The organism is Buttiauxella noackiae (assembly GCF_000737905.1).
Taxonomy (GTDB): domain Bacteria; phylum Pseudomonadota; class Gammaproteobacteria; order Enterobacterales; family Enterobacteriaceae; genus Buttiauxella; species Buttiauxella noackiae.
Genome location: NZ_JPRU01000003.1, coordinates 114678 through 229479, shown reverse-complemented (window position 1 = coordinate 229479; position 114802 = coordinate 114678). Strand labels below are relative to the sequence as shown.

The window sequence follows — 114802 nt, the reverse complement described above, 5'->3', positions numbered from 1 at the left end:
GCCATCAAAGCGAAGAAACAAGATCCAAGCGGCGCATTCGTATGGACGACCTACGCAGCACTGCAATCTTTGGCGGCGGGTCTGAACCAGTCAGAAGATCCTGCTAAGATCGCGACTTACCTGAAAGGCGCAACAGTTGAAACCGTAATGGGGCCGCTGAGCTGGGATGAGAAAGGCGATCTGAAGGGCTTCGAGTTTGGCGTGTTTACCTGGCATGCTAATGGTACGGCGACCGACGCTAAGTAAAAATTGTCGGGTGGCGCTGGCGCTTACCCGACCTACTTTTGCTCACGTGATCGTAGGTCGGATAAGCGTTAGCGCCATCCGACGCTTAAATCCTACTTCTCCCAACCACCACTCTGTTCAACAAAGCCCAAAGCCCGCATAAACGCCGTCATAACTGCGCGGTCTTCCACGCCGACATCTGCCATCCACCAACCGGCAACGCCAGGATTATCACGAATCACTTCTTCGATCAGATATTGCCCAACCCCACGGCGACGGGTGATTTCACGTACCCGTAGCGAATCTAATGCACCTTCTGTTCCGGCAAGCGTGACGCGAACCGCGCCTAATAGTCTGTCATTAAATTTTGCAGCATAAATTCTGTGAGTATCAGTCAAAGCAAGCGAAGCGCTGGAGTATTCCGGCCAGATCTTAGCAAGATCGATCTCATCCTGAGCACTACACTCAAACAGACGAATGATGGTGAGTTTCATAAGCGAGCTAACCAAAAAGCGGGAAAACCCCGAGTGTAACCAATTTATTTGCGCCAGACGCTTTATCTTTTATCTGTCATATACCAGACGATTAATTTTTGCGTCAAACGTATGCCAGTTCGATAAGCGGCAGATTGAAATATGGTCAGTATAAAACCCTAAAACCTAGTGATTTATTCCGCTCTTTGTATCGCTATTTTATGCTGAAAAAGCTGCTTTTTTTTGTTTAACTATGAGCAAATACAGAATAATATCTTTGCTTAATAGCCTGAAAAATAGAGAGTTTAGCTTTAAAAATTGTAAATTTTAGCGCTAAGCCCTTAAAGGCACTCATAAAAATGGTTAAAGGCTACAAAACGCACAGTGCGTTTTTTGGTCACTATAAAACCACATAATCACGAACAGGAATTGGATCTATGAAAATGAACGCGAAGACATTACTCGCTGGGGTTATTGCGCTGGCGGTGTCTCACGCGGCAACCGCAGCAGACATCAAAGTTGCGGTTGTTGGTGCGATGTCTGGTCCGGTTGCGCAGTGGGGCGATATGGAGTTCAACGGCGCGCGCCAGGCAATTAAAGACATCAACGCTAAAGGCGGCATCAAAGGCGACAAACTTGTTGCGGTTGAATACGACGATGCTTGTGACCCGAAACAAGCGGTAGCGGTTGCCAACAAAATCGTTAACGACGGTGTGCGTTATGTCATCGGCCACCTTTGCTCTTCTTCTACTCAGCCAGCGTCTGATATCTACGAAGACGAAGGCATCCTGATGATCACCCCTGGCGCAACTAACCCAGAGCTAACTGCTCGTGGTTATAAAATGATTATGCGCACCGCTGGCCTGGACTCTTCCCAGGGTCCAACGGCATCTAAATACATTCTCGATACTGTGAAACCGAAGCGCATCGCAGTCATTCATGACAAACAGCAATATGGCGAAGGCCTGGCGCGTTCTGTGCAGGATGGCTTGAAAAAAGGCGGAGCTAACATCGTCTTCTTCGACGGTATCACTGCGGGCGATAAAGACTTCTCCACGCTGGTTGCGCGTCTGCAGAAAGAAAACATCGACTTCGTTTATTACGGCGGTTACTACCCAGAAATGGGTCAGATTCTGCGTCAGGCACGCGCTGTTGGCCTGAAAACTCAGTTTATGGGTCCAGAGGGTGTGGGTAACGCATCGCTGTCTAACATCGCAGGCAATGCAGGCGAAGGTATGTTAGTGACTATGCCAAAACGCTATGACCAGGACCCGGCGAACAAAGCTATTGTTGATGAGCTGAAAGCTGAGAAGAAAGATCCAAGTGGTCCTTACGTATGGATTACTTACGCAGCAGTGCAATCTCTGGCGACTGCACTTGAGCGTACCGGCAGTGCAGAGCCTGCTGATTTAATCAAAGATTTGAAAGCTAACGGTGCTAAAACCGTGATTGGGCCGCTGAACTGGGATGAGAAAGGCGATCTGAAGGGATTTGATTTTGGTGTATTCCAGTGGCATGCCGACGGTTCGTCATCTGTTGCGACGAAATAAGCAGATCGGTAATTCTGGGTCATCCCACCTCCCCGGCGGCTATGCGTTGGGGAGGAATAAATAAGGTTATTGTATGTCCGAGCAGTTCCTCTACTTCCTGCAACAGATGTTTAACGGCGTCACGCTGGGTAGTACTTACGCGCTGATTGCCATCGGTTACACCATGGTTTACGGCATTATCGGCATGATCAACTTCGCCCATGGCGAGGTATATATGATCGGCAGCTACGTCTCGTTTATGATCATCGCAGCGCTGATGATGATGGGCATTGATGTGGGCTGGATGCTGGTTGGTGCTGGTTTTATCGGTGCCATTGTTATTGCCAGTGCCTACGGCTGGAGCATCGAGCGCGTCGCGTACAAGCCGGTGCGTAACTCTAAGCGTCTGATTGCACTGATCTCTGCTATCGGGATGTCCATCTTCCTGCAAAACTACGTCAGCCTGACCGAAGGTTCACGTGATATTGCGCTGCCTAGCCTGTTTAACGGCCAGTGGGTCGTCGGTGCCAGCGACAATTTCACCGCAACCATTACCACAATGCAGTTGGTGATTTGGGTTGTAACGTTCATCGCAATGCTGGCTCTGACGCTGTTTATTCGCTACTCCCGCATGGGCCGTGCGTGCCGTGCGTGTGCAGAAGATTTGAAAATGGCGAGCCTGCTCGGAATTAACACTGACCGCGTTATCTCTCTGACCTTCGTCATTGGCGCAGCCATGGCTGCGGTTGCAGGTGTACTGCTCGGCCAGTTCTACGGCGTTATCAACCCATACATCGGCTTTATGGCCGGGATGAAAGCTTTCACCGCAGCAGTACTTGGCGGTATCGGTAGTATTCCTGGTGCGATGATTGGTGGCCTGATTTTAGGTGTTGCAGAGGCGCTGACTTCCGCGTATCTGAGCACTGAATATAAAGATGTTGTCTCCTTTGCGCTGCTCATCGTGGTACTGCTGGTTATGCCTACCGGTATCCTGGGTCGCCCGGAGGTAGAAAAAGTATGAAACCGATGCATGTTGTTTTGGCGCTGCTTTCGGCGGCCATATTTTTCGTGCTGGCGGGCGTCTTTATGGGCGTTCAGCTGAGCCTCGATGGCACTAAGCTTGTCGTCCATAGCGCAGAAACGGTGCGCTGGGAATGGGTGTTGATTGGTACAGCGATTGTCTTCGTCTTCCAGTTACTGCGCCCTGTATTCCAGAAAGGCATGAAAAAAGTCTCCGGGCCGAAGTTTGTCCTGCCTGCGTTAGACGGTTCTACGCCGAAACAAAAACTGTTCCTGTTGGCATTGTTGGTGCTCGCGGTTGCGTGGCCATTCGTGGTGTCACGCGGTACGGTGGATATCGCAACGCTGACGATGATTTATATCATTCTCGGCCTTGGCCTGAACGTGGTTGTCGGTTTGTCTGGCTTGTTGGTTCTGGGCTATGGCGGTTTTTATGCCATCGGTGCTTATACCTTTGCGCTGCTCAACCACTACTACGGTCTGGGATTCTGGACATGCTTGCCAATTGCGGGCCTGGTGTCTGCGGCAGCAGGTTTCCTCCTCGGCTTCCCAGTTTTGCGTTTACGCGGCGACTACCTCGCGATTGTGACGCTCGGCTTTGGTGAAATCGTCCGTATTTTGCTGCTCAATAACACCGAAATTACCGGTGGCCCGAACGGCATCAGCCAGATTCCAAAACCTACGCTGTTCGGTCTGGAATTCAGCCGCAGCGCGCGTGAAGGCGGATGGGATACGTTCAGCAACTTCTTTAACGTCGCATATAACCCAGGTGACAGGATTATCTTCCTGTACCTCGTTGCGCTGTTGCTGGTTGTGCTGTCGCTATTTGTCATTAACCGACTGCTGCGTATGCCTCTGGGCCGTGCATGGGAAGCATTGCGTGAAGATGAGATTGCTTGCCGTTCACTGGGTCTGAACCCTACTCGCATCAAACTGACTGCATTTACCATCAGCGCCGCGTTTGCCGGTTTTGCCGGAACGCTGTTTGCGGCGCGTCAGGGCTTTGTTAGCCCGGAATCCTTCACCTTTGCCGAATCTGCATTCGTACTGGCGATTGTCGTGCTGGGTGGTATGGGCTCGCAGTTTGCCGTTATCCTCGCCGCCGTGCTGCTGGTGGTGTCGCGCGAATTGATGCGTGATCTGAACGAATACAGCATGTTGGTGCTGGGTGGCTTGATGGTGCTGATGATGATTTGGCGTCCACAAGGCTTGCTGCCAATGTCACGCCCGCAATTAAAGCTTAAAAAAGAGCAAGTGGAACAAGTGAAAGGAGAGCAGGCATGAGTCAGCCATTGTTATCCGTAAACGGCTTGATGATGCGTTTCGGCGGCCTGCTCGCCGTAAACAATGTTTCACTGGAACTGCATCCACAAGAAATTGTTTCGTTAATCGGCCCGAACGGTGCCGGTAAAACCACGGTGTTTAACTGCCTGACCGGTTTCTACAAGCCTTCAGGCGGTACGATTCTGTTGCGTGATCAACACCTTGAAGGTCTGCCGGGCCAGCAAATTGCACGTATGGGCGTGGTGCGTACTTTCCAGCACGTGCGTCTGTTCCGTGAAATGACCGTGATTGAAAACTTGCTGGTTGCTCAGCATATGCAACTGAAAACCGGTGTGTTTTCAGGTTTGCTGAAAACACCCGCTTTTCGCCGCTCACAAAGCGAAGCGCTGGATCGTGCCGCAACATGGCTTGATCGTATTGGTCTGCTTGAGCAGGCTAACCGTCAGGCGAGCAACCTGGCGTATGGCGATCAGCGCCGCCTTGAGATTGCACGCTGCATGGTGACTCAGCCAGAAATTCTGATGCTTGATGAGCCAGCGGCAGGCCTTAACCCGAAAGAAACGCATGAGCTCGATGAGTTAATCATGGAGTTACGCAACCATCACAACACTACCGTGCTGTTAATCGAGCACGATATGAAACTGGTGATGGGCATTTCTGACAGGATTTACGTGGTAAACCAAGGGACGCCTCTTGCGAACGGCACGCCGGAGCAAATCCGTAATAACCCTGACGTAATCCGCGCCTATCTGGGCGAAGCATAAGAATGGGTGAGGCATAAGATGGAAAATATCATGTTGTCATTTGACCACGTAAGCGCCCACTACGGAAAAATCCAGGCGCTTCATGAGGTCAGTCTGCATATCAAACAGGGCGAAATCGTCACCCTGATTGGCGCAAACGGTGCCGGTAAAACGACGTTGTTGGGAACACTGTGCGGTGATCCGCGTGCTTCAAGCGGCAAGATTACCTTTGATGGTAAAGACATTACCGACTGGCATACCGCGCGCATCATGCGTGAAGCCGTTGCAATTGTGCCAGAAGGCCGCCGCGTGTTTTCCCGCATGACAGTAGAAGAAAACCTGGCGATGGGCGGCTTCTTCGCGGAACGCGACCAGTATCATGAACGCATCCAACGCGTTTACGAACTGTTCCCGCGCCTGCTGGAGCGTCGTATTCAGCGTGCGGGCACGATGTCTGGTGGTGAGCAGCAAATGCTGGCGATTGGCCGTGCATTGATGAGCCAGCCGCGTTTGTTGCTGTTAGATGAACCGTCGCTCGGTCTTGCACCAATCATCATCCAGCAGATTTTCGACACCATCGAAAAATTGCGCAGCGAAGGGATGACCATCTTCCTCGTTGAGCAGAACGCCAACCAGGCGCTGAAGCTTGCTGACCGTGGCTATGTGCTGGAAAACGGCCACGTGGTGCTGGAAGACACAGGCGATGCGCTGTTAGCTAATGAAGCGGTGCGTAGCGCCTACCTTGGCGGCTAATTTATACCCATCATACTTCAGGCTGTGGGATTAAAATGCCTTCATCGTTTTAGTCCTACAACTCGAATTATTTAGGGTATATGCCTTAATCAAAAAGGAGCTCACGAGCTCCTTTTTTTATCTCTGACTTCTAAATCGTACAATATACTTGTACAATTATTGTGTACTTTAAGGAGTCTGAAATGAACACCATGAATTATAGTGAGGCAAGGCAGAATCTTGCCGCAGCATTGGATTTAGCCGTTGATGGCCAGCCGGTAACCATTACCCGTCGCGGGCATAAATCGGCAGTAATTATTAGCAGTGAAGAGTTTGAACGTTATCAGGAGGCAAAAATGGATGCGGAATTTGCCGCCATCATGGATGTTCATGGTGATGCGATAAGGGCACTGGCAGATAAATGACAATCCAGTTTATCTCAGCGGAAGAGATAGTTCAGTTCCATGACAGAATTTTGAAAATGACGCCCGGTGTCCCAGGAATGCCCGATCGCGGCAGGGCTGAAGCGTTGTTGTACCGTGTGCTGAATAAGTATGTCTATGAAGGCATCAATGATCTTTATTTGCTGGCCGCGATGCATTTGCTGGCGATTTCTCGCGGCCATATTTTTAATGATGGCAATAAACGTACGGCGCTTTTTATTACCTTATTATTCCTGCGTCGTAATGGTATCGATCTTCCTGGTAGCCATCACTTTGTTCAGCTCACTGTTGATGCCGCTGCAGGGCAGCTATCTCTAGATGAAATAGCGGAACAACTCCGCCGGGCATAGTTCCGTCAACTTTCCTTCACCTCCTCGTCACGATCCTGTCACCTCTTGGTTATTTTTCTGTCATACGCGCATGTCATGTTTTGATGCGAACAAAAACGCGTATTTCCGCGCAACCTATAGACCCCTAAATAATTCTGGTTGCATCGCGGCGGCAACAGAGCAAGTCCCGATGAGCTTACTCAAGTAAGTGATTCGGGCGGTGAGTGAAGCCAACAAAGATGCGGCCTGAAGTATGAAGGGGATAACTAGAGAGATAAGACATGACTGCATCGTTACGACATACAGCACTTTGCTTAGCGCTAGGATGCGTATTTAGCAGCAGCGCCATCGCCGCCACCTCCATTCCATTCTGGCATTCAATGGAAGGCGAACTGGGCAAAGAGGTTGACTCACTGGCTCAACGCTTTAACCAGACGCATCCTGGCTACCAAATTGTTCCGGTTTATAAAGGCAACTACGAACAAAACCTGGCGGCAGGGATCGCGGCTTTCCGCTCGGGCAACGCACCGGCTATTTTGCAGGTTTATGAAGTAGGCACCGCGACCATGATGGCCTCGAAAGCGATCAAACCGGTGTATGAAGTGTTTAACGATGCGGGCATTAAGTTCGATGAATCTCAGTTTGTGCCGACGGTTTCCGGTTACTACACCGATGCGAAAACCGGGCATCTGCTTTCCCAGCCTTTCAACAGCTCAACGCCGGTTTTGTATTACAACAAAGATGCCTTCAAGAAAGCAGGCCTGAACCCGGACCAGCCGCCAAAAACCTGGCAGGATCTGGCGGAATACACCGCCAAACTTAAAGCTGCAGGCATGAAGTGCGGCTACGCCAGCGGCTGGCAGGGTTGGATTCAAATTGAAAACTTCAGCGCGTGGAACGGCTTGCCGGTTGCGACCAAAAACAATGGTTTTGACGGCACTGATGCAGTTCTGGAATTCAATAAACCAGAGCAGGTGAAACACATCGCTCTGCTGGAAGAGCTGAATAAGAAAGGTGATTTCAGCTACTTTGGCCGTAAAGATGAGTCCACCGAGAAGTTCTACAACGGTGACTGCGCGATCACCACCGCCTCTTCCGGTTCGCTTGCTGACATCCGCCATTATGCCAAATTCAACTATGGCGTGGGCATGATGCCTTACGATTCAACCATTCCGAATGCACCGCAAAACGCCATTATTGGTGGGGCAAGTCTGTGGGTTATGCAGGGTAAAGACGCCGCAACTTACAAAGGCGTTGCCGAGTTTATGCAGTTCCTTGCTCAGCCAGAAATTGCCGCTGAATGGCACCAGAAAACAGGTTATCTGCCGATTACCAAAGCCGCTTATGACCTGACGCGCGAACAAGGCTTCTACGAGAAAAATCCGGGTGCCGATATCGCTACGCGCCAGATGATGAATAAGCCGCCGTTGCCGTTCACCAAAGGGCTGCGTCTGGGCAACATGCCGCAGATTCGTACCATCGTAGATGAAGAACTGGAATCGGTATGGACTGGCAAGAAAACCCCTCAGCAGGCTTTAGATAGCGCGGTTGAGCGCGGAAATCAGCTGCTTCGCCGTTTCGAGCAGTCAACGAAGTCTTAAGTTTTGTTGGTGTCGGATGGCGCTTTGCTTATCCGACCTACGAACTGCTGTTTGTAGGTCGGGTAAGGCGAAGCCGTCACCCGACATTGTTCAGGAAAAGAATCGCTTATGTCATCATCTCGTCCGGTGTTCCGTTCCAGCTGGCTTCCGTATGCACTAGTTCTGCCGCAACTGATTATCACCATTATCTTTTTCATCTGGCCTGCGGGCGAAGCGCTGTGGTATTCACTCCAGAATGTCGATCCGTTTGGGCTTTCGAGTACGTTTGTCGGGCTGGACAACTTCAAACAGCTATTCCACGACAGTTACTATCTCGACTCTTTCTATACCACATTGATTTTCAGTGGCTTAGTTGCTGGCAGCGGCCTGCTGGTGTCACTCTTTTTCGCTGCGCTCACCGATTATGTCATTCGCGGCAGCCGAATCTACCAAACGCTAATGCTGCTGCCGTATGCGGTGGCACCAGCGATTGCCGCCGTGCTGTGGATATTCCTGTTTAACCCAGGACGTGGCCTGCTGACCCACGTGCTTGAGCAGTTTGGTTATCACTGGAACCACGCGCAAAACAGTGGTCAGGCGATGTTTCTCGTCGTGTTTGCCTCGGTGTGGAAGCAAATCAGCTACAACTTTTTGTTCTTTTTTGCGGCATTGCAATCTATTCCTCGCTCGCTAGTAGAGGCTGCATCGATTGATGGCGCAGGGCCAGTACGACGTTTCTTCAAGTTGTCGCTGCCGCTCATTGCTCCGGTAAGTTTCTTCCTGCTGGTGGTGAACCTGGTGTATGCCTTTTTTGATACCTTCCCGGTTATCGACGCCGCAACAGGCGGTGGCCCCGTGCAGGCGACCACCACGCTAATCTACAAAATTTATCGCGAAGGCTTTGCCGGGCTCGATCTTTCCGCATCGGCAGCACAATCGGTCGTGCTGATGTTCCTGGTGATCATTTTGACCGTCATTCAGTTCCGTTTTGTGGAACGTAAGGTGCGTTATCAATGATTGAAAATCGTCGTGGGCTGACCATTTTCAGCCATACCATGCTGATACTTGGCATCATCGTCATTCTATTTCCCATGTATGTCGCATTTGTCGCGGCGACACTGGATAACCAGGCCGTATTTCAGACGCCGATGACGCTAATTCCCGGCACGCATCTGCTGGAAAATATGTCTTACATCTGGACGCACGGCGTGGGGGCGAACAGCGCGCCGTTCGGCCTGATGCTGTTCAACAGTTTTGTGATGGCGCTGGTTATTACCATCGGCAAAATCACGGTGTCGATGCTCTCCGCATTCGCCATCGTCTGGTTCCGTTTTCCGCTGCGTAACCTGTTCTTCTGGATGATCTTTATCACCCTGATGCTGCCCGTTGAAGTGCGTATTTTTCCGACTGTTGAAGTCATCGCAAATCTTAAAATGCTCGATAGCTACACCGGTCTGACGCTGCCACTGATGGCTTCAGCGACCGCGACCTTCTTATTCCGCCAGTTCTTTATGACGCTGCCCGATGAGTTAATGGAAGCGGCACGCATCGATGGTGCAACACCGATGCGTTTCTTTCGCGACATCGTGTTACCGCTCTCAAAAACCAATCTGGCGGCGCTGTTCGTCATCACCTTTATCTACGGCTGGAACCAGTATCTGTGGCCGCTGCTGATCATTAGCGACGTAAACCTCGGCACGGCGGTGGCGGGTATCAAAGGGATGATGTCTTCCGGCGAAGGAAGCACTCAGTGGAACCAGGTGATGGCGGCCATGTTACTGACCCTGATTCCCCCGGTAATTATCGTTTTAGTAATGCAACGCGCGTTTGTGCGTGGCTTAGTGGATAGTGAGAAATAACCCATGGCAGGACTGAAATTACAGGCAGTATCCAAAAGCTGGGACAACAAAACTCAAGTGATTCAACCGCTGACGCTGGATGTGGCCGACGGTGAGTTTATCGTGATGGTGGGTCCGTCGGGCTGCGGCAAATCCACGCTGCTACGCATGGTTGCCGGACTCGAACGCGTCACCAGCGGCGACATCTGGATTGACCGGCAGCGCGTCACAGAGATGGAACCGAAAGAGCGTGGAATTGCGATGGTGTTCCAGAATTACGCACTTTATCCGCACATGAGCGTGGAAGAAAACATGGCCTGGGGCCTGAAAATCCGTGGCATGGGCAAAGGGCATATTCAGCAGAAAGTCGCGGAAGCGGCCCGTATTCTGGAACTTGATGGCTTGCTCAAACGCCGCCCACGTGAACTTTCCGGCGGGCAACGCCAGCGTGTAGCTATGGGGCGCGCCATCGTGCGCGATCCGGCGGTTTTCCTGTTCGATGAACCGCTCTCAAACCTTGATGCCAAACTGCGCGTGCAGATGCGCCTTGAATTACAACAGCTACACCGTCGCCTGAAAACCACAAGTTTGTACGTTACACACGATCAGGTGGAAGCAATGACGCTGGCGCAGCGCGTGATGGTGATGAACAAAGGTATCGCGGAGCAAATCGGTACGCCTGTCGAAGTCTACGAACGCCCGGCAAGCCGCTTTGTCGCGAGCTTTATTGGTTCACCTGCCATGAACCTGCTGGAAGGAAATATCAGCGACGACGGCACGCGTTTCGAACTGGCTGGTGGGATGGCTCTACCACTGGGCAATGCAGCTAATCTGCAACGAGGCCGGGCTGTTACCCTGGGTATCCGCCCGGAACATATTGCGCTAAGCTCACAAACCGCAGGCGGTGTGCCATTTGTGGTGGACACGCTGGAGATGCTCGGCGCGGATAATCTGGTGCATGGGCGCTGGGGTGAGCAAAAAATGGTGGTGCGCTTAGCGCATCAGGAACGACCGCAACCCGGAAGTACGCTGTGGCTATATCTGCCTGAAAATCATCTACATTTCTTTGATAAAGAAAACGGACAACGTTTATGAGTAACTGGCCTTATCCAAAAATCGCAGCCCATCGTGGTGGGGGAAAACTGGCGCCGGAAAATACGCTGGCGGCTATTGATGTCGGTGCGCGCTACGGTCACACCATGATTGAGTTTGACGCCAAGCTTTCACAAGACGGGCAAATCTTCTTGCTGCATGACGACACGCTTGAGCGCACCAGCAACGGCTGGGGAATTGCAGGCGATTTACCGTGGGATAAGCTGCTGAATGTTGATGCAGGAAGCTGGTTCAGCGGTGAGTTTAAAGGCGAGCCATTACCCCTTCTTTCGCAGGTGGCCGCGCGTTGTAAACAGCACGGCATGATGGCGAATATCGAAATTAAGCCGACCACCGGCACCGATAGAGAAACCGGGAAAGTTATCGCACTGGCGGCTCGTGAATTATGGCTGGGGCAAACAGCGCCACTGTTATCTTCGTTTTCTATCGAAGCGCTGGAGGCGGCGCACAATGCCGTGCCTGAGCTTCCACGTGGGTTGCTACTTGATGATTGGCGGGATGACTGGCGTGAACTGACGACGCGTCTTGGCTGCGTTTCAATCCACCTGAACCATAAACTGCTCGATGAAACTCGCGTGCAGCAATTGAAAGAGGCTGGATTACATATTCTGGTTTATACCGTGAATATTCCCCAGCGTGCAGCAACGCTGCTGCGCTGGGGAGTCGATACGATTTGCACCGATAGAATTGATGAGATTGGGCCGGATTTTACCGCGTGATTGCGTCGGGTGGCGCATTCGCTTACCCAACCTACGATTTGTAGGGGGATAAGCGCTAGCGCCATCCACCGGTACCTTTACGGCCCAATTGTTTTCAGCGGGATGTTCGGCTGTAGTGAAGTCGAGTTGCTGTTTTGATTGAGCATGCTGCCATTGGTTTTCGGTTGCAGCATATGATCCTGGCTGCTACCTCCGCTGCCACTTAGCATTCCGCCATTGGTATTTGGCAGTACCTGCTGCGTTCCTACTTCCATCTCATTCGGCAGCGTTTTTTTCACCTTAAAGACGCCCTGCTGCGAATTATTGTTTATCTGCCCTTCCAGATGCTGTTGTTGCATGCGTGTTTGCGTTTGTAACTGCTGATTCAACATCCCTTTTTGCTGTGTCTGTTGAGTTTGCATCTGCTGCTGCATCCGCTGCTGGCTTGGGATCTGGTAATCCGGTTGGTTTGGATTATTCAGGGTATTAATCGGCTGCGCCAAACAGGTCAATGGCAGCAGGGCCGCCAGTAATAATATTTTTTTCATCGTCATTTCCTCCATTGGGGGATCTATTAAGTTTAATCCTTTTCTATTCACATGAAGATTATTTAGGAATTGTGGACCAGGCTTATTGGGCGATTGACCTCATTGAAAAATGGAGAAAATAACGATGAAGCAGTGGAAAACAATACGTCTGGAAATTCTGCGCTGGATAGCCGTTCCTGCGTTAACGCTTGGACTGTGCCTCTCAGTTAGTGCCGCACTACCGCCCGTTGCGGCTCCGGCTCCCGTTTCTTACGGCGTGGAAGCGGATGTGTTTCATCCTGTACGTGCTGAAAACGGCATGGTGGCGTCCCAGGATTCTCTCGCCACGCAAGTGGGTGTCGATATTCTGAAACAAGGCGGAAATGCCGTTGATGCGGCGGTTGCTGTAGGCTTTGCACTGGCGGTAACCCATCCACAAGCGGGGAATATCGGTGGCGGTGGTTTCATGATGCTGCGCACCAAAGATGGCAAAACAACCGCGATAGATTTCCGTGAAATGGCGCCAGAAAAAGCCACGCGCGATATGTTCCTTGATGCGCAGGGCAATGCCGACAGTAAAAAATCCCTCACTTCTCATCTGGCATCAGGCACGCCTGGCACCGTTGCGGGCTTCGCCATGGCGCTGGAAAAATACGGCACGCTGCCGCTCAACAAAGTTATCCAACCGGCGATCAAACTGGCGCATGACGGATTTACCGTCAACGACGCGCTGGCTGAAGACCTGAAAGTCTACGGCGCGGAAGTCCTTCCGAATCACCCCAACAGCAAAGCTATTTTCTGGAAAGCAGACGGTAATCCGCTGCAAAAAGGCGACAAACTGGTGCAGACCAATCTCGCCAAAAGCCTGGAGATGATTGCTGAGATTGGCCCGGATGCTTTCTATAAAGGGACGATTGCTGACCAAATCGCCGAAGAGATGGCAAAAAACGGTGGGCTGATTAGCAAGGACGATCTGGCGAATTACAAAGCGGTTGAACGTGCGCCGATTAGCGGCGATTACCGTGGCTACCAGATTTTCTCCATGCCACCGCCGTCTTCTGGTGGTATCCATATCGTCGAAATCCTGAATATTCTGGAGAATTTCGATCTCGCTAAATACGGTTTTGGTAGCGCCGATGCGATGCAGCTAACCGCTGAAGCCGAAAAATACGCGTATGCAGATCGCTCGGAATATCTTGGCGATCCAGACTTCGTGAAAGTGCCGTGGCAGGCGCTGACCGACAAAGCGTACGCCAAATCGCTGGCTGATAAGATCGACATCAACAAAGCGCGTCCGTCGAGTGAAATCAAACCGGGGAACCTCGCGCCGTATGAAAGTAACCAGACCACCCATTTCTCGGTGGTGGATAAAGATGGCAACGCCGTGGCGGTGACTTACACGCTGAACACTGTGTTCGGAACAGGTATCGTGGCGGGCAATACCGGCATTATCATGAACAACCAAATGGATGATTTCTCTGCCAAACCAGGTGTGCCGAATGTATACGGGCTGGTGGGTGGCGATGCAAACGCCGTTGGGCCGCATAAACGCCCGCTGTCGTCGATGTCCCCAACTATCGTGGTGAAAGATGGCAAAACCTGGCTGGTGACCGGCAGCCCTGGCGGTAGCCGAATAATCACGACCGTGCTGCAAATGGTGATGAATACTATCGATTACGGCATGAACGTCGCCGAAGCGACCAACGCGCCGCGCTTCCATCATCAATGGCTGCCTGACGAGTTAAGGGTCGAAAAAGGCTTTAGCCCGGACACGCTTAAACTGCTGAAAGAAAAAGGGCAGAACGTGGTAGTGAAAGAGGCGATGGGTAGCACGCAAAGCATTATGATGGGGCCGGATGGCGCATTGTACGGTGCGTCTGACCCGCGCTCGGTGGATGATTTGACGGCGGGTTACTGAATAATTGGTGGATGGCGCTGCGTCTACCCACCCTACAAATCTGAGGCGTAGGGCGGATAAGCGCAAGTGCCATCCGCCTTGTTACACCGGCTTAAATCGCGCCATAAAATAGGCGTCTACATACTTGCCTTCACGCAGCGCGAAGTTCTTCCCAGTGCCTTCAATTTCAAAACCGAATTTGCGATAGGTTGCCAACGCCGCCTCGTTATCGGTGAAAACCGTCAGTTCAATACGCTCGATGCGCAGCCAGTTGTCGCACAGATTTACCATTTCCTGCATTAGCGCACTAGCGACTCCCTTGCCCTGATAGCGGCAGTCGACGCCCATCCCAAAAGTGGCTACATGGCTACGACGTGGGGACTGTTCCACCATCAGCATTAGCTGCCCGACAATCCTATTGTCGATGCATGCCACCAGGTTACGGCTGCCGGGTTTTAGATTGGTTACGCGTTCCGTCCAATGAAGTAGTGGTGGATGAGGAATCTGTAGCGTGTCACGAACCAATGCTGGCTGGGAGTAGATTTCATACAGCGCCTGAGCGTCGCTGATTTCAGCGTGACGTACTACGATTTCGTTCATCCTTTTATCCTCAATGAGTTACATAATCCCTTTAAACATCATTGACTTTCACTTTGCTGTCAACCGCATATTTTTTGAAATTTCGCTTTACAAGTGCGAATGATAATGATTATTATTGCCATGCGTTCAGGGGAGACCCCTACGGAGACAACCTGAAAGCACGACATTGCTCACATTGCTTCCAGTATTACTTAGCCAGCCTCGAGCTGGCTTTTTTTTGCCCGTCTTATTTGAAGCTGTAGCTGCGTTGGCTGCACTCCCTCACCCGAATCACTTACCTAAGTAAGCTCATCGGGATTCACTCCCTTGCCGCCTTGCTACAACTCAAAATAATTAGGGCAAACCAAGTGTCACTTTGCATTAGTAGGGCGGATAAACGAAGTGCCATCCGCCGGAGTTTGCAGTAGGGTAATTGCAATTCAAAGTCAAAAAGGACGAAGCAATGACCCTACACTGCGCTTTTATAGGTTTTGGCAAAAGCACCACGCGTTACCACCTTCCTTACGTTCTGGTTCGCAAAGATAAATTCCACGTTGCCCATATTTTCCGTCGCAATGAAAAGCCGGACATCGAACAGCAGCCGGAGTATAGCCACATTCATTTCACCAGCGATTTAGACGAAGTGCTGAATGATCCGCAGGTAAAGCTGGTGGTGGTTTGCACCCACGCTGACAGCCATTTTGATTACGCGAAACGCGCACTTGAAGCGGGTAAAAACGTACTGGTGGAAAAACCGTTTACCCCGACCCTTGCTGAAGCCAAAGAGTTGTTTGAACTGGCAAAAGCAAAAGGGCTGACCGTCACGCCTTACCAGAATCGCCGTTTTGACTCCTGCTTCCTGACGATGAAAAAAGCTATCGAAAGCGGCAAACTTGGCGACATCGTTGAAATAGAAAGCCACTTTGATATGTATCGCCCGGTTGCGGAAACTAAACCTGGGCTGCCGGCAGATGGCGCGTTCTATGGCCTCGGCGTGCATACCATGGACCAAATCATCTCGCTGTTTGGCCGCCCGGACCACGTCACCTACGATATTCGTAGCGTGCGCAATAAAGCTAACCCGGACGATACCTTTGAAGCCCAGCTTTTCTATGGCGATATGAAAGCTATCGTTAAAACCAGCCATCTGGTGAAAATCGATTACCCAAAATTCCTGGTTCACGGCACCAAAGGCTCATTCATTAAGTACGGCATTGACCAGCAAGAAACCAGCCTTAAAGCGTACATCATGCCGGGCGAACCGGGCTTTGCGGCAGACAGCAGCGTAGGCGTGCTTGAGTATGTAAACGATGCGGGTGAAAGCGTGCGCGAAGAGTTGAAGCCGGAAGCGGGTGACTACGGGCGCGTATACGACGCGCTGTACGAAACCATTGTTAATGGCAAGCCAAATTACGTCAGAGAAATTGAAGCACTGACCAACCTTGAGATCCTCGAGCGCGGTTTCGAGCAAGCCTCTCCCTCTACTGTGACCCTCGCTTAAACCGAAATACGACGCCTCTGACTCGTTCATTTTTTTTGAACAGAGGCGTCAATTTTCACCCTCTATGATCATTTCCGATTCGAGTCCACACTTAGTCCATCAAACGAATTGCGGAGAAATGAAAATGATCTACTTAAGAAAAGCTGAAGAACGTGGTCATGCGAATCATGGTTGGTTAGATAGCTGGCACACCTTCTCTTTCGCTAACTATTACGATGCCAATTTCATGGGTTTCTCGGCATTACGTGTGATTAACGAAGACGTAGTGGAAGCTGGTGAAGGGTTCGGTACCCACCCGCACAAAGATATGGAAATCCTGACTTATGTGCTGGAAGGTGCCGTAGCACACCGTGACAGCATGGGTAACGAAGAAAAGGTTCCAGCGGGTGAATTCCAGATTATGAGTGCCGGTACCGGGATTACTCACTCCGAGTACAACCCAAGTAAAACTGAGCGCCTGCGTCTGTACCAAATCTGGATCATCCCAGAAAAAACCGGCATCACGCCGCGTTACGACCAACGCCGTTTTGATGCGCCGCAGGGCCGCCAGCTGGTGCTTTCACCAGATGCGCGAGACGGTTCATTGAAAGTGAATCAGGATATGGAGCTTTCACGCTGGGCGCTGGCTAAAGATGAGCAATCTGTTTATCAGATCCCGGCAGATCGCCGTATATGGGTTCAGGTGGTGAAAGGTGATGTGTCGATTAATGGCACTCAGGCAAAAACCAGCGACGCGGTTGCGGTGTGGGATGAGCAAGCGATTTCGATTCATGCAAATGCTCAAAGTGAAGTGTTGCTGTTCGATTTACCACCAGTCTAATATTTTCCGATAGTTACCGGTCACAACCTTCTCCTGAAACAGGGGAAGGTTGTGCTTTGTCCGTGCTAAACTTTGTCGTCGATTGTTAACCCGCACAGCAGGACAATGAAAAAGAAAAGACCGGTATTACAGGACGTTGCAGACCGCGTTGGCATCACCAAAATGACGGTCAGTCGCTTTTTGCGAAACCCTGATCAGGTTTCCGCTGCGTTGCAGGTAAAAATTGCCGCGGCCCTTGATGAACTTGGCTATATTCCGAACCGCGCACCCGACATCCTTTCCAATTCTACCAGCCGTGCAATCGGTGTGTTGTTGCCTTCGCTTACCAACCAGGTTTTCGCTGAAGTGCTACGAGGTATTGAAAGCGTTGTCGATGCTTACGGCTACCAGACTATGCTTGCTCACTACGGTTATAAACCGGAGCTGGAAGAAGAGCGCCTGGAATCAATGCTTTCCTGGAATATCGACGGTCTTATCCTTACTGAACGTACCCACACTCCGCGCACCTTGAAAATGATTGAAGTGGCGGGTATTCCCGTTGTCGAATTGATGGACAGCGTTTCACCATGCCTGGATATTGCCGTAGGGTTTGATAACTTCGAAGCAGCACGCCAGATGACAGCCGCAATTATTGCGCGTGGCCACCGACATGTAGCGTATCTCGGCGCCCGTCTTGATGAACGTACTGTGATTAAGAAAAAAGGTTATGAGCAGGCGATGAACGATGCCGGGCTTGTGCCATATAGTGTAATGGTCGAAAACTCATCCTCATATTCCACCGGTATTGAATTGTTTCGTCAGGCCAGACGTGAATATCCGCAGCTTGACAGCATCTTCTGTACTAACGATGACTTAGCCATCGGTGCGGCATTTGAATGCCAGCGTCAGGGCTTGAGTATTCCAAAAGATATGGCGATTGCCGGTTTCCATGGCCACGATATCGGGCAGGTGATGGAGCCACGTCTTGCCAGCGTGTTGACACCGCGTGAACGTATGGGGCGTATTGGTGCGGAGCGTTTGCTGGCGCGGATACGTGGCGAAACGGTCACACCACAAATGCTGGATTTGGGCTTTACGCTCTCTTCAGGCGGCTCAATTTAATTCTCGCTTAATTCAGGTTGCAGTAGCGCTAACTGCAACTCGGATTATTTACAGTTTATTTTTTGATGTAGTTCACAGTTATACGCTTTGCAAGCTAATGGTTATTGCTTATTGCTCGATCAGCTCAGAGAATGTTACCGATAACAGTTACCCGTAACAGTTTCTAATATTCCCAAAATAATTCGCGTTGCATCGCGACGGCAAGAGAAGGAGTTCCGATGAGCTTAGTAAACTAAGTGATTCGGACGAGTGAACGCAGCCAACAAAGATGCAACTCGAAGTATGAAGGGTATAACAGTCGGAGCTACGCTATGAGCACTACCAACCATGACCACCACATCTACGTCCTGATGGGCGTCTCTGGCAGCGGTAAATCTGCTGTTGCAAGCGAAGTTGCACATCAACTCAAAGCCGCGTTCCTCGATGGCGACTTCCTTCACCCGCGCTGCAATATCATGAAAATGGCATCAGGCGAGCCGCTCAACGACGACGATCGTAAGCCGTGGCTGCAAGCGCTAAACGATGCGGCTTTCGCTATGCAGCGGACAAACAAAGTTTCCCTGATTGTTTGCTCTGCGCTGAAAAAGGTTTATCGCGACCAATTGCGCGACGGTAACCCAAATCTCTCTTTCATCTACATGAAAGGTGATTTTGAGGTAATCGAAAGCCGTCTGAAAGCACGTAAAGGTCACTTCTTCAAAACTCAGATGTTGGTCACTCAGTTTGAAACGCTGGAAGAACCAAAGTCTGATGAACCTGATGTTCTGGTCGTGGATATTGACCAAACGCTGGAAGGCGTGGTGGCCAGCACTATTGATGTGATTAATAAAGGCAGTGTGCAGTGAGTACATTAACACTTGTTTTAACAGCAGTAGGTTCGGTTTTACTGCTGCTGTTTTTAGTGATGAAGGCTCGCATGCATGCCTTCGTTGCTTTGATGGTGGTTTCAATTGGTGCAGGGATATTTTCCGGGATGCCGCTCGATAAAATCGCGGCAACCATGGAAAAAGGCATGGGCGGTACACTCGGCTTTCTGGCCATCGTCGTCGCGCTCGGTGCGATGTTTGGCAAGATTCTTCATGAAACGGGTGCCGTAGACCAGATAGCCGTCAAAATGCTCAAGGTTTTCGGCAAGAGTCGCGCACATTACGCGATTGGCCTGGCAGGTTTGATTTGCGCACTACCGCTGTTCTTCGAAGTTGCCATTGTTCTGCTGATTAGCGTGGCGTTTTCTATGGCCCGTCACACCGGAACAAACCTGGTAAAATTAGTTATTCCTCTGTTCGCAGGTGTTGCCGCTGCCGCAGCGTTTCTGTTGCCAGGGCCTGCACCCATGCTGCTGGCTTCCCAAATGCACGCCGACTTTGGCTGGATGATTCTGCTGGGCTTGTGCGCCGCCATTCCAGCTATGATTATCGCCGGGCCGCTGTTTGGTAACTTCATCAGTAAATACGTCGAACTGCATATTCCGGACGACATCACTGAACCGCATCTGGGCGAAGGCAAATTGCCATCGTTCAGCTTCAGCCTGTCGCTGATCCTACTGCCGCTGGTGTTGGTAGGGATGAAAACCATCGCTGCGCGTTTCGTTGAACAAGGTTCCACGCTGTACGAATGGCTTGAGTTTATTGGCCATCCGTTCACCGCGATTCTGGTGGCGTGTCTGGTTGCTATTTATGGCCTTGCATATCGTCAGGGAATGGCGAAAGAAAAGGTCATGGAAATCTGCGGCCATGCGCTGCAACCGGCTGGCATTATTTTGCTGGTTATCGGTGCAGGTGGGGTATTTAAACAGGTGCTAGTGGACTCGGGCGTAGGCCCTGCACTGGGTGAAGCATTGACCGGTTTAGGTTTACCCATTGCTTTAACCTGCTTCGTACTGGCTGCTGCGGTTCGTATTATTCAGGGTTCCGCAACCGTTGCTTGCCTGACCGCCGTCGGTCTTGTGATGCCGGTTATTGAACAACTGAACTATAACGGCGCGCAAATGGCTGCTTTGTCGATTTGTATCGCAGGTGGATCGATTGTTGTGAGCCACGTTAACGACGCTGGTTTCTGGTTATTTGGTAAGTTCACGGGCGCAACCGAAGGGCAAACCCTGAAGACCTGGACACTGATGGAAACCATTCTCGGCACCACAGGTGCGGTTGTTGGGATGATTGCGTTTACCTTGCTGTCTTAAATATTGGATGGTGAATGCTGCTAACGCTCAGGTAAAACCTGAGCGTTATTTTTTGTGTCACGACATCAGTGGCAGCAGCTGCTGATAAATTTGGTTAAACACTTTACGGCGAGTTTTGTAACGCGCATGGCGCGCCATATCTGGCGTGTGCTGTTGCTCAAGAAGCAATTGTGGCAGCAGAGATTGTAATGGCTTATCTGGAGACATCGCGATTTGTGCCAGACGCGCGGCTCCCAGCGCCGGGCCAACATCACCCCCCGTACGGTAATCCAGCGTTTGCCCGCTGATATCCGCCAGTATCTGCCGCCAGTAAGGGCTACGCGCACCGCCCCCGATTAGTGTCACGCTATGTGGTGTCACTCCACAAGAATGAACGACGTCCATACCGTCTGCCAGCGCATAACCCACTCCTTCAAGCACAGCCCGGGCAAGTTCTGCCGGCCCATGCTGATGCGTCAGGCCAAAGAAAACCCCTTTTGCCTGCGGATTGTTGTGCGGTGTGCGTTCGCCTGAAAGATATGGCAAGAACCAAATATCTCCCGCTTCTTCATCGGCTTTTTCAGCGGCTGCCAGTAATGCCGGAACGGTGCCAAGGCCAGTCAGTTTTGCTGCCCAATCCAGACAAGATGCAGCACTTAACATCACAGACATTAAATGCCAGCGGTTTGGCAGCGCGTGACAGAAGCTGTGAACGGCACTTTCAGGTTTGCTGCGAAAACCATCGCTAACAGCGAAGTAAACGCCTGATGTACCCAGCGACAACATCGCCTGGCCGGCATCCATCATGCCAACGCCAACTGCCCCTGCGGCGTTATCCCCACCGCCTGCAACAACGGGCACAGCGGGCATATTCCACGCCTTAGCCACGTCCTCTTTCAACGTGCCGGTTATTTCAGTGCCTTCATATAAGGCAGGCATTTGCTGGCGGTTGAGTTGGCAGGCGTCGAGCATTTTGTCGCTCCAGTCTCGCTTTGCGACATCCAGCCACATGGTGCCTGCAGCATCTGACATGTCACTGGCAAACACGCCGGTCATACGCAAACGCAGATAATCTTTTGGTAGCAGGACCTTATCGATTATGGCGAAAACGTCTGGTTCATGGCGCTGAACCCAGAGCAGCTTCGGTGCAGTAAATCCCGGCATCATCAGGTTGCCGGTAATCTCACGTGATTCAGGTACGGCAGCTTCCAGTAGCGCACATTCTTCACTACAGCGGCCGTCATTCCATAAAATTGCGGGGCGTAGCACCTCCTGCTGGCTATCAAGCAGCGTTGCACCGTGCATTTGCCCGGCAATTCCCAGTGCTTTCACATCGGTGAGAGGATGCTGCTCCCCAAGTGCTTTCATTGCGCGGTCTGTGGCTTGCCACCAGTGTTCTGGATCTTGTTCCGACCACAGTGGATGTGGGCGTGACACAGTCAGCGTTTCGGTTTGTGAAGCCAGCACCTCGCCTTGCTCATTGAGCAAAATGGCTTTAACGCCTGACGTCCCGAGATCGAGTCCGATGTACATACTGACCACTCCTTACAAACGCACCACGACAGGCGTGGTGCTAGGAAAATATGTGGGTGGATAAGTCGAAAGCTACCCACCACTTTTGTATATAGATCTGAATTTATCTATCAAACAGATAATGATTCACCAGGTTCTCCAACAACTCCTGATGCCCGCTCTGGTGCTGCGGCGCCAGGTTATGTTGTTCAGCGTACTGTGCAATCTGCGCAAGAGACATTTGTCCTTTCAGAATTTGCTGGCCCAGTTCACCATTCCAACCGGCATAACGCTTCGCAACACGCTTATCCAGTTCACCATCTTCAATCATGCGTGCAGCAATTTTTAGCGACAGTGCCATCACGTCCATTGCACCAATATGACCATAGAACAGGTCGTACTTATCGGTGCTTTGGCGGCGTACTTTGGCATCAAAGTTCAGGCCGCCCGTGGTGAAACCACCTGCTTTGAGGATTTCGTACATCACTAATGAATTTTCTTCCACGCTATTTGGGAACTGGTCGGTATCCCAGCCCAACTGCGGGTCACCACGGTTGGCATCGACTGAACCGAAAATACCCAATGCAATAGCGCTGGCGATTTCGTGATGGAACGAATGACCCGCAAGTGTTGCGTGGTTTGCTTCAATGTTTACTTTGATCTCTTTTTCCAGACCAAACTGTTTCAGGAAGCCATAAACCGTGGCGACATCGTAATCGTACTGATGCTTGGTAGGTTCTTGCGGTTTTGGTTCGATAAGTAATGTGCCACGGAAACCAATTTTGTGTTTATGCTCAACGACCATTTGCAAGAAGCGGCCAATTTGCTCACGTTCTTGACGCAAATCGGTATTGAGCAGAGATTCGTAACCTTCACGGCCACCCCAAAGTACATAGTTTTCACCGCCCAGTTTGTGAGTGGCATTCATTGCAGTTACGACTTGTGTGGCAGCCCAGGAGAACACTTCCGGATCCGGGTTGGTTGCCGCACCGGCACCAAAACGTGGGTTGGTAAAGCAGTTGGCAGTACCCCACAGCAATTTCACACCACTTTCTTGCTGCTTTTGCGCCAGTACTTCGGTCATTTGTGCGAAGTTGTTCAGATACTCTTTCAGAGACGATCCTTCTGGTGAAACGTCTACATCGTGGAAGCAGTAATACGGCACATTCAGCTTGTGGAAAAATTCAAACGCCACGTCAGCTTTCTGTTTAGCCAGACCTAACGCATCGCCTGCTTGCAGCCAGGGACGCTCAAAGGAACCGGAACCAAACATGTCTGTGCCATTCCAACAGAAGTTATGCCAGTAACAGGCAGCAAAACGCAGATGTTCTTCCATGCGTTTACCCAGAACGATTTCGTCTGGATTGTAGTGGCGGAATGCCAGAGGATTAGTGGATTTGGTACCTTCAAAACGAACGCGTTCAAGTTGGTCGAAATAGGCTTGCATAAGTGACTCCGTAATCAGGGGGGGGCGGCAAGTAAGCGATTCTGTCACCATCCTGTATTTTCCTCTGGTATTGCTCAATTACGTTATTTCACACTGCGTTTAAGAGAATGCTCAAATGTGCGCTGCTTCGCAAAAATACTGAAAATAATGAATGAAATATCTCGATGGTTATTCCAATAAATAAAGAAACGAATGAGTTTGTTAAATTAAAAGCAGATCGTCATCATAAATTAGAAATTAAACCAAAAAACGTAATGGGAAGATAAAAATCTGTAATTGCTGGAATTGCATTCACAGACAACAATCTTCTCCGGTCGACAGATAATAAATTTAATCCGAGTTATTCATCCCTACAAAGGTATAACAATATGAAGATTAAGAACCTCTTACTAACGCTGTGCGCCTCACTCGTTCTGACCAGTATCAGTGGTATTGCTAAAGAAGTGAAAATTGGCATGGCGATAGACGATTTACGTCTTGAACGCTGGCAGAAAGACCGCGATATTTTTGTTAAAAAAGCCGAATCGTTGGGCGCGAAAGTCTTTGTACAATCCGCGAATGGCAACGAAGAAACGCAAATGTCGCAAATAGAAAACATGATCAACCGTGGTGTTGATGTACTGGTCATTATTCCTTACAACGGCCAGGTGTTAAGTAATGTGATTGCTGAGGCTAAAAGAGAAGGAATAAAAGTATTAGCTTATGATCGCATGATTAATAATGCCGACATTGATTATTACATCTCATTTGACAATGAAAAGGTAGGTGAATTACAGGCACAAAGTCTTGTTAATAAAGTGCCTTCTGGTAATTATTTCTTAATGGGCGGTTCACCTGTTGATAATAATGCCAAAATGTTCCGTGCAGGGCAGATGAAAGTATTAAAACCTTATATTGAGAGTGGGAAAATAAAAGTTGTCGGCGATCAATGGGCCGATGGTTGGCTGCCTGAAAACGCATTGAAAATTATGGAGAATGCTCTGACAGCTAATAACAATAAAATTGATGCTGTTGTGGCGTCAAACGATGCGACTGCAGGCGGTGCAATCCAGGCATTAAGTGCGCAAGGGTTAGCTGGTAAAGTCGCCATTTCCGGGCAGGATGCGGATTTGGCTGGGGTGAAACGTATTATTGCCGGTACGCAAACCATGACGGTTTATAAGCCAATCACCAAGCTTGCGAATACGGCAGCTGAAATTGCTGTGGAATTAGGTGAAGGCAAACAACCCGCTTCTGACGCTGTATTGAACAATGGCATTAAAGATGTTCCCTCACGTCTACTGACACCTGTCGAAGTCGATAAAGCCAATATTGACAGCACCGTTGTGGCAGACGGTTTCCACAAGAAAAACGAGCTATAACCCACCGCGCCCGTGCTTTGCCACGGGCGAGACCCTGAAAACAGGTAAAGGAGGGGCTATGCCTTGTTTACTGGAAATGAAAAATATCACCAAAGCTTTTGGTGTTGTGAAGGCCGTGGATAACGTCAGTCTGTCAGTGGATGCTGGTGAAGTGATGTCCCTCTGTGGTGAAAACGGCTCTGGTAAATCTACATTGATGAAAGTGCTGTGCGGTATCTACCCCTACGGCAGTTACGAAGGTGAAATATGGTTCGCCGGTGAAAAACTTCAGGCGAGCCATATCCGCGATACCGAACGCAAAGGTATTGCGATTATTCACCAGGAGCTGGCTCTGGTTAAACATCTGACTGTGCTTGAGAACATTTTCCTCGGCGCTGAGTTGTCGCGGCATGGTGTACTGGATTACGACAGCATGACGCTCCGATGCCAAAAACTGCTCTCACAGGTGAGCCTGAATATTTCCCCAGATACGCGCGTTGGTTCGCTGGGGCTTGGGCAGCAGCAGTTGGTTGAGATTGCCAAAGCGCTTAATAAACAAGTGCGCTTACTCATTCTGGATGAGCCTACAGCTTCACTAACTGAGCAAGAAACAGCAGTGTTACTAGCAATTATTCGTGATCTACAGGCTCATGGTATTGCCTGTATTTACATCTCCCACAAACTCAATGAAGTGAAAGCTATTTCCGACACCATCTGCGTTATCCGCGATGGGCAGCCGATTGGTACACGGGATGCGGCACTGATGTGCGAAGAAGACATCATCACCATGATGGTGGGACGTGAGCTTACGGCGCTTTACCCTAATGAACCGCATCAGACGGGTGAAGAAGTGTTGCGTGTTGAGCATCTCACTGCGTGGCATCCGGTCAATCGGCATATCAAACGAGTTAATGACATCTCTTTTTCACTGCATAAAGGTGAAATTCTTGGGATCGCAGGACTGGTCGGTGCCGGGCGTACCGAAGCTGTGCAATGTTTGTTTGGCGTCTGGCCGGGCAAGTCTGAAGGTCGTATTTTCATTGATAATCAACAAGTCGCTATCGGCAATTGCCAGCAGGCGATAGCTCACGGCATTGCGATGGTGCCAGAAGACCGCAAAAAAGATGGCATCGTGCCGGTCATGGCTGTGGGGCAAAACATCACACTTGCCGCATTAAGCCAGTTTTCTGGCGCGTTAACTCAGCTCGATGACGCTGCCGAACAAAACTGCATTCTGCAATCGATTGAGCGACTGAAAGTTAAAACTTCATCACCAGAATTGGCAATTGGTCGCCTGAGCGGCGGCAACCAGCAAAAAGCCATTCTGGCGCGTTGCCTGCTGCTCAACCCACGCATTTTGATCCTCGACGAACCCACGCGTGGCATTGATATCGGCGCGAAATACGAAATCTACAAACTTATTAATCAGCTGGTTCAGCAAGGTATTGCGGTCATTGTTATCTCATCGGAATTGCCGGAAGTGCTCGGTCTGAGTGACAGGGTGCTGGTGATGCATGAGGGGCGAATCAAAGCCAATCTGATTAACAATAACCTGACCCAAGAGCAGGTTATGGAAGCTGCACTGAGGAGTGAAAAGCATGTCGAAAAGTCATCCGTCTGAAATGAAACTCACGGCACCTGCGGCATCACCTTTTGCCGGACTACGGGCACTTAATCTCCAGGTTTTTGTCATGATCACAGCGATTGTGGTGATTATGCTGTTCTTTACCTGGACCACCGAAGGCGCTTATCTCAGTGCCAGAAATATCTCCAATTTATTACGCCAAACCGCTATCACCGGGATTCTGGCGGTAGGCATGGTATTCGTCATCATTTCGGCAGAAATCGATCTTTCTGTCGGCTCGATGATGGGGTTACTTGGCGGTGTGGCGGCCATTTTTGATGTTTGGCTTGGGTGGCCACTACCACTCACGATTGCCGTAACGCTGGTACTTGGGCTCGTTTTAGGGGCGTGGAACGGATGGTGGGTGGCGTATCGTAAAGTGCCGTCATTTATCGTCACCCTTGCTGGAATGCTGGCGTTTCGCGGCGTGCTGATCGGCATTACTAACGGTACAACCGTATCGCCAACCAGTGCCTCAATGTCGCAAATCGGGCAAAGCTACCTGCCAGACGGAATTGGTTTTGGTATTGGTACTTTAGGGCTGGTGGTTTTTGTTGCCTGGCAATGGAGGATGCGTAGTCGGCGGCAGGCTCTGGGGCTAGAAACGCCGGCCTCCACAGGTGTCTTAGGGCGACAAGCCATCACAGCAGTTATCGTGTTGGGGGCTATCTGGCTACTCAATGATTACCGCGGCGTACCTACACCGGTGCTGATCCTCACGTTATTACTGCTAGCGGGAATGTTTATGGCGACTCGCACAGCGTTTGGCAGACGTATTTACGCGATTGGCGGCAATATTGAGGCGGCGCGGCTATCGGGCATTAATGTGGAGCGCACCAAGCTTGCGGTGTTTGCCATAAACGGCTTGATGGTGGCGATTGCTGGGTTAATTCTTAGCTCGCGATTGGGAGCAGGCTCTCCGTCTGCCGGCAACATTGCTGAGCTGGATGCCATTGCAGCATGTGTCATTGGTGGTACGAGTCTTGCCGGCGGCGTTGGAAGTGTTGCAGGGGCGGTGATGGGGGCATTTATCATGGCTTCACTGGATAACGGCATGAGCATGATGGATGTCCCGACATTTTGGCAATACATCGTAAAAGGCGCCATTTTATTGCTGGCTGTCTGGATGGATTCGGCTACTAAACGTAGAGCATAAGTGTGCAAAATGCCCGTCGCTCTTCAATCTGCAGGGGGGTTGGCGGCTCTCGTTCACCCGAGTCACTTACTTGGTAAGTTCTCAGGATTCTCTCGATTGCCGCCTACCTGCATTTTGAAGTAGCTTGGGCATTGTTATTTTCACATACAGTTTTTTATCAGGGAAAAGGCATGTTTGAGAAACGTCATCGCATTACGTTGTTATTCAATGCCAACAAAGCCTACGACCGTCAGGTAGTGGAGGGCGTTGGAGAATACTTGCAGGCGTCTCAATCTGAGTGGGACATTTTTATTGAAGAAGATTTCCGTGCCCGCATCGACAATATCAAAGAGTGGCTAGGCGACGGCGTGATTGCCGATTTTGATGATACTGAAATCCAGCGTTTATTAGATGGAGCGGATGTTCCTATTGTTGGTGTGGGAGGGTCCTACCATTCGCCAGAACACTATCCACCAGTACATTACATTGCTACCGACAACCATGCCCTGGTGGAAAGTGCATTTTTGCATCTAAAAGAGAAGGGCGTGCAACGTTTCGCCTTCTATGGTTTGCCGAACTCCAGCGGCAAGCGTTGGGCTATGGAACGTGAGTACGCTTTTAATCAGCTTGTGGCAAAAGAAAAATATCGGGGCGTGGTTTATCAGGGTATAGAAACGGCCCCGGAGAATTGGCAGCATGCGCAAAACCGCCTGGCGGATTGGGTGCAAACACTTCCACCGCAAACCGGGATTATTGCCGTGACGGATGCGCGTGCACGACACCTGCTGCAAGTTTGCGAACATCTGCATATTCCCGTGCCGGAAAAACTCTGTGTGATTGGGATAGATAACGAAGAACTGACGCGTTATCTATCGCGCGTGGCACTTTCGTCTGTAGCACAGGGAACAAGGCAGATGGGATATCAGGCCGCAAAGTTATTGCATCGTTTGATGGACAATGAGCCACTTGCTTTACAACGCATTCTGGTGCCGCCGGTGCGTGTGGTTGAACGCCGTTCAACGGATTATCGTTCTTTGCACGATCCCGCTGTGATTCAGGCAATGCACTACATCCGAAACCATGCCTGTAAAGGTATCAAAGTTGAGCAAGTTTTGGACGCGGTAGGGATCTCGCGTTCTAACCTCGAGAAGCGGTTTAAAGAAGAAGTCGGTGAGACGATTCATACAATAATTCACACCGAAAAGTTAGAAAAAGCGCGCAGTTTGCTGGTGTCTACATCTTTGTCTATCAATGAAATATCGCAAATGTGTGGTTATCCATCATTGCAATACTTCTATTCGGTCTTTAAAAAAGAGTATGGCTCAACGCCGAAAGAACATCGTGAAAGACATAGTGAAATATTGGTTTAGTGAATGAGTTAAGCAAAAAAAACGCCTTCGAATTGAAGGCGTGAATTATTACTTATTATTAACATTCTCTTTTTTTAATTAGTTCGGTGCCATAAATCGCTGATTGGTTTGGTACATCGCAAATAGGTAATTGTTATAGCTACTACCTTTTGTAGAATACCCTTTCAGCTTATGAATCATATTGCTGGCAGTCACTTCCTGATCCGCTTTACGCAATTGCGCACGTGATTTACGGAAGGAATTATAGGCCGGATGCGTATTCAGATTTGTTACGTAAGCGTTAACGCCTTCCTTAACTGAATCGTAGTGCAAATAGCCTTTAACTTTACCTGGTTCACTGTTGCAATGGCGTTTGCTGCACTTCATACCAAACAAATTGTTGTTGCTACGGGCAAGTTTCGACGTACCCCAGCCGCTTTCAGCTGCAGCCATCGTTGCTACCATGTTGGTAGGAATGATGTCGACTTTTTCCATCAGCGTATTCCACGGCACACGCTTAGTATTACCATTCCACGCAATTTTATAGCGCTGGGTAATTCCTTTCAGGCGTGTACGCTCTGATGGTGACCAGCGTTTTTCATACTGCTTAGAAACCAACCAGTTACGGTCCGCAGTGATCGCTGCATTTTGACTAGTAATATATGGCATGACTGTCCGGAGAAACGCTTTTTTTCTAGGTGTTCCGGAAGGGTATTTTCGCAAGTCAGGGAGCGATGCAATTTCACTATTGCGAGAATACTCTTTTTTACTACTTACCAATTTCTTACTGTGTGTCGTCGTGCTTTTGGTCTTAACTATGTGGGCTTTATGCGATTTTGGCTCATGTTTACTTGCTAATACCCCAGTTGAAAAACTGAAGGTCAGTAACATAAGTATCGCAGCCCCAAATCGTCGGAAATGGGTTGATATCATTAGATCTCCTGGTCGGATCGTTACGTTTCCAGTGCCTTATTTATAAAAGGTTTCGAATAAAGTAAACGCAGATACTAACAAAAATAGACCTTCAGAGCACCAAAAGAAATAATCCCATTCCTAAATGATGTCACGTACGAACTTCTTATGACGCCAAAAAGTATTGCAATATGCGATGTTTATCCCATATTTACGCAAACTGATAACTGCATCACTCACCCTATTATCTCCACCCCTGACAACCCCTTTTGGGGATGAACTCCGCTATTTAAAACAGTGCCAAACTGAATAAAAGACAATCGCGGGCTTAACCCTATGAAAAAATTACCTCTGCTGCTTTTACTGTTTCCAGGACTTGTGCAAGCCGCCTGGATTGTTCCCGGAATACCTGCATTTAAAGAGCAAACTCCGGGCCTATTTGTCAGCGAGGCACAGCTTGCGAAAGGCACTCTACCGCTAAGTCTTAAACTTGATCAGGCCTGCTGGCAGCCCGCGGAATCAATCAAACTTAACCAGACACTGTCGCTTAAACCTTGTGAGGGGGCAGCACCCGTCTGGCGTTTATTTCGCGAAGGAGAGTATCGAGTTCAAATTGATACGCGTAGCGGCACTCCTACACTCATCCTGAGCGTCAATAGCGAGGCACAAGCCGCTCCTGTCGATGTCACCCGTCAGTGCCCGAAATGGGATGGCAAGCCGCTCACGCTGGATGTCAGTAAAACCTTTGCTGAAGGGAGTGAGGTTCGAGATTTCTATAGCGGTGCTACAACAACGGTCAACCAAGGCAAGATTACTCTAATGCCTGCTGCGAATAGCAACGGGCTGCTGCTGCTTGAATCTGCCACCACTAAACAGGCAGCGCCGTTTAGCTGGCATAACGCCACGGTCTATTTTGTGCTGACTGACCGCTTTGAGAATGGCAACCCGAAAAACGATAACAGCTATGGCCGTCATAAAGATGGAATGCAAGAGATAGGCACGTTCCACGGTGGTGACCTGGCTGGACTTACCCAAAAACTCGATTATCTACAGCAACTGGGCGTGAACGCGCTGTGGATAAGCTCGCCTCTCGAGCAAATTCATGGTTGGGTTGGTGGCGGCACAAAAGGGGACTTCCCGCACTATGCCTACCACGGTTACTACACCATGGACTGGACCAAACTCGATGCCAATATGGGGACTGAGGACGAACTACGCACATTGGTGGACGAAGCCCACAAACGCGGCATTCGAATTTTGTTCGACGTTGTGATGAACCATACAGGCTATGCAACGCTTGCCGATATGCAGGAGTACGATTTTGGCGCGCTTTATCTTAAAGGTGACGAGCTGACTAAAACCCTCGGCAAGCACTGGACAGACTGGAAACCAGGCCCTGGCCAGAGCTGGCACTCCTTTAATGATTACATCAACTTTGGTGATAAAACGGCGTGGCAAAACTGGTGGGGGAAAAACTGGATTCGCACCGATATTGGAAATTACGACTCCCCTGGATTTGACGACCTCACAATGTCGTTGGCCTTCTTGCCAGATTTAAAAACGGAATCCACACAACCGGCAGGCTTGCCGATTTTTTATCGCCACAAACCTGATACTCACGCGAAAGAAATTGCTGATTACACCGTGCGCGATTACCTGACCCATTGGTTAAGCCAATGGGTGCGCGATTACGGTATCGACGGTTTCCGGGTGGATACGGCAAAGCATGTCGAAAAAGCGGGCTGGCAGCAGCTTAAAGAGCAATCTGTTGCTGCACTGGCCGAATGGAAAAAAGCTAACCCAGATAAAAAGTTGGATGATGCGCCGTTCTGGATGACCGGAGAATCCTGGGGCCACGGCGTGATGCGGAGCGATTACTACAACAGCGGCTTTGACGCGATGATCAATTTTGATTATCAGGAACAAGCGGCAAAAGCGGTGGATTGCCTCGAAAACATCGATCTCACCTGGCAACAAATGGCGACTAAGTTGCAGGATTTCAATGTGCTTAGCTACCTTTCCTCGCATGATACCCGCCTGTTCCGCGAAGGTGGCCAGCGTGCGGCAGAATTGCTATTGCTGGCCCCTGGTGCGGTGCAAATTTTCTATGGCGATGAGACTGAACGCCCGTTTGGCCCGACAGGTTCCGACCCGCTTCAGGGAACCCGTTCTGATATGAACTGGGGGCAGAATGTTGCCACGCTGTCGCACTGGCAGAAAATCAGCCAGTTCCGAGCCCGCCATCCGGCAATTGGCGCGGGCAAGCAGAACACACTGAGCATGAAACAAGGGTACGGCTTTAGCCGTGAATCCGCAGATGACAAAGTGATGGTGGTCTGGGCAGGGAATTAATAATGAATAGCGCTTCGCTTATAGGGTATACAAATGCACTTGTAGGCCATAAAGCGAAGCGCGGTACTTAATGCTTTTAATCAGCGTTAAAGCAGCACATTCCATGACTGCGACTATCCTTAATGCGTTTGCACCGTGTCTTCTCCGGCGCTATGGTTAGCCTCTTTTTGATAGTCAAAGACAGATCTACGCTATGACGTTTTCACTTTTCGGCGACAAATTTACCCGCCATGCAGGCATTACACGCCTGATGGAGGATCTCAACGATGGTCTACGCACACCTGGAGCGATCATGCTCGGTGGCGGTAATCCTGCGCAAATTCCTGCTATGAATGACTACTTCCAGGATCTGCTGGCAGACATGCTGGCAAATGGGAAAATGGCTGATGCGCTATGCAATTACGACGGTCCGCAGGGGAAAAGTGAGTTACTTGACGCGCTTGCAGATATGCTGCGTACAGAATTAGGTTGGGATATTAATCCTCAGAATATTGCACTGACAAATGGCAGTCAGAGCGCATTTTTCTACCTGTTTAATCTGTTCGCGGGTCGGTATGCGGATGGCAGCACTAAAAAAGTGTTGTTCCCACTGGCACCTGAATATATCGGCTATGCAGATTCGGGTCTCGAAGAAGACCTGTTTGTCTCAACGCGCCCGAATATCGAACTGCTGCCGGAAGGCCAGTTTAAATATCACGTCGATTTTGAACATCTGCAAATCGGCCCGGACACCGGGATGATTTGCGTGTCGCGCCCGACCAACCCGACGGGCAACGTCATTACCGATGAAGAGCTGATTAAGCTTGATGCGTTGGCGCACCAGCACGGTATTCCGTTGGTGATTGATAACGCATATGGCGTACCGTTCCCGGGTATTATTTTCACCGAGGCACGCCCGCTGTGGAATCCGAATATTATCCTGTGTATGAGTCTCTCGAAGCTCGGCTTACCGGGTAGTCGTTGTGGCATTATCATCGCCAATGAAAAAATCATCTCTGCTATCAGCAACATGAACGGCATTATCAGCCTGGCCCCAGGAGGTATTGGCCCGGCAATGGCTTGCGAAATGATTAAGCGTAATGATTTGCTGCGCCTGTCTGAAACGGTCATCAAACCCTTCTATTACCAGCGCGTTCAGGACACAATCGCGACGATTCGCCGCTATTTGTCACCAGAACGCTGCTTAATTCATAAACCGGAAGGGGCAATTTTCCTTTGGTTGTGGTTTAAAGACTTGCCGATTTCCACCGAGTTACTCTATCAGCGTCTGAAAAAGCGCGGTGTATTGATGGTGCCAGGGGATTACTTCTTCCCAGGTCTTGATAAGCCGTGGCCGCACACGCATCAGTGTATGCGTATGAACTACGTGCCAGAGCCTGAGAAAATAGAAGCGGGTGTGAAGATTCTTGCCGAAGAGATTGAACGGGCGTGGGCTGAAGCGAAGTAAAATTTAAAAACCTTCTCCCTTTCCAGGGAGAAGGTTTGTCTGATTAGCGCACCACCAAAGAGTCGTACCCCTTCCAGCGGTAATTCAGCATGGAAATAATCCAGCAAGCAATAAACAGCCCAACCACGATAAAGCCCGCATTGCCGAGATTTTCATTCAACGCATCAACCCATTTCCACAGGCCTGTGTGCAGGTTGAATTTATCCGCCAGCAAACCTAATGCTTCCATGCCGCCAATAAACAGCGCCACGACCACAGAAGTGCCAGTGATAGTCATGTTGTAATAGAGTTTGCGCTGCGGTTTGTTAAACGCCCAGCCGTAAGCGCCAACCATAATCATATTGTCGAGTGTATCAATCAGTGCCATACCGCTGGCAAACAGCGCCGGGAACACCAGAATCGACCACATCGACATGCCGCTTGAAGCACTGGCAGCAGAAATGCCTAATACGCCAATCTCTGTTGCAGTATCAAAACCTAACCCGAACAAAAAGCCGACCAAATACATGTGCCAGCTCTTGTTGATAAGCTTGAAAGTGGAGCGGAACAGCCAGCTCATCATGCCGCCGCCGTTAAAATCGGTAGCCTCTTCAGACAATGATTCACCGCGTTTAAGCTGGCGGAAATTACGCCATACGCCGCGTAAAATCACCAGATTGACCAACGCCATTGCCAGCAAGAAGCAGGCTGAAACAGCGGTGCCAATCACGCCACCAACGTCATGAAACCAATCCATATCGCTCTGAAATGCCGCCGCTGTTGCGGCAATTGCAACCGATGCCAGCACGACAATGCTCGAGTGACCAAGTGAGAACCACGCACCAATACCAAACGGGCGCTTCCCCTGCTGCATCATTTTGCGCGTCACGTTATCAATCGCCGCAATGTGGTCGGCATCAACGGCATGGCGCAAGCCATAGCACCAGGCAAGCAGGCTTGCGGCCATCAGAGCGGTGCTGTGATGGAATGAAACCAAAGCCCAGGCCCAGGCGGCTAAATTGGCTGCAACTAAAGCCACGAGCAACACAGCAGCGCGTGGGTTGTCACGAAGAATACGCAATAACATCATTTTATCCTTGTGAGGGAATGGTGATACGGGCGGCAGCAACAAGAGCCTGGCCCAATGAAAGGGCACCGTCACCAGCAGGCAACTGTGTCGGGAAGAGCAGGTTGAAATCTGCGAGGTGATACGAAAATCGTTCGCGCATCAGCTGGTTATGCAGCACGCCTCCGCTAAAGACGAGGGTGTTAATCGAAAGCTTATGCGCGTGGCTTCGGGCCAGATCAGCAAAACCTTTTGCCAGCGCATCATGAAATGCCCAGGCGCGTGCGGGTGCACAGTCGTGCCAGTTCAGCCATTGCTGCCAGAAGGTCGCTAAATGCAGTTTTCCATTGATGATCGGCAGTGTGACAGGATGGTGGCATTGCCCATTTTGCGTTGCCAGCGCTTCAAAGCGACAGGCGGCTTCACCCTCATAACTTTGCTGTAGCGGTGCGCAATTGAGTGCCGCAGCGGCGGCATCAAATAATCGACCAGTGGAGGAGGCGGCTGGCACGTTAATGCCTCGCTCAATTGCCCTGGCCAGCAATGGCCAGTTCTGCGTACGCACTACTGCCGTTTCAGGATACTGTTGCCAGTCAGGAACAAATGCCTGGCAATGAGCAAACAGGTTGCGCCATGGTTGGCGCGCCGCAAGATCACCACCTGGCAGCGCTACTGCCGGTAAGCCTCCGAGATGCTCGCATTCGCGATAGTTAACTCGCAGGCACTCACCGCCCCACAACTGGTCATCCTCGCCATAACCGATGCCATCAAGGGTTATGGCAATCACATCACCGTTATCCAGCGGCCAGCTGTGTTCAGCCATACAGGCCACCGCGTGAGCGTGATGATGCAAAACAGTGCTCACTGGCAACCCCATCTCTTTCCCGAGACGGGAGCTGTGGTAGCCTGGGTGTGCGTCTATGGCGATATATTGCGCTTTGAAATCATAAGCCTCACACATGAGTGCACGAGCTTTTTGCCACTGCTGTTCAACACCATCTTCAGCCAGATCTCCCAGATGCTGGCTGAGCACCGCCTGGTTGCCGCGCAGCAGGCAGAAGGTATTTTTCAGGTCAGAACCTAACGCCAGAATTGGTGGTAACGCCTCAAAACCTGGTGGCAACGGGAGAGCATCTGGCACAAACCCTCTGGCGCGGCGCAGCATCTCACCGCTTGCACGCACCACAGAATCATCCATACGCTGAACGATGTCGCGGTTATGCAGCAACCAGCCGTCGGCAATTTCCGCCAACTCTTCAAGCGCTTGCTGATTGGTAATGGCTGGTGGTTTGCCATTTAAATTACCGGATGTCATTACCAGCGGGCCGCCAAAATCCTGCATCAAAAGGTGTTGTAGCGGGTTGGCGGGTAACATCACACCGACTTCGCGAAGCCCTGGGGCGATAAGCGTGCTTAACTCGCGCAATGCCGATTTCGCCATTAAGACAATGGGTGCCGCTGGTGTGTTGAGCTGTGCGATGATATCTGCGGGTAAATTGCGTGAATCTGGCAGCATCACAGCCAATGGTTTTGCCGGGCGACGTTTGCGTTCACGTAAGCGAGCAACGGCTTCGTCATTACGGGCATCAACGGCCAGATGAAAACCCCCCAGCCCTTTTATTGCCACGACTCTTCCGGCTTTTAACGCTGCGACGGCGGCCTGTAATGCGTCTTTATGCTCAAGCTTTTTCTCACCACATTGCCAGCTAATCTGCGGCCCGCATTGCGGGCATGCTACAGGTTGGGCGTGAAAGCGGCGGTCCATCGGATCGCGGTACTCTTTTTCACATGCCGGGCACAACGGGAACGCAGCCATCACCGTTTTGGGCCGGTCATACGGCATAGCATTAATGATGGTGAAGCGTGGGCCACAGTGGGTGCAGTTGATAAACGGATAGCGATAGCGGCGATCGTTAGGGTCGTTTAGCTCACGCAGGCAGTCCGGGCAGGTTGCGGCATCCGGGACGATTTGCGTGTCCATCGAGCTGCTGGCACTGTGGCGAATGGTGAAATCCTGGGGGATTATTTCCCACTGCATTGTCGATTGTTCAACGCTATCGATCCGCGCAAGTGGTGGGCATTTGGCGTGAAGCTCGGTGATAAACGCATCGGCATCGGAGGACAGGCGCACCAACACACCGGCACCGTCATTGCAGACATCGCCCGTGAGTTTGAGATGTTGCGCCAGTTGCCAGACGAACGGTCTGAAGCCAACGCCCTGTACTTTGCCGCGAATGCGTAGCATCACGCCGTTAAAATTCACTATGGGTACCAATTTTGGGTATTTTGTCGGATGACGCTGCGCTGATCCGACCTACCAGATATTCGGTGCGCAAGCGTCATCCACCGTTTTTAAGCTTCTACTGCCTGGCGCAAACGCGCTTTCATCTCGCTATATGTCGTCTGGGCGTAGTTTTCTGCCCACTGCTGGTCAGCAATTTGGCTGACGTTGACCGCGCAATACTTGGTTTCCGGTGTTTTGGAAATCGGGTCAAGATTGTCCTGAGTCAGCTCATTACAAGCCCCAATCCACCACTGGTAAGTCATGTACACAGAGCCCACATTGATGCGCTCATTCACCTCAGCACGGCTGATAACTTTGCCGCGACGTGAACTGACCCATACAAGCTGCTTGTCTTTAATGCCGAGCAGGTTGGCGTCTGTCGGGTTCATCTGCACAAAACCAGGTTCGTCGGCCAGGGTTTGCAATGCAGCACAGTTCCCGGTCATTGAGCGGCAGGAGTAGTGGCCAACTTCACGCACGGTGCACAGCACCAACGGGTATTGGGCATCGGGTACTTCGGCTGGCGCACGCCACTGGGCGGCAAACAACTGGCCTTTACCGGTTGGGGTATCGAACTTGCTGTCTTTGTAGAGATAAGGCGTACCTGGGTGATCCAATGTTGGACACGGCCACTGTACATGGCCCATATCGCCCATTTTTTCGTAAGTTACGCCGTAGAACAGCGGGCAGAGTTCGCGCAGTTCATCCCAGATTTGCTGGTTGTTGTCGTAGTGCATTGGGTAGCCCATCTCTGTTGCCAGTAGGCTGATAATTTCCCAGTCACGTTTGACGTTATATTTTGGTTCGATGGCTTTCTCAAAACGCTGGAAACCACGGTCAGCACAGGTGAATACGCCACCGTGTTCACCCCAGGAGGTCGCGGGTAAAATCACATCCGCTACTTCGGCGGTTTTGGTCATAAAGATGTCCTGCACCACCACAAAATCGAGCGCTTCGAAACCTTTGCGTACCAGACCAAGGTCAGCTTCGGTCTGCAACGGATCTTCGCCCATGATGTAATAGGCTTTCATCTCACCATGGATAGCCATATGCGGCACTTCGGTGATACGCACGCCAACTTTGTCGTCCATATCATCAACGTTGATACCCCAGGCTTTGGCGAATTTGGCACGCACTTCCGGGTCAACCACGTCCTGATAACCAGGGAATTGGTTTGGCAGCACGCCCATGTCACATGCGCCCTGCACGTTGTTTTGACCACGAACCGGGCCAACGCCGACATTTTCACGGCCAAGATTGCCGGTGAGCAATGCAAGGCTTGAAAGTCCTTTAACGACATCGACCGCCTGGCCAAATTGCGTCACGCCCATCCCCCACATAATGGTGGCAGAAGGTGCTGCGGCAAAAGTGCGCATTGCCTGACGGACTTGCTGGGCCGGTACACCGGTCAGGTGTTCAACGTCTTCTGGCGCATAGCCTTTAACCACTTCACGGTAAGCATCCAGCCCTTCGGTAAATTTCGCGACATACTCTTGATCGTAGAGATTTTCTTCGAGTAGCACGTAACCAAAGGCATTAACCAGTGCCATATTGCAGCCGTTTTTCAGTTGCAGATGCTGGTCGGCAATACGCGCGGTTTCGATACGGCGCGGATCGCAAACAATGATTTTCGCGCCATTTTCTTTCGCTTTAATCACACGACGCGCCACGATCGGGTGCGAATCGGCGCAGTTATAGCCAAACACCAGCAGGCATTTTGAATTTTCGATATCGCCGATGGAGTTACTCATCGCGCCATTACCGAGCGTCACCTGCAAACCGGCAACGGACGGCCCGTGGCAAACACGCGCACAGCAGTCAACGTTGTTGGTATGCAGCACACCGCGTGCAAACTTCTGCATCACATAGTTGGTTTCGTTACCTGTCCCACGTGACGAACCGGTTGTCATTATTGAACGCGGGCCATACTGCTCTTTGATGGATTTCAGGCGTTTAGCGGTGTAGCTAATCGCTTCTTCCCAGCTTACCGGCTGAAGCTTGCCACCTTTTTCGTAGCGAATCATTGGCTGCGTCAGACGCGGTGTGAGCAACTTGGTATCGTTGAGGAAATCCCAGCCGTAATAGCCTTTCAGGCAGAGTTCATTTTGGTTAGTTACGCCATCAGCCGCTTCGGCACGGATAATTTTGTTCTTCTCAACAACCAGTTTGAGTTTGCAGCCTGCGCCACAGTAAGGGCAGACGCTGGTAATTTTTTTCATCAGTAACAGACCTGTTAAAAGTTGAAATACAGTTAAATTAAAAAATCAGGGATGAAGTCGCATCGAACGCAGCACGGCGGCGTTTTTCGGCACTCATTTGTTCAAGCTTATTACGATCAACACAGATAATGGCGTTGGTTGGGCAGGACTCCATACACGCCGGGCCTTCCGGGCGGGTGTGGCAAAGGTCGCACTTATTCGCTTCGGCTTTTTCGGCCATTACCTTAAGGCCCGCGCCGCTATTGCGCACAACCGGACGAACAACGACTTCCATCGCGCCATACGGGCAGGCAACCACGCAGGTTTTGCAACCGATGCAACGTTCTTGCATCACATTAACAAAGCCATGCTCGCGGCTAATCGCCCCGTTCGGGCAGACGTTGGCACAAGGCGCGTCTTCGCACTGGCGGCACATGGTCGCGGTAGAAACATTCACGCCTTTAATCACATGAATACGTGGGAGGAAGGTTTGCGGGGTTAAGGCCGCGCAATCCTGCGCTTCCTGATGGGACACGACACAGGCCACTTCGCAAGTGCGACAGCCAATACATTTGCTTGAATCAGCAATGATGAAACGGTTCATCATAGACTCCTGGATAGAGTGTTTTTTTATAAGACTGCTCTAGGCATACATAAAGTGTGCCAACTTTGAAACTAGCGTGATTCAAGGCTTTGCGCATTGATCGGGGGAGGGGTGACAGTGACATCGACACATTTGACGATGTCATTTGGGCAAATGACAGAGGGTTCTGGAAAGCTGCTCGCAGTCCGTGCCGGCAAGTTGAAAAATTGATTAGGGAAAGCTTCCCCTCTTGATATGTTTCAGGAAACGGAGGGGTTAGAATGTATACAATATTGACGCATGGAGCGGCGGCTGAAGAACTGGTTGCTTTGCCTGCACAACTGCGAGGCCGAATGTTTCGCTTAATTGAACGCCTGGCATCTGAAGGTAACCAGCTAAAAATGCCTCATAGTCGAGTCCTGGGAAATGGGTTTTTCGAACTACGAGTCGGTGACAAAGATATTGCTCGAGCGGTCTATGCTTTTAGTTATGGGCAAACCATTTATATTTTGCATGCCTTTACGAAAAAGACAGCTAACGCAATCGACATTGCCCGGTTAAGGCTGAAGGAGTTTATGAAGTGAAACCAGTCTCTCTTGATGAATTGAAAACAAAAATGCTTTCTGATGCTGAGTCCATTCAGGCATATAACGAGGCCGATCAGGAGCTGACACTGATTCAGGCACTTTATGAAATGCGTGAAAGAGCAGGGCTTTCGAAAACAGAGTTGGCTGACAAACTCGGGACAAATTCATCAGGTATTAGTCGTCTTGAGAAGAACCCACTCAGCGCCAGTGTGAAGACGCTTGAACGCTATGCTGCAGCCTGTGGCGCAAAGATCTCACTCAATATTCGGTACGTGTGATATCAAATGGTCGGATGTTGCTGCGCTAAACCTACGAAACCCGTAGGTCGGATAAGCGCAGCGTCATCCGGCAACTATCACTCGAACTCAGGTGCTTCCAGATCGGCGAAACCGCCTTTTCCTTCCCATCCAGCCAGGCTTTGATACACCGTCTCAACCGCTGCTTTTATCGCATCGGTCATTGGGTAATAAAACCCGACGATATCTGGCTGAATGCCGAGGAAAATCACCTCGCCAACATCTTCTTTAATCTGATCGATTAAATAGTTAAGTGGCATGTTGTGGGTGGTCATCATAAACATTTCAGCGATATCGTCCGGATCGATAATACGGATCTCGCCAGGGTTCAGGCCCATATCCGTTGCATCTACCAACAGCAATCTGTCCGGGCGCAATTCGCGAATCGCCACCACATCATTTTCAGGGGCGGTGCCGCCGTCGATAACAATCCAGTCGCCTTGCGGGGCGGCCAGGCATTTCTCGGCAAGTAATGGACCTGCGCCGTCATCGCCCATCATGCTGTTGCCGACGCACAATAATACGTTTTTGTTAGTCATAGCGTCTCCGTACCATCAAATAGATGGCGGGTTCTTGTTGAATAGCTTGCAGCATATCGAGCAATTCCTGGCTCCACTGTTGCTGCTGTTCAGTTTGCGTAGGTTTTGCGGCATCGAACGCTTTCGCCAGTAAAACGACGTGGCTTTGGTCGATAACGATTTCACCATAACGCGGCACACCTTCCATTTTGCGTCGCGCTTCACTGCCCTCTTCAAGCGTGGCAATCCACGCTTTGTAAGGCTCAAACGAACAGACTAAATTCTCTTTCAGGCAGTCGATAACGCCGAGGTGGTGGCCGATTGCCAGGCTGTAATAAACCACCTGTTGCGCATCACTCGGTGTGTTGTCGTTTTCATCGACAAACTTACGGCTAAGCTGGCAAAAAACCACCGACTCGCTCATTACACGCGCTCCTGCTTCACTAGTTCTTCCAGATGCGTGACGATTTCAGTCAGACGCGGATCGTTCTCGTGCGCCAGCCACTGCTGAACGCTACCACCACCGGCGGTGAGATTTTCCATGTAGCTGTCAGCAATCTGGCGGCCATAACGATAGCCAGCCAGATGACGCGCTGCGCGGTCGATACGAACGCGCAATGGCTGAACCATATCCGGGTGCAGAATTTGCGCCGGTTGTGCATCCATTTCGCTGGCTTCACGGGCGTGGATTTTCTGCTCCAGCAGACCCAGCGCCATGGCAAATCCATACAGCGTTGCCGCAGGCGTTGGCGGGCAACCCGGAATATATACATCCACCGGTACGATTTTGTCGGTGCCGCCCCAGACGCAATACAGGTCGTGGAAGATACCGCCGCTATTACCACATGCTCCGTAAGAGATGCAGATTTTTGGGTCCGGCGCTGATTCCCAGGCACGAAGCGCGGGGGAACGCATGGCGCGAGTCACAGCACCGGTAAACAGTAAAATATCTGCATGGCGTGGAGATGGGACAACTTTAATCCCGAAGCGTTCTGCGTCGAAAAGTGGCGAAAGGGTGGCGAAAATTTCGATTTCGCAGCCGTTGCAACCGCCACAGTCAACGCGATAAACATACGCGGAACGCTTAATTTTTTTGAGTAGCGATGCTTTCATGCTGGCGATGGATTCATCCACCGTCATCGGTACTGGCATGCCTTTATCGTCACGTGGACCGAGTAACATACTCATTAGCTGGCCTCTCTTATCTGGCGGCTAAGATCGATTTGGTCGGAAGAGACCAGGCTTTGCTGGCGTTTGCATTCCGGGCAGGTTTCAAACGAGGCGCGATGCGCTTCGGCAAGCTTGTCGCCATTGTGCTCAAGCAAGGCAATCGCGTAATCAATCTCTTTTTGAACCGCGAAAGGCTTGCTGCACTGGCGGCAATTGCACAGGTCAAAACGTGCCTGTTGCAGGAAATCAGCTTTGTTCCAGACCGCTAACTCGTACTCCTGAGAAAGCTTAATAGCAGCCGTTGGGCAGACTTCTTCACAGCGAGCACAGAAAATGCAGCGCCCCAGATTGAAGGTCCATGCCAGTTGCCCTGCAACCAGATCGGTCTCTACCGTCAATGCGTTGGATGGGCATGCGTTAACGCAGGCCGCACAACCAATGCATTGCTGCGGATTGTGTTCCGGTTTGCCACGGAAATTGGGATCCACGGCAATCGGTTGTAGCGGGTACGACTCAGTGGCCACGCCGCCTTTAATGGCTTTTTTGATGAAGTTAAACATGGTCGTTCCTTTGCTTTGCCTCCCGGCCGTTTTTGCGTCGGATGGCGCTACGCTTATCCGACCTACGCGTAAAATTTGTAAGCCGGCGGGAAGGCATCAAAATCATTTCAGCGGCGAATTAGTGCGCTCAATGCTATAGCGCTCAAGCTCTTTGTACGGCACCACTTTGGTCTTGCGCTTACGCACATCGACAATCGTCATGCGGTCAGTACATGAGTAGCAAGGATCGAGGCTACCGATGATCAATGGCGCATCAGAAACGGTGTTGCCACGCAGCATGTAACGCAGAGTCGGCCAGTTGGCGTAGGTCGCCGCACGGCAGCGCCAGCGGTACAGCTTCTGGTTATCACCAGTCATTGACCAGTGAATATCATCGCCGCGCGGTGCTTCAGAGAAACCGAGTGCAAAACGGTTTGGAATATAGGTGAAACCGTCAACAGCCAGCGGGCCACCAGGCAGGTTATCGAGGCCGAAATCAATCATATTCAGTGCGGTATAGACTTCGTTGATACGCACTTTCAGGCGCGACAGCACATCGCAACCTGTCTCGCTATGAACTTCCATTGGCAGCAAGCCGTAACCGACAAACGGGTGATCGGCGCGGGTGTCACGAGCGTGGCCACTTGCGCGAACCATTGGGCCGACGTTACTGAAATCACGAGCGATTTGCGGGTCGAGGCGGCCAATGCCGACGGTGCGCTGCTCGATGTTTGGCGTGCTCATCAGAATATCGACCAGATCTTTCACTTCGCGGCGCATTTGCTGTGCGAGCTGGCGCGTCTGGATCATGTCGTCTTTGAGCAGATCGCGACGAATCCCGCCGATCAGGTTCAGTCCGTAAGTCTTACGGGCACCGGTGAGGATCTCTGCCATTTTCATGGACATCTCACGTACGCGGAAGAACTGCATGAAGCCGGAGTCGAAGCCAACAAAGTGACAGGCCAGGCCGAGGTTCAGCAGGTGGCTGTGCAGGCGTTCAACTTCCAGCAAGATGGCGCGGATCATCTGGGCGCGTTCCGGGACTACGATGCCCATCGCATTCTCAACTGACGTGGTGTACGCCGTGCTGTGGGCGAAGCCACAGATGCCACATACGCGGTCAGACAAGAAGGTGACTTCGTTGTAACCCATGCGGGTTTCAGCCAGTTTTTCCATACCACGGTGCACGTAGAACAGACGGTAATCGGCGTCGATAATGTTTTCGCCATCAACGAACAGGCGGAAGTGGCCTGGTTCATCGCTGGTGACGTGCAGTGGGCCAATTGGCACTACGTTGTTTTTCTTGCTGCCCAGCTCATTGATGAACTGATAAGTTTCCTGATCGCTGGTTGGGGCAGGGCGCTGACGGTAATCCATGCTGTCTTTACGCAGTGGATACAGGTCATCTGGCCAATCATCTGGCAGCACCAAACGGCGCTCATCCGGCAGGCCAACAGGTTGCAGGCCGTACATATCACGCACTTCACGCTCACCCCATACAGCCGCAGGTACACGCGGTGTAACGGATGGGAATTCTGGTTTGTCGGCGTCGACTTCTACGCGCACGGTAATCCAGCATTTCACGCCGCTTTCCATGGAAAGTACGTAATAAACGGCATAGTTTCCGCACAGTTGACGCTCATCGTTGCCGAACAATACGGATAACCAGCCGCCTTGTTGGTAGTAAAGCCACTCCACCACTTCTGGCAGCATGTTGAGCTTCACGGTGACAGTGATTTGGTCTTTGGTTTGCCACGCTTCGTCGATCACCGCATGAGGAAACTGCTTATGCAAAGCGGCGAGATAATGTTGGCCAATCTTTTCTTCAGACATTGATAAATTCTCTTAAATCACGCCGCCAGCAAGGAGACGAAGGCTAAAAAGGCAAAGCCAAAACCGGCCCATGTAACTGTTGAGGCTTCCAGCATCCGTAAACGCGCCATGCTGTTTTCAAACAGCGCGATAATCAGCACGCCAAGCACCAATTTTACTGCCGCCAGAACCAGCGCAATGACGAGGCCGCCCCAGCTAAATTCGCTCATCTGGCCCCATGGCAGGAACACGCCAACGAACATCTGCAACACGACCAATTGCTTGAGGGAAATCCCCCATTTCAGCACGGCAAAACCTGCGCCGCTGTACTCGGTCAATGGCCCTTCCTGCAACTCTTGCTCAGCCTCTGCGAGGTCGAATGGGAGTTTGCCCATTTCGATAAAGGTGGCGAAGGCACAGGCGGCGAGCGCCAGAATCAGCGTTAAGCTTTGTGCAGTTGGCCAGTGGTAGATAGTGGAGGCGATATTGCTGATGTGTGTGCTACCAGCGACTTGCGCTGCAACCCACAGTCCCAGAATCAGGATTGGCTCAACCAGTACACCAAGCATCGCTTCACGGCTGGCACCGATACCAGTAAACGGACTACCGGTATCCAGGCCTGCAATGGCAAAGAAGAAACGCGCGATGGCGAACAGATAGATAAGCGTTATCAAATCACCCAGTGACGGCAGTGGCGAATACAGCGTTACCACCGGCAGCGCGGTGGCTATCGTCAGCATTACGCCAACCATTACAAACGGCATCAGACGGAACACCCAACCTGAGGCGGCTGGCGCAACACTCTGGCGACCAAGCAATTTGAACAGGTCGCGATATTCCTGCATCACGCCAGGCCCACGGCGATTGTGCATGCGGGCGCGAGTGACACGAGTAATACCGGATAACAGTGGCGCGACGGCAAATAACACCAGCGCCTGAATTAACGAAAAGAAAATGGTATTCATCTCAGGCTCCTTAAGCGCAAACCGCAACCAGCAACACGGCCAGTTCGATCATTGCCAGGCGACGGAACGTACCGGCAAGGCAATCACACTGCCAGCCTGGTACCCATTTCACCGGGTTCAGGGTTTTGCGTAGTTTCAGCAGTGGCGCGAACGCCGCTTTGACGGGTTGAGCAAAACCACCCGCAGTAATGACCATTGCTTGTTCGTGGTCGTAACCGCAGACCCATGCCGTGCCGCGTGTGCGATTTGGCAGGCGATCGCCACGGAAAATCACCATCAGAATGAATGGCAACAGCGGGCTGGCAATCAGCAGCAGGGTGATCATCGGTTGTGAAACGGTGGTGTTCGCGGTTTGCAGCGGCAGAGGAATGGCATTCTGCAACAGCGGAATCAGCCATGGAGCCGCAACACCTGCAATCACACAACATGCCGCAAGTGCAGCCACACTCAGGCTCATCAGGAACGGTGCAGAGGTAGCATTTTCAGCCTCTGGTGTGCGAGGTGCACCCAGGAAGGTGACGCCATAAACCTTCGCCATACACATCACGGCCAGCGCGCCGGTAATCGCCAGACCTACAGCCAGCAATGGGCCTAAGAAGCGTGCGATAAACAGCGGCAAGGTGCCAAGGTGGAAGAAGGACTGGTAAATGACCCATTCGCCAGCAAAACCGTTGAGCGGAGGCAGTGCTGCCATTGCCATTAAACCGACCAGCATAGCAATGGAAATCAGTGGCATACGCTTGCCGATACCACCCAGTTTTTCGATATCGCGATGACCGGTACGGAACCAGACCGCGCCTGCGCCAAGGAACAAAGTGGTTTTGAATACGCTATGGTTGAACAGGTGATACAGGCCACCAATCATGCCGAGTGCAACCAGCGTGGATTCATTCAGCGCAAGTCCCATCAGGCCGCAGCCCAGGCCGAGCAGAATAATGCCGATATTCTCAAGGGAGTGATAAGCCAGCAGACGGTTGATATTGTGTTCCATCAGCGCATACAGGCCGCCGATAAACGCTGTAATCATCCCAAGAATGACGACCAGAACACCCCACCACAGCGGCATTGTGTTACTGATGAGCGAGAAGCTCATGATGCCGTAGAGTCCAATTTTCAGTACTACGGCTGAGAATAATGCAGCAGCCGGAGCCGAAGCGTTGGCGTGTGCCTGAGGTACCCAACCGTGAAGCGGGATAATGCCTGCCAGCAAACCAAAACCAACCAGACCCAGTAGCCAGATAACAGAGCTAATCGGCGCGCCGTTGGTCATCAGATGCAATTCGGCATAACTGAGCGTGCCGTATTGCTTCCACAGCAACCAGCATGCGACCGCCAGCAGCACGGTGCCAAGACGGCCCAGCGCAAACCACAACTGCCCGGATTTCTGGCAGCCTGTCAGGAAGTAGCCGCTCAAAGCAACGATTTCCGCCAGCACAACTAACATGCCGAGGTTATCTGCGACCAGTGCTGCTACCGCTGCGGCCATCACCAGGTTCACCAGCAAGCCATTAGCTTTAACAGCGTGATGACGATGCCAGTCGATATTAAACAGAGAGATAAACAGACCAGGCAGACCCAACGTCACCAGCCATATGCCGTTAAAGGCGTTGAGCTGTAGATGCAGCTGCCAGATTTGCGCCATACCGCTAAACCCGGTTAACGCATCAAAACCAGCAATCAGCACCAGAACCGAACTTATCGCGCCACCAAGCCCGGCAATAAAACCGCTCAGCGGTTTATTAAATGCCGTGGCACCTGCCAGAACTGCACTCAACACAAAGCCCATCAGCGCCCAATGAATCAGGATAAAAGCACTCATTTTTTTACCTCTGGCTGGGTAAACGCAGTGAGATCGCCAAGCGTCGCGCCCAGAGTCAGTTCACGTTTACGTTTGCTTGATTTGGCAATGTCGTTGTTATCAACCACGCGCAAAGCTTTGGTTGGGCAGGTGCGAACACACGCCGGGCCAGCTTCATCGAAACTGCACAGATCGCATTTCACAGCGATGGCGCGAACACCTGGCACCCAGTCAATAAGCGTACTGACGCGAGCAGGTGCCGGAGGCGCAGGTGGCGCTTTAGGGCTGTTGGCATTTGCGGGGATGTGAATCGGGCGGCTGCCGGAGAATTCGATAGAGCCGAATGGACAGGCAATAGCGCACAGTTTGCAGCTTACGCACAGGCTTTCATTGAGCTGCACCGCACCATTGATGCGGGTGATGGCATTAGCCGGGCAGACGCCTGCACAAGGCGCGTCTTCGCACTGATGGCACATTTGCGGCGCGGAATCATTCGCGTCACGCATCACTTTCAGGCGAGGCATGGATTGCAGGCCATGCAGACGGTGCGTTTCAGAGCAAGCCGCCTCACAGGTATGGCAACCCATGCAAAGTTTGGAGTCGGCGATTATAAAGCGGTTCACCAAGTCATCCTTAAAGAAGGCAGATCATTATCATCATTTTTGACGAAACCGTGCCGAAGGCTGTCGTTTCGACAGTTTTCGACACCCAACATGGCTATCAGGCCTGGGCGCTTTGTTGCAGCTGTCCCATCGATACCGGGGTATCGGTGTTAACCGCGCTGTACAGGCTTTCGTATACCGGGCGAATTTTTTCGAGGTAATGATCGAGTACATCGTCGCGGCTACGGTTGTTGATGCTGTTGTCTACGCGGCCTTCGTCATCGAGGATTGCTTTAGCAATCAAGACTCTATCTTCACCATTACGTTTCTCAACGTAGTACTCGATGGTGTGGCTGTTGAAGCCTTCGGCGAGGCGTACGTGAATGACGAAATGGTCAAATAAGAAGAAGCGCAGGGAATCATCAGGATTGCACCCTACGGCGTGATGCAGTTTCGCTTTAGAAAGGGTGATGCCCTGAATCAAGCTATTGCAGTAATGTTGCCACTGCGTGAGCAAGCGTTGGTGCTTGTCGGCAATGTATTCGGCTTTTTCGCTCAGTTCCCAAATGTTCATTATTAAATCACTCTGTTTTTGCTGATGCGTCTACAGAGCACGTTTCGTGCCAATATTGTATTACATTGAAATAATTGGTTTTTGTATTAATAATGTGCAAATAGACACAGGAATGACATGTCATTTCGTCATGTTTGACGGGGGAGTGACAGAGTTGTTTATGCTTATGCCTGGACTGGTGATTTTCCGTTCACCCGACAGTTATCCGCTCCCACATATATTAGTGAACGGTGAACGTATCAAGGGGTTAACGCCAACCCCTTGATAATCCAGGCGTCCGGTAAATCAATCGCTGCTGCGCAGTAAACCTCCGTTTTTCCTTTCAGTCCCAGGGGGCGGTTGTGACTCGCTCCCGGCGGTCACAACCTCTCGCCGTTCCCGACGGCTCGACCCGGCCTTACAGTCAAAATGGAGGCGATTGAAGCCGGAATCAAAGGTCAACGTCAAAGGCTAAAGACGACACTGAGCCGGTTTTGACCCTGTTCCCGGTATAAATTGCCCCAGTGTTCCCCATAAGTCAGGGTTGAGCTGCCGGGAGCAGCGAAAGAGAGCGATCGCCGGGAGCGAGTCGCGAACGACCGTGAACGTTGGGGATAAGCTGGGGTTTACCGCGCAGCGGCAATTTAAAACCGGGCGGCGGGGTTGTCAGGGGGATGCCGTAATCCCCCTGACACGTTCACCGTTAGCAAAGTTATAAAGGAACGCAGAACTTACGGGTGAACGGAACACAACCATACCTAATTAACCTCCCTCAACGGCAAGTGCCAAATTCCTGGCATCATCCTTGCATTACTCTCCCCAGATATCCCCGGAGGCAATATGCACGAAATCACCCTCTGCCAACGCGCACTGGAACTCATTGAAGCTCAAGCCCGCCAGCACGGCGCTACTCGCGTCACAGGTGTTTGGCTGGAAGTGGGCGCTTTCTCATGCGTTGAGCAAAGTGCGCTGGAGTTCTGTTTCGAACTAGTGTGCCGCGACACATTAGCTGAAGGCTGCCAGCTTCACATTCATCAGCAAGAAGCGGAGTGCTGGTGCTACGACTGCCAGCAACACATCACCTTATTAACTCAGCTGGTGCGGCGCTGTCCGCTGTGTGAAGGCAGCAATTTACGCGTAGTGGCAGATGATGGCGTGCAGATTAAGCGTCTGGAAGTGGAGGAGACGAATCATGTGTAGTACTTGTGGTTGCGCTGAAGGCAACTTGTATATAGAAGGCGACGAGCGCAATCCGCACTCTGGTTTCCGTAGCGCACCTTTCGCGCCAGCAGCACGCGCAACAATGCAAATCACTGGCGTCAAATTTGCCCCAACTGCAGACGAGCAGGGCGATCTGCATTATGGTCACGGTGCTGCAGGCACTCATGCGCCGGGTATGACCCAGCGCCGTATGCTGGAAATCGAACTTAACGTGCTGGATAAAAATAACCAGCTCGCCGCTTATAACCGTGAGCAGTTTGCCAAACAGCAACAACTGGTGCTGAACCTGGTTTCAAGCCCGGGTTCCGGCAAAACCACATTGCTGACTGAAAGCTTAAAACGTCTGCACGGGCGTGTATCTTGCGCCGTAATTGAAGGCGACCAGCAAACCGTGAACGACGCCGCCCGGATTCGCGCCACCGGCACGCCAGCGATTCAGGTGAATACCGGTAAAGGCTGCCATCTTGACGCGCAGATGATTCGTGATGCCATGCAACGCCTGCCGCTTGAGCGCAACGGGATTCTGTTTATCGAAAACGTCGGCAACCTGGTGTGCCCGGCGAGCTTTGATCTCGGCGAACGCCATAAAGTGGCGGTACTTTCGGTGACTGAGGGCGAAGACAAGCCGCTGAAGTATCCGCATATGTTTGCCGCCTCTTCGTTAATGCTGCTCAACAAAATCGACCTGCTGCCGTATTTGCAGTTCGATGTTGATAAGTGCCTCGACTATGCCCGCCAGGTGAATCCGAATATTGAAATCCTGCTGGTTTCTGCGACTAGCGGAGAAGGCATGGATGAGTGGCTTAACTGGCTGGAGACACAACGATGTGCATAGGCATTCCGGGCCAGATTGTTGAAAAACTGCCAGACGGCAGCGCCAAAGTAGATGTGTGTGGTATCAAACGCGATGTAAACCTGATGCTGGTGGGCGATGCGCAAATCGGCCAGTGGGTGCTGGTTCATGTTGGTTTCGCAATGGCGATTATTGATGAAGCCGAAGCCCGCGACACCTTAGATGCCCTGCAAAACATGTTCGAAGTGGAGCCCGATGTTGGCGGCCTGCTGTTTGGGGAAGAACGCGGATGATGCATTTTGTTGATGAATACCGCGCGCCAGAAAAAGTCATGCAGCTTATTGATGTGCTGCGTGAGCGTGCGCCAAAACTAACTTACACCGCCGAGCGCCCGCTGCGCATTATGGAAGTCTGTGGCGGGCATACTCACGCTATCTTTAAGTTTGGCCTTGACCAGCTGCTGCCAGAAAACATTGAGTTTATCCATGGCCCGGGCTGCCCGGTCTGTGTGTTACCGATGGGCCGCATTGATGCCTGTATCGAAATCGCCAGCCACCCGGAAGTCATTTTTTGCACTTTTGGCGATGCGATGCGTGTGCCGGGTAAAAACGGTTCACTGATGCAGGCGAAAGCGCGTGGCGCGGATGTGCGTGTGGTTTACTCGCCAATGGACGCTCTCGCAATTGCAAGCCAGAACCCGGACCGCAAAGTGGTATTTTTTGGCCTCGGTTTTGAAACAACGATGCCGACTACTGCTATTACGCTCAAACAGGCGAAAGCGCAGGGTATCAATAATTTTTACTTTTTTTGTCAGCACATTACGCTTATTCCAACGTTGCGTAGTTTGTTGGAGCAGCCGGATAACGGCATTGATGCCTTCCTGGCTCCCGGCCACGTCAGTATGGTGATTGGCACTGAAGCCTATGACTTTATTGCCACCGAGCATCAGCGTCCGCTGGTGGTTGCCGGTTTTGAACCACTGGATTTGCTGCAAGGCGTAGTGATGCTGGTTGAGCAAAAAATCCATCAACACAGTAAGGTGGAAAACCAATACAAACGTGTGGTGCCAGATGCCGGTAATAGCCTTGCGCAGGAAGCTATTACAGACGTCTTTACCGTGCGTGGTGATGCTGAATGGCGGGGGCTTGGTACTATCAGCGATTCCGGCGTGCTGCTCACCGATGATTATCGTCAGTTTGATGCGGAAGAGCATTTTAAACCTGCACCGCAACAGGTGTATGACGACCCGCTTGCCCGATGTGGCGATGTGCTCACCGGGCGCTGCAAACCTCATCAATGCCCGATGTTTGGTAAAACCTGTAATCCACAAAATGCCTTTGGCGCACTGATGGTGTCATCTGAAGGGGCATGTGCTGCCTGGTATCAATATCGCAGCCAGGAATCTGAAGTCTAAAAATGGTGGATGGCGCTGCGCTTATCCACCCTACGATTAGCGTGTAGGTCGGATAAGCGCAGCGTCATCCGACACAGGTAAAAATCATGAAAACTATCGAACTCGCCCACGGCAGTGGCGGCCAGGCAATGCAAAAGTTGGTAGCAGACTTGTTTATGCAGGCGTTTGATAATCCCTGGCTTGCTGAGCAAGAAGATCAGGCACGGTTACCGCTGGCTGAACTGACCGCCAGTGGCGATCGCCTGGCATTTTCAACCGACAGCTATGTTATCGACCCACTCTTTTTCCCCGGCGGTGATATCGGTAAGTTAGCCATTTGCGGGACGGCAAACGACGTAGCAGTCAGTGGTGCAACCCCGCGCTGGTTATCGTGTGGGTTTATCCTTGAGGAAGGATTGCCGCTTGAAACGCTGGAGCGTGTGGTTACCAGTATGGCGGCTACCGCAAAAGCGGCGGGCATCGCGGTGGTTACCGGTGATACCAAAGTCGTGCAGCGTGGCGCGGCAGATAAACTGTTTATCAACACGGCGGGGATTGGTGCGATTCCTACTGGCCTGAACTGGGGGGCACAGCAAATTAGCACTGGCGATGTGTTGATCGTCAGCGGAACGCTGGGCGACCACGGAGCGACTATCCTTAACCTGCGTGAATCGCTGGGTCTGGAAGGTGCGCTGGTCAGTGACTGCGCGGTGCTGGCACCACTAATCGTTCCACTGCTGAATATTCCCGGCGTTAAAGCGCTGCGCGATGCGACGCGCGGCGGCGTGAATGCTGTACTGCATGAGTTTGCCGCGTCGTGTGGTTGTGGAATGGAAGTGGCTGAAAGCCAGCTGCCGTTAAACCCAGCGGTGCGTGGTGTTTGTGAATTGCTTGGTCTTGATGCGCTTAATTTTGCCAACGAAGGTAAACTGGTTATCGCAGTACAGCGCGAATCTGCTGAAGCGGTGCTTACTGCACTGCGTGCTCATCCTTTAGGGAGAGATGCGGCAATTATTGGTGATGTTGTAGAACGTAAAGGTGTACGTGTCGCCGGGCTATATGGTGTAAAACGGACATTAGACTTGCCGCATTCAGAGCCGCTACCACGCATTTGTTGACCTAAGCCAAGAGCGCTGTGTACCGCCCTGGCTACACTAAGCGTTGAGCGCCAATTGTATGATAAACATATTCCCTACCCGGTAATTTACCGGGTCTATTTTTTGGATAAGCAAAATGCCATACACACCGATGAGCGATCTCGGGCAGCAGGGTCTATTCGATATTACGCGTACCTTGTTGCAGCAACCTGATCTCCCGGCGCTTGCCAATTGCCTGACTCAATTGGCGGAACAAGGTGCGCTGGCGAACAGAGTGAATATTCTGCTTTATCATCCGCTACATCAGCGCGTGGCCTTCTATGGCATGGACAAACACGGCAAAGAACTGCATTACGAAGATGAAATGGTACTGGCCAATGGGCCGGTGCGGCGTGTGCTTTCGCGCCCGGAAGCGCTGATTTGTACGCAGGAAGAGTTCAATGATACCTGGCCGCAGGTGATGAACCTTGAATTGTACGCACCCTTTGGCCGTTACTGTCTGTTGCCGCTGGCCGCAGAAGGGAAAATCTTTGGTGGCTGCGAATTTATTCGCGACAACGATATCGCGTGGACGGATAAAGAACTCAACCGCATGCATACCCTGGCCCATGTTGTGGCTCTGGCTGCGGAGCAAATCCAGAACCGTATCGACTCAAACCTTGGTTACCAACAACTGTGCCGCGAACGTGACGATTTCCGTATCCTGGTTGCAGTAACAAACGCGGTACTCTCTAAGCTCGATCTTGATGAACTGATAAGCGAAATCGGCAACGAGATTCATCACTATTTCTCGATAGACTCGATAAGTATCGTACTACGCGGAAACCGCAAAGATCGCCTTACCGTCTACTCCACCCATTTTGTGAAAGAGCAGTCGCCAATCCACGATCAGAGTGATGTTGCTTTAGCCGGGACACTTTCTGAACGGGTATTCAAAAGCGGTGAAATGCTGCTATTGAACCTGCATCACGGTGACCAACTTGCGCCCTACGAGCGTATGTTGTTTGAAATGTGGGGTAACCAAATCCAGACCCTATGCTTGCTGCCGCTGACTTTCGGCAACAACATGCTCGGTGTTTTAAAACTGGCACAGTGCGAGGCGGGCGTGTTCACGCCGCAAAACCTCAAACTTCTGCGCCAGATAGCGGAGCGTATCGCCATCGCGGTTGATAACGCGCTGGCGTACCAGGAAATTAATCGCCTGAAAGAAAATCTGGTGGATGAGAACCTCTATCTCACCGAGCAAATCAATAATGTTGCCAGTGATTTTGGTGAGATTATTGGCCGCAGCGACGTGATGTCGAATGTGCTCAAACAGGTTGAAATGGTGGCGAAAAGCGACAGTACCGTGTTGATTCTGGGAGAAACAGGTACGGGTAAAGAGCTGATTGCGCGAGCCATTCACAATCTGAGCGAGCGCAACAGCCGTCGTATGGTGAAAATTAACTGTGCGGCGATGCCGGCTGGTTTGCTGGAAAGCGACTTGTTTGGCCATGAGCGCGGTGCATTTACCGGCGCAAACACTCAGCGTATCGGGCGTTTTGAACTGGCAGATAAAAGCTCGCTGTTCCTTGATGAGGTTGGCGATATGCCACTGGAGTTACAGCCCAAGCTTCTGCGCGTGTTACAGGAGCAGGAATTTGAGCGCCTTGGCAGCAATAAAGTTCAGCAGGTCGATGTACGCCTGATTGCCGCCACCAACCGTAATCTGAAAGAGATGGTGAATGAGCGTGAATTCCGAAGCGATCTCTATTATCGCCTGAATGTGTTCCCGATTATGTTGCCGCCGCTGCGGGAACGTCCGGAAGATATTCCGCTGTTGGTGAAATCTTTCACCTTCAAAATTGCTCATCGCATGAACCGCAATATCGACAGTATTCCTGCTGAAACCCTGCGTGCCCTGAGCCGTATGGATTGGCCGGGTAACGTGCGTGAGCTGGAGAACGTGATTGAACGCGCGGTGTTGTTAACCCGCGGCAATGTGCTGCATCTTTCCTTGCCTGAAATGGAGTATCTCCAGCCAGAAGAAAAACCGATGCAGATGGTGGCAAGTGAAGAGTTTCGTGAAGGTGAAGATGAGGCACAGAGAATTTTGCGTGTGTTGAAAGAGACTAACGGTGTGGTTGCAGGCCCACGTGGCGCGGCACAGCGATTGGGATTAAAACGCACAACCTTGCTTTCGCGTATGAAGCGCTTGGGGATTGATAAAGAGGGGATATAAACTAGTTATAACCCTATATTTTCTACCAGGTATCAACCATGGCACTTATCCCGAAAAACTACACGCGGCTGGAAAGCGGCTATCGTGAGAAAGCATTAAAGATCTACCCGTGGGTGTGCGGGCGTTGTTCGCGTGAGTTTGTTTACTCCAACTTGCGCGAGCTGACGGTTCACCATATCGATCACGACCACACCAATAACCCGGAAGATGGTAGCAACTGGGAACTTCTGTGCCTGTATTGCCACGATCATGAGCACTCAAAGTACACCGAGGCTGACCAATACGGCACAACCGTAGTCGCGGGCGAAGATGCCCAAAAAGATGTGGGCGAAGCGACCTACAATCCGTTTGCAGATTTAAAGTCGATGCTTAATAAGAAGAAGTAGGCATCAGGTGGGCAAGCTTCACGGTAGCCCACCTTTTCCATTTTTAACTCTCTGATTTTTCATCATCTACTAAATTCTCCAAAATCGTTGTCAGTCCCTCCGGGAATATCACCTCGTCAGTCTCTAGTAATTCTGATTGCGTCCACCATTTCTGTTGGCTTATCACCCGTTTTTCGTTTTCACTCCAGCCCGCTTGTGAAAGCTCATTTTCAGATGCATTGATGACATAAAAACGCTCGTCTGCCTTTACGGTTTCTCCACTCGGCAGTTGCATTGTGAATGTTCGTTGTGCAACACATGGCCCGCATTCAAGCCTCACGATGCCGGTTTCTTCGTGTAGTTCGCGAATGGCTGCTTGTTCAAATGATTCACCGGCTTCAAGGCCACCTCCAGGCGTTGCCCAATAAACCTTTCCTTCCAGCGCATCATCACGATGAGAAAAACGAAACAGCAGTACCGCACCACTATTGTTTAGGATGAGTAAGCGAGATGAAGGGCGCGTGCGCATAGAAAGTGGTCCTTGAGTTAAGGGCTGAGTTTAGAGGGTATAAATTCAATCCGAATTAATATGCACCTTACAATAACGCCGCTTCCATGCTGCCGGTGGTTGGCTTCGGTGATGTTAACTGAAACGTCTGACGATAAATAAGGCCGAGATAATCCGCATTACAATATAATTGGCTGCAAGCGTTGAGGTAGAAATCGGCAGATGAAATTGCGTGTCGCTATGATTGTTGGCGTGATAATAGCAAATATTAAAAGAAAGGTTATCCAGAGATAATTTGTTTAATTATAAACTTGGTTCTTGTTTAATAACTATATATTATTTTTATTTTTTGTTAATTAATTTGTTCTATTGTACGCTGGTGATGTGTAAATATTTTTAGTTTAAAAATAAACTAATTATAAGTTCAATTTAATGAGCTACTTTCCTATTATTCCGTTCGACAAACTTATGGCAGTTTAATTCTGAGTCGTTTGCTCAGATATGGGATATGTTAGGGAATATATGAAAAAGACTCTTGTGGCTTTAATCGTGCTGAACGCTTGCGCTGTTTCTAACGTATTTGCTGCGGCAGACGCGAACACATGGTATGGCGGCGCAAAAATGGGCTGGTCGCATTATTTTGATGTGAGCGGCAACAAAGGCTTCAGCGATAACGCAAGCAATGCCACCGATTTCGATTTCGACAAAGACAACACCAGCGGCGGTGTGTTTGCAGGTTACCAGGTGCTTCCATGGTTGGCTGTTGAAGGTGGGTACGACTACCTCGGCAACATGGGTATTAGCGGCAACAATGGTGTCGCTGGCGCAAAAATGAAAAGCCAGGGCCTGCAGCTTTCTCTGAAAGCAAGCTACGGTTTAACGGATAACTGGGATCTTTATGGCCGTGCTGGTGCGATGGGTTACCGCGCAGAAACCAACAATGCGGGCGATAACAATTTTGAAACCGGCGTGCGCCCATTAGCTGCAGTTGGTACTGAATATGCGTTTACCAAAAACTGGGCTGGCCGTCTGGAGTACCAGTGGGTAAGCAATGTGGGTAACTCTAACCAGATTGGTATCAGCAGTGATGTAAGTTCGTTATCCGCAGGTGTTGTGTACCGTTTTGGCCAGCATGATGACGCGCCAGTGGCGATAGTTTCTGCGGCGGCAGTTGTTGCTGCACCAGAAGTGAAAAAATTTAACCTGAAATCAGATGTGTTGTTCGGCTTTAACTCTGCAGAGCTGACTTCAGAAGGCCACGCAGCAATACAGCAGCTGTACAACAGCCCGGATATGCAAGCGGCGAAAAACAGCTCAACAACAGTTGTTGGTTACAGTGATCGCCTGGGCTCAGAGCAATACAATCAGCAGCTTTCTGCTCAGCGTGCACAAGCGGTTGTTGATGCGCTGATAGCGCAAGGTTTGCCTGCTCAGAATGTACGTGCCGAAGGCCGTGGTGAAAATGATTCAGTGACCGGCAACACCTGTGCAGACGATATGCCTAAGTCGCAACTGATTGATTGCCTAGCTCCTGACCGCCGTGTTGTGGTTGAGATTGCAGGCGAGCAGTAAATATTCACCCCTGAGAATGTGAATTCATCCCGAAAGTGCAGAAAGAAGTTACCTTGATTATTTCGTGCCACGCCCTGGAAGCATGTAAGCGCATTTTTCCGATGTGGCACGATATATGAAAGGTATATAAGAAATATTTCATTAATCGTCCGTTGCCCGACACATTCGTCGGGCTTTTTTTATTTCTGTTTTGCCAGCCAGACTGCGCCAAGCATGCCAGCTTTATTCCCCAGCTTGCAGGGGCGAATCGGCACTTGAAGCACATCCCAGAACTTAAACCCTTCCAGGTGACGTTCAAGCATCGGGTACAGCATCGGCTGAGTACTGACGCCGCCGCCCAGCAAAATCGCTTGAGGATCAAATAGCGACACAACGCTATAAATCCCACGCGCCAGGTATTTCACCCAGTTGTCGATAACACCCTGAATATGCAAATCTGTTTCAGCTCGGGCAAATATATCCTGGCCGCGAATTTTCTCATCTGCCGGGATATTCATCTCACGACGGCATGCATCCATCAGCCCTTTAGCTGACGCCAACTGATGCATATCCTCGCCATATCGTCCTACCGGCAAGACGCCAAATTCACCGGCCCGAAAGTGCGAACCGCGCATCAATTCGCGGTTTACGATAATGCCACCGCCAATGCCAGTACCAATCGTTACGCAGACCAGCGAATCATATTCATTACCCGCCCCCAACCACATCTCGCCGAGGGCTGCACAATTTGCATCATTTTCAACGGTAATTGGCAGGTCAGTCAGTTCCCCAAAAATCTCCAGCAAATTGCAGCCATCAAGAAACTCAAGCGCACCGGCTTTGGGGACATTGCCAGTATGGGGGTTGATATAACCTGGGAAACTGATGGCAATCCCGGCAATTTCATTATGCTGCCGATAGCCCGCCACCACACTTTGCCAGGCATCCAGAAACTGCTGGCGGTCATAGTGAGTGTCATACTCTTCAGCGATCAGCACCTCCCCCTCTTCAGTGAACAAACCATGCTTAACGTGGGTGCCGCCCACATCGAAACTTATAAACAGGCGCATGAGCAATCCTTGTAGCGAAACGGGAAAAGGTAAACTTTAAGTATGTATCAAAACCAATAAGCTGCAGGCTGATTACTCTTAATCAGCGAAAAACCAATCCGTGACCTGTGTCGTAAAGCGTTCAAACATTGGCGAAGAATTCACCGCTGGCGACTACGCTTGAGAGTGCTAACCGACAAGGAGATTCACATGACAAATAATCCTCCCGATACCCGAATTATCCCGGGCGAGTATGGTTTCCCGCTCAAGCTTAAACCTCGTTACGACAACTTCATTGGCGGCCAGTGGGTAGCTCCTGTCGAGGGAAAATACTACGAAAACCTTACCCCAGTTACCGGGCAACCTCTGTGCGAGATAGCCAGCTCCAGCAAAGGCGATATTGATTTAGCGTTAGATGCAGCGCATGAAGCGAAAGCTGGTTGGGGCGGTATGTCAGTTCAGGAACGTGCCAATATTTTGCTGAAAATAGCCGATCGTATGGAGCAAAATATTGAGCTGCTGGCGGCGGCTGAGACCTGGGATAACGGCAAACCAATCCGTGAAACCAGCGGTGCTGACGTGCCTCTGGCTATCGACCATTTCCGCTATTTTGCTTCCTGTATTCGCGCTCAAGAAGGCGGTATCAGCGAAGTTGATGGCGATACTGTGGCGTATCACTTCCATGAGCCGCTCGGTGTAGTAGCACAAATTATTCCGTGGAACTTCCCGCTGCTGATGGCGAGCTGGAAAATGGCTCCGGCGCTGGCTGCGGGCAACTGTATTGTGCTGAAACCAGCACGTTTAACGCCGTTGTCGGTTTTGCTGTTGATGGAGTTGGTGGGAGATTTACTCCCGCCGGGTGTCATCAACGTAGTGAACGGTGCTGGCGGTGAAATCGGTGAATATCTGGCAACCTCCAAACGTATCGCCAAAGTAGCGTTTACCGGTTCCACTGAAGTGGGCCAGCAGATAATGCAGTATGCGACCCAGAATATTATCCCGGTTACGCTGGAATTAGGCGGTAAATCCCCAAATATCTTCTTTGCTGATGTGATGGATGAAGAGGACGCATTTTTCGACAAGGCACTGGAAGGTTTTGCTCTGTTTGCCTTCAACCAGGGTGAAGTTTGTACCTGTCCTAGCCGAGCACTGGTGCAAGAGTCTATCTATGAACGCTTTATGGAGCGTGCGATTCGCCGTGTGGAATCTATCCGCAGTGGCAACCCTCTGGACTCACGTACCCAAATGGGAGCGCAAGTGTCACAAGGGCAGATGGAAACCATTCTGAACTACATCGATATCGGTAAAAAAGAAGGGGCTGATGTCCTGACTGGCGGACGCCGCAAAGCACTGGAGGGGGATCTGAAAGCCGGTTATTACCTGGAGCCAACCATTCTGTTCGGTAAAAATAATATGCGCGTTTTCCAGGAAGAAATCTTCGGGCCCGTGCTTGCCGTGACGACCTTCAAAACCGTGGAAGAAGCACTGGAGCTTGCGAACGATACCGAATACGGCCTCGGCGCTGGTGTCTGGAGTCGTAACGGTAATCTGGCGTACAAAATGGGCCGTGGCATTCAGGCGGGGCGCGTATGGACTAACTGTTATCACGCTTACCCAGCGCATGCGGCGTTTGGGGGCTATAAACAATCCGGTATCGGGCGTGAAACCCATAAAATGATGCTGGATCATTATCAGCAAACCAAGTGCCTGTTGGTGAGTTATTCCGATAAGCCGTTAGGGTTGTTCTGATATGAGCTGAAAAAGACACATCTCACTCTGGCATTAGGCCGGGTGAGATGTGTTTATTGCGCTATTCGTACATAAACAATGCTTTATCACGCAGTAGGTGGTCATTGCCACGACGGCGGGTAAAACCGATACGGTCAAAATATTCGAGAATCTGTACTGCGAGTTTACGTCCCACGCCGAGACTGTCGCGGAAGTCAGCAGCGCTGGTGGCTCCCTGCGTTTGATCCAATTCGCGGATCAAATTAGCAAAGGTTTGAATTCGATCGTTACGGTAATAACGATCTTTTAAGATCGCTGTTACCAGACCAAGTTGCGCGGCAAAACGCAGTAGCTGGCGTACTGTTTGTTCATCTTGCTGTGTTTCCCGAGCCAGATCGCGGACCCACCAGGGGTCATCACCAAATAGTGCGTCAATTTTCTCCCAGACTACCAACTGCTCTGCGGAAAATCCCGGTTTGTGATCGGGCAGATGCAGCCAGCCTTGTCGGCTTGCGAGCAACCCTTCGTGGCGCATTTTTTCAATCAATGCCAAAACCAGTGGCTCATCTTCACTTGGTAAAGCCATGCGACGCAGACGCTCACGGCCTGGGCCGGGCTGGTCATCATGCTGTTGATGATAACGCTCCAGGGTATCGAGTAGTTTTTGCTTCCAGCGTGCGGCCATATCCTCGCGAAGCAGGCTATTGCCCGCGCGAAGAAAATCGCTTCTGTTTAGCAACGCTTGCAAACCCTGAGAGGTCAACTGCCGCGCCCAGGCGAAATCGGTCAGGGTTACGGCGCTTCGTTGTAGATGAATATCGAGCGCCTGCTGGTCATTTTCTGCATGTTTAAGCTGTTGTAACCATGCAAGGAATGCTGGCTGGCGTTTTCCACGACGCGGTGCGTGCAGAAGAATGGCTCGTGCTCCTGCAAGTGTAACGCGAGCGGATATATCACGCAGAACCAGATGGTCATTGTCTGCAAGCCATAATGGCGTATCCAGAACCAGTTCCGCGAGGTCATCTTCTAGCAGAGAAATACGCCCGGTGATGTGACTTGCTGCATGGTGGATATGTAACGGCTGCCATTGTTGCAGCTGCGCGTGGCTCTGGAGTTGAACGATTACGCGCTCAACTGGCTGAAGGGGTTGTTCCGCCAGCAGCCAGTCGCCACGTTTGATATCCAGTTTTTCCGCATCGCCGCTAATGTTGATCGCTATACGTTGCCCGGCAAAAGCCGTGTCGGTTTTACTATTTTGGGCATGCAAACCGCGTACACGCATCGGTTTATCAGCGCCGGTTAACCACAGAGTGTCACCAATTTTTACTTCGCCACTTAACGCGGTTCCGGTCACTACCAGACCTGCCCCTTTGACGGTAAAAGCGCGGTCAATAGCGAGGCGGAAACGGTGCTGGCGCGGATGTGAACGTTCCGGCAAAGCGAGAAGATGTGTGCGTAGCTCGTCAATTCCTGTGCCGTTGGTGGCTGCCGTGACAAACAAAGCCGCCTCTTGCCAGCCAAATTCACTGAGGGTTTCCAGCACCGCTTCGCGTACCTCATCGATTCGGGCATCACTTACCCGGTCGGCTTTAGTCAAGGCCACGGTTAGCGACGGTTTGCCGGTTAATTGCAAAATGGCCAGATGTTCGCGAGTTTGCGCCATAACACCATCATCGCAGGCAACAACTAACAGCGCGTGGTCGATACCTCCCACTCCTGCCAGCATATTGGCGAGAAATTTTTCATGCCCTGGCACATCAATAAAACCGGGAATGCGGCCATCGGGTTGTGGCCAGTACGCATAGCCCAGGTCGATAGTCATGCCGCGCTTTTTCTCTTCGGGCAGACGGTCGGCATTCACGCCAGTTAAGGCTTGCAACAGGGTAGTTTTGCCGTGGTCAACATGCCCGGCGGTAGCAATAATCATGGGTTCAGGTTCTCCATGAAACCAGCTTCATCTTCAAGGCCTCGTAAATCCAGCCATAAGCGGCCATCGTTGATGCGGCCAATAATCGGTTTTGGTCGTTCGCGCAGGGCTTGTGTGAGCACGGCAAGTGTTGCGCCGCGCCCATCTTTTGGGGTGAACGTTAGCGCGGCACTTGGCAAACGATCCACTGGTAGTGAGCCGCTGCCAATTTGCGATAAACATGGTTCTACGCAAACGGTAAATTGCTCGCCATATTTACCTTCAAGGGCCGGCAGCAGACGCTGTGCAAGCTCTGTGATTTCACTGGCATTGCGGGTTAGCAGGCGTAGCGTCGGCAATCGTTCGACCAATGTTTCGGGGTGTTGATAAAGGCGTAACGTCGCCTCTAGTGCTGCCAGCGTCATTTTATCCGCACGTAATGCGCGTTTGAGTGGGTGGCTTTGAATACGGGCTATTAACTCTTTTTTGCCGACAATAATACCCGCTTGCGGGCCGCCAAGCAGTTTATCACCGGAGAAGCTCACCAGGCTTACGCCTGCGGCAATCAACTGTTGAGGCATTGGCTCTTCCGGCAATCCCCACTGAGTCAGATCGACCAGCGAACCGCTACCTAAATCAGTCACCACGGGAATATTTAGCTCATTACCCAGTGCCACGAGTTCTGCTTCATCGACCGCTTTAGTAAAGCCCGCAACCTGGTAATTGCTGGTGTGGACTTTCATCAATAGCGCGGTATTTTCATTCGCTGCCTGGCGGTAATCTTTCAAATGCGTGCGGTTAGTCGTGCCAACTTCAACAAGTTGGCAACCCGCCTGACGCATCACATCAGGAATACGGAATGCACCACCAATTTCGACCAGTTCGCCACGTGAAACCACCACCTCTTCACCACTGGCACATGCCGCCAACATCAGCAATACGGCTGCTGCATTGTTATTGACGATACAGGCGTCTTCCGCACCGGTCAGTTCGCAAAGCAAGCCCGCCAATGCTCTGTCACGGTGCCCGCGCTCTGCACCATGTAAGTCATATTCCAGTGTTACGGGGTAGCGCATTGCCTGAGTCACGGCCTCAATTGCGGCTTCTGCCTGCAATGCGCGACCCAGGTTGGTATGAAGTACCGTGCCGGTCAGGTTAAATACTGGCAACAGGGCGCTGCGCTGGCCTGATTCAAGCTGTTGCTTTGCATGTGCTGCCCAATCGCTGTTCCAGGGTGGCAGGATTTCCTGAGTACGAATGTGTTCCCGTGCCACCTCCAGCATCTCGCGTAAGGTGTTCACCACCTGAGTGTGGCCGAAATGGTGCAGCAAAGTGCTGAATGAGGCGTCACGTAACAGTTTATCGATTGCTGGAAGTTGGCTGTACAAGGTGCGATGGGTAGTCATAGCAAGCCGCAGAATGGTGAAATATTGCGATAGTTTACAGGGGGAGTTGCCCCCCTGTCATGGCGGGAGATCATGCTGTTGGCGGTTCAGTACGTGCAAAACTTTCACGTTCGAAAAGTTTCTCAACCAGTTTGACTAAATGCGGGCGGTCGACACACCAGCCTGGTGAAACGCGACGGAAATTGAGGTAGCCCACAGCACATGCCACTGCAATGGTCGCGACGCTTAGGTTTTCCGCATCCAGTTTTTTATCTGCGACGTACTGTTCAAGCATTGTCAGGCTGCGGCTGATTTTTTCACGTTGGCGCAGCAGTTCCGTTTCAGATTGCTGCTCCGGCGGACGTTGGCGTTCGCGTACCGAAACCAGAGCCGCGTCCATAATGCCATCGGCCAGCGCTTCTATCTGGCGCATCTGCAGTGCGGCTAAGGGCTCGCGTGGAATGAGGGCAGGGGCGATATCCAACAACTCAAGATATTCGGCAATCACCGGTGAATCGAACCAGTATTGCCCATCGCCGGTGACCAGCGCCGGGACTTTGCCGAGCGGGTTGTATTGCGGTGTGCTGCTTTCTGAAGTCCAGGGGTTGTCGTTTACAAATTCAAAAGTTATGCCTTTTTCCAGCATTATCACTGAGATTTTGCGCACATACGGGCTGGTGTAATTACCAATAAGTTTCATTACATCGTCCATTTTTAATCGACAAAAACTAAGTATGGATCAGGATGCAGTAAAAGGTAGTGCATCTGAAATGGTGAGAGCCCGAACTTGCCGCTGCGCTGTAATTTTCTGACAAAATCTAATGAACCGGCATCGCCGGGTTGCCCCGGATCACACTCCATAAAAATCACTTAAAATTTCTTGTGATGCTAATCACATATAAATAACAAAGTCACAACTATGAAATGTGATTTCCATCACGTTTAGGCGTCAACTATGCGCAAAAAATAGCTACTGTGTTTTTTTTACACACTGATTATGTGACGTAGATCTCCTGATCGTAGTTAGCTGCCCCCATCAATTGGTGATCTTCATCACATAAATTTCCGCTCGCTGGACAGTTTCACGATTCAGTGCCAAATTCGCCTCACTTAGAGCATCTGGCAGCGTTGCTTGCCACCACATTAACAATAAACCTCGGGCTGCTTTTCAGCGCGTAAACACAATAAGGGGTGTGCGTATGTCATCCGATATCAAGATCAGAGTGCAAAGCTTTGGTCGTTTCCTGAGTAACATGGTAATGCCAAACATCGGCGCGTTTATCGCCTGGGGTATTATCACCGCCTTATTTATCCCGACCGGTTGGTTGCCAAGTGAAACACTGGCGAAACTGGTAGGCCCAATGATTACCTATCTGCTGCCGTTGCTCATCGGTTATACCGGTGGTCGCTTAATCGGTGGCGACCGTGGTGGTGTGGTTGGTGCAATCACGACTATGGGTGTTATCGTCGGTGCGGATATGCCGATGTTCCTCGGCGCGATGATTGCAGGTCCTCTGGGTGGCTGGGCGATTAAACATTTCGACGCGTGGGTAGACGGCAAAATCAAATCCGGCTTTGAAATGCTGGTGAACAACTTCTCTGCTGGCATCATCGGTATGATTCTGGCGATTCTGGCGTTCATGGGTATTGGCCCTGCGGTTGAAGTCCTGTCCAAAGTACTGGCGGCGGGCGTTAACTTCATGGTTGTCCATGACATGCTGCCACTGGCTTCTATCTTCGTAGAACCTGCGAAAATCTTGTTCCTGAACAACGCAATCAACCACGGTATCTTCTCACCGCTGGGTATTCAGCAGTCCCACGAACTGGGCAAATCAATCTTCTTCCTGATTGAAGCAAACCCAGGTCCTGGTATGGGCGTGCTGATGGCGTACATGTTCTTTGGTCGCGGCAATGCTAAGCAGTCTGCGGGCGGCGCGGCAATCATCCACTTCCTGGGCGGTATCCACGAAATTTACTTCCCATATGTACTGATGAACCCACGTCTGATTCTGGCCGTTATCCTCGGCGGTATGACTGGCGTGTTCACACTGACTATCCTGAACGGCGGCCTGGTTTCTCCGGCATCTCCGGGTTCCATCCTGGCAGTTCTGGCGATGACACCAAAAGGTGCGTACTTCGCGAACATCGCAGCAATCGTTGCAGCAACCGCAGTCTCCTTCGTGGTATCAGCAATCTTGCTGAAAACCAGCAAAGTTAAAGAAGAAGACGATATCGAAGCAGCAGCTCGCCGTATGGCAGAGATGAAAGCAGAATCCAAAGGTGCAACTGCGCCACTGGCGGTAGGTGCTGGCCTGTCTAACGACCTGAGCCACGTACGTAAAATCATCGTAGCGTGTGATGCAGGCATGGGTTCAAGTGCTATGGGTGCTGGTGTGCTGCGTAAGAAAGTTAGCGATGCAGGCCTGAAAAATATCTCCGTAACTAACTGTGCAATCAATAGTTTGCCGGATGATGTTGACCTGGTGATTACGCACCGTGACCTGACCGAACGTGCGATGCGTCAGGTTCCACAGGCACAGCATATTTCTCTGACCAACTTCCTGGACAGCAGCCTGTACTCCAACCTGACCGAGCGTCTGGTGGCCTCTCATAACCTGAGCGAGAAAGAAGTGAAGGTCATGAGCAGCCTGGAAGACAGCTTCGTACCAAGCGAAGAAGGGCTGTTCCGCCTGGGGGCTGGCAACGTGTTCCTTGGCCTGACTGCCACCACCAAAGAAGAAGCCATTCGCTTTGCGGGTGAGCAACTGGTGAACGGTGGTTACGTCCAGCCTGAATATGTTGATGCGATGTTTGAACGTGAAAAACTGACCCCAACTTATCTGGGTGAAGGTATCGCAGTTCCACACGGTACAGTTGAAGCGAAAGACCGTGTACTGAAAACCGGTGTTGTATTCTGCCAGTATCCACACGGTGTTCACTTCGGTGAAGAAACTGATGATATTGCCCGCCTGGTTATCGGTATTGCCGCTCGCAATAACGAACACATCCAGGTTATCACCAGCCTGACCAACGCGCTGGATGATGATTCAGTGATTGATCGCCTGGCGAACACCACCAGTGTTCAGGAAGTTCTCGACCTGTTGGCTGGTAAGAAGTAAGTCTCCATTTCCCTCTCCCGAATGGGAGAGGGTTCTGGTGAGGGTGGTCAATACCACAAACCTCCTCACCCGAACCCTCTCGGGTAATTCAAATTTAAGAAGGTGAACGACATGAAAGCATTACATTTTGGTGCAGGTAATATCGGACGTGGCTTTATCGGAAAATTGCTGGCAGATGCCGGTATTCAACTGACCTTTGCCGATGTGAACCAGACTGTGCTGGACGCACTGAATGCGCGCCATAGCTACCAGGTTCACGTTGTTGGCGAGCAAAAGCAAATCGACACCGTTTCCAATGTTAATGCCGTTAGCAGTATTGGCGATGAAGTGATTACCCTGATTGCCGATGTAGATCTGGTGACCACGGCAGTCGGACCGGTAGTGCTTGAACGCATTGCACCAGCCGTAGCGAAAGGTCTGGTTCTGCGTCGTACCAACGGTAATGAGAAACCGCTGAACATCATCGCTTGCGAGAATATGGTGCGTGGCACCAGCCAGCTTAAAGCTCATGTGATGAAGGCGCTTTCAGAAGATGATCAAGCGTGGGTTGAGCAGCACGTTGGCTTTGTTGATTCCGCTGTTGACCGTATTGTTCCACCGTCAGAATCTGCCACTAACGATCCGCTTGAAGTCACGGTTGAAACATTCAGCGAATGGATTGTTGATAAAACCCAGTTCAAAGGTGATCTCCCGAACATTCCTGGTATGGAACTTACTGATAATCTGATGGCGTTTGTTGAGCGCAAACTCTTCACGCTGAATACCGGGCATGCTATAACCGCATACCTTGGCCAACTGGCCGGTCATCAGACCATTCGCGACGCCATTCTGGATGAAAAAGTCCGCGCTGTAGTGAAAGGGGCAATGGACGAAAGTGGTGCGGTGCTGATCAAGCGTTATGGTTTTGATGCAGACAAGCACGCAGCCTACATCCAGAAAATCCTTGGTCGTTTCGAGAACCCGTACCTGAAAGATGATGTGGAGCGCGTAGGCCGCCAGCCGCTGCGTAAATTAAGTGCGGGTGACCGTCTGATTAAGCCATTGCTTGGCACCATTGAATACGGTTTGCCACACCAGAACCTGGTGGAAGGTATTGCCGCAGCGATGCATTACCGCAGTGCAGAAGATCCGCAAGCTCAGGAGCTGGAAAAACTGCTGGCAGAAAAAGGCCCACAGGCCACTCTCGCAGAAATTTCTGGCCTTGATGCCAATAGCGACGTGGTAGCTCAGGCGGTGAAGGCGTTTGACGCCAAAGCTTAAAGAGAAGAGAGCGGGTGCAGTGGATGCTGCACCCAATAGAAAATTTTAGTGATGCAGGCAAAGATGGAAGAAACCCAGGCCTTTGAAAACCGTGTGCTTGAGCGTCTCAATGCCGGCAAAACCGTACGCAGCCTGCTGATTGCCGCGGTCGAACTTCTCACCGAAGCGGTTAATATCCTGGTGCTTCAGGTCTTCCGTAAAGACGACTATGCGGTGAAATATGCGGTTGAACCCTTGTTGGATGGTGACGGGCCATTAGGGGATCTCTCCGTGCGTCTTAAACTTATCTACGGGCTTGGCGTGCTCAATCGCGCGGAGTACGAAGATTGCGAATTGCTGATGGCCCTGCGTGAAGAGTTAAATCACGACGGTAATGAATATAATTTTACCGATGATGAGATGCTTGGCCCATTCGGTGAGCTGCACTGTGTTTCTGCTCTACCGCCGACACCAAAGTTTGTAGATGGCAGCGATCCTGAGCTGTTTGCCATGCAAAAACAGCGCTACCAGCAAATAGTTCGTTCCACGATGGTGCTCTCTTTAACTGAGCTGATCTCACGGATCAGCTTAAAAAAAGCCTTCCAGAAGTAATCACAAATAAAGTCCCTTTTCGCCCTCTCACGCCGAATGGTGTATCCTTGCCAGCAATGAAAGTTATTCACGGTTAATTAAAAATGAAAGAAATCGAAAAAGCAGAAATCAAACGTCTTAGCGATCGTCTCGATGCTATCCGTCATGAGATGCCAGAACTGCATCTGATCAATGACGCTGAAAAGTATGCTGAGATGGAAAAAGAGAAAGCGAAGCTGGAAATCGAAATCGTGCGCCTGCAAGCGGTGCGCAACCAGAAGCTGAGCAAAGAAGCACAAAAATTGATGGCACTGCCGTACAAACGTCCAATCACCAAGAAAGAACAGGCTGACATGGGCAAGCTGAAGAAAGCGGTACGTGGCCTGATTATCGTGCATCCAATGACGGCGTTAGGCCGCGAAATGGATCTTGAAGAAATGACCGGTTTTTCAAAGACTGATTTCTAAGTTAACACTCGATTTTGAGAAGGGATGATCCGTTAAGGTTCATCCCTTTTATTTTGTTTAAATTCCTCTTTTGCGAAGCTTGTTCATAACTTATTCCCTCACTATTGGATTCAATTCTCACAATATCTATTCTCTGGCTCTTGTGTATGAACTGGCCGACACCAAGTAACAAAACTCGCTCCTGTTCACTATGTAGTTTAAAATAGGTATAAATCGAACGATTTATACCTATTTAATCGAAATGAGGGTGAGGCATGATCAGTTTTACAGCCAACCAGGCAAAAACTCAGTTTGGGGAAATGATTGCTAAAGCGCAGCGTGAACCAGTGAGCATCACCAAAAATGGCAAACCTTCTGTTGTCGTGATGTCCATTGCCGATTACAACGCTATCGAAGAGCTCAAGTTACAGAACCTGCGCGATAAGCTTGCACGTTCCGTTGCTCAGATTAAAACAGGCAATATCTGTGATGGTGACGACGCGTTTGATGAGTTACTGAAGGATCTCTAATGGCTGGATATAAGCTGACGGAAGATGCGCGAGAGGATTTGCGCGAGCTAAAGGGATTTTCATTGAAGCAATTTGGGGATCTTATTACCCGTGAATATCTGGTTGGCATGCGAGTTACGCTACAGCATTTGGCAAAAATGCCGGGGATGGGAATGGATGAATCTGACGACTTATTTCCGGGTGTATGGAGCTTTCCCTATATGAGTCATATGCTCTATTACCAAAAAGCCGAAGCAGGGATTGTCGTTATCGGTATCATTCATCAGAGTCGAATGCCGGAGCTGTTGTTAAAAAGACGATAAGCCAGCAGTTTTCCCACTGGCTTTTTAGTTTCTACTTCAATACCTGCGGGTTCACGCAGTTCTCTTTCACTTTACCACTGAGCGCAGCAATCAAATTATCTACAGCGCAAGCCGCCATGTTATAGCGAGTTTCGTGTGTTGCGGAACCGATATGTGGCAGGGCGACAACGTTCGGTAGGCTAAGTAGCGGCGAGTCAATTGGCAGCGGTTCTTGCTCAAATACATCCAGACCGGCCGCGTGAATTTTGCCGTCTATCAATGCCTGAATCAGCGCCTTTTCGTCAATCACTGGGCCACGTCCTGCGTTGATCAAAATTGCGGAAGGCTTCATTTTTGCCAGTTGCTCAGCACCAATCAGATGATAGGTTTCATCGGTCAATGGCAGAGAAATACAGACGAAGTCAGATTCGGCCAGCAGCGTATCGAGGTCGCAATAGCGAGCGTTGAAGCGCTCTTCTGCTTCCTGATGGTGTCGGCGAGCGTTATACAGGATCGGCATGTTAAAACCGAAGTGAGCACGTTGTGCCAGTGCAAGGCCAATGCGGCCCATACCCAGAATACCCAGCGTTTTGTGGTGTACGTCGATGCCAAACCAGTCCGGCCCGATACTGCTTTGCCACTCACCAATTTTCACACGCTCTGCCACTTCCACCGCACGTCGAGCTGTAGCCAGCACTAATGTCATCATGGTGTCTGCAACGGTTTCAGTCAGCACAGTTGGTGTATGCATCAGCGCGATACCGCGTGAAGTCAGCGCATCCACATCAAAATTGTCATAGCCAACAGAAACCGTTGAGGCGGCACGCAACTTTGGAGTGTGTTCCAGAAACGCTTTATCGACTTTCTCGCTAGAGCCAAGAATCCCTTCCGCATTGGCAAAAAACTGCGCATTTTGCTTGAGCGTATCAGGGCTTAAGTTGTCCAGTTGAGTGACGGTAAAGTGATTTTCAAGGCGGGTCAGCAGGTCGTCAGGTAGCTTTTTGTAGAGGATGACGGACGGCTTCATGGCGTTCTCCGTTAAACAGTTAAATACAGACCTGGCGGTGTAACGACCGCCAGGCTTGAGATTAGGCGTGGTGTGCTGCCACCGGAATTTGTTGGTTTCTCGCCGGTTTCACTATCAGAGTTAGCCACACAGAAGCAAGCAATGCTACCCCCATAAAAATGTAGGAAGCAGACGGGCTGCCCGTTGCGCCGTTGAGGTAGCCAACAAACCAGGAGCCAACAAATGAGCCGAGCGCACCCATGCTATTAATTAATGCCATCGCGCCACCGGCGACGTTTCTTGGCAGCATTTCCGGGATAATCGCGAAGAATGGGCCATACGGTGCATACATTGCGGCACCTGCAATTACCAGCAAGGTGTAGGAAACCCAGAAGTGATCAGCGCCAACCAGCCATGAGCCAAGGAATGCCAGTGCGCCAATCAGCAGCAGTGGCCAGACAAACAGCTTACGGTTCTGCATTTTGTCGGAAGCCCAGGAAACCACAATCATGGCAATTGTTGCCGCAAGATATGGCACTGAAGATAGCCAACCGACTTCAACCATTCCCATTCCTGCGGCACCTGCGTTACGGATGATCGATGGCAACCACAGCACGAAGCCATATACCCCAATGCTCCAGCAGAAATATTGCATGCAAAGCAGCACAACATTACGTGAACGGAAGGCTTCGCTGTAATTACGTACCGCTTTAATTCCTTCTTGTTCCTTCTCAAGTTGCGCCTGCAACGCCGCTTTTTCAGCATCAGATAACCAGCCAACCTGGGTCGGTTTATCTTTTACCAGCACCCACCAGGCGAATGCCCAGATGACCGCCGGAATACCTTCAAAGATAAACATTTCGCGCCAGCCGAATGCCTGAATCAGGTAGCCGGAAACGACAGACATCCAAAGTACCGTCACCGGATTACCCAGGATTAAGAATGTATTGGCCCGCGAACGTTCAGATTTAGTAAACCAGTTGCTGATGTAAATCAGCATCGCTGGCATCACGGCGGCTTCAACTACGCCGAGGATAAAACGAATCGCCGCCAGCGCTGGAATGTTGCTGACCATCCCGGTCAATGAGGCGCAGGCACCCCACAGAATCAGGCAGACAAAGATCAGTTTGCGCACGCTGCGGCGTTCGGCGTACATCGCTCCGGGGATCTGGAAGAAGAAATAGCCGAGGAAGAATAGTGCTCCCAACAGTGACGAAATCCCTTTAGTGATACCGAGGTCTTCGTTAATGCCTGCGGCGGACGCGAAACTAAAGTTGGCACGATCAAGGTACGCCAGGCTGTAGGTGATAAACACGATTGGCATGATGTACCACCAACGTTTTGGCGCAATTGTATTGGTTTTCATAGGCTAGCCTCTATGTTGAGGAGAGACGCATCATGCCGAGTGTAGGGCACAGCAGATGCAATCTTAGTTCATTCGCCAAGCGCTGCTCGGGTGGGTAACCCTTCGCTATCGCCGATGACTTGTATCGCCAGTGAGCCGATTTTGTTACCGCGGCTAACAGCTTGTGGTAAGGATTTTCCTTCGAGCAGGGCGCTTATCACCCCTACGGCAAAGCCGTCGCCAGCACCAACGGTGTCGACAACATTCTCGACCTTCACCGCATTTACTGCGCCTTTCTCGCCAGTAGCAGTTTTAAACCACGCTCCGTCAGCACCGGTTTTCAGTACTACCGTTTTCACGCCGTGGTCGAGATAGAAATCCGCAATGGCTTCCGGAGTTTTGTGCCCAGTCAGGATTGCACCTTCGCTCAGGCCTGGTAGCACCCAATCGGCCTGGAAAGCGAGTTTATTCAACTGCTTCACCATTTCCGCTTCGCTTTGCCACAATACCGGGCGCAGATTCGGGTCGAACGAAATTGTTTTGCCTTTTTCTTTCATCACTTTGGATGCGTGAATGAGCAGTTCTAATGAGCTGGCAGAAAGCGCTGCCGCCACGCCACTCAAATGCAGATGGCGTGCCGAACAAAAGTACTCTTCGTTGAAATCCGCAACTGACAGGTGACTGGCTGCCGAGCCTTTACGGAAATACTCCACAATGGGATCGGTTCCATTTTCTGCTTTAGATTTAAGCTGAAAGCCTGTAGCAAAACGCTCGTCAGTCGTCACACCCCGGCTGTCGATATTCTCTTTCGCCAGTTGTTGCAGCACGTAGCGGCCAAAAGAGTCATTGCCTACGCGGCTAACCCAGCCCACTTTCAGGCCAAGACGCGAAAGACCAGTTGCAACGTTCAACTCTGCCCCTGCGACACGTTTAACAAATTGCTCTGCGGCTGCTAAATCGCCGCTTTGGCTGGAGACAAACATGGCCATCGCTTCACCGATGGTAATGACATCAAGTTGTGTCGGCATCGCTTACTCCTCGCGTAATAAGTTGACGTAATGGCGGGTGACAGCCGTCAGGTCACGGCCTTCAAGCGGAAATTCGATTCCACGCGGCGCATCGGCTGGCAGGTTTTTGAGTAATTCGAGCCAGCGCGGTTCGGCATCATCAAGCGCAATGGCCCGATAGTGGTAATGGTGTGGCACGGCAGCTTTGACGTGGATATAACTGACTGAAGGTGCCAGCACGCGTGCGGCGGCCTCTGGAGATTCATCGACCCATAGCCAGTTCGCCATATCAAAAGTGAGCGTCACTGGAAGGTTTAGCACCTTGCAGGCGGCCTGAAAGCGTTGCATTGGAGCGAGTTTGCCGCTGCTGGTCTGGTCATTTTCTACCACCAAAGCCACGTCGCTTTGCGCCAGCCACTGCTGTAAAGCCGGGAACTGCTGGCTGCCGCGAAAATGGCCGAGCGAAAGTTTCAGCCAGCTTGCGTTTAGTTGGTGGGCTTCAAGCAGCAAAGAAGGTATGAGCGGATTCAGTTTGCCGTCTTCAACAAACAGCGGTTCTGGGGCTGAGTAACAGGCCAGCAGATTATGTTCAGCGATTTGCTGCGCCAGTTCTGACAGAGCATCAAGCTGAGTGCGGCTAAATAATTCGCGGCGGATTTCCACGCCGTCAGCGCCGGCATTGGCGATAATCGGCAGCAGTGCGTGTTGGCCTCCCAGCGCTGCGATACGGTCATGCCCGTAAGCGGCAGTGACGACAATAATTTTTCTCGGCATTAAATTCTCCGGCCAATCTCATCTAACTAATATAACTATTACGCTAGATGGAACCGGTTCCAAAGAAAAGCCAGCAGTGTCTAATTTATGATCGCTATCACGAACATTGATTAACGGGTGGTGGAACCGCGAACGATTAATTCGCCAGAAAAGACCTGTTCATAAACGGTGTCACTACCGTCTTCAATGCGCTTTACGACTTGTTCGAGAGCAGCGTAACCTATCTGCCAGGTTGGCTGTTTAAGTGTCGTGATACCAACACCGGCAAGCTCCGCCCATTCGAGTTCATCAAACCCTAGTAGGCCAATGTCGGAACCCCAGTGCAGGCCGATACGTCGCAGGGAGCGGGCCACCTGAAGTGTGAGTGCACCGTTTGCCGAAATCACAGCTTTACGCATTCCCCGATGGCCGGAATGGAACTGGCGCAGTGTGTTATCCATCAAATCGGCTTCGTGCAAAGGCACTTCTGCATTTTCGGCGACAATGCCAGGAAAGCGTTTGAGGGTGGAGTGGAAAGCATTGAGGCGCTCGCGGCGGGTGTTCACCGTGCCGAGAGGTTCGCTGAGGAACAGAATGGCTTCAAATCCTTGTTCGACAAGGTGTTCGGTTGCAGTGGTTGCAGCCTGAGTATTATCCAGCCCAACCACGTCACAGGCAAAATCCGGGATTTTTCGGTCAATCAGCACCATCGGTAGGGCTGATTGTTGCAGGCGATTTAACCCTTCTTCGCGCATACCTACCGCATTAACCACGATGCCTTCCACCTGATAGCTATGCAGCAAATCCAGGTAATGTAACTCCTGATCGACTTCGTTATTGGTGTTACAGACTAGCGGCGTAAAGCCTTTTTCACGGCACGCAGCTTCTATGCCACTTAGAACATCGACAGAGTAGGGGTTAGTGATATCGGCGATGATCAGGCCAATTAAGCGTGTGCGCCCACGTTTAAGGCCGCGAGCCATCTGACTTGGACGGTAATCGAGTTCAGCGATGGCGGTTTCGATACGCAAACGCAGGTCATCGGACAGCACGTTTTGCTCACCGTTAAGATAGCGGGAAACACTGGTTTTTCCGGTCTTTGCCGCTTTCGCGACATCGCTTATCGTTGGGCGTGCTGCCTTGCTGATCATGGTTTTCTCCAGGAGGTTTCAGGCTGGAGAGTAACACATTTTGCAGCTGAATCTGGCGGTGTGCATGGATAAACAAAAGATTGTCCCAATTCACCCTCACTATGTCCGTTTTTGGTATTAGCAACTAAGCTAACCCTTGTCACAATGGGTTTACACCCAGTGATAAGGAGTCCGAAAATGTCCCGTTCTGCTCTGCTTAATATCGACACGCAGCAATCTTTTTTCCATCGTGAATACTGGCAAGAAGATGACTTTCCGGCATTTCAACAAGCCATTTCACAGCTGATCTCTGGTTGCCAGGATTTGAAAATACCGGTGGTGGATATCTTCCATGTTGACGATGAGGGCCCGTTCTCGCTGGCTTCCGGCTATGTAAAAGCAATGCCTTTCTTGCAACATCATGCTGATGTGGCGTTCCAGAAACACGTGCACAACGCATTTACCGATACCGGGCTCGATCTTTGGCTGCGTCAACGCGACATTAACCACCTGATTATCTGCGGGATTCGTACCGAGCAATGTTGCGAAACCACCACGCGGGTGGCGTCCGATTTGGGTTATCGCGTTTCATTTGTTAGCGAAGCGATGCTCACCTTCCCGATGAGCTGGAAAGGGGTTACGCTGGATACGCAAACTCTATGTCATCGCACAGAAACAGTGCTGGCAGGGCGTTTTGCGCAAATCCAAACCGTTGCAGAGTGCCTGGAGTCTTTATCGTGAGTATTGGGGTCTGGTTCGTTGTGTTGCCTGGTGTTTTGTCTCTTGACCTGAGCGGCCCTGCGGAAACGCTGAAGCTTGCAGGCGACGCTTTTCATCTGCATTTCATCGGCCCGGACCCACAAGTGACTACCTCAATTGGGCTCAATTTTTCCGGTATCGAACCGCTGCCGGAAAGTTTCCCTACAGGCAGTTTGCTGGTCTTGCCGGGTGTTTGCGATTCAAATCGCTATTTTGATACGCCACAAGCCGAAGCGGTGCGCCGTTGGCTGACACGCCTGCAACCGCAAATTCATAGCCAGCAACTCAATTTAATGTGCGTCTGTTCCGGCTCGCTGCTGGCGGCGAAAGCGGGGCTGATGAATGGTGTGCAATGCACCACGCATCACGATGTGCTGGCGAGATTACGAGCGGCAGCACCTGGGGCGCAGGTGAAAGAAAATCGTATTTTTGTCGAAGACCGAAGCATCTGGACCAGTGCCGGAATTACCTCCGGGATTGATCTCTCGTTGCATCTGATTAACCGCTATTGCGGCCCGAAAGCAGCACTGGATGTGGCGCGTGAAATGGTGGTGTGGTTTCGCCGTTCGGGCGACGACCCGCAGTTATCGCCTTGGCTGCGCTATCGCAACCACATTCATCCGGCAGTGCATCGTGCACAGGATTTGTTGTCAGCCGCACCGGAATCGGCGTGGGATGTGCAGGAAATTGCCAACAAAGTTCACGTTAGTTCGCGCCATTTATCACGGCTTTTTCAACAGCATTTGGGGATTTCAGTACGGGATTATCTGGAGCAATTACGCCTGGCAGTCGCTGAACAGCGCTTATTGCAGGGGCAACGGATGGAGCAGGCGGCTATCGCGGCGGGTTTTTCTTCTCCCCGCCAGTTGCATCGCGCCCGTGCCAGGAACGCTTAACTCACCCATTTTCGCGTATCCAACCGCTGTAATCCCATGGAAAGCAGCAAACTGCCGGCGAGGGTTGCGCCGAAAATCCACAAAATATCGAGAACTGGCGAGCTGGTTAACTGGTAACCGTGAGTACGCAAGAAGTGAATAATTAACGCATGGAAGCCGTAAATCCCTAGCGAATGCTGCGAAATTAAAGCTAAACCTGGCAACGGCCTGTTATTAAGGCAATTTTTTACCACCACCAATAAACTGATCGCGGCGATAAATACCAGCGGCCCGCAATAGACATAAAAAGTATCGGCAAAATTACCGTTCACTTCTAATTGGTGGCGCGTGCCAGTGGAAATCGAAAAGATACACAACGCAAACAAGCCCGCAGCCAGCCCGCTAATCCAGCGCTTATCCGTTTCCAGCATGCCAATTGCTCGGCCTAGTAAGCCATACAGCACGTAATAAAACGTGTCGCCGCGAATATATAAATTAATCGGCAGCCATTTCACACCACCAAGCGTCTGCGGCACGGTATTTGGATTGGCGATGACGCCGAGCAAAACCATCAGCCCGAGAATCACCATCGCATTAACCTTTTTCACCTGAATCAACGGTGAAAGCAGGTATATCACCATGATCGCAAAGAAGAACCACAGGTGGTAGAACACCGGTTTTTGCAGGATGTAACGTAGGGAAAGCCCAGCGTTGATGGGGGTGAACAACTTGATGTAAATAAGCGCAATCACGCTATAAAACAGCAGACATGTGACGATGCGCAAAAAGTGGCGCTGCTGCGCGCTGCGCTCACCAAAAAACAGATAACCTGAAATCATGAAAAACAGTGGAACGCTGACGCGAGAAGCTGAATTGAGTACGTTCGACAAATCCCAACTAAATGGCGTGACAATATTTGCGTTGGTGATGTACCAGGTGGTGGTGTGGATCATGACCACCATCAGGCACGCAATCCCGCGTAAATTATCAATCCAGTTAATTTTCTGCTGCATTCGTTCCTCTGGTGTTTTAAGCGGGTATTAATCTGAGTTTGCGTAAGCACCCTTGTAAGGCGTCATGCGGGTTTGCAGAATGCTCAATACCTGTTAATTATTGAATAACAGAAAAGATTTTAACTTACAGATAACGAATGATGATGCCAAAAATAAAAAATAGCCGCTGGGCTCTCGTTTTTTGCGTTCTGTTATTGAGCGCTTGCACTACACCAGAGCAACAACCGCAATATGCGCAAGTCGCACAAAAGCCTGTTGTTGAGGGTGATGTGATGATTGAAACTTGTCGGCAGGAAGCTGCATATCGTTATAACACCCGCGAACAACAGATTAGCGTTGTCGATTTTAAGCAGTACCAGGGTAGTTATGAGATTCAAGGCAGCACTGTTCGCCGGGAAGGGTTTACCTGCTCATTCGACGAAAGTGGTCAATTCTTACACCTTTCGACGACATAAAGCCGCAACACAAGGCAAACGCACGTGGATTGAGGCTGTATATCTTGCACTCAACAGGTATACTGGCCGCTTCCCTTTTTAACCCTCTCGAACGCGTGCGAAATCAACATGCAAAAGTTTGATACCAAGACCTTTCAAGGCCTGATCCTGACTTTACAGGACTACTGGGCGCGCCAGGGCTGCACCATTGTTCAACCTTTGGACATGGAAGTCGGCGCCGGCACCTCTCACCCAATGACCTGCCTACGGGCTTTAGGGCCAGAGCCGATGGCGACTGCATATGTGCAGCCATCTCGCCGTCCTACCGATGGCCGTTACGGTGAAAACCCGAACCGCTTACAGCACTACTATCAGTTCCAGGTGGTGATCAAGCCTTCTCCTGACAACATTCAGGAGCTGTACCTTGGGTCGCTTAAAGAGCTGGGTATGGACCCAACGATTCATGACATTCGCTTCGTAGAAGACAACTGGGAAAACCCAACGCTGGGTGCCTGGGGTCTGGGCTGGGAAGTGTGGCTCAACGGTATGGAAGTCACTCAGTTCACTTACTTCCAGCAAGTTGGTGGCCTGGAGTGCAAACCGGTTACCGGTGAAATCACCTACGGTTTAGAGCGCCTGGCAATGTACATCCAGGGCGTAGACAGCGTTTACGATCTGGTCTGGAGCGACGGCCCGCTGGGTAAAACCACTTATGGCGACGTGTTCCACCAGAACGAAGTTGAGCAATCAACTTACAACTTCGAACACGCCGATGTGGACTTCCTGTTCTCCTGCTTCGAGCAGTATGAGAAAGAAGCGCAGCACCTGCTGGCGCTGGAAAACCCACTGCCGTTGCCTGCTTACGAACGCATTCTGAAAGCTGCGCACAGCTTTAACCTGCTTGATGCCCGTAAGGCCATCTCGGTTACCGAGCGCCAGCGCTACATTCTGCGTATTCGTACTCTGACGAAAGCCGTGGCCGAAGCCTATTACGCTTCTCGTGAAGCGCTTGGCTTCCCGATGTGCAATAAGAACAAATAAGAGGCTGCCATGTCTGAAAAAACTTTCCTGGTGGAGATTGGCACTGAAGAGCTGCCACCAAAAGCCCTGCGCAGCCTGGCGGAATCCTTTGCTGCAAACGTTACTGCGGAACTGGATGCGGCGAACTTCGCTCACGGCGAAGTAAAATGGTTTGCAGCGCCACGCCGTCTGGCACTGAAAATTTCTAATCTGGCGGAATCTCAGCCTGACCGTGAAGTTGAAAAACGTGGCCCGGCTATCTCTGCGGCATTTGATGCAGAAGGCAAACCAAGCAAAGCAGCTGAAGGCTGGGCTCGTGGTTGTGGCATCACCGTTGATCAAGCTGAACGTCTGGCGACCGACAAAGGCGAATGGTTGCTGTACCGTGCGCACGTTAAAGGCGAAAGCGCGCAAGCCCTTCTGCCTGCAATGATTGCCACCGCGCTGACCAAATTGCCGATTCCAAAACTGATGCGTTGGGGCGATAACAACACCCAATTCGTGCGTCCGGTTCACACTGTGACCCTGTTGTTGGGCGACGAAGTTATTCCTGCAACAATCCTGGGCATTGCCTCCGATCGTGTTATTCGTGGTCACCGTTTTATGGGCGAGCCGGAATTCAGCATCGACAATGCCGATCAGTACCCAGAAATCCTGCTTGAACGTGGCAAAGTTATTGCCGACTACGAGCAGCGTAAAGCGGTTATCAAAGCAGGCGCTGAAGAAGCGGCGCGCAAAATTGGCGGTAACGCTGATTTGAGCGAAAGCCTGCTGGAAGAAGTGACTTCTCTGGTGGAATGGCCGGTTGTTCTGACCGCGAAATTCGAAGAGAAATTCCTTGCCGTTCCTGCGGAAGCGCTGGTTCACACCATGAAAGGTGACCAGAAGTACTTCCCGGTTTACGCAAACGACGGCAAATTGCTGCCAAACTTTATCTTTGTTGCCAACATCGAATCGAAAGACCCGATTCAGATTATCTCTGGTAACGAGAAAGTTGTGCGTCCACGCCTGGCAGATGCCGAGTTCTTCTTCAACAGCGACCGTAAAAAGCGTCTCGAAGACAACTTGCCGCGTCTGGAAACTGTTCTGTTTCAACAACAGCTCGGTACGCTGCGCGACAAAACTAACCGTATTGAAGCGCTTTCTGGCTGGATCGCGGGTCAAATTGGCGCTGATGTAAACCACGCAACTCGCGCCGGTTTGCTGTCTAAATGCGACCTGATGACCAACATGGTGTTCGAGTTCACCGACACTCAGGGCGTGATGGGCATGCACTATGCGCGTCACGACGGCGAAGCAGAAGATGTAGCTGTTGCGCTTAACGAGCAGTACCAGCCGCGCTTTGCGGGTGATGAACTGCCGTCTAACCTGGTGGCATGCGCCGTGGCTATCGCCGATAAAATGGATACCCTCGCGGGCATCTTCGGCATTGGCCAGCACCCTAAAGGCGACAAAGACCCGTTTGCTCTGCGCCGTGCAGCGCTCGGTGTTCTGCGTATTATCGTTGAGAAAAACCTGCCTCTGGATCTGCAAACTCTGACCGAAGAGGCCGTGTGCCTTTACGGCGATAAGCTGACTAACCAGAAGGTTGTCGACGAAGTCATCGACTTTATGCTGGGCCGTTTCCGCGCCTGGTATCAGGAAGAAGGCCACAGCGTGGATACCATCCAGGCCGTGCTGGCTCGTCGTCCGACCAAACCGGCAGATTTCGATGCGCGCATGAAAGCGGTGTCCCACTTCCGTACGCTTGAATCTTCATCTGCACTGGCAGCTGCGAATAAGCGTGTTTCCAACATTCTGGCGAAGTCAGACGAGACGCTGAACGACCACGTTCACGCATCCGTTTTGAAAGAAGCCGAAGAGATTCGCCTCGCGACTAACCTGGTTGTGCTGCGCGACAAACTGGAACCATTCTTCGCTGAAGGTCGTTACCAGGAAGCACTGGAAGAATTAGCCAACCTGCGCGAGCCGGTTGATGCGTTCTTCGACAAAGTGATGGTGAATGCAGAAGACAAAGATCTGCGTATCAACCGCCTGACGCTGCTGTCCAAACTGCGTGAACTGTTCTTGAAGGTTGCAGATATCTCTCTGCTTCAATAAGTACTCTGCCGTTTTAAAGAACCCGCTTCGGCGGGTTTTTTTTCGCCAACTATTTACTCTTTCTTATCAATATACTAGCTGTTGTCGCATGCCTGGGTGTCTAAAGTAAAAATTAGCAAAACCGATAATGAATAAAAGAACATTCATTCCACAGGCGCGCTATACATAATGAAAAATATCAAAGTTATAACGGGGATCATCATTACGCTGAGCATTTTCAGCGTGTTATTGCTGGTCACCGGCTCGCTGTATTACTCCTCTGTTAGTAACGACAGGCAGAACTTCCAGCACACTGGGCAGTTGAACTATCAGCAGCAACAGCTTGGTGGTAGCTTCCAGACACTGGTGCAAACTCGAGTCACTATCAACCGTGTAGCCATTCGTATGCTGAAGAATCAGCGCGATCCCGCAGCACTGGAAGCGATGAATAAACTGTTGGCAAATGCGACGGTATCGCTTGGTGAAGCGGAAAAATACTTCACGAACTATAAAGAGTCGCCGCACGTAGATGGACAGGATGAAACTATCGATAACCAGGCAGAAGTGCGTTACCAGAAAATGCACGATGTGTTGCAGCAATCTATCGAGTTCCTGCGAGCGGATAACTACGAAGCCTACGGAAACCTTGATGCCCAGCAGACGCAGGACGACATGAAAGCGGTTTATGACCAATGGCTGATGCATAACACTGCGTTGTTACAGGCGGCGAGTGAAGAAAACCAGCGCAGCTTCACCCACATGCAATGGACGCTCGGTACGATTTTGCTGATTGTTATTGCGGTAATCGTATTGATTTGGCTGGGTCTACAACGTGTGTTGTTGCGGCCATTACAAGGCGTGATGGAGCATATTGGCGCCATTTCAGAAGGTGATCTGACACGCCGTATTGATGCTGAAGGGCGTAGTGAAATGAGCAAACTTGCCGCTGGCCTGAAAGCGATGCAGCAATCTTTGGTTCGTACTGTCAGCACCGTGCGTGACAACGCTGATTCTATCTACACCGGGGCGAGTGAAATCTCGGCTGGCAGCAGCGACCTTTCATCCCGTACTGAGCAGCAAGCGGCCTCGCTGGAAGAGACTGCCGCCAGTATGGAACAGCTTACTGCCACGGTTAAACAGAACACCGACAACGCACGCCAGGCGACACATCTCGCGAAGAATGCCTCGGACACTGCCTTAAAAGGTGGCCGGGTGGTCGATAGCGTGGTTAACACCATGAACGAAATTGCCGAAAGCTCTGAGAAGATTGTTGATATCACCAGTGTTATCGACGGAATTGCGTTCCAGACCAATATTCTGGCTTTGAACGCCGCTGTGGAAGCAGCCCGTGCGGGTGAGCAGGGGCGTGGTTTTGCCGTAGTAGCCGGGGAAGTGCGTACGCTGGCAAGCCGCAGCGCGCAGGCTGCAAAAGAAATTAAAGTGTTGATTGAGAACTCGGTTTCCCGCATTGATACCGGTTCGAATCAGGTTCGTGAGGCTGGCGATACGATGAAGGAGATTGTTTCGGCAGTGACCCGCGTTACTGACATTATGAGCGAGATATCATCGGCATCTGATGAGCAGAGCAAGGGTATTGAACAGGTGGCACAGGCAGTTTCAGAAATGGACAGCGTCACACAGCAAAACGCCTCACTTGTAGAAGAATCTGCTGCTGCTGCGTCTGCATTGGAAGACCAGGCCAGCCAGTTGCGCCAGGCCGTTGCCGTGTTCCGAATAGAGCAAAGTGCCAGGCAAGAAATCGTACCTCCAGCCCAAATACCACGTATAAAACCAGCATCGTTGAAGCCGAAACCTGCAAGCTCTGATGCAAATTGGGAAACGTTCTAAGTCATGCCATAAGCGACAAACCCCGCTTTGCGTATAAGCCAATGAATTAGAAAAAACACCGGGATTGGGTTCCTGAAGAGATGCCAAACCCGGTGGTCGCCCCGCACATCTCGCTCTTAAACTAACGGCGTTAACGCTTTGCGGGGTTTTTTATGACTCAGCGAACCACGAGCACTGAACATTTTGCATGGCGAACCACTGCGGCAGCGTTTGAGCCAAGAAGATAGGTAGACATGCTAGGGCGGTGGGAGGCCAGAATAATCACATCGGCGTCAATGTCATCGGCTAACTGGAGGATATGATCTTTCGGCGAACCGCTCAGAACGTGCTTTTTAATTCGATCTTCAGGCAGGCTAAATTTAGCCACTATTTCGCTCAGCGATTCCATGGCGGCAGCCTCCCTCTCTTTGGCATCTGGTGCAATCGAAGTATAGCCCAGGCCGTAAGCGGCAAAATAGGTATAGTCAGGGATGACAGCCAGGAAGTGGATCGTGGCATCGTCTTGCTTTGCATACCCTTCTACATGGGGGATAACCTGCTGTGTCAGTTCTGTTTCGGAAATATCGATAGGAACCAGGATTTTCTTAGACATACAACCTCCTTTTGCTTTACGTGTTAATAACCCTCTCTAAGTTATGGTTTAGAATTGCGATTTCGGGAGTGATGTAGATCAGGTTTCGCCAAATTGCCGCTTCGTTTCATACTATTTACGTAGCATTCAGAAACGACAAACCCCGCTCTGGCGGGGTTTTGGCTAACAATGTTGGGACAAGGCAATCATGGTACAAAGTACAAAATTATTCCATTAACTGCTTACTGATTGTTGGATTCGCCTGCATTAAGCGCATCAACTTCAGTTCGGTATTGGAGGGTCTGAGTCGTTTTGATTCCCACTCCTGTACCATTGCAACACTCACACCCATTGCGCGGGCGAAATCATCAATCTTAAGTCCGGTACTTTTTCTCAATTGTTCAAATTCAGAAAATGCATTGGGCTTGTCATTAAGCGCCATCGTTTGCTGTTTATCTTTAAAAACAATCTGCTCAAGGTTGCTCAGTAGCTCAAACATTGGATCTTTATATTCCATCGATAACTCCTCATAAATCACACATTGACCTCGTGAACGGTAAGAAGCCTATTAAGAGTAGTTGGAAAAAAAGCGTACCGATGGTTTTCAGGCTAACTATTTTCTTGCGGTATCAGGCTTATGCGTTTCAGCAAAAAAACTAAGCGGCATAACGAATTGAAAAGTCTGTGATGAGCGAGGTTGAGTATAAATTTGTAAATGGTTATGCATTTTACGCAAAACGGCGGGACTGGCCCGCCGTATTTATCGATTTTTCCATCATGCTTTTTGCGTAACTTCATCCAGCTCATGATTATTGGCGCGATTTTCAGCCAGGGTACGCTGGCCAGCCCAGGATTTCACCATCAGCGCGGTGGCAGAAAGCACTGCCGGAATCGCCAGTAACATGAAGATAGTTTTGAACGACAATTCAGCCTGCATCAGGAATGCGCCACTAAACGCGCCAAGGATTCCGCCGAAACGCCCAAGCCCCAACATCCAGGCCACACCGGTTGCACGACCTTGTGTTGGATAGAACCCGGCGGCTAGCGCAGGCATTGAAGATTGCGCACCATTCATAATGGTGCCTGCGATAAACACCATCACGCCCATCAATACCAGGCTTGAAGTTGAGAACCCTACCAGGCAGACGAACAGACCCGTCAGTAAATAACCCACTGCGACCACTTTGTTTGGGTTCAGCTTGTCCATCAGTGCGCCAATAATCAGAACCCCAATGCCTCCGCCCAGCGGGAATAGTGCGGTGATAATTGACGCCTGGCTAAGGGTTGCACCTGTTTCCCGAATCAGCAGCGGCAACCAACTGGTCAGGAGATAGAAAATCAGCAGGCCCATGAAGTAGGTCAGGCAAAGCATTAAGGTTCCCACCAGATATCTTGGCGAGAAAATCACGCCCAGCGCGGTTTTGTCTTTGAGATGGCCACCGACTTCGTTCAGTACAAAACGCAGGTTTTCGCCAGATGGCAGCGGGGCGATGCGCTTCAAAATGGCGGAGATATCTTTTTGCGGTTTGTTTTTCACGACCAGATAACGGGCCGATTCCGGCAGCCAAATGATCAGCACAACCGAAAGAATCAGGGGCATCACGCCGCCCAGCACCAGTACACTCTGCCAGCCGTAATGTGGGATCATCCATGCGGAGACAAAACCGCCCATTGAAGAACCAATCGGGAAGCCGACAAACATCAGGTTCACCAGCAGGGCACGTTTACGCTCTGGTGCATATTCTGACATCAGCGTTGCCGCGTTAGGCATTGCCGCACCCAGACCAAGCCCGGTGAGGAAACGCAGCAGAGCGAGGGATGTCAGGCTGGTCGCAAAGGCTGTTAGCAGGCTAAAACCACCGAATACCAGAATCGATAACACCAACACCTTTTTGCGACCAATACGGTCAGCCATTGGTCCGGCTGTTAAAGCACCAACTGCCAGCCCGACCAGAGCGGCACTCATCACCGGCCCAAGGTCAGATTTCTGCACGCCCCATTCCTGTACTAAGTCTGAGGCGATAAATCCAATAATTGCGGTATCAAAACCGTCCAACGCCACCGTAATAAAACAGAGAATGAGGATCATCCACTGATATCTGGAAAAGCGGTTGTTATTTATAAATGCCTGAATATCTGTCGTTGTTGTCTTTGTCATAAGGCACGTCCTGAAGGATGCTGAGGTGTTCGATTATCGAACAATAATTCGTTAATCGTTCGTTAAATCAAACCACTCAGCAGGCTATTGGGCAATCATTCGGCAGGTGTTTGTGTGCGATTATCGTACTGTCAGGGATGGAAATACTGGTGCTTGTGAAATAACACCTTAAATATTAGTAAATTAAATGAATATCTTTGCTGTGCGGATTTGTGAGTGAGTTAACAACTGAGCAACATATAAAATAGGCGGGCCGCCAGTGCAACCCACCTTATAAAAAGTGAAAATCAGGCCGCTGTTTCAATCACCATCAACAACTGCCCGGCGTGGACCTGATGCCCTTGTTGGCGCTGGAAGGTACGGATAACGCCATCCACGGGCGAAGTAATGGGGATTTCCATCTTCATGGACTCCAGAATACCAATGGTTTGCCCAGCGCTAACCTGCTCGCCAGGTTCAACCAACCATTGCCATACACTCCCGGCGACCTGACTTTCAACGCCGCAACAGGAATCAGGGATGTACTCTTCATTAGAAGGGGCTTCATCCAGCGCACTGTCAAAGGTGAATTGACCTTCAGCACGCCAGCGAGCCAGTTCCTCATCAAAAGCATGTTGGCGTTGCTGCTGGAAGGTATCGATGGTTTCTGCTTCTTGCTCAAGCAGTTGCTGATAGTCATCGAGGCAAAATTCCTCTTCTTCAATGCGCAGCGGGTAGTCGCCCCACGGGAAATGTTCACGTATTTCCAGTAGCTCTTCAGCACTCACCTCATAGAAACGAATCTGGTCGAAGAAGCGCAGTAGCCACGGTTTGGTGAATACATCTGTTTGGCGATCGCGGTTCCACATTTGCAATGTGCGCCCGATAAACTGGTATCCGCCAGGCCCTTCCATACCATAAACGCACATGTAAGCACCCCCAATGCCCACGGAGTTTTCCGCAGTCCATGTACGCGCCGGATTGTATTTGGTGGTGACCAGGCGATGGCGAGGATCAAGCGGTGTTGCCACTGGCGCGCCGAGATAAACATCCCCCAGACCCATCACTAAGTAACGGGCATCAAAGACAATCTTTTTGACCTCATCAACTGAATCAAGGCCATTGATACGGCGGATAAATTCGATATTGCTCGGGCACCATGGGGCGCCCGGACGAACCGATTGGGTATAACGCGTTATTGCTTCACGACAGGCGGAATCATCCCAGCTCAGTGGGAGCCAGACGGTACGCGACGGGACTTTGGCGTTTTGTAGATCGCCAAGATCTTTATCGGCTGCGACTATCGTATCCAGCAACTGCTGGCGAGGGCAAAGATGGTTATCGAAATGAATTTGTAGTGAGCGAATACCGGGAGTTAGTTCAAGACGTCCTGCTTGCGGATAGGCTTCCAGGTGCTGCATTAGCGCGTGGACGCGAAAACGCAGGGCAATATCCAGCATCTGCTCGCCGTATTCCACCAGTAAAAAGCGATCGCCAGCAGCGCGGATAGTAACGGAAGGCATGCCGTTGTTGGCGTGATCGTGATAGAGGATTGGAGAGGTCATTTGGTTTTCCACACCCTCCAGGCTCACCGCCACAAACTCAATCGTGTCCCCGGCTTTAAGCTGCCCGAGTTTCCACAAATCATCGCTAATCACTGTTGCCGGGCAAACAAAGCCACCAAGCGACGGGCCGTCCGGCCCTAAGATCACTGGCATATCGCCTGTAAAATCCACCGTGCCAAAGGCGTAAGCGTTGTCGTGGATATTCGACGGGTGCATTCCCGCTTCGCCACCGTCGCTACGCGCCCAGGTCGGTTTTGGGCCAATCAGGCGAATACCAGTGCGGCTGGAGTTGTAATGCACCTGCCAACGCGCTGCAAAAAACTCCTTAATATCCTGCTCGGTGAAGAACTCCGGTGCGCCATGTGGGCCGTAGATCACGCGTATCTGCCAGCTATGACTGAGTTGCGGGTAATCCTGCTCGGTTAATACCGCTGCTGGGCGATGCTGCGCTGCTGCCAGGTGCAACACATCGCCAGCACGTAGAGCGCGCCCTGCATGCCCGCCAAACTTGCCCAGCGTAAAAGTACTGCGGCTGCCAAGATATTGCGGGCAGTTCAGCCCACCTGCCAGCAGCAAATAACTCCGGCAACCCGCGCCAGTAATATCGCCCAGGGTTAAGGTTTGCCCTGCGTTAGCATTGATAACCACGCCTGTTGATACCTTTTCGTCATCAAGCTTTGCGGCAATTTCGGCACCAGTCAGCACGAAAGCGCATGGCTGATTAAAGCGAAGTGTCGGGCCGCGCAATGTAATTTCCAGCCCTGCGGCCTGCGCATCGTTGCCCAGTAGCTTATTGCCTACCGCAAAGGCGCGGTTGTCGAACGGGCCGGAAGGCGGCACACCGACGTGCCAGTAACCGCTACGGCCTGGTGCATCCTGAATAGTGGTCATGGTGCCGCCGGTAATGACATCCAGCGTTGCAGGTTGCCAGTTCACCTGGCCAAGCGTGGCGGTGATGACGCGTCCTTCTTGTACTTCTGGCAAAGTCAGTAAATATCGCAGCCAGTTCAGGTTGGTTTCGATGCCATATAGCGACGTTTGCTGCAATGCATTTGATAGCGATAACAGCGCCTGCTCGCGAGAATCAGCGTGAACAATTACTTTTGCCAGCATCGGATCGTAAAAAGGCGAGACTTCACAGCCACTCGCCAGCCAGTGATCGACACGAAGCACAGCGCCGTCTATGGCCTGTGGGAATATCACTTCGCTTAACAGTCCGGCCACCGGTTGGAAGTTTTTCGCCGGGTCTTCGGCATACACGCGCACCTGAATTGCATGGCCGTGCGGCGTAGTGCGCAAAGTTTCTAACACAGGAAGTTCATTTGCACCCAATGCCACCATCCAGCTCACGATATCCACGCCGTAAACCATCTCGGTCACGCCATGTTCAACCTGCAAACGGGTGTTCACTTCCAGGAACCAGAACTGCTCGCTGATATCGTCATAAACGTATTCAACCGTTCCGGCACTGCGATAATTCACCGCCTTGCAAAGCTCGACTGCCGTGCGATGCAAGGCGCTGCGGGTTGCATCAGACAGGCGCGGAGCAGGGGTTTCTTCAATGACTTTTTGGTTGCGGCGCTGCGCTGAACAATCGCGTTCGCCAAGTGCGATAACGTTGCCCGCACCGTCGCCAAAAACCTGCACTTCTATATGACGTGCGTGGGCTATAAATTTCTCTAAAAAGACCCCATCGTCGGAGAAATTATTACCTGCGAGGCGCTTTACGCGGGTAAACGCCTCTTTCAACGCTGATGCGTTATCACAGCACTGCATGCCAATCCCACCGCCGCCCGCAGTGCTTTTCAGCATCACCGGGTAGCCGATACGCTCGGCTTCCGCTAAGGCAACATCGAGCGAAGTTAGCAGGCCGCTGCCAGAAAGCAGCGGAACATGATTCTGTTCAGCCAGTTCACGGGCGCGATGCTTGAGGCCAAAGGCTGCCATCTGTTCAACGGTTGGGCCAAGGAACACGATATTTTCTGCATCGCAACGCTCAACGAAGCTGGCGTTTTCACTCAGGAAACCGTAGCCCGGATGCACCGCTTCAGCGCCACTTTCTCTGAGGATCGCAAACAGTTTGTCCTGGTTGAGATAAGTTTCGCGCACGTTACCGTCGCCTAATGAGAAGGCGATATCAGCCTGGCGCACGTGTTGGGAGTGTTTATCTGCTTCGGCATAGACCACAATCGCGGTGATGCCCATTTGCTTCAGGGTACGGATGATACGCACCGCAATTGCGCCACGGTTGGCAATCAAGACTCGTTTAAACATAACCGTTTCTCAGACTCGCAGGTCGTCCTGCTTTCAATTCGGGCGCTTGAGTGCGGGCCGTCCCGCGGCGCTAAAAGTGTTACCAGACGGCGACTTCAATCGGCGTTGGGTTGTAACCGTTGCAAGGGTTGTTGAGTTGCGGGCAGTTGGAGATCATTACCAGAACGTTCATTTTCGCCACCAGTTCGACATATTTCCCTGGTGCTGAAATTCCATCGGCAAACTGCAACCCGCCTTCTTTAGTGACCGGCACGTTCATAAAGAAATTGATGTTGTGCGTGATATCGCGGCGCGTTAGGCCATATTCCGGGTGCTGCGCTACGGCAAGTAGCCAACTATCGCGGCAGGCGTGCATATGGCGCTTTTCGAGCGAGTAGCGCACGGTGTTGCTCTCGGTGGCGCAGGCCCCGCCGAGGGTATCGTGGCGTCCACAGGTATCAGCCAAAATTTCCAGCATTGGGCGGTCTTCACTGGAGCGCAACACGCTGCCGCTGGTGAGGAAAACGTTGCGCTGGCCGCGCAGTGTATCCGTCACGCTGTAGCGTTCGGCGGTGTCGTCAGCGTTATAAAACAAGGTATCTGCCGCCTGGTTGCCTTCCAGATCGGTGATACGCATCGTCTGGCCTTCTTGCAGACGATAAACCCAATAATCTCCTGCGTTTACCGTGGCTCGCAGCGAGGCATTTTCTGTGTGGCGTGGGCTTTCAGTCAGCATCCGCAGGCTCCTTCAGTCAGAATGTAGAGTTCGTTGTTATGCAGGCCACGGCAGTTTTCTTCACGTTGCAGGCAGATTTCTGGCAGCGGCCGGCGGGTGGAGTCCAGTTGAATACCCAGCGCCTGGCGCGGGTATGCAGCGGCAGTGTTCAACGGGTGCGGGCAGGTATGCAGAACGACTAAGGTATCCATCGCAAAACGCAGCGTGACGGATGCACCCGCAAGGCCCTGTTGTTCGAGTTTTAAATCGCCTTCAGCGCTTGCGGTGACTTTGGCAAAGAAGTTAATGTTCGCGGCCATATCGCGTTTGCCAAGGCCGTATTTCGCCAGTTCAACCAGAAAGCTGTCGTAGCCGTTTTGATGGCGCTCGTTGCGCGCATGTTGGTAATCCAGTGCGCCAAATTGCTCCGCGATTTGTGCGGCGTTGCTGCTGCCGCAGACGGTTTCATGCCAACCAAAGTTGTCTTGTTCGATGCCACAGAAAATGCGGCCCATATCGGAATAGAGGCAGTGTCCGGCGGTTAAGCGGAAAGTGTGCTGGCATTTCAGGGTGTCCGGCGCGTTATAACGCTCCAGCAGGTTTTCCGGGTTGTAAAACAGTGCGGCAGCGTTCACGCCGCCGTTAATGTCGGTGAGTGTTAAAGCTGTGCCCCTGCGCATAATCAGCGACCAATGGCTGCCTGCGGGAAGTATGGTTTGATAGGTCATGTAGGCTCCTTATTTCAGGCGACTTTACGTTCAGGTTCGGCATCCACCGGGCTGGCGGGTTTTTTATCAAGCGGGATATCGTAGGTAATGCTTGCGCCCCAACGGTCTGGTGCTTGCGGGTCGTGGCGCACTTTGTCGAACACCCACAGCCTTGAACCGAGTGAAAAACCTTCTTTCAGATCGTGTGTAATCATGAAAATGGTCAGGCGATGGCGCTCCCACAAGTCGCTAATCAGCAGGTGCATTTCGTTACGGATGCCGGGGTCAAGCGCGCCAAAAGGCTCATCAAGCAGCAGAATGCGCGGCTGTTTCATCAGTGCCTGAGCCAGCGCCAGGCGCTGCTGCATGCCACCTGAAAGCTGGTGCGGATATTTGTTTTGCGCAGGCAATAAGCCGACCTGGTCGAGCATCGCGCGGGCGCGTTCACGAATTTCCCGGCGCTTTTTGCCCCACACGCGACCCAGCCAGCGAGCGGTGCTGAACTCTTCTGCCAGCATCACATTGCCAATCACCGTCAGGTGCGGAAACACCGAGTAGCGTTGGAAAACCACACCACGCTGCGCATCCGGTTCTTGTGAGATAGGTTTGCCATCCAGCAAAAACTCCCCTTTGGTGGCCGATTCGGTGCCGAGCAGCATTTTCAGAAAGGTGGTTTTTCCGCAGCCCGAAGCCCCGACAATCGAGACAAACTCGCCCTCTTCAACGGTGACATTCAGCCGTTCCAGCACCACCTGGTCGCCATAGTGCTTTTCGATATTTTTTAGTTCGAGCAACGCCATAGCGCCTCCTTATTTTGCGTAGTACCACGGGAAGCAGCGGCGGTTGATCACGCGCAGCAGCAGGTCAAGGGTGAAAGCCAGTAACGTAATCCACGCCACGTACGGCAAAATCACATCCATCGCCATATAACGGCGCATCAGGAAGATGCGGTAACCCAGTCCTTCGGTGGCGGCAATCGCTTCGGCGGCAATCAGGAACAACCAGGCGGAACATAGCGACAAACGCACGGCGTCAATCAGACGCGGCAAAAGCTGAGGCAACACCACGCGCCAGAGGATTTGCGCACTATGGCCGCCAAGCGTCTGGGCTTTCACCATTTGTTCGTGGGGAATCGCCTGCACCTGGAGCTGCAAATCGCGCACGATAAACGGTGTAATGCCGATGACAATCAGCACCACTTTTGAGACCTCTCCCAGACCAAAGGTGATGAAAAGTATCGGTAAAATCGCCAGCGGTGGGATTAGCGCAATTAAGGTAATCAGCGGTGAAAGCACTGAACGCACAACCGGCAGCGCCCCGCAAAACAGGCCAAAAACCAGTGCCAGAAACGCACTAAGCCCCACGCCGACCAGCAGGCGAAGCAGGCTTGCGGCACTGTCCGTCCAGAACAGATATTCCCCGGTACGCGGGCTTGGCGTGAATGCCATGCGGTCGATGGCCGCCCACATCGCATCAAATCCCGGCAGCAGTTTGTCGTAACTGTTTGCCGCAAGACGTGCATCAGATGCCACCAGATAGAAGAAGATCATCGCAACCAGCGGTAGGGCGCCCATCAGCACACGAGTCATTGGCTGGGGTTGGTAGTTAATAATTTTGCGCATTGGGCACCTCCGGTTTAGAGCGCGTTGCTTACGACGAGGCGAAGGAACTCATCAGTGAAGCGCAGTTTGGTGTTGTTGGTGTCACCCCAATTCCCGGCAGGTGTCGCAACGCCTACCACGTCGGCTGATGGCGCGGCGTCACCTAATAAGCCGTGCTTAAAGGAGAACTCTGCAACCAACTGCATCGTGGCTTTCAGTTGTGGGCTGTCGGTAAAATCGAGTGCGAGTTTCGGGTCGCTGAAAAGATGTGTGGCAGCAAGTTGGGCATCGAACCCCGCTAAATCTGTGCCTGCGGCCTGGCCCATTTGCGTGCGGGCGGTTTTGGCGGTTTCTGATTCCCCTTGCATCACTTTCAGCGTTTCAAACCATGCGCCGGTGAGTGCTTTGCCTAATTCCGGGTGCGCTTTCAGGGTTGCAGTGTTGACCACCAACAGATCGAGAATTTCGCCGGGGATTTGTGCGGAAGAGAAAAGTAATTTGGCATCAGGTTGTTTTTGCGCTTCGGCCAACAGCGGGTTCCAGGTGACGATGGATTTCACCTCCGGTGTGGTGAACGCAGCCACAAGATCCGCATCGGCGGTATTCACCACTTTCACATCACGTTCGCTCAGGCCGGACTTTTCAAGGGCGCGGGCCAGTAAATAGTGGGAAACCGAAAGCTCGACCAGGTTAACGGGCTGGCCTTTTAATTCGGCAATAGATTTTGCGGATTTAGAGAGAATGCCGTCGTTACCGTTGGAGTAGTCGCCAATAATCAGCGCGGTGCTATCTACGCCGCCTGCGGCAGGAATGGTCAGTGCGTCCATGTTGGTCATGGTGCAACCGTCAAATCCTCCTGCGGTGTATTGATTCACTGATTCGATATAGTCGTTAACCTGCACGAACTTAATATCGATGCCGTATTTATCGGCCCATTTTTTAACGATGCCGCTTTGCTGGGCGTAATCCCATGGCATCCAGCCTGCATAGATAGACCAGCAGAGTTTAAAGGTGGGTTTGGCGGCAAAGGAGCTGACGCTAAACAGCGCGAGTGCGGCAAACAAGATTCCACGGTGGCAAGCTTTAAGCATGGTGGTTCCTCTGACGGTTGCGGAAAAAGGTGCAGGAGGGCGGCGCTCAATGGTCGCTTATCCTCCCGGGCTTTTGTCCCGCCGTGTAACCGCCAGAGGGCGGTCGATCACTCTCGGACCAGCATCTTTCGACCGGAACCCTAGTGATCCATTACCAAATTGTATGGCGACATCGGTTGCCCGTATCACCCCTGCATCCAGATATCAGCAAGATGAATGCCAGGTATGAAAAATAGATGATTTATCTATTTATTACAGAGGATTAACGTACATTTATGGGAGTGAGCAGTTGAAGGGAAATGTACCAATAAGGTGCACAGTGGCGTTTGAAAATGCACCATTTCAGCGCAAATATGCCTGAAAGAGATTGTTGTGAAAGGGTATCTTGCAAAGTCAGGTTGGACTATCCTTAGCAGCATTATTGGGTGCGCATTTGCGTATTTGCATTGAATGGTGAAGGAGTAGAAAAGATGGCGACAGGTAAGTCCTGGTCACGCTGGTTTGCGCCGCTTGCGGCAATTTTAATGGTGGTAAGTCTGAGTGGCTGTTTTGATAAAGAAGGCGATCAACGTAAAGCGTTTATCGATTTCTTACAAAACACAGTTATGCGCAGCGGTGAACGCCTGCCGACGCTGACAACCGATCAGAAAAAGCAATTCGGTCCACTGGTTTCTGATTACGCGATTTTGTATGGCTTTGCCCAACAGGTAAACCAGGCAATGGATGACGGCATGAAGCCAGTCGCCGATAGCGTAAACAGCATTCGTGTACCACAAGATTATATGACTCAGCGCGAGCCTCTGAGCCAGGCGAACGGTTCACTGAACGTGTTGGGCCAACAGGTGCAGAATGCCAAAATGCAGGCAGACAGCGCTCGCTCCACATTAAAGCAGCCTGACGATTTGAAAGTTGTTTACGACAAGGTTTATCAGAAAGTGGTTACTGCTCCGGCAGACGCTATGGCTCCACTGATCCCTGCGGCGCAAACTTTCACAGCGCAACTGGTGCAAGTGGGTAACTTCATTCAGCAGCAGGGCACTCAAGTTGGCTTTACTGCTGGTGGAATTCAGTTCCCAACTTCACAGCAGGCAAGCCAGTACAATTCGCTGATTGCTCCGCTGGCCTCTCAGCATCAGGCGTTTATGCAGGCGTATTCTGCTGCTCAAGCTTCAATGCAGTAATGGCTGTTCTCCCCGTCGAAAGGCGGGGGATTTTCCCTCCCCAGTCCTCTCTCTTATCTTAACGCGCGTACAAATTTGTCATAAATTTGATATCGCCTGACGCTGTTCATAAACTCACCATTACTTGCCTGTTATGAGGAGTTCTCATGCCTGACACAATGTCCCAAAAGACCGCCCGGGAAGGGTTAAGCAACCCCGAACTTTTTGAAGGTGGCATTTCCGCCACGAAAAATGGTGTTGCAGAACCCTTCGTTCAGACCGCAGCAGAGCGCCAGATAGAAGAGGCTGAACGCTTACGTGAACGCCAGAGTAATGCACTGTTAAAACTCGTTATGAATGCAAAACAAGAAGTTGCAGAGGGAAAAACTGTCTCACCTGAGGTTGCACTGCAACGTTTACGTGCAACCAGAAAATAAACAAGCAGTGCGAAGTGAAGGAACACACCATTACGCTCACCGAAACTGCGGTGATAAGCCTCCAGGATATTGAGTTTTTTAAGTCACAATTCATCGGGGTGGATGCTGCGGCAACCTTCATTGAATCGCTGCTTTTATGACAACAGTAACCATGCTCAAATCAATATTTTACTCTACGCAAGCATGAAGGAAGACTTTGAATCGGCGCTCTATCGTCACAATGTTATTTACTGAACTTGCAGCCAGGCCGCGGCTGGCTTGAGCTCTAGCCCTGCGGACGGCTAAAATAAACCTTGCCATTCACATGCTGAATATGTGTTAATACGTCCATCGGTTTGAAGCACAGACCCTTAAGCAGTTTAGTAGCGCAGTCCTCAAAGAGTTATCATAGATACCCTTCGACGTGATCTACCTTCCTTTATCGCTTTAAAAAATCTGTAAAACATTCCAATTGCGCCGGAAGGCAAATTTAATTTAAAAGGTAATATCTATGTCTAACAAAATGACTGGTCTCGTAAAATGGTTCAACTCTGACAAAGGCTTCGGCTTCATCACTCCTGACGATGGCTCAAAAGACGTGTTCGTACACTTCTCTGCTATCCAGATCGATGGCTACAAGTCTCTGGACGAAGGCCAGAAAGTCTCTTTCACCATCGAAAGTGGTGCTAAAGGCCCAGCTGCTGGTAACGTAACTAACCTGTAAGGTTAACGTTAGCAAAGCTAAGAATTTTAAAACCCGCCTCGCGGGTTTTTTCGTTTCTGGGGTTTATTTCCCAAACAATCTCCGGGAATTATCCTCGATCTTCCCTAGTAGACGCCGTTTCTGCATGGTTCGTGTCCAGCTCACGGATAGCCCCGCCGCAGAAAGTAACCGGTGATACTGCTCATCATCAAATGGCATATGCCATGCTGTCGCAATTGCTTCAGCAACTGTCACATCACTCACGCGAGAAACGAGCTCAAGTGGTGATTCTGTCGATACATTTCCCGCCATGACGACCCGATAAAGCCAGCCGCAATAACCCGTTTCCTGCATCAAAGACGACATATCGCTAATGCCAAAATGGTAGTTCAGTTTGAAGCACGGTGAACGTGGCTGCGTGACTTGAATCAGCGCTTCGCCCCAACGAAAAATATCACCGATATAGACATTTTTTTCCGTCAGCCCTTCGGTCGATAAGTTTTCACCATAGGCAGGTGCGGTAAAAAGCTCAGCTTGTTCGGGGAATTCACGCGCCCAGTGAAGATAATGTTCACGCGGGTAGTGGCATAACGCGCGATCCGGCCCGCCATGAATGACTTTTTCAGCCTGCTGATCGCCTTCAAGGCCCAGTTCGGTGAGTTTAAGTTCACCATCAACCTGATATTTGGCGATAGCACTCGGCCGACTACCCTGATATTCACGAATTTTGCCGATATAAACGTTTAGCGAATAGTGCATCTGAACCTCCCTGCAACAGACATAAAAAAAGCGAGCCATCAGGCTCGCCTCTCGTCAGCTGCAATGCAACTTATTTTTTAGCGGCAAAACGTGCTGCTGCTTCGTCCCAGTTCACTACATCCCAGAATGCTTTGATGTAGTCAGGGCGACGGTTTTGGAATTTCAGGTAGTAAGCGTGTTCCCATACATCCAGACCCACGATTGGGAAACCGGAAACGCCAGAAACAGCTTCGCCCATCAGTGGGCTGTCCTGGTTTGCGGTAGAAACCACAGCCAGTTTGTCGCCTTTCAGAACCAGCCACGCCCAGCCTGAACCAAAGCGAGTTGCAGCTGCTTTCTCAAATTCTGCTTTGAAGTTGTCAACGCTACCGAAGTCACGCTCAATGGCAGCTTTCAGGTCACCTTGCAGGGTGGTGCCAGTTTTCAGGCCTTTCCAGAAGAAGCTGTGGTTTGCGTGGCCGCCTGCGTTGTTACGCAGAACGGTTTTTTTGTCTGCTGGCAGTTGATCCAGTTTAGCGATCAGCTCTTCAACAGGCAGGCTTGCGAACTCTGGCAGAGACTCCAGCGCTGCATTCGCGTTATTTACGTACGCCTGGTGGTGTTTGCTGTGATGGATTTCCATCGTTTGTTTGTCGAAATGTGGTTCCAGGGCGTCGTATGCGTAAGGCAGGGATGGCAGTGTATAACTCATATTCATCATCTCCATTTATACCCGTTACCCTTCAAGCTGCAGTTACGTTGGCTGCGTTCACTCATCCGAATCACTAAGTTTACCAGGCTCATCGGGATTCGTTCACTTGCCGCCTTCCTGTCGCTCATAGGTCTCAGGGATATTATCGAACGGCGAACAGGCTGTTAACGCCGCGTAATCAGTTGGTTTATTATAGTTAATTAAATGATATTGAAAATGATTATCAATGCCGTACTTTTAGCAGGGTTATAACTTTTCGTCATGTTGGCGAAAATGTGAGCGCCGTCAGGTGGATAAATCGTTTTTTGCCACCCACCACAGAAACTGGCATCACGGTGAAGGTAACGCTGCGTAATTAAGAGGATAGTCAGCATTTCTTTCCTGCTGGAGCCTTATCATGTCGCTAAATGTCGCCCTTTTTGGTATCGGCCTTGATACCTATTGGCCTCAATTTTCTGGACTGGAACAACGCCTTACGGCTTATCTGCACCAAATTGACCGGCGCCTTACACAGCTCAATGCCTGCGTCATTAACGGTGGTCTGATAGACAGTGTCGACAAAGCCGATACATTTGCCACACAACTTCAGCAACAGCCCATTGATGCCATTGTGCTTTACATCAGCACTTACGCGCTGAGCTCAACGGTTCTGCCGTTGGTGAAAAAAATAAATAAGCCGGTGATTATCCTGGCGCTTCAACCAGAGCCAGGTTTGCCCTATGCCAAAATCCGTGGCATGAGCGATCGCGGCCAACGTACCGGTGAGTGGCTTGCTCATTGCCAGGCGTGCAGTGCACCCGAGTTGGCGAACGTATTTAATCGTGCCGGTATTCGCTATCAACTTATCGTTGGCGCATTACAAGGTGATGACTACGTCTGGGAACAAACCTCACAATGGCTACAGGCGCTGGAGGCCCAAAAAGGGTTGTCTGCTTGTCAGGTGGGCGTTCTGGGTCACTATTACGATGGCATGGTGGATGTTTACAGCAACATGACCAACCTGAGCGCAAAACTTGGCGTGCGCTTCAAGCCCCTTGAAATGTGTGAGCTTGCCGAGTACCGCGAGCAGGTTTCACAAAGTGTCAGTACAAAAAAATGGCATGAAGTGGAAGCTACTCTGCAAATTGATCCCGCCTGCGAAAAAGCTGAACTTGAACGCGCGGTACAAACCGCCTGTGCCATGGATAAACTTATTGAAAACAATCACCTCGGTGCACTGGCTTATTACTATGAAGGGCGCAACGGCAACGCCTACGAAAATATTATTACCTCCATTATTCTCGGTAATACTTTGCTGACTCGCCGTGGCATTCCTGTTGCCGGTGAGTATGAAATCAAAAACGTACTGGCGATGAAGATCCAGCAACTTCTGGGAGCGGGTGGCTCGTTTTCGGAACCTTATGGCATAGAGTTTACCGATGATGTGGTGCTCTGGGGGCATGATGGTCCAGCACATCCACTAATGGCCGAAGGAGATGTGCGTCTTGTTCCTCTGCCGGTTTACCACGGCAAACCAGGGGAAGGCGTTTCCATTCAGATGACGGTAAAACCTGGCCCGGTAACTTTCCTTTCAATTGTTGAGAATGCACAAAACGGCGTGTGTTTACAGTATGCCGAAGGGCAAGCCGTTCCCGGTGATGTACTCGATATTGGCAACACTAACAGTCGTTACCGCTTCCCACTTTCAGCGCGTGAATTTACTACGCAATGGAGTCTTGGTGGGCCTGCTCACCATTGTGCGATTGGCCTTGGTCATCAAGGTGAAGTTTTGGAAAAGCTTGCCTGGTTACTCGGAGTGCAAACCTTAAAAATCTGTTAATTATTTTTAGTTTGCCTCCGTTCGCTTATCGGGCGGAGGCGAAATAAAGAACTGTGACACTCGTCAATCACACCCCCTGAATTTTGCCAGTTTTACCCCCGTTGCGGCAGCATATGGAAGGTTACCTCTTTGCTCACTCTTTAGACTCATAGGTAATGGGGGAGCCAGCTGTCACCCCTGCGTTTTTTAGTTAAAACAGAGGGATAGATAATGAGTAACGCAATAACCATGGGGATAATTTGGCATTTGGTCGGTGCTGCTAGCGCCGCCTGTTTTTATGCCCCTTTTAAGAAAGTACAAAGCTGGTCATGGGAAACCATGTGGGCCGTTGGCGGTATTGTTTCGTGGATAATTTTGCCATGGTTGGTGAGTTATATTTTGCTTCCTGATTTTTGGGCTTACTACGGTTCGTTTAACGCTTCTACCTTGCTGCCAGTATTTTTGTTCGGTGCGATGTGGGGCATTGGCAATATTAACTATGGCCTGACGATGCGTTACCTGGGCATGTCTATGGGCATTGGTATTGCGATTGGTATCACGCTGATTGTTGGCACCTTAATGACGCCAATCATCGCCGGGAAATTTGATGTGCTAATTGGTACACCTGGTGGGCGTATGACGCTGCTGGGTGTTCTGGTTGCGCTGGTAGGCGTGGCAATTGTTACCCGCGCAGGCCAGCTTAAAGAACGTAAAATGGGTATTAAAGCTGAAGAGTTCAACCTGAAAAAAGGGCTGATGCTGGCGGTAATGTGCGGAATCTTCTCAGCTGGTATGTCATTTGCGATGGACGCCGCAAAACCGATGCACGAAGCCGCAGCCGCACTGGGTGTTGATCCGCTATATGTGGCATTGCCAAGTTATGTGGTGATCATGGGTGGCGGTGCGCTGATCAACCTTGGCTTCTGCTTCATTCGTCTGGCCAAGATGAAAGATCTCTCGATCAAAGCCGACTTCTCGCTGGCAAAACCATTAATTATCAGCAACGTATTATTCGCTGCACTTGCCGGTTTGATGTGGTACTTGCAGTTCTTCTTTTATGCCTGGGGTCACGCCAAAATCCCTGCCCAGTACGACTATATGAGCTGGATGTTGCATATGAGCTTCTACGTACTGTGTGGCGGGCTGGTTGGCCTGATTATGAAAGAGTGGAAATCTGCGGGGACTCGCCCTGTTGGTGTGCTGAGTGTGGGCTGTGTGGTGATTATTATTGCGGCCAATATCGTCGGTCTGGGCATGGCCAGTTAATTACCCGTCATACTTCAAGCCGCAGGGGATAAGTTCGCTTGCTGCCTACCTGCAGCTTGAATTATTTAGGGTATCAAAGTGAGTGATATAACGTTGGCGCCACATCCGTGGCGTCATCCCCGTCTCTTTAAGAAACACCACTGAAAAGTAGTTACTGTCCTCAAAGCCACAACGCGTGGCGATATCACTAATCAACATCTCACTGTGCCGCAATAAATCCTGGGCCTGACAAATACGTAACTGACGCAAATATTGGCTGATACTCATGCCCGTTTGCTGGCGAAAAAGCTGTCGTAAATGGCGATCTGCCACTTGGTTTTTCTGGCAAAATTGCTGCAAATCGAACGGGGTATGGAAGCTGTTTCCCAACGTTGCCAATAGCAAATCCAGCGTTTCACCGCCATTGGGGGCTGAAGTATCGTGTGGTTGATAACGATGGCGGCGCAGCAAAATGCACAATTGCAAAAACAGGCTTTCGGTAAGGCAAAATGACAGTGCATCTTGCTGCTGGCTTTCATGTTCGAGCTGGCTGATTAACTGTCGGGCCTGCGCCATGCCGTGACTACTGAGTCGCCACCGGGGATCTTTACCCGCTTCAGCCTGGCTGTATAGCAAATCGTTCCAGTCAACGTTGAGCTTCAGGCGCTCCGGGCAGTAAATGATGTTATGCAGGACTAAATCATTGACTGATTCATAGCTGTGACGGTCCTCGGCACGGATATAAAAAAGATCACCACAGGTTATTCGGTAAGGACGGTCATTAAGAACGTGCAGCCCATTACCGCGCCACACTAGTACCAGTTCACAAAAATCATGAGTGTGTTCAGCGAAGACATTTTGCGGATAGCGGTCTGCCACTGCCACGGGCTGCGCGGCAGAAGCAAAGAAATCTGCTTTTCTAAGAACTAATTGACTCGCCACCGCAATACCTCAAAACCAGAATAATTGGCAGATGATCCACCCAAAAACTGCATTTCGTAGATCGGATTAGCGTTGCGATATCCGATAAATTAACTAACTAGAAATTATTTGCTTTTTCGCTGCAAAAAACGGTGATTTCCTTCGTATTTACTGAAGTTGCGTATCACGTCCCTGACGAATCTCTCGCGGCGACCAGGAAAACTCGCGTTTAAAAAGCGTCGAAAAATGGTTGCTGTCACCAAAACCGCACTGAAAGGCGACATTTGTTACGCTTTCTTCGCTATGGCGGAGCAGATGACGGGCTTTCATCAGGCGTAAACGATTGAGGTAACGCTGTGGTGTCATGCCGGTTTGCTGTTTGAGTTGGCGATGAAGTGTGCGAAGAGAAAGCGTGAATTGGGATGCCAGTTGCTCCCAGCAAATATCCTCAGCGAAATGATCTTCAAGCCAGGCCATCAACTGATTTAGCCGGCCTTCTGAGTTTGTCACTCCTTCCATCATGCTGCCTTTACGCAGCAACACCAACAACTGCATAAACAGAATTTCGCGGTTGGCGACGGCATGGGTATCAGTGGCCTCACCAATTTGCTCAAACTTTTCAATTAGCACACGTACTTGTTGCAACACTGGCTGGTTTACACGCCAGTGCGATGGGTAATTGCCGTCTTTTTCTTGCGGTAGCAGTTGATCCAACCCGGATAAAAAGCAAAACGCATCAGGCGCACGGTAAAGGATATTGGTCAGGCACAGGTTTTCTGTGTGTTCATAGAGATGGCGGTCATGGTCACGTACGAAACAGACTGAACCGCCACTTAGCGTGTACGGTTGACCATTAAAAACGTGTGTTCCAGTGCCATGTTCAACAATCACAATTTCATAAAAATCATGGTGATGTTCTGGAAAGGCAACCTGAGGTAAGCGTGGCTCAATGGCCAACGACGCATTCCCTGATGGGAAAAAATCAAAACCATGTAATACCGTCATTCTTACCTCCATGTGCGAGTAATTGTTACCTGATAGTAGGTAACGACTCTCCTTTGCACCTTAAATTTTCGACACGAAATCCGTTTAAAACTGCGCGTTTTTTAAGAAAGTCCGGGAATTATCAGGAAATGCGGCAAGTGTCACAGGTCGATGAAAAGAGTGATAAATATGAATCTGTGACATAACTCACGTTCATCTTTGCTTCTTTGCCAGCGGCTCATATGCACTGTCAGTGTCGAGAAGGTGGGCGATAGCGTTACTTTTTAGAGTGGGGTCAATTAATTTAGCAAGGACCCCGACAATGACTCTACGCCATAGTGTTGCGGTAGACCTGGGCGCTTCAAGTGGCCGTGTCATGCTGGCACGCTTCGAACGTGACACTCGCAGCATCTGCCTGCGTGAAATTCACCGTTTCACCAACTCCTTAAAACAGGCGGAAGGTTCCACCGTCTGGGATGTTGATGCACTGGAGCAGGAAATTCGCATTGGGCTGCAAAAGGTCTGTGATGAAGGCATTGCCATCAACAGCATCGGTATCGACACCTGGGGTGTGGATTATGTGTTGATTGACCAAAGCGGTAACCGCGTTGGGCAGCCTGTTTCCTATCGCGACAGCCGTACCGATGGCGTGATGGATCTCGCTTGTAAACTGTTAGGGCGTGACGAAATCTACCGCCGTACCGGCATTCAATTTCTGCCATTCAATACGCTTTACCAGTTCCGCGCTCTTGTAGAACAACAACCTGAGCTGCTTGATTGTGTCGAACATGCATTGTTGATCCCGGACTATTTTGCTTACCGCCTTACGGGAGAGCTGAATTGGGAATACACCAACGCGACGACCACGCAATTGATGAATATCAACAACGATAGCTGGGATGAAACATTGCTCGACTGGGCCGGTGTACCGCATAAATGGCTCGGTACGCCGACACATCCTGGGCGCGTTATTGGCCAATGGGTTTGCCGCGAAGGCAACAAAATCCCGGTAGTAAGCGTTGCCACTCACGACACCGCGAGTGCGGTCATCGGTGCACCACTCAAAGATAAAGACGCCGCATACCTTTCTTCCGGCACCTGGTCGCTGATGGGTTTTGAGAGCAAAACCCCTTATGCCAATAGCACTGCACTCGCCGCCAATATCACCAATGAAGGGGGGGCAGAAGGGCGTTACCGGGTACTGAAAAATATAATGGGTCTGTGGTTGTTGCAGCGCATCACCAAAGAGCTGGGTATTACAGATCTTGTCGATCTGATCGACCGTACCCGAAAGATCCCGGCGTGTCGTTTTGTCATAAACCCAAACGACGATCGCTTTATTAACCCGGAAAGCATGAGCCGTGAAATTCAGGCTGCTTGCCGTGAAAGTAACCAACCTGTTCCATTCAACGACAGCGAACTCGCTCGCTGCATTTTCGACAGCCTTGCGCTTCTGTATGCCAAAACATTGAAAGAGCTGGGCACTGTCCGTGGTCGCTCGTTTAGCAGCCTGCACATCGTGGGTGGCGGAAGCCAGAATGAATTACTTAACCAATTGTGTGCTGATGCCTGCGGTGTGCCGGTATATGCGGGCCCCATTGAAGCCTCAACGCTTGGCAATATCGGCTGCCAACTGATGGCGCTGGACGAAATTACTGATGTTGACGACTTCCGAAAAATTGTCGCCGCCAGCTACGAACTGAAATCTTTTATTCCCCAATCCGATAGCGAAATTGCTCGTTATATCGCGCAGTTTCCACTCAATATTCAAACACGTAAGGAGTTTTGCGCATGACCACATCTCTTGAACAAGCCTGGGAACTGGCGAAACAGCGCTTTGCTGCTGTCGGTGTTGATGTTGAAGCTGCCCTGCAACAGCTCGATCGTTTGCCGGTCTCTATGCACTGCTGGCAGGGTGATGACGTTGCTGGATTTGAAAACCCGGAAGGGGTGCTGAGCGGCGGGATTCAGGCTACGGGAAATTATCCGGGCAAAGCGCGAAACGCAGGCGAATTACGTGCTGATCTTGAACGTGCACTCAGCCTGATCCCTGGTCCAAAACGCCTGAACCTTCACGCTATTTATCTGGAATCAGAGCAACCCGTAGCACGCGACAAAATCAAACCAGAGCATTTCAAAAACTGGGTTGAATGGGCGAAAGCTAACAATCTGGGGCTGGATTTTAACCCGTCTTGCTTCTCACACCCGTTAAGTGCTGACGGATTTACGCTGTCGCACGTTGATGACGAAATTCGCCAGTTCTGGATTGATCATGTTAAAGCCAGCCGCAAAATTTCCGCATATTTTGGCGAGCAACTTGGTACACCGTCAGTGATGAACATCTGGATCCCTGATGGCATGAAAGATATCACTGTTGACCGCCTTGCACCGCGCCAGCGCCTGGTCGCAGCGCTCGATGAAGCGATGAGTGAAAAACTCAACCCGGCACACCATATTGATGCGGTAGAAAGCAAGCTGTTCGGTATTGGCGCAGAAAGTTACACCGTGGGTTCCAACGAATTCTATTTCGGTTACGCGACCAGCCGACAGACCGCACTGTGCCTGGATGCAGGCCATTTCCACCCAACCGAAGTCATCTCCGACAAAATCTCCAGCGCCATGCTGTACGTGCCACGCCTGCTGCTACACGTAAGCCGCCCGGTTCGCTGGGATAGCGACCACGTAGTACTGCTGGATGACGAAACACAAGCTATCGCCAGCGAAATCATCCGCCACGACCTGTTCGACCGCGTGCACATCGGCCTGGATTTCTTTGATGCTTCCATTAACCGCATCGCCGCGTGGGTTATTGGCACCCGCAACATGAAGAAAGCGCTGTTGCGTGCGCTGTTAGAGCCAACCGAAACCCTGCGCCAGCTTGAGAAAGAGGGCGACTACACCGCACGCCTGGCGCTGTTAGAAGAGCAAAAATCTCTGCCATGGGCTGCTATCTGGGAAATGTATTGCCAACGAAACGATACGCCGGTTGATGCCCAGTGGCTGAAGACGGTTCGCCATTACGAAAACGATGTTTTGAGCAAACGCGGCTAACCCTTTATTGGTGGATGGCGTTTCGCTTATCCACCCTACAACTGATGACCGAACGTAGGGCGGATAAGCGTGAGCGCCATCCGCCAGACCAATATCAAAGGAACCACAAGACTATGCAGAACATCCTCAAAGCCTGGTTTGTAGAAGGCATGATTAAAGCAACCAGCGATGCCTGGTTAAAAGGTTGGGACGAACGTAACGGCGGCAATATTACATTGCGCCTGGATGAAGCCGATATCGCGCCATTTCAGGCTGATTTCCATGCGGCACCGCGTTACATCGCACTAAGCCAGCCAATGCCTGAACTGGCGAACACGCCATTTATTGTTACCGGCTCCGGCAAATTCTTCCGCAATGTTCAACTGGCGCCTGCTGCAAATATTGGTGTGGTGAAAGTGGACAACCGCGGTACGGGCTATCACATCTTGTGGGGGCTGGAAAACGAAGCAGTACCCACATCTGAACTGGCGGCACACTTCCAATCCCACAGCGTGCGCATCAAAACCACGGGTGGAAAAGACCGTGTGATCATGCACTGCCATGCCACCAATCTGATTGCCCTGACTTACGTGCTGGAAAACTCCACGAATGTCATTACCCGCAAACTTTGGGAAGGCAGTACTGAATGCCTGGTGGTATTCCCTGATGGTGTGGGGATTTTGCCGTGGATGGTTCCGGGCACCGATGAAATTGGAACGGCAACAGCTGGCGAAATGGCAAAACACTCGCTGGTACTGTGGCCGTTCCACGGAGTGTTTGGCAGTGGCCCAACGCTTGATGAAGCATTTGGGCTTATCGATACCGCTGAGAAATCCGCTGAAGTGTTGGTAAAAGTCATTTCGATGGGCGGCATGAAACAAACCATCAGTCGTGACGAGCTTATCGCCCTTGGTAAACGTTTCGGTGTTACCCCACTGGCTGGTGCTTTAGAACTTTAAATCAGTGTAATGGTGGATGCGACTTCACTCATCCACTGTACTTCAATGGATTGTAGGCCGGATAAGCAAAGCGCCATCCGACATTTACGATAGTTAAGGAGCATAACAATGAGTTTTATGTTGGCCTTACCAAAAATCAGCCTTCACGGTGCAGGTGCAATCGGCGACATGGTGAAATTGATTGCCGCCAAACCTTGGGGAAAAGCCCTGATCATCACCGATGGGCAATTGGTGAAAATGGGTTTGCTGGATAGCCTGTTTAGCGCACTCGATGAACATCAACTTTCTTATGAATTGTTCGATGAAGTATTCCCGAACCCGACAGAAGAGCTGGTGCAAAAGGGCTTTGCCGCTTACCAGGCTGCCGATTGCCACTACCTGATAGCTTTTGGCGGCGGTAGTCCGATCGATACCGCCAAAGCGGTAAAAATCCTGACCGCAAACCCAGGTCCATCAACCGCTTATTCCGGTGTTGGCAAAGTCACTAACCCTGGCGTGCCGCTGGTGGCGATTAACACCACTGCCGGGACTGCGGCAGAGATGACCAGCAATGCGGTCATCATCGATTCCGTGCGCCACGTGAAAGAAGTGATTATCGACACTAACCTCATCCCGGATATTGCTGTGGATGATGCAAGCGTCATGCTCGATATCCCGGCAAGTGTCACTGCTGCAACAGGAATGGATGCGTTAACTCACGCCATTGAAGCTTATGTTTCCGTTGCCGCGCATCCGTTAACGGATGCTAACGCTCTGGAATCTATTCGCCTGATTAGCCAGTGGCTGCCAAAAGCAGTCGACGATGGCCATAACCTTCAAGCGCGTGAAATGATGGCTTACGGGCAATACCTGGCGGGTATGGCTTTTAACAGCGCAGGCCTTGGGTTGGTACATGCGCTGGCTCACCAACCGGGTGCGACGCACAACCTGCCGCACGGTGTTTGCAACGCGATTTTACTCCCAGTCATTGAAGCTTTTAACCGCCCGAAAGCCGTTGCACGTTTTGCAAAAGTTGCCGCAGCGATGGGTGTGAATACTCAGGATATGAACGAAGAAGAAGCCAGCCTGGAGGCTATTCTGGCTATTCGTGCGCTTTCTACGCGCGTCGGCATTCCATCTGGTTTCAGTCAACTTGGAATTCAGACCGCAGATATCGAAGGCTGGCTGGATAACGCTTTGGCTGACCCATGCGCGCCATGTAATCCACGCGTAGCGACCCGTGAGGAAGTGCGCGAGCTGTATCTGGAGGCATTATGATCCGCAAAGCTTTTGTGATGCAGGTAAACCCCGATGCTCATGAAGAATATCAACGTCGCCATACGCCGATTTGGCCAGAGCTGGAAGCGGTACTTAAACAGCACGGTGCTCATCACTACGCTATTTATCTGGATGTCGCACGCCACCTACTTTTTGCAACGGTAGAGATTGAGTCTGAAGCTCGCTGGAACGCCGTCGCACAAACGGAAGTCTGCCAGCGCTGGTGGAAGCATATGAGCGAGATAATGCCGAGCCATGCCGATAACAGCCCGGTAAGTGCCGAACTGAAAGAAGTGTTTTATTTAGAATAAAATTGAGGACGGGTGGCATTACGCGGCCCGTCCTTTTTCGGTCTAAACCAAAAAACTAAACCACCGCACCTTCCAACGCTTTGTTAATAACCTGGGAAAGCTCTTTCACATCGAACTTCGCCACATAGCCGTTCGCGCCCACTTTGCGGACGTGATCTTCGTTGGCACTACCTGATAGAGATGAGTGAATCACCACCGGAATCTGCTTTAACGAAATATCCGATTTGATATTACGGGTCAGGGTGAAGCCATCCATTTCCGGCATTTCAATGTCTGTTAGCACCATACCAATACGATCGGTGATCGGCTGGCCAGCGGCTTTGGCTTCTGCGGCGATAACTTTTATCTTCTCCCAGGCTTCCAGGCCCGTGGAATGCATCATTACCGGAATACCCATGCCTTTCAGCCCTTGCTCGAGCATCTGGCGGGCGACTTTTGAATCTTCAGCAACAATCGCGACAGCACCCGGTTTCAGAGGATTTGTATTCCCTTCAATAGCCGCCATATCGACTTTGCGTCCTGAAGGGATAATGTCGTAAAGAATCTGTTCAACATCGAGCACCAGCGCCAGTTCATCTTTGTATTCATCGCTATTGAGTGAAGCGATACTGGTGATATTACGGCTACTCACACCGGATTCGGCTGCATGAACCTGACTCCAGTCGAGGCGGATAATATTTTCCACCGACTCCACCGCAAATGCCTGCGTACTGCGGGCATATTCGGTAATTAAAAGAAGATTCAGGCCAGTTTTTGGTGTGCAGCCGGTAACGGCGGGCAGGTCGATAACCGGGATAAATTGGTCGCGAATATTTGCCATGCCCAACAGCGGTGACATCATCCCTGCCGCGCGGTTAATTTTCGGCATGGGCACAATTTCGCGCAGCTTAAATACGTTGATACCATACAGCTCTGATTTGCCGCCGTGCTGGCCTTCCCCTAAGCGGAACAACAATAGTTCAAACTTGTTGGATAACGCCAGGTTAGCCCTTTCATCAATATCTTTTTGAAAACTATCCATTTTAACCTCTGGTTGTAACCCGGCGGGTCATCGTTGCCCCGTTTCCTGTTTAAGTTATCGGCAGTTGGAATAAAAAGTGCAGTCTGTTTGGATGAAGAAAATCCCCCTTTGCTTCACCCGGCGCGTTGCCCTACTATTAACGCCTTGTAGGGACGGGACAAAAAAATGAAAAAGCCGCTAACAATCAAGGATATTGCTGAACTGGCCAATGTATCTATTGCGACAGTTTCCCGTGTTCTGAATAACAACAGCTGGGTGGCGGATAAAACTCGCGCCAGGGTCGAGAAAGTTATTCAGGAGCAGCAATTCAGCCCAAATTTGTTGGCGCGCGGTATGATTTCCAAAAAAACACAGACGCTGGCGATTGTCGTTTCCGATATCAGTAACCCATATTTTGTGATGCTGGTTGCTCAAATCGAAAATGAGAGTTTGCGGGCCGGATATAAAGTCACACTCTACGATACACAATCGGCGAATAAATCCTCTTCGCAGGGAGAAATTATCCCTGAAGAAAATATTTTTAACTCGATTACTGATAGCCAGATTGATGGGGTTATTATTCTTGGTGGGAATATTGATTATAATAATGTGCCAGAATCTTATTCCCATGAGTTGAAGAAACTTTGTGCGGCAATTCCGGTTATTGTCGTTGGGCGGCAACTGGCCGATGTAGATTATTCCTGTGTAGAGCGCGATCAGTCCGGGTGTGTTGCACTTGCAACTAATCACCTGATAAGTAAGGGCTATAAAAGTATCGGATTTATTGGTGGCTCGAAAAGCGTCTATATCACCCGGCAACGTATAGATTCGTTTAAAAGCACGCTTCAGCAAGCGAATATTGTGGTTAATGATAATCACATTGTATTAAATAATTTCTACTTACAGCATGGCTATGAAGCGGTAGATAAGTTGCTTTCGCAAAGTGAAAAACTGCCCGAAGCTATTGTTGCAATTAATGACCATGTTGCAAAAGGAGCCATTCGGGCATTAAAAGACAGAAATATTTCTGTGCCTGGAGATATTGCTATTGTCAGCTGTGAATATTTCCCCGGTAGCGAATATTTTATTCCACGCATTACAACTGTGAATCATCACAATGAACTCATCGGTAAAACAGTGATGCAAGTTTTAATGACATTGCTGAAAGATACCACTGAATCTGTAGTGCCTGAAAAAATCCAGCTGAGCCTGATACCAGGTGAGTCCTGCTAGCTCTATCTGAGCATTTCAGTATTTCTGATTTTTCCAAAACTCCCGCACACGATATTTTTTGATCCCCGCCACAATTGCTGAAAAGTGGATTGACAACCCCACTCAAGCTCCTCTAGCCTAAAACCTGAAAACGTTTTCAGGTTTTGATTTCAGGAGGGCCAATGAAGCCGACAATGATGACTTACATTCACGAAGAGCAAGCTACGCTTTCAGCAATGCTTGATCGTTATCCACATGATCTTCCAGAGATTAAAGGAAAGGGCACGTGGTTGGTTTTAGCTACTGGTTCAAGTATCAACGCCATCAAAAGCGCTAAATACTACGTGGAAAACCTGGCGAACGTGCGCATTACCGTGGAGGAACCGTTCCACTTCCAGCACTATGAACAAATGGATACCGCGACCGATTTAGTACTTGGGGTATCGCAAAGCGGCGAAAGCACATCCACTATCAATGCGATAAAACACATTGGTAAAAGTTTCCCGGTGGTGACCTACGGTTTAACCAGCAAACTGTCCAGCGAACTGGCGAAAACTGTCGATCACGCCATCGATATTGAAATTGGCGAAGAGCGCGTGGGTTATGTCACTAAAGGTTATGTGGCGACTATTTTTAAATTCATGTTGCTCGGTCTTTATACCGCGCGTTGCAATGGCTTAATCACTGAAACGCAGGAAGGCGAAGAGTTAGCGAAATTATCCGTTGCAGTAAAATCTATCCCGCAGATTATTGATACAACTGAAGTCTTCTTTGAAAAATGGAAAGATGAGCTTACTGCCTCCCCAAGATTTACGGCAATTGGCTATGGCCCAAGCGTGGGTGTGATTAAAGAAATGGAAACCAAGTTTGCGGAAACAATTCGCGTGCCATCGCAAGGGGTAGAACTGGAAGCCTTTATGCATGGCCCTTATTTTGAAGTCAACGGTAATCACCGGATGTTTTTCCTCGACACGCCTGGAGAAGCGCGTGAGCGTTTATTACTGCTGAAAGCTTATGAGCAAAAATATACCGATTATATTTACACCGTTAAATTAGGTGAAAGCAGCGATGAACGAACGCTCGCCATTAATGCTGATGTAGATATATTTATCGCCCCGTTACTGATGGTGATTCCATTCCAGATTCTGGCGCACCATATCGCGGAAGCGAAAGGGAATAATTTGCCACAGCGTATTTTCACCGATTTTGGTATTTCCGTTAAGAGTAAAACAAAACCTGGCGATTACGCCTGATATACCCTTCATATTTTAAGTCGCATGTGTGGTGGTATTACTCGGCCCTTTGGGGTGCAACTAGCCGCCTTCCTGCAACTCGAATTATTATGGGTATAGGTATAAATAGCTCGACCCTACAATGTTGCCTGATGTTTTTATCGGGCAATAAATACAGCGCAAACCTTGAAACTAAGGAAATACCATGACGACATATAGTCAGCTTGCCCAACAAATAATTAAGCATGTTGGTGAGACTGGGAATATTGAACATATTACTCATTGCGCAACACGCTTACGTTTTACATTAAAAGATAAAAATAAAGTGAATCCGGAAGCGCTATATGGTCTTCCTGAAGTCGTGAAATTAGTGGATAGCCCGAGTCAATTCCAGATAGTGATTGGCCCGAAAGTCGATCAGGTATTTTCAGCGATTAAAGAGCTGCTCGGTGAACAAACGCCTGTAGCTGAAGAAACAACGGCACAAGGCTCATGGGTAAGCCGCTTGCTGGCGACACTTTCCGCCATTTTCACACCTTACATCGGTGTGCTGGCGGGCGTCGGTGTTGTAAAAGGGATTGTGGTATTGCTGCAAACAATGAACCTGGTGGATACGCATTCTTACGTGTTCACCGTGTTTAATGCGCTGTCGAGCGGCGTGTTTGTGATGTTGCCGTTGTTTATCGCCGTTACGGCAGCTGAACGTTTTAAAACGAATAAATTCACCGCGCTGGCACTGACTGCGGCGATGATCTTCCCATTAACCGATCCAGGTGTTCCCGGTGCATTCCATATTATGGGACTTGCGCTGAACGTTAAGATTTATGGTGGCGCAGTTATCCCTGCTGTATTTGCCGTGTTGTTCCTGAGCTATGTGGAACGCTGGCTGAAAAAGATAATCCCTGAACTGGCTGCTTTTGTATTTGTGCCTTGCTTATCGCTCATCATCTGCGGGTTTGTGGTGTTCACCTTAATTGGCCCGATTGCAGATTACGTGGGTGTCGGTATTGCTAACGGATATGCATGGCTTTATAACCTTAGCCCGGTCATTTCTGGCGCGCTGCTTGCCGGCATTGGCCAACTGTTTGTGGTGTTCGGTGTGCACTGGGGCATCATCCCACTGGCGCTGATCAATATTCAGGTCAACGGCTACGACACTATCATGGCGATGTTCATGTCGGCGGTAATGGGGCAGTTTGGCGCGGCATTCGGTGCAATCTTTATTGCCCGCAACCTCAAGGACAAACAGATTGCGATTTCTGCCTCAATTTCTGCCTTCTTCGGTATAACTGAACCGGCGCTGTATGGCGTGAACCTGAAATACAGAATGCTGTTTGTCTTCGGTTGTATTGGTGCGGCGTTGGGCGGTGGCATCACCGGTTTGTTGGGCGTTAAAACTTACAGTTTCCTGCCAGTACTTAACGTGTTCGAGTTAGGTCTGTTCAGCGGCCCGGATTCAAAAATGATTTATGAAGTGTTTGCGATAATCGTCGCATTTACTGTCCCTGCGGTGCTGACCATTGTTTATGGTAAGACGCGCAAACTGGTGGCTTCTCCGGCTTCTTGATTTATCCCTAAGCCCTCTGGAATGCAGAGGGCTTAACTGACCAACGAAATCAGCATTCGTATTAGTCTCCAAATTCTTTACTCAGCCATGTAAGGAGACCGTCGGTGTCTATCGGCTCTCGGTGGTCCACGGTGTAAACCGGCCCAAGTGACATCGGCTTTGCGTTATTCGCAAGTTTTACCAACTCCGGCAGATATTCTTCCCCTGGGTGCCCGTGGCGTCTTACGCCGAGCCGCAGCGCATAGCGTTCGGCGGCAAGATCGCCGGGGACATGGTTCCACACTTCCAGAACGCGTGTGATTCCCGCCTGCTCAAGATAACGTTCAAGCACCTCTTTCGGCTGGAAGCCAAACCATGCATCGACAATAAAGACACACTGTGTTGGGCTATCGGCCACTATCGACCAAATCACCTCATAAGCGGCACTTCCGAGGCGGCGGTTGAATGGCCGATCAATTTCATCGAACTGCGCCATAAAAGGCTCTTTTATGCCATCGATGGTCAGAATCGGTAGCGCAAAATGTTCGGACAACAAGCGGGAAATCGTGCTTTTGCCTGAGGCGGGTACACCGTTCACAAGTACAACCGTTTTGCCCTGTGTTCGCATGGTCTGGCTCATAATATTGCGATCACCTCTTCCTTGCCTTTTGCCCGACGTAGTTTTGCCATTACATCATCATCGCCCAACAAATTAACAATCGCGCGGATACCTTCTTCGATATGTCCATTGCTGTCACAGGCGGCAAACATAATCACGATATCGGCCTTTTCGCTGTCGGCAAAGGCGATGGGTTCATCAAGCAAAACCAGACTGAAGCAATTTTTCATCACCCCGCATTCCGGGCGAGCGTGGGGCATGGCGACGCCCTCTTCAAAAACGTAATACGCGCCATGCTCCAGGGTGTTATTAATGACTGCCTGGTAGTAAGAGGGCAGGATATAGCCATTATCAACCAGCGGTTGAGCCGCAAGTCTAATCACCTTTTTCCAGTCCGTTTCGCGCACGCCAACTTGTATTGCCTGCGCTTCAATTAATAACTCTTTAATGGCCATGAGTTCTCCCTAAATATTCTTGCGAATAATATTTCTCAGCTCATCAATTTTGATAAATAAAGCATCGATATGCTGACGGTGTGTTTTACTCTTCGCAAAAACTTGTAACGCCTGGTTATAGCGCAACATTAATGCTTTTTGTGTTTCGCCATTATTTGGGTTTTCCGTTAACGTGTTTTCCAGAGCAGTTAATTCAGTTTCAAGTTGTACGGCTTGAATATCATATTGCGCCGTATCCGAATTATCACTGTGAAAAAATTTTTTTAAAGATCCAAACATAGCTAGCTCCCGCCCGACGGTTGCCACGCAACCAGGGTTACAATGAAGAGTAGAGGATAACGCCTGCTTTATTTAAATAATGCGATCTTTTCGATTAATACCGCAGCGACTGCATCATTTGCCGGAATTAAGAATTTACGCACGCTGTCGTTCACTTTGCCTTTCTCAAACGTCTCTTTGCAGTGCCCGACCCATTGCACGTTCATTTCGGTACCGACGTTAACTTTATCAA

Annotated in this window: 110 protein-coding genes, 1 pseudogene and 1 riboswitch (2 of these 112 only partly in view); of the genes and pseudogenes, 61 read left to right on the top strand and 50 right to left on the bottom strand. The window is 50.8% G+C overall.

Features of this window, described 5'->3' with window-relative positions; genetic code table 11:
• Nucleotides 1-246, top strand: partial view of a branched-chain amino acid ABC transporter substrate-binding protein gene (locus IX31_RS16930; RefSeq protein ID WP_122974048.1) — the 3' portion only. 858 nt of this gene lie to the left of the window's left edge; 246 of the gene's 1104 nt are visible here — the last part of the coding sequence; its start codon lies off the left edge, out of view; the stop codon is at nt 244-246.
• 92 nt (nt 247-338) lie between these two features.
• Here IX31_RS16930 and panM read toward each other — a convergent pair whose 3' ends face one another.
• Complete coding sequence (gene panM / locus IX31_RS16925) at nt 339-719, bottom strand: aspartate 1-decarboxylase autocleavage activator PanM (protein ID WP_034460514.1); 381 nt, start codon at nt 717-719, stop codon at nt 339-341.
• Nucleotides 720-1135: 416 nt separating this feature from the next.
• Here panM and livK point away from each other — a divergent pair, with 416 nt between their 5' ends.
• From livK to ugpQ, 12 genes are all read left to right on the top strand, one after another.
• Nucleotides 1136-2248, top strand: coding sequence for a high-affinity branched-chain amino acid ABC transporter substrate-binding protein LivK (gene livK / locus IX31_RS16920; protein WP_034460512.1), 1113 nt, complete (start codon nt 1136-1138; stop codon nt 2246-2248).
• Nucleotides 2249-2321: 73 nt separating this feature from the next.
• Complete coding sequence (livH, locus tag IX31_RS16915; protein WP_034460510.1) at nt 2322-3248, top strand: high-affinity branched-chain amino acid ABC transporter permease LivH; 927 nt, start codon at nt 2322-2324, stop codon at nt 3246-3248.
• Nucleotides 3245-4531 carry a high-affinity branched-chain amino acid ABC transporter permease LivM gene (locus IX31_RS16910; RefSeq protein WP_034460508.1) on the top strand — a complete coding sequence of 429 codons (1287 nt, stop codon included), beginning with the start codon at nt 3245-3247 and terminating at the stop codon, nt 4529-4531. Before livH ends, IX31_RS16910 begins: the two co-directional genes overlap by 4 nt.
• A complete protein-coding gene (gene livG, locus IX31_RS16905) occupies nt 4528-5295 on the top strand; it encodes a high-affinity branched-chain amino acid ABC transporter ATP-binding protein LivG (RefSeq protein WP_034460506.1) in 768 nt (255 codons plus the stop codon). The genes IX31_RS16910 and livG overlap by 4 nt, the downstream gene beginning before the upstream one ends.
• Nucleotides 5296-5313: 18 nt before the next feature.
• Entirely contained in the window at nt 5314-6027 is a 714-nt protein-coding gene (gene livF / locus IX31_RS16900) for a high-affinity branched-chain amino acid ABC transporter ATP-binding protein LivF (RefSeq protein WP_034460504.1), read from the top strand.
• A 182-nt stretch (nt 6028-6209) separates the two neighbouring features.
• Nucleotides 6210-6431 (top strand): type II toxin-antitoxin system Phd/YefM family antitoxin, encoded by a 222-nt coding sequence (locus IX31_RS16895; protein WP_034460502.1) that lies wholly within the window; start codon nt 6210-6212, stop codon nt 6429-6431.
• Nucleotides 6428-6799 (top strand): type II toxin-antitoxin system death-on-curing family toxin, encoded by a 372-nt coding sequence (locus tag IX31_RS16890; protein WP_034460501.1) that lies wholly within the window; start codon nt 6428-6430, stop codon nt 6797-6799. Before IX31_RS16895 ends, IX31_RS16890 begins: the two co-directional genes overlap by 4 nt.
• Nucleotides 6800-7059: 260 nt before the next feature.
• Nucleotides 7060-8379 (top strand): sn-glycerol-3-phosphate ABC transporter substrate-binding protein UgpB, encoded by a 1320-nt coding sequence (gene ugpB / locus IX31_RS16885; protein ID WP_034460500.1) that lies wholly within the window; start codon nt 7060-7062, stop codon nt 8377-8379.
• Nucleotides 8380-8487: 108 nt separating this feature from the next.
• The gene (gene ugpA, locus IX31_RS16880; RefSeq protein WP_034460498.1) at nt 8488-9375 is read left to right on the top strand and encodes a sn-glycerol-3-phosphate ABC transporter permease UgpA; all 888 of its coding nucleotides are present in this window, start codon (nt 8488-8490) and stop codon (nt 9373-9375) included.
• Nucleotides 9372-10217 carry a sn-glycerol-3-phosphate ABC transporter permease UgpE gene (ugpE, locus tag IX31_RS16875; protein WP_034460497.1) on the top strand — a complete coding sequence of 282 codons (846 nt, stop codon included), beginning with the start codon at nt 9372-9374 and terminating at the stop codon, nt 10215-10217. The genes ugpA and ugpE overlap by 4 nt, the downstream gene beginning before the upstream one ends.
• 3 nt (nt 10218-10220) lie before the next feature.
• Nucleotides 10221-11291, top strand: a complete 1071-nt coding sequence (locus IX31_RS16870) for a sn-glycerol-3-phosphate import ATP-binding protein UgpC (RefSeq protein ID WP_034460496.1) — start codon at nt 10221-10223, stop codon at nt 11289-11291.
• The gene (gene ugpQ / locus IX31_RS16865; RefSeq protein WP_034460495.1) at nt 11288-12028 is read left to right on the top strand and encodes a glycerophosphodiester phosphodiesterase; all 741 of its coding nucleotides are present in this window, start codon (nt 11288-11290) and stop codon (nt 12026-12028) included. The genes IX31_RS16870 and ugpQ overlap by 4 nt, the downstream gene beginning before the upstream one ends.
• 77 nt (nt 12029-12105) lie before the next feature.
• On the opposite strand, the gene IX31_RS16860 is transcribed toward ugpQ, so the two are convergent.
• A complete protein-coding gene (locus IX31_RS16860; RefSeq protein ID WP_034460494.1) occupies nt 12106-12555 on the bottom strand; it encodes a DUF2756 family protein in 450 nt (149 codons plus the stop codon).
• 124 nt (nt 12556-12679) lie between these two features.
• On the opposite strand from IX31_RS16860, the gene ggt reads away from it, so the two are divergent.
• Nucleotides 12680-14452 carry a gamma-glutamyltransferase gene (ggt, locus tag IX31_RS16855; RefSeq protein WP_034460492.1) on the top strand — a complete coding sequence of 591 codons (1773 nt, stop codon included), beginning with the start codon at nt 12680-12682 and terminating at the stop codon, nt 14450-14452.
• A gap of 81 nt (nt 14453-14533) precedes the next feature.
• On the opposite strand, the gene IX31_RS16850 is transcribed toward ggt, so the two are convergent.
• Complete coding sequence (locus IX31_RS16850; RefSeq protein ID WP_034460491.1) at nt 14534-15031, bottom strand: GNAT family N-acetyltransferase; 498 nt, start codon at nt 15029-15031, stop codon at nt 14534-14536.
• A gap of 442 nt (nt 15032-15473) precedes the next feature.
• On the opposite strand from IX31_RS16850, the gene IX31_RS16845 reads away from it, so the two are divergent.
• The 5 genes from IX31_RS16845 to gntU all read left to right on the top strand — a co-directional run bounded on the left by IX31_RS16845 (nt 15474) and on the right by gntU (nt 20614).
• The gene (locus IX31_RS16845; protein ID WP_034460490.1) at nt 15474-16511 is read left to right on the top strand and encodes an oxidoreductase; all 1038 of its coding nucleotides are present in this window, start codon (nt 15474-15476) and stop codon (nt 16509-16511) included.
• Nucleotides 16512-16635: 124 nt separating this feature from the next.
• Nucleotides 16636-17331, top strand: coding sequence for a pirin family protein (locus IX31_RS16840; RefSeq protein ID WP_034460489.1), 696 nt, complete (start codon nt 16636-16638; stop codon nt 17329-17331).
• A gap of 105 nt (nt 17332-17436) precedes the next feature.
• Nucleotides 17437-18432 carry a gluconate operon transcriptional repressor GntR gene (gntR, locus tag IX31_RS16835; RefSeq protein WP_034460488.1) on the top strand — a complete coding sequence of 332 codons (996 nt, stop codon included), beginning with the start codon at nt 17437-17439 and terminating at the stop codon, nt 18430-18432.
• A gap of 311 nt (nt 18433-18743) precedes the next feature.
• A complete protein-coding gene (gntK, locus tag IX31_RS16830) occupies nt 18744-19277 on the top strand; it encodes a gluconokinase (RefSeq protein ID WP_034460487.1) in 534 nt (177 codons plus the stop codon).
• The gene (gene gntU / locus IX31_RS16825; protein WP_034460486.1) at nt 19274-20614 is read left to right on the top strand and encodes a gluconate transporter; all 1341 of its coding nucleotides are present in this window, start codon (nt 19274-19276) and stop codon (nt 20612-20614) included. Before gntK ends, gntU begins: the two co-directional genes overlap by 4 nt.
• Nucleotides 20615-20671: 57 nt before the next feature.
• Here the strand turns inward: gntU and xylB are convergent, their stop codons facing one another.
• Both xylB and xylA read right to left on the bottom strand, forming a co-directional pair.
• Complete coding sequence (gene xylB / locus IX31_RS16820; RefSeq protein ID WP_034460485.1) at nt 20672-22126, bottom strand: xylulokinase; 1455 nt, start codon at nt 22124-22126, stop codon at nt 20672-20674.
• Nucleotides 22127-22229: 103 nt separating this feature from the next.
• Nucleotides 22230-23552 (bottom strand): xylose isomerase, encoded by a 1323-nt coding sequence (xylA, locus tag IX31_RS16815; protein WP_034460484.1) that lies wholly within the window; start codon nt 23550-23552, stop codon nt 22230-22232.
• Between the two features lie 368 nt (nt 23553-23920).
• On the opposite strand from xylA, the gene xylF reads away from it, so the two are divergent.
• The 4 genes from xylF (at nt 23921) to xylR (ending at nt 29021) form a co-directional block, all read left to right on the top strand.
• Nucleotides 23921-24913 (top strand): D-xylose ABC transporter substrate-binding protein, encoded by a 993-nt coding sequence (gene xylF, locus IX31_RS16810; RefSeq protein ID WP_034460483.1) that lies wholly within the window; start codon nt 23921-23923, stop codon nt 24911-24913.
• A gap of 58 nt (nt 24914-24971) precedes the next feature.
• The gene (locus IX31_RS16805) at nt 24972-26513 is read left to right on the top strand and encodes a xylose ABC transporter ATP-binding protein (protein WP_034460481.1); all 1542 of its coding nucleotides are present in this window, start codon (nt 24972-24974) and stop codon (nt 26511-26513) included.
• On the top strand, nt 26491-27672 hold the full coding sequence (gene xylH / locus IX31_RS16800; RefSeq protein ID WP_034460480.1) for a xylose ABC transporter permease XylH: 1182 nt from the start codon (nt 26491-26493) through the stop codon (nt 27670-27672). The genes IX31_RS16805 and xylH overlap by 23 nt, the downstream gene beginning before the upstream one ends.
• Nucleotides 27673-27842: 170 nt before the next feature.
• Complete coding sequence (xylR, locus tag IX31_RS16795) at nt 27843-29021, top strand: D-xylose utilization transcriptional activator XylR (protein ID WP_034460479.1); 1179 nt, start codon at nt 27843-27845, stop codon at nt 29019-29021.
• Between the two features lie 78 nt (nt 29022-29099).
• On the opposite strand, the gene IX31_RS16790 is transcribed toward xylR, so the two are convergent.
• The gene (locus tag IX31_RS16790) at nt 29100-29933 is read right to left on the bottom strand and encodes a protein bax (RefSeq protein ID WP_034460478.1); all 834 of its coding nucleotides are present in this window, start codon (nt 29931-29933) and stop codon (nt 29100-29102) included.
• A 315-nt stretch (nt 29934-30248) separates the two neighbouring features.
• On the opposite strand from IX31_RS16790, the gene IX31_RS16785 reads away from it, so the two are divergent.
• Nucleotides 30249-32264 (top strand): alpha-amylase, encoded by a 2016-nt coding sequence (locus IX31_RS16785; RefSeq protein ID WP_034460477.1) that lies wholly within the window; start codon nt 30249-30251, stop codon nt 32262-32264.
• Between the two features lie 193 nt (nt 32265-32457).
• On the top strand, nt 32458-33711 hold the full coding sequence (avtA, locus tag IX31_RS16780) for a valine--pyruvate transaminase (RefSeq protein ID WP_034460476.1): 1254 nt from the start codon (nt 32458-32460) through the stop codon (nt 33709-33711).
• 43 nt (nt 33712-33754) lie between these two features.
• On the opposite strand, the gene IX31_RS16775 is transcribed toward avtA, so the two are convergent.
• From IX31_RS16775 to hydN, 4 genes are all read right to left on the bottom strand, one after another.
• Entirely contained in the window at nt 33755-34777 is a 1023-nt protein-coding gene (locus IX31_RS16775; protein WP_034460741.1) for a HoxN/HupN/NixA family nickel/cobalt transporter, read from the bottom strand.
• A gap of 4 nt (nt 34778-34781) precedes the next feature.
• Nucleotides 34782-37001, bottom strand: coding sequence for a carbamoyltransferase HypF (gene hypF / locus IX31_RS16770; RefSeq protein ID WP_034460475.1), 2220 nt, complete (start codon nt 36999-37001; stop codon nt 34782-34784).
• Between the two features lie 107 nt (nt 37002-37108).
• Nucleotides 37109-39259 carry a formate dehydrogenase subunit alpha gene (gene fdhF, locus IX31_RS16765; protein ID WP_034460474.1) on the bottom strand — a complete coding sequence of 717 codons (2151 nt, stop codon included), beginning with the start codon at nt 39257-39259 and terminating at the stop codon, nt 37109-37111.
• A 37-nt stretch (nt 39260-39296) separates the two neighbouring features.
• Complete coding sequence (hydN, locus tag IX31_RS16760) at nt 39297-39842, bottom strand: electron transport protein HydN (RefSeq protein WP_034460472.1); 546 nt, start codon at nt 39840-39842, stop codon at nt 39297-39299.
• Nucleotides 39843-40102: 260 nt separating this feature from the next.
• Here hydN and IX31_RS16755 point away from each other — a divergent pair, with 260 nt between their 5' ends.
• Both IX31_RS16755 and IX31_RS16750 read left to right on the top strand, forming a co-directional pair.
• On the top strand, nt 40103-40405 hold the full coding sequence (locus IX31_RS16755; RefSeq protein WP_034460471.1) for a type II toxin-antitoxin system RelE/ParE family toxin: 303 nt from the start codon (nt 40103-40105) through the stop codon (nt 40403-40405).
• On the top strand, nt 40402-40686 hold the full coding sequence (locus IX31_RS16750) for a helix-turn-helix domain-containing protein (RefSeq protein WP_034460470.1): 285 nt from the start codon (nt 40402-40404) through the stop codon (nt 40684-40686). The genes IX31_RS16755 and IX31_RS16750 overlap by 4 nt, the downstream gene beginning before the upstream one ends.
• Before the next feature lie 77 nt (nt 40687-40763).
• Here the strand turns inward: IX31_RS16750 and hycI are convergent, their stop codons facing one another.
• From hycI to hycA, 9 genes are all read right to left on the bottom strand, one after another.
• Nucleotides 40764-41243 carry a hydrogenase maturation peptidase HycI gene (gene hycI, locus IX31_RS16745; protein ID WP_034460469.1) on the bottom strand — a complete coding sequence of 160 codons (480 nt, stop codon included), beginning with the start codon at nt 41241-41243 and terminating at the stop codon, nt 40764-40766.
• On the bottom strand, nt 41236-41646 hold the full coding sequence (locus tag IX31_RS16740; RefSeq protein WP_034460468.1) for a formate hydrogenlyase maturation HycH family protein: 411 nt from the start codon (nt 41644-41646) through the stop codon (nt 41236-41238). The genes hycI and IX31_RS16740 overlap by 8 nt, the downstream gene beginning before the upstream one ends.
• On the bottom strand, nt 41646-42410 hold the full coding sequence (locus IX31_RS16735; protein WP_034460467.1) for an NADH-quinone oxidoreductase subunit B family protein: 765 nt from the start codon (nt 42408-42410) through the stop codon (nt 41646-41648). Before IX31_RS16735 ends, IX31_RS16740 begins: the two co-directional genes overlap by 1 nt.
• Complete coding sequence (locus tag IX31_RS16730) at nt 42410-42952, bottom strand: formate hydrogenlyase complex iron-sulfur subunit (RefSeq protein ID WP_034460466.1); 543 nt, start codon at nt 42950-42952, stop codon at nt 42410-42412. Before IX31_RS16730 ends, IX31_RS16735 begins: the two co-directional genes overlap by 1 nt.
• Before the next feature lie 102 nt (nt 42953-43054).
• Nucleotides 43055-44764 carry a hydrogenase large subunit gene (locus tag IX31_RS16725; RefSeq protein WP_034460465.1) on the bottom strand — a complete coding sequence of 570 codons (1710 nt, stop codon included), beginning with the start codon at nt 44762-44764 and terminating at the stop codon, nt 43055-43057.
• A 17-nt stretch (nt 44765-44781) separates the two neighbouring features.
• On the bottom strand, nt 44782-45708 hold the full coding sequence (locus tag IX31_RS16720) for a respiratory chain complex I subunit 1 family protein (protein WP_034460464.1): 927 nt from the start codon (nt 45706-45708) through the stop codon (nt 44782-44784).
• A 10-nt stretch (nt 45709-45718) separates the two neighbouring features.
• Nucleotides 45719-47527 carry a formate hydrogenlyase subunit 3 gene (gene hycC, locus IX31_RS16715; protein WP_034460463.1) on the bottom strand — a complete coding sequence of 603 codons (1809 nt, stop codon included), beginning with the start codon at nt 47525-47527 and terminating at the stop codon, nt 45719-45721.
• Nucleotides 47524-48129, bottom strand: coding sequence for a 4Fe-4S dicluster domain-containing protein (locus IX31_RS16710; RefSeq protein WP_034460461.1), 606 nt, complete (start codon nt 48127-48129; stop codon nt 47524-47526). Before IX31_RS16710 ends, hycC begins: the two co-directional genes overlap by 4 nt.
• A 97-nt stretch (nt 48130-48226) precedes the next feature.
• Nucleotides 48227-48682, bottom strand: a complete 456-nt coding sequence (gene hycA / locus IX31_RS16705; RefSeq protein WP_034460460.1) for a formate hydrogenlyase regulator HycA — start codon at nt 48680-48682, stop codon at nt 48227-48229.
• An 819-nt stretch (nt 48683-49501) separates the two neighbouring features.
• On the opposite strand from hycA, the gene hypA reads away from it, so the two are divergent.
• The 7 genes from hypA to yajD all read left to right on the top strand — a co-directional run bounded on the left by hypA (nt 49502) and on the right by yajD (nt 55772).
• Nucleotides 49502-49861: a hydrogenase maturation nickel metallochaperone HypA gene (gene hypA / locus IX31_RS16700; protein ID WP_034460458.1), complete on the top strand. Its 360-nt coding sequence runs from the start codon at nt 49502-49504 to the stop codon at nt 49859-49861.
• On the top strand, nt 49854-50717 hold the full coding sequence (gene hypB, locus IX31_RS16695) for a hydrogenase nickel incorporation protein HypB (RefSeq protein WP_034460457.1): 864 nt from the start codon (nt 49854-49856) through the stop codon (nt 50715-50717). Before hypA ends, hypB begins: the two co-directional genes overlap by 8 nt.
• A complete protein-coding gene (locus tag IX31_RS16690) occupies nt 50708-50968 on the top strand; it encodes a HypC/HybG/HupF family hydrogenase formation chaperone (protein ID WP_034460456.1) in 261 nt (86 codons plus the stop codon). Before hypB ends, IX31_RS16690 begins: the two co-directional genes overlap by 10 nt.
• On the top strand, nt 50968-52089 hold the full coding sequence (gene hypD / locus IX31_RS16685; protein ID WP_034460739.1) for a hydrogenase formation protein HypD: 1122 nt from the start codon (nt 50968-50970) through the stop codon (nt 52087-52089). The genes IX31_RS16690 and hypD overlap by 1 nt, the downstream gene beginning before the upstream one ends.
• A gap of 86 nt (nt 52090-52175) precedes the next feature.
• Nucleotides 52176-53186, top strand: a complete 1011-nt coding sequence (gene hypE, locus IX31_RS16680) for a hydrogenase expression/formation protein HypE (protein WP_034460455.1) — start codon at nt 52176-52178, stop codon at nt 53184-53186.
• Between the two features lie 115 nt (nt 53187-53301).
• The gene (gene flhA / locus IX31_RS16675; RefSeq protein WP_034460454.1) at nt 53302-55386 is read left to right on the top strand and encodes a formate hydrogenlyase transcriptional activator FlhA; all 2085 of its coding nucleotides are present in this window, start codon (nt 53302-53304) and stop codon (nt 55384-55386) included.
• A 38-nt stretch (nt 55387-55424) separates the two neighbouring features.
• Entirely contained in the window at nt 55425-55772 is a 348-nt protein-coding gene (gene yajD / locus IX31_RS16670; protein WP_034460453.1) for an HNH nuclease YajD, read from the top strand.
• A gap of 43 nt (nt 55773-55815) precedes the next feature.
• On the opposite strand, the gene IX31_RS16665 is transcribed toward yajD, so the two are convergent.
• Both IX31_RS16665 and IX31_RS23650 read right to left on the bottom strand, forming a co-directional pair.
• Complete coding sequence (locus IX31_RS16665) at nt 55816-56280, bottom strand: NUDIX hydrolase (protein ID WP_034460452.1); 465 nt, start codon at nt 56278-56280, stop codon at nt 55816-55818.
• A gap of 45 nt (nt 56281-56325) precedes the next feature.
• Nucleotides 56326-56493: pseudogene (locus IX31_RS23650) on the bottom strand (AraC family transcriptional regulator); the annotation flags it as partial.
• A 288-nt stretch (nt 56494-56781) separates the two neighbouring features.
• Here IX31_RS23650 and ompA point away from each other — a divergent pair.
• A complete protein-coding gene (gene ompA / locus IX31_RS16660) occupies nt 56782-57831 on the top strand; it encodes a porin OmpA (RefSeq protein ID WP_034460451.1) in 1050 nt (349 codons plus the stop codon).
• Between the two features lie 179 nt (nt 57832-58010).
• Here the strand turns inward: ompA and IX31_RS16655 are convergent, their stop codons facing one another.
• Nucleotides 58011-58880, bottom strand: a complete 870-nt coding sequence (locus IX31_RS16655; RefSeq protein WP_034460450.1) for an ROK family protein — start codon at nt 58878-58880, stop codon at nt 58011-58013.
• 189 nt (nt 58881-59069) lie between these two features.
• Here IX31_RS16655 and exaC point away from each other — a divergent pair, with 189 nt between their 5' ends.
• On the top strand, nt 59070-60608 hold the full coding sequence (gene exaC / locus IX31_RS16650; protein ID WP_034460449.1) for an acetaldehyde dehydrogenase ExaC: 1539 nt from the start codon (nt 59070-59072) through the stop codon (nt 60606-60608).
• Between the two features lie 61 nt (nt 60609-60669).
• Here the strand turns inward: exaC and selB are convergent, their stop codons facing one another.
• The 3 genes from selB to IX31_RS16635 form a co-directional block, all read right to left on the bottom strand.
• Complete coding sequence (gene selB, locus IX31_RS16645; protein ID WP_034460448.1) at nt 60670-62514, bottom strand: selenocysteine-specific translation elongation factor; 1845 nt, start codon at nt 62512-62514, stop codon at nt 60670-60672.
• Nucleotides 62511-63899, bottom strand: coding sequence for an L-seryl-tRNA(Sec) selenium transferase (selA, locus tag IX31_RS16640; RefSeq protein WP_034460447.1), 1389 nt, complete (start codon nt 63897-63899; stop codon nt 62511-62513). The genes selB and selA overlap by 4 nt, the downstream gene beginning before the upstream one ends.
• Before the next feature lie 70 nt (nt 63900-63969).
• A complete protein-coding gene (locus IX31_RS16635) occupies nt 63970-64578 on the bottom strand; it encodes a glutathione S-transferase (protein WP_034460446.1) in 609 nt (202 codons plus the stop codon).
• A 499-nt stretch (nt 64579-65077) separates the two neighbouring features.
• On the opposite strand from IX31_RS16635, the gene IX31_RS16630 reads away from it, so the two are divergent.
• The 6 genes from IX31_RS16630 to IX31_RS16605 all read left to right on the top strand — a co-directional run bounded on the left by IX31_RS16630 (nt 65078) and on the right by IX31_RS16605 (nt 70105).
• On the top strand, nt 65078-66997 hold the full coding sequence (locus IX31_RS16630) for a PTS mannitol transporter subunit IICBA (protein WP_034460444.1): 1920 nt from the start codon (nt 65078-65080) through the stop codon (nt 66995-66997).
• A gap of 111 nt (nt 66998-67108) precedes the next feature.
• Nucleotides 67109-68257, top strand: coding sequence for a mannitol-1-phosphate 5-dehydrogenase (gene mtlD / locus IX31_RS16625; protein ID WP_034460443.1), 1149 nt, complete (start codon nt 67109-67111; stop codon nt 68255-68257).
• Nucleotides 68258-68308: 51 nt separating this feature from the next.
• On the top strand, nt 68309-68848 hold the full coding sequence (gene mtlR, locus IX31_RS16620) for a mannitol operon repressor MtlR (protein ID WP_034460441.1): 540 nt from the start codon (nt 68309-68311) through the stop codon (nt 68846-68848).
• A gap of 83 nt (nt 68849-68931) precedes the next feature.
• Nucleotides 68932-69294 carry a YibL family ribosome-associated protein gene (locus IX31_RS16615; RefSeq protein WP_034460439.1) on the top strand — a complete coding sequence of 121 codons (363 nt, stop codon included), beginning with the start codon at nt 68932-68934 and terminating at the stop codon, nt 69292-69294.
• A 254-nt stretch (nt 69295-69548) separates the two neighbouring features.
• Nucleotides 69549-69803, top strand: a complete 255-nt coding sequence (locus tag IX31_RS16610; protein ID WP_034460437.1) for a type II toxin-antitoxin system Phd/YefM family antitoxin — start codon at nt 69549-69551, stop codon at nt 69801-69803.
• Nucleotides 69803-70105, top strand: a complete 303-nt coding sequence (locus IX31_RS16605) for a type II toxin-antitoxin system RelE/ParE family toxin (RefSeq protein ID WP_034460435.1) — start codon at nt 69803-69805, stop codon at nt 70103-70105. Before IX31_RS16610 ends, IX31_RS16605 begins: the two co-directional genes overlap by 1 nt.
• 31 nt (nt 70106-70136) lie before the next feature.
• Here the strand turns inward: IX31_RS16605 and ghrB are convergent, their stop codons facing one another.
• The 5 genes from ghrB to IX31_RS16580 all read right to left on the bottom strand — a co-directional run bounded on the left by ghrB (nt 70137) and on the right by IX31_RS16580 (nt 75346).
• Entirely contained in the window at nt 70137-71111 is a 975-nt protein-coding gene (ghrB, locus tag IX31_RS16600) for a glyoxylate/hydroxypyruvate reductase GhrB (protein ID WP_034460433.1), read from the bottom strand.
• 61 nt (nt 71112-71172) lie between these two features.
• Nucleotides 71173-72456 (bottom strand): MFS transporter, encoded by a 1284-nt coding sequence (locus IX31_RS16595; protein WP_034460431.1) that lies wholly within the window; start codon nt 72454-72456, stop codon nt 71173-71175.
• 68 nt (nt 72457-72524) lie between these two features.
• Nucleotides 72525-73463: a sugar kinase gene (locus IX31_RS16590; RefSeq protein WP_034460429.1), complete on the bottom strand. Its 939-nt coding sequence runs from the start codon at nt 73461-73463 to the stop codon at nt 72525-72527.
• A 3-nt stretch (nt 73464-73466) separates the two neighbouring features.
• Nucleotides 73467-74216, bottom strand: coding sequence for a sugar phosphate isomerase/epimerase family protein (locus IX31_RS16585; protein WP_034460427.1), 750 nt, complete (start codon nt 74214-74216; stop codon nt 73467-73469).
• A 110-nt stretch (nt 74217-74326) separates the two neighbouring features.
• Nucleotides 74327-75346, bottom strand: a complete 1020-nt coding sequence (locus IX31_RS16580; protein ID WP_034460426.1) for a LacI family DNA-binding transcriptional regulator — start codon at nt 75344-75346, stop codon at nt 74327-74329.
• Nucleotides 75347-75523: 177 nt separating this feature from the next.
• On the opposite strand from IX31_RS16580, the gene IX31_RS16575 reads away from it, so the two are divergent.
• Together IX31_RS16575 and IX31_RS16570 are read left to right on the top strand one after the other, a co-directional pair.
• Nucleotides 75524-76066: an isochorismatase family protein gene (locus tag IX31_RS16575; RefSeq protein WP_034460425.1), complete on the top strand. Its 543-nt coding sequence runs from the start codon at nt 75524-75526 to the stop codon at nt 76064-76066.
• The gene (locus IX31_RS16570; protein WP_034460424.1) at nt 76063-76980 is read left to right on the top strand and encodes a GlxA family transcriptional regulator; all 918 of its coding nucleotides are present in this window, start codon (nt 76063-76065) and stop codon (nt 76978-76980) included. The genes IX31_RS16575 and IX31_RS16570 overlap by 4 nt, the downstream gene beginning before the upstream one ends.
• Here IX31_RS16570 and IX31_RS16565 read toward each other — a convergent pair.
• Entirely contained in the window at nt 76977-77972 is a 996-nt protein-coding gene (locus tag IX31_RS16565) for an acyltransferase (protein ID WP_034460422.1), read from the bottom strand. The genes IX31_RS16570 and IX31_RS16565 overlap by 4 nt on opposite strands.
• Nucleotides 77973-78115: 143 nt before the next feature.
• On the opposite strand from IX31_RS16565, the gene IX31_RS16560 reads away from it, so the two are divergent.
• The 4 genes from IX31_RS16560 to tcp all read left to right on the top strand — a co-directional run bounded on the left by IX31_RS16560 (nt 78116) and on the right by tcp (nt 83353).
• Nucleotides 78116-78427, top strand: a complete 312-nt coding sequence (locus IX31_RS16560) for a YsaB family lipoprotein (RefSeq protein WP_034460737.1) — start codon at nt 78116-78118, stop codon at nt 78425-78427.
• Between the two features lie 108 nt (nt 78428-78535).
• Nucleotides 78536-79447 carry a glycine--tRNA ligase subunit alpha gene (glyQ, locus tag IX31_RS16555; RefSeq protein WP_034460421.1) on the top strand — a complete coding sequence of 304 codons (912 nt, stop codon included), beginning with the start codon at nt 78536-78538 and terminating at the stop codon, nt 79445-79447.
• Nucleotides 79448-79456: 9 nt separating this feature from the next.
• Nucleotides 79457-81526 (top strand): glycine--tRNA ligase subunit beta, encoded by a 2070-nt coding sequence (glyS, locus tag IX31_RS16550; protein ID WP_034460419.1) that lies wholly within the window; start codon nt 79457-79459, stop codon nt 81524-81526.
• A 168-nt stretch (nt 81527-81694) separates the two neighbouring features.
• Complete coding sequence (gene tcp, locus IX31_RS16545) at nt 81695-83353, top strand: methyl-accepting chemotaxis citrate transducer (RefSeq protein WP_034460417.1); 1659 nt, start codon at nt 81695-81697, stop codon at nt 83351-83353.
• 157 nt (nt 83354-83510) lie between these two features.
• Here tcp and uspF read toward each other — a convergent pair whose 3' ends face one another.
• The 9 genes from uspF to IX31_RS16500 form a co-directional block, all read right to left on the bottom strand.
• Nucleotides 83511-83945 carry a universal stress protein UspF gene (gene uspF, locus IX31_RS16540; protein ID WP_034460415.1) on the bottom strand — a complete coding sequence of 145 codons (435 nt, stop codon included), beginning with the start codon at nt 83943-83945 and terminating at the stop codon, nt 83511-83513.
• A 205-nt stretch (nt 83946-84150) separates the two neighbouring features.
• Nucleotides 84151-84441: an HTH-type transcriptional regulator gene (locus IX31_RS16535; protein ID WP_034460413.1), complete on the bottom strand. Its 291-nt coding sequence runs from the start codon at nt 84439-84441 to the stop codon at nt 84151-84153.
• A gap of 258 nt (nt 84442-84699) precedes the next feature.
• Nucleotides 84700-86082, bottom strand: coding sequence for an MFS transporter (locus IX31_RS16530; protein WP_034460411.1), 1383 nt, complete (start codon nt 86080-86082; stop codon nt 84700-84702).
• 287 nt (nt 86083-86369) lie between these two features.
• On the bottom strand, nt 86370-89900 hold the full coding sequence (locus IX31_RS16525; protein WP_034460408.1) for a 5-oxoprolinase/urea amidolyase family protein: 3531 nt from the start codon (nt 89898-89900) through the stop codon (nt 86370-86372).
• A gap of 79 nt (nt 89901-89979) precedes the next feature.
• Nucleotides 89980-90615 (bottom strand): urea amidolyase associated protein UAAP2, encoded by a 636-nt coding sequence (locus tag IX31_RS16520; RefSeq protein ID WP_034460406.1) that lies wholly within the window; start codon nt 90613-90615, stop codon nt 89980-89982.
• Nucleotides 90609-91322 carry an urea amidolyase associated protein UAAP1 gene (locus IX31_RS16515; RefSeq protein WP_034460404.1) on the bottom strand — a complete coding sequence of 238 codons (714 nt, stop codon included), beginning with the start codon at nt 91320-91322 and terminating at the stop codon, nt 90609-90611. The genes IX31_RS16520 and IX31_RS16515 overlap by 7 nt, the downstream gene beginning before the upstream one ends.
• 14 nt (nt 91323-91336) lie before the next feature.
• Nucleotides 91337-92101 (bottom strand): ATP-binding cassette domain-containing protein, encoded by a 765-nt coding sequence (locus IX31_RS16510; protein WP_034460402.1) that lies wholly within the window; start codon nt 92099-92101, stop codon nt 91337-91339.
• 9 nt (nt 92102-92110) lie between these two features.
• Nucleotides 92111-92923, bottom strand: coding sequence for an ABC transporter permease (locus IX31_RS16505; RefSeq protein WP_034460401.1), 813 nt, complete (start codon nt 92921-92923; stop codon nt 92111-92113).
• A 14-nt stretch (nt 92924-92937) separates the two neighbouring features.
• Nucleotides 92938-93993, bottom strand: coding sequence for a putative urea ABC transporter substrate-binding protein (locus IX31_RS16500; protein WP_034460400.1), 1056 nt, complete (start codon nt 93991-93993; stop codon nt 92938-92940).
• 60 nt (nt 93994-94053) lie between these two features.
• Nucleotides 94054-94148: riboswitch (guanidine-I (ykkC/yxkD leader) on the bottom strand.
• Nucleotides 94149-94463: 315 nt separating this feature from the next.
• Here IX31_RS16500 and IX31_RS16495 point away from each other — a divergent pair.
• The 3 genes from IX31_RS16495 (at nt 94464) to cspE (ending at nt 96293) form a co-directional block, all read left to right on the top strand.
• Complete coding sequence (locus IX31_RS16495; RefSeq protein WP_034460399.1) at nt 94464-95174, top strand: DUF3053 domain-containing protein; 711 nt, start codon at nt 94464-94466, stop codon at nt 95172-95174.
• A gap of 146 nt (nt 95175-95320) precedes the next feature.
• On the top strand, nt 95321-95590 hold the full coding sequence (locus IX31_RS16490) for a hypothetical protein (protein WP_034460398.1): 270 nt from the start codon (nt 95321-95323) through the stop codon (nt 95588-95590).
• Between the two features lie 490 nt (nt 95591-96080).
• Nucleotides 96081-96293, top strand: coding sequence for a transcription antiterminator/RNA stability regulator CspE (cspE, locus tag IX31_RS16485; protein WP_034460397.1), 213 nt, complete (start codon nt 96081-96083; stop codon nt 96291-96293).
• Nucleotides 96294-96356: 63 nt separating this feature from the next.
• On the opposite strand, the gene yiiM is transcribed toward cspE, so the two are convergent.
• From yiiM to IX31_RS23445, 3 genes are all read right to left on the bottom strand, one after another.
• A complete protein-coding gene (gene yiiM / locus IX31_RS16480) occupies nt 96357-97031 on the bottom strand; it encodes a 6-hydroxyaminopurine reductase (RefSeq protein WP_034460395.1) in 675 nt (224 codons plus the stop codon).
• 70 nt (nt 97032-97101) lie between these two features.
• Nucleotides 97102-97722: a superoxide dismutase [Mn] gene (gene sodA / locus IX31_RS16475; RefSeq protein ID WP_034460735.1), complete on the bottom strand. Its 621-nt coding sequence runs from the start codon at nt 97720-97722 to the stop codon at nt 97102-97104.
• 200 nt (nt 97723-97922) lie between these two features.
• Nucleotides 97923-98096: a hypothetical protein gene (locus IX31_RS23445; RefSeq protein WP_157837380.1), complete on the bottom strand. Its 174-nt coding sequence runs from the start codon at nt 98094-98096 to the stop codon at nt 97923-97925.
• Nucleotides 98097-98119: 23 nt separating this feature from the next.
• Here IX31_RS23445 and IX31_RS16470 point away from each other — a divergent pair, with 23 nt between their 5' ends.
• Together IX31_RS16470 and rhaT are read left to right on the top strand one after the other, a co-directional pair.
• A complete protein-coding gene (locus IX31_RS16470) occupies nt 98120-99541 on the top strand; it encodes an L-fucose/L-arabinose isomerase family protein (RefSeq protein ID WP_034460394.1) in 1422 nt (473 codons plus the stop codon).
• 210 nt (nt 99542-99751) lie between these two features.
• A complete protein-coding gene (rhaT, locus tag IX31_RS16465; RefSeq protein ID WP_034460392.1) occupies nt 99752-100786 on the top strand; it encodes an L-rhamnose/proton symporter RhaT in 1035 nt (344 codons plus the stop codon).
• A gap of 45 nt (nt 100787-100831) precedes the next feature.
• On the opposite strand, the gene rhaR is transcribed toward rhaT, so the two are convergent.
• Nucleotides 100832-101707, bottom strand: coding sequence for an HTH-type transcriptional activator RhaR (gene rhaR / locus IX31_RS16460; protein WP_051880742.1), 876 nt, complete (start codon nt 101705-101707; stop codon nt 100832-100834).
• 147 nt (nt 101708-101854) lie between these two features.
• Nucleotides 101855-102691: an HTH-type transcriptional activator RhaS gene (gene rhaS, locus IX31_RS16455; RefSeq protein WP_034460390.1), complete on the bottom strand. Its 837-nt coding sequence runs from the start codon at nt 102689-102691 to the stop codon at nt 101855-101857.
• 301 nt (nt 102692-102992) lie between these two features.
• On the opposite strand from rhaS, the gene rhaB reads away from it, so the two are divergent.
• The 5 genes from rhaB to rhaM all read left to right on the top strand — a co-directional run bounded on the left by rhaB (nt 102993) and on the right by rhaM (nt 108227).
• The gene (rhaB, locus tag IX31_RS16450) at nt 102993-104465 is read left to right on the top strand and encodes a rhamnulokinase (protein ID WP_034460388.1); all 1473 of its coding nucleotides are present in this window, start codon (nt 102993-102995) and stop codon (nt 104463-104465) included.
• Nucleotides 104462-105721, top strand: a complete 1260-nt coding sequence (locus tag IX31_RS16445) for an L-rhamnose isomerase (RefSeq protein WP_034460386.1) — start codon at nt 104462-104464, stop codon at nt 105719-105721. The genes rhaB and IX31_RS16445 overlap by 4 nt, the downstream gene beginning before the upstream one ends.
• Before the next feature lie 113 nt (nt 105722-105834).
• Complete coding sequence (gene rhaD, locus IX31_RS16440) at nt 105835-106659, top strand: rhamnulose-1-phosphate aldolase (protein ID WP_034460385.1); 825 nt, start codon at nt 105835-105837, stop codon at nt 106657-106659.
• Between the two features lie 108 nt (nt 106660-106767).
• Nucleotides 106768-107916, top strand: coding sequence for a lactaldehyde reductase (gene fucO / locus IX31_RS16435; RefSeq protein ID WP_034460383.1), 1149 nt, complete (start codon nt 106768-106770; stop codon nt 107914-107916).
• Nucleotides 107913-108227 carry an L-rhamnose mutarotase gene (gene rhaM / locus IX31_RS16430; protein ID WP_034460382.1) on the top strand — a complete coding sequence of 105 codons (315 nt, stop codon included), beginning with the start codon at nt 107913-107915 and terminating at the stop codon, nt 108225-108227. Before fucO ends, rhaM begins: the two co-directional genes overlap by 4 nt.
• A 55-nt stretch (nt 108228-108282) precedes the next feature.
• On the opposite strand, the gene IX31_RS16425 is transcribed toward rhaM, so the two are convergent.
• Nucleotides 108283-109248 (bottom strand): chemotaxis protein, encoded by a 966-nt coding sequence (locus IX31_RS16425; protein ID WP_034460380.1) that lies wholly within the window; start codon nt 109246-109248, stop codon nt 108283-108285.
• Between the two features lie 165 nt (nt 109249-109413).
• On the opposite strand from IX31_RS16425, the gene IX31_RS16420 reads away from it, so the two are divergent.
• The 3 genes from IX31_RS16420 (at nt 109414) to IX31_RS16410 (ending at nt 113238) form a co-directional block, all read left to right on the top strand.
• Nucleotides 109414-110460 (top strand): LacI family DNA-binding transcriptional regulator, encoded by a 1047-nt coding sequence (locus IX31_RS16420; RefSeq protein ID WP_034460379.1) that lies wholly within the window; start codon nt 109414-109416, stop codon nt 110458-110460.
• 161 nt (nt 110461-110621) lie between these two features.
• Nucleotides 110622-111692 (top strand): SIS domain-containing protein, encoded by a 1071-nt coding sequence (locus IX31_RS16415; RefSeq protein WP_034460378.1) that lies wholly within the window; start codon nt 110622-110624, stop codon nt 111690-111692.
• 184 nt (nt 111693-111876) lie between these two features.
• A complete protein-coding gene (locus tag IX31_RS16410) occupies nt 111877-113238 on the top strand; it encodes a PTS transporter subunit EIIC (protein ID WP_034460377.1) in 1362 nt (453 codons plus the stop codon).
• 61 nt (nt 113239-113299) lie between these two features.
• Here the strand turns inward: IX31_RS16410 and IX31_RS16405 are convergent, their stop codons facing one another.
• The 4 genes from IX31_RS16405 to IX31_RS16390 all read right to left on the bottom strand — a co-directional run.
• The gene (locus tag IX31_RS16405) at nt 113300-113857 is read right to left on the bottom strand and encodes a P-loop nucleotide/nucleoside kinase family protein (protein ID WP_034460376.1); all 558 of its coding nucleotides are present in this window, start codon (nt 113855-113857) and stop codon (nt 113300-113302) included.
• The gene (locus IX31_RS16400; protein ID WP_034460375.1) at nt 113854-114291 is read right to left on the bottom strand and encodes a PTS sugar transporter subunit IIA; all 438 of its coding nucleotides are present in this window, start codon (nt 114289-114291) and stop codon (nt 113854-113856) included. The genes IX31_RS16405 and IX31_RS16400 overlap by 4 nt, the downstream gene beginning before the upstream one ends.
• Before the next feature lie 9 nt (nt 114292-114300).
• Nucleotides 114301-114570, bottom strand: a complete 270-nt coding sequence (locus IX31_RS16395) for a hypothetical protein (protein WP_034460373.1) — start codon at nt 114568-114570, stop codon at nt 114301-114303.
• Between the two features lie 68 nt (nt 114571-114638).
• Nucleotides 114639-114802, bottom strand: the 3' portion of a protein-coding gene (locus tag IX31_RS16390) for a class II fructose-bisphosphate aldolase (RefSeq protein WP_034460371.1). Its footprint extends 679 nt past the window's final position; 164 of the gene's 843 nt are visible here — the last part of the coding sequence; its start codon lies off the right edge, out of view — the gene reads right to left on this strand; the stop codon is at nt 114639-114641.

What these genes read in the sequence shown, in the direction of transcription:
- panM (WP_034460514.1), bottom strand. Translation starts at nt 719, where the DNA reads ATGAAACTCACCATCATTCGTCTGTTTGAGTGTAGTGCTCAGGATGAG.
- livK (WP_034460512.1), top strand. Translation starts at nt 1,136, where the DNA reads ATGAAAATGAACGCGAAGACATTACTCGCTGGGGTTATTGCGCTGGCG.
- livH (WP_034460510.1), top strand. Translation starts at nt 2,322, where the DNA reads ATGTCCGAGCAGTTCCTCTACTTCCTGCAACAGATGTTTAACGGCGTC.
- IX31_RS16910 (WP_034460508.1), top strand. Translation starts at nt 3,245, where the DNA reads ATGAAACCGATGCATGTTGTTTTGGCGCTGCTTTCGGCGGCCATATTT.
- livG (WP_034460506.1), top strand. Translation starts at nt 4,528, where the DNA reads ATGAGTCAGCCATTGTTATCCGTAAACGGCTTGATGATGCGTTTCGGC.
- livF (WP_034460504.1), top strand. Translation starts at nt 5,314, where the DNA reads ATGGAAAATATCATGTTGTCATTTGACCACGTAAGCGCCCACTACGGA.
- IX31_RS16895 (WP_034460502.1), top strand. Translation starts at nt 6,210, where the DNA reads ATGAACACCATGAATTATAGTGAGGCAAGGCAGAATCTTGCCGCAGCA.
- IX31_RS16890 (WP_034460501.1), top strand. Translation starts at nt 6,428, where the DNA reads ATGACAATCCAGTTTATCTCAGCGGAAGAGATAGTTCAGTTCCATGAC.
- ugpB (WP_034460500.1), top strand. Translation starts at nt 7,060, where the DNA reads ATGACTGCATCGTTACGACATACAGCACTTTGCTTAGCGCTAGGATGC.
- ugpA (WP_034460498.1), top strand. Translation starts at nt 8,488, where the DNA reads ATGTCATCATCTCGTCCGGTGTTCCGTTCCAGCTGGCTTCCGTATGCA.
- ugpE (WP_034460497.1), top strand. Translation starts at nt 9,372, where the DNA reads ATGATTGAAAATCGTCGTGGGCTGACCATTTTCAGCCATACCATGCTG.
- IX31_RS16870 (WP_034460496.1), top strand. Translation starts at nt 10,221, where the DNA reads ATGGCAGGACTGAAATTACAGGCAGTATCCAAAAGCTGGGACAACAAA.
- ugpQ (WP_034460495.1), top strand. Translation starts at nt 11,288, where the DNA reads ATGAGTAACTGGCCTTATCCAAAAATCGCAGCCCATCGTGGTGGGGGA.
- IX31_RS16860 (WP_034460494.1), bottom strand. Translation starts at nt 12,555, where the DNA reads ATGAAAAAAATATTATTACTGGCGGCCCTGCTGCCATTGACCTGTTTG.
- ggt (WP_034460492.1), top strand. Translation starts at nt 12,680, where the DNA reads ATGAAGCAGTGGAAAACAATACGTCTGGAAATTCTGCGCTGGATAGCC.
- IX31_RS16850 (WP_034460491.1), bottom strand. Translation starts at nt 15,031, where the DNA reads ATGAACGAAATCGTAGTACGTCACGCTGAAATCAGCGACGCTCAGGCG.
- IX31_RS16845 (WP_034460490.1), top strand. Translation starts at nt 15,474, where the DNA reads ATGACCCTACACTGCGCTTTTATAGGTTTTGGCAAAAGCACCACGCGT.
- IX31_RS16840 (WP_034460489.1), top strand. Translation starts at nt 16,636, where the DNA reads ATGATCTACTTAAGAAAAGCTGAAGAACGTGGTCATGCGAATCATGGT.
- gntR (WP_034460488.1), top strand. Translation starts at nt 17,437, where the DNA reads ATGAAAAAGAAAAGACCGGTATTACAGGACGTTGCAGACCGCGTTGGC.
- gntK (WP_034460487.1), top strand. Translation starts at nt 18,744, where the DNA reads ATGAGCACTACCAACCATGACCACCACATCTACGTCCTGATGGGCGTC.
- xylB (WP_034460485.1), bottom strand. Translation starts at nt 22,126, where the DNA reads ATGTACATCGGACTCGATCTCGGGACGTCAGGCGTTAAAGCCATTTTG.
- xylA (WP_034460484.1), bottom strand. Translation starts at nt 23,552, where the DNA reads ATGCAAGCCTATTTCGACCAACTTGAACGCGTTCGTTTTGAAGGTACC.
- xylF (WP_034460483.1), top strand. Translation starts at nt 23,921, where the DNA reads ATGAAGATTAAGAACCTCTTACTAACGCTGTGCGCCTCACTCGTTCTG.
- IX31_RS16805 (WP_034460481.1), top strand. Translation starts at nt 24,972, where the DNA reads ATGCCTTGTTTACTGGAAATGAAAAATATCACCAAAGCTTTTGGTGTT.
- xylH (WP_034460480.1), top strand. Translation starts at nt 26,491, where the DNA reads ATGTCGAAAAGTCATCCGTCTGAAATGAAACTCACGGCACCTGCGGCA.
- xylR (WP_034460479.1), top strand. Translation starts at nt 27,843, where the DNA reads ATGTTTGAGAAACGTCATCGCATTACGTTGTTATTCAATGCCAACAAA.
- IX31_RS16790 (WP_034460478.1), bottom strand. Translation starts at nt 29,933, where the DNA reads ATGATATCAACCCATTTCCGACGATTTGGGGCTGCGATACTTATGTTA.
- IX31_RS16785 (WP_034460477.1), top strand. Translation starts at nt 30,249, where the DNA reads ATGAAAAAATTACCTCTGCTGCTTTTACTGTTTCCAGGACTTGTGCAA.
- avtA (WP_034460476.1), top strand. Translation starts at nt 32,458, where the DNA reads ATGACGTTTTCACTTTTCGGCGACAAATTTACCCGCCATGCAGGCATT.
- IX31_RS16775 (WP_034460741.1), bottom strand. Translation starts at nt 34,777, where the DNA reads ATGTTATTGCGTATTCTTCGTGACAACCCACGCGCTGCTGTGTTGCTC.
- hypF (WP_034460475.1), bottom strand. Translation starts at nt 37,001, where the DNA reads ATGCTACGCATTCGCGGCAAAGTACAGGGCGTTGGCTTCAGACCGTTC.
- fdhF (WP_034460474.1), bottom strand. Translation starts at nt 39,259, where the DNA reads ATGAAAAAAATTACCAGCGTCTGCCCTTACTGTGGCGCAGGCTGCAAA.
- hydN (WP_034460472.1), bottom strand. Translation starts at nt 39,842, where the DNA reads ATGAACCGTTTCATCATTGCTGATTCAAGCAAATGTATTGGCTGTCGC.
- IX31_RS16755 (WP_034460471.1), top strand. Translation starts at nt 40,103, where the DNA reads ATGTATACAATATTGACGCATGGAGCGGCGGCTGAAGAACTGGTTGCT.
- hycI (WP_034460469.1), bottom strand. Translation starts at nt 41,243, where the DNA reads ATGACTAACAAAAACGTATTATTGTGCGTCGGCAACAGCATGATGGGC.
- IX31_RS16740 (WP_034460468.1), bottom strand. Translation starts at nt 41,646, where the DNA reads ATGAGCGAGTCGGTGGTTTTTTGCCAGCTTAGCCGTAAGTTTGTCGAT.
- IX31_RS16735 (WP_034460467.1), bottom strand. Translation starts at nt 42,410, where the DNA reads ATGAGTATGTTACTCGGTCCACGTGACGATAAAGGCATGCCAGTACCG.
- IX31_RS16730 (WP_034460466.1), bottom strand. Translation starts at nt 42,952, where the DNA reads ATGTTTAACTTCATCAAAAAAGCCATTAAAGGCGGCGTGGCCACTGAG.
- IX31_RS16725 (WP_034460465.1), bottom strand. Translation starts at nt 44,764, where the DNA reads ATGTCTGAAGAAAAGATTGGCCAACATTATCTCGCCGCTTTGCATAAG.
- IX31_RS16720 (WP_034460464.1), bottom strand. Translation starts at nt 45,708, where the DNA reads ATGAATACCATTTTCTTTTCGTTAATTCAGGCGCTGGTGTTATTTGCC.
- hycC (WP_034460463.1), bottom strand. Translation starts at nt 47,527, where the DNA reads ATGAGTGCTTTTATCCTGATTCATTGGGCGCTGATGGGCTTTGTGTTG.
- hycA (WP_034460460.1), bottom strand. Translation starts at nt 48,682, where the DNA reads ATGAACATTTGGGAACTGAGCGAAAAAGCCGAATACATTGCCGACAAG.
- hypA (WP_034460458.1), top strand. Translation starts at nt 49,502, where the DNA reads ATGCACGAAATCACCCTCTGCCAACGCGCACTGGAACTCATTGAAGCT.
- hypB (WP_034460457.1), top strand. Translation starts at nt 49,854, where the DNA reads ATGTGTAGTACTTGTGGTTGCGCTGAAGGCAACTTGTATATAGAAGGC.
- IX31_RS16690 (WP_034460456.1), top strand. Translation starts at nt 50,708, where the DNA reads ATGTGCATAGGCATTCCGGGCCAGATTGTTGAAAAACTGCCAGACGGC.
- hypD (WP_034460739.1), top strand. Translation starts at nt 50,968, where the DNA reads ATGCATTTTGTTGATGAATACCGCGCGCCAGAAAAAGTCATGCAGCTT.
- hypE (WP_034460455.1), top strand. Translation starts at nt 52,176, where the DNA reads ATGAAAACTATCGAACTCGCCCACGGCAGTGGCGGCCAGGCAATGCAA.
- flhA (WP_034460454.1), top strand. Translation starts at nt 53,302, where the DNA reads ATGCCATACACACCGATGAGCGATCTCGGGCAGCAGGGTCTATTCGAT.
- yajD (WP_034460453.1), top strand. Translation starts at nt 55,425, where the DNA reads ATGGCACTTATCCCGAAAAACTACACGCGGCTGGAAAGCGGCTATCGT.
- IX31_RS16665 (WP_034460452.1), bottom strand. Translation starts at nt 56,280, where the DNA reads ATGCGCACGCGCCCTTCATCTCGCTTACTCATCCTAAACAATAGTGGT.
- ompA (WP_034460451.1), top strand. Translation starts at nt 56,782, where the DNA reads ATGAAAAAGACTCTTGTGGCTTTAATCGTGCTGAACGCTTGCGCTGTT.
- IX31_RS16655 (WP_034460450.1), bottom strand. Translation starts at nt 58,880, where the DNA reads ATGCGCCTGTTTATAAGTTTCGATGTGGGCGGCACCCACGTTAAGCAT.
- exaC (WP_034460449.1), top strand. Translation starts at nt 59,070, where the DNA reads ATGACAAATAATCCTCCCGATACCCGAATTATCCCGGGCGAGTATGGT.
- selB (WP_034460448.1), bottom strand. Translation starts at nt 62,514, where the DNA reads ATGATTATTGCTACCGCCGGGCATGTTGACCACGGCAAAACTACCCTG.
- selA (WP_034460447.1), bottom strand. Translation starts at nt 63,899, where the DNA reads ATGACTACCCATCGCACCTTGTACAGCCAACTTCCAGCAATCGATAAA.
- IX31_RS16635 (WP_034460446.1), bottom strand. Translation starts at nt 64,578, where the DNA reads ATGAAACTTATTGGTAATTACACCAGCCCGTATGTGCGCAAAATCTCA.
- IX31_RS16630 (WP_034460444.1), top strand. Translation starts at nt 65,078, where the DNA reads ATGTCATCCGATATCAAGATCAGAGTGCAAAGCTTTGGTCGTTTCCTG.
- mtlD (WP_034460443.1), top strand. Translation starts at nt 67,109, where the DNA reads ATGAAAGCATTACATTTTGGTGCAGGTAATATCGGACGTGGCTTTATC.
- mtlR (WP_034460441.1), top strand. Translation starts at nt 68,309, where the DNA reads ATGCAGGCAAAGATGGAAGAAACCCAGGCCTTTGAAAACCGTGTGCTT.
- IX31_RS16615 (WP_034460439.1), top strand. Translation starts at nt 68,932, where the DNA reads ATGAAAGAAATCGAAAAAGCAGAAATCAAACGTCTTAGCGATCGTCTC.
- IX31_RS16610 (WP_034460437.1), top strand. Translation starts at nt 69,549, where the DNA reads ATGATCAGTTTTACAGCCAACCAGGCAAAAACTCAGTTTGGGGAAATG.
- IX31_RS16605 (WP_034460435.1), top strand. Translation starts at nt 69,803, where the DNA reads ATGGCTGGATATAAGCTGACGGAAGATGCGCGAGAGGATTTGCGCGAG.
- ghrB (WP_034460433.1), bottom strand. Translation starts at nt 71,111, where the DNA reads ATGAAGCCGTCCGTCATCCTCTACAAAAAGCTACCTGACGACCTGCTG.
- IX31_RS16595 (WP_034460431.1), bottom strand. Translation starts at nt 72,456, where the DNA reads ATGAAAACCAATACAATTGCGCCAAAACGTTGGTGGTACATCATGCCA.
- IX31_RS16590 (WP_034460429.1), bottom strand. Translation starts at nt 73,463, where the DNA reads ATGCCGACACAACTTGATGTCATTACCATCGGTGAAGCGATGGCCATG.
- IX31_RS16585 (WP_034460427.1), bottom strand. Translation starts at nt 74,216, where the DNA reads ATGCCGAGAAAAATTATTGTCGTCACTGCCGCTTACGGGCATGACCGT.
- IX31_RS16580 (WP_034460426.1), bottom strand. Translation starts at nt 75,346, where the DNA reads ATGATCAGCAAGGCAGCACGCCCAACGATAAGCGATGTCGCGAAAGCG.
- IX31_RS16575 (WP_034460425.1), top strand. Translation starts at nt 75,524, where the DNA reads ATGTCCCGTTCTGCTCTGCTTAATATCGACACGCAGCAATCTTTTTTC.
- IX31_RS16565 (WP_034460422.1), bottom strand. Translation starts at nt 77,972, where the DNA reads ATGCAGCAGAAAATTAACTGGATTGATAATTTACGCGGGATTGCGTGC.
- IX31_RS16560 (WP_034460737.1), top strand. Translation starts at nt 78,116, where the DNA reads ATGCCAAAAATAAAAAATAGCCGCTGGGCTCTCGTTTTTTGCGTTCTG.
- glyQ (WP_034460421.1), top strand. Translation starts at nt 78,536, where the DNA reads ATGCAAAAGTTTGATACCAAGACCTTTCAAGGCCTGATCCTGACTTTA.
- glyS (WP_034460419.1), top strand. Translation starts at nt 79,457, where the DNA reads ATGTCTGAAAAAACTTTCCTGGTGGAGATTGGCACTGAAGAGCTGCCA.
- tcp (WP_034460417.1), top strand. Translation starts at nt 81,695, where the DNA reads ATGAAAAATATCAAAGTTATAACGGGGATCATCATTACGCTGAGCATT.
- uspF (WP_034460415.1), bottom strand. Translation starts at nt 83,945, where the DNA reads ATGTCTAAGAAAATCCTGGTTCCTATCGATATTTCCGAAACAGAACTG.
- IX31_RS16535 (WP_034460413.1), bottom strand. Translation starts at nt 84,441, where the DNA reads ATGGAATATAAAGATCCAATGTTTGAGCTACTGAGCAACCTTGAGCAG.
- IX31_RS16530 (WP_034460411.1), bottom strand. Translation starts at nt 86,082, where the DNA reads ATGACAAAGACAACAACGACAGATATTCAGGCATTTATAAATAACAAC.
- IX31_RS16525 (WP_034460408.1), bottom strand. Translation starts at nt 89,900, where the DNA reads ATGTTTAAACGAGTCTTGATTGCCAACCGTGGCGCAATTGCGGTGCGT.
- IX31_RS16520 (WP_034460406.1), bottom strand. Translation starts at nt 90,615, where the DNA reads ATGCTGACTGAAAGCCCACGCCACACAGAAAATGCCTCGCTGCGAGCC.
- IX31_RS16515 (WP_034460404.1), bottom strand. Translation starts at nt 91,322, where the DNA reads ATGACCTATCAAACCATACTTCCCGCAGGCAGCCATTGGTCGCTGATT.
- IX31_RS16510 (WP_034460402.1), bottom strand. Translation starts at nt 92,101, where the DNA reads ATGGCGTTGCTCGAACTAAAAAATATCGAAAAGCACTATGGCGACCAG.
- IX31_RS16505 (WP_034460401.1), bottom strand. Translation starts at nt 92,923, where the DNA reads ATGCGCAAAATTATTAACTACCAACCCCAGCCAATGACTCGTGTGCTG.
- IX31_RS16500 (WP_034460400.1), bottom strand. Translation starts at nt 93,993, where the DNA reads ATGCTTAAAGCTTGCCACCGTGGAATCTTGTTTGCCGCACTCGCGCTG.
- IX31_RS16495 (WP_034460399.1), top strand. Translation starts at nt 94,464, where the DNA reads ATGGCGACAGGTAAGTCCTGGTCACGCTGGTTTGCGCCGCTTGCGGCA.
- IX31_RS16490 (WP_034460398.1), top strand. Translation starts at nt 95,321, where the DNA reads ATGCCTGACACAATGTCCCAAAAGACCGCCCGGGAAGGGTTAAGCAAC.
- cspE (WP_034460397.1), top strand. Translation starts at nt 96,081, where the DNA reads ATGTCTAACAAAATGACTGGTCTCGTAAAATGGTTCAACTCTGACAAA.
- yiiM (WP_034460395.1), bottom strand. Translation starts at nt 97,031, where the DNA reads ATGCACTATTCGCTAAACGTTTATATCGGCAAAATTCGTGAATATCAG.
- sodA (WP_034460735.1), bottom strand. Translation starts at nt 97,722, where the DNA reads ATGAGTTATACACTGCCATCCCTGCCTTACGCATACGACGCCCTGGAA.
- IX31_RS23445 (WP_157837380.1), bottom strand. Translation starts at nt 98,096, where the DNA reads ATGCTGACTATCCTCTTAATTACGCAGCGTTACCTTCACCGTGATGCC.
- IX31_RS16470 (WP_034460394.1), top strand. Translation starts at nt 98,120, where the DNA reads ATGTCGCTAAATGTCGCCCTTTTTGGTATCGGCCTTGATACCTATTGG.
- rhaT (WP_034460392.1), top strand. Translation starts at nt 99,752, where the DNA reads ATGAGTAACGCAATAACCATGGGGATAATTTGGCATTTGGTCGGTGCT.
- rhaS (WP_034460390.1), bottom strand. Translation starts at nt 102,691, where the DNA reads ATGACGGTATTACATGGTTTTGATTTTTTCCCATCAGGGAATGCGTCG.
- rhaB (WP_034460388.1), top strand. Translation starts at nt 102,993, where the DNA reads ATGACTCTACGCCATAGTGTTGCGGTAGACCTGGGCGCTTCAAGTGGC.
- IX31_RS16445 (WP_034460386.1), top strand. Translation starts at nt 104,462, where the DNA reads ATGACCACATCTCTTGAACAAGCCTGGGAACTGGCGAAACAGCGCTTT.
- rhaD (WP_034460385.1), top strand. Translation starts at nt 105,835, where the DNA reads ATGCAGAACATCCTCAAAGCCTGGTTTGTAGAAGGCATGATTAAAGCA.
- fucO (WP_034460383.1), top strand. Translation starts at nt 106,768, where the DNA reads ATGAGTTTTATGTTGGCCTTACCAAAAATCAGCCTTCACGGTGCAGGT.
- rhaM (WP_034460382.1), top strand. Translation starts at nt 107,913, where the DNA reads ATGATCCGCAAAGCTTTTGTGATGCAGGTAAACCCCGATGCTCATGAA.
- IX31_RS16425 (WP_034460380.1), bottom strand. Translation starts at nt 109,248, where the DNA reads ATGGATAGTTTTCAAAAAGATATTGATGAAAGGGCTAACCTGGCGTTA.
- IX31_RS16420 (WP_034460379.1), top strand. Translation starts at nt 109,414, where the DNA reads ATGAAAAAGCCGCTAACAATCAAGGATATTGCTGAACTGGCCAATGTA.
- IX31_RS16415 (WP_034460378.1), top strand. Translation starts at nt 110,622, where the DNA reads ATGAAGCCGACAATGATGACTTACATTCACGAAGAGCAAGCTACGCTT.
- IX31_RS16410 (WP_034460377.1), top strand. Translation starts at nt 111,877, where the DNA reads ATGACGACATATAGTCAGCTTGCCCAACAAATAATTAAGCATGTTGGT.
- IX31_RS16405 (WP_034460376.1), bottom strand. Translation starts at nt 113,857, where the DNA reads ATGAGCCAGACCATGCGAACACAGGGCAAAACGGTTGTACTTGTGAAC.
- IX31_RS16400 (WP_034460375.1), bottom strand. Translation starts at nt 114,291, where the DNA reads ATGGCCATTAAAGAGTTATTAATTGAAGCGCAGGCAATACAAGTTGGC.
- IX31_RS16395 (WP_034460373.1), bottom strand. Translation starts at nt 114,570, where the DNA reads ATGTTTGGATCTTTAAAAAAATTTTTTCACAGTGATAATTCGGATACG.